The 115,343-nt window shown below is 67.9% G+C and carries 104 protein-coding genes, 2 tRNA genes and 1 riboswitch (2 of these 107 running past the window's edge); of the genes, 67 read left to right on the top strand and 39 right to left on the bottom strand.

Annotation, left to right across the window (positions count from 1 at the left end; all coding sequences use genetic code 11):
* From OG804_RS14560 to ilvC, 3 genes are all read left to right on the top strand, one after another.
* Positions 1 to 392 carry the 3' end of an acetolactate synthase large subunit gene (locus OG804_RS14560; protein WP_328397778.1) on the top strand. The gene continues 1,534 nt to the left of window position 1, outside the view, so only the last 392 of its 1,926 coding nucleotides appear in the window; its start codon lies off the left edge, out of view; its stop codon occupies positions 390 to 392.
* Between the two features lie 70 nt (positions 393 to 462).
* Positions 463 to 966, top strand: a complete 504-nt coding sequence (ilvN, locus tag OG804_RS14555) for an acetolactate synthase small subunit (RefSeq protein WP_328397776.1) — start codon at positions 463 to 465, stop codon at positions 964 to 966.
* A 37-nt stretch (positions 967 to 1,003) separates the two neighbouring features.
* On the top strand, positions 1,004 to 2,080 hold the full coding sequence (ilvC, locus tag OG804_RS14550; RefSeq protein ID WP_328397774.1) for a ketol-acid reductoisomerase: 1,077 nt from the start codon (positions 1,004 to 1,006) through the stop codon (positions 2,078 to 2,080).
* A gap of 315 nt (positions 2,081 to 2,395) precedes the next feature.
* On the opposite strand, the gene OG804_RS14545 is transcribed toward ilvC, so the two are convergent.
* Entirely contained in the window at positions 2,396 to 3,118 is a 723-nt protein-coding gene (locus OG804_RS14545) for a MerR family transcriptional regulator (protein ID WP_328397772.1), read from the bottom strand.
* A gap of 520 nt (positions 3,119 to 3,638) precedes the next feature.
* On the opposite strand from OG804_RS14545, the gene OG804_RS14540 reads away from it, so the two are divergent.
* On the top strand, positions 3,639 to 4,781 hold the full coding sequence (locus OG804_RS14540; RefSeq protein WP_328397770.1) for a class I SAM-dependent methyltransferase: 1,143 nt from the start codon (positions 3,639 to 3,641) through the stop codon (positions 4,779 to 4,781).
* Between the two features lies 1 nt (position 4,782).
* On the opposite strand, the gene OG804_RS14535 is transcribed toward OG804_RS14540, so the two are convergent.
* Positions 4,783 to 5,970, bottom strand: a complete 1,188-nt coding sequence (locus OG804_RS14535) for a phosphotransferase (protein WP_328397769.1) — start codon at positions 5,968 to 5,970, stop codon at positions 4,783 to 4,785.
* A 260-nt stretch (positions 5,971 to 6,230) separates the two neighbouring features.
* A complete protein-coding gene (locus tag OG804_RS14530; protein ID WP_328397768.1) occupies positions 6,231 to 7,229 on the bottom strand; it encodes an AraC family transcriptional regulator ligand-binding domain-containing protein in 999 nt (332 codons plus the stop codon).
* A 265-nt stretch (positions 7,230 to 7,494) separates the two neighbouring features.
* On the opposite strand from OG804_RS14530, the gene OG804_RS14525 reads away from it, so the two are divergent.
* Positions 7,495 to 8,748 (top strand): cytochrome P450, encoded by a 1,254-nt coding sequence (locus OG804_RS14525; RefSeq protein WP_328397767.1) that lies wholly within the window; start codon positions 7,495 to 7,497, stop codon positions 8,746 to 8,748.
* A gap of 25 nt (positions 8,749 to 8,773) precedes the next feature.
* On the opposite strand, the gene OG804_RS14520 is transcribed toward OG804_RS14525, so the two are convergent.
* Positions 8,774 to 9,169 (bottom strand): VOC family protein, encoded by a 396-nt coding sequence (locus OG804_RS14520; protein WP_328397765.1) that lies wholly within the window; start codon positions 9,167 to 9,169, stop codon positions 8,774 to 8,776.
* A gap of 154 nt (positions 9,170 to 9,323) precedes the next feature.
* Here OG804_RS14520 and OG804_RS14515 point away from each other — a divergent pair, with 154 nt between their 5' ends.
* Both OG804_RS14515 and OG804_RS14510 read left to right on the top strand, forming a co-directional pair.
* Positions 9,324 to 10,124, top strand: a complete 801-nt coding sequence (locus OG804_RS14515; RefSeq protein WP_328397763.1) for a helix-turn-helix transcriptional regulator — start codon at positions 9,324 to 9,326, stop codon at positions 10,122 to 10,124.
* Positions 10,125 to 10,524: 400 nt separating this feature from the next.
* Complete coding sequence (locus OG804_RS14510; RefSeq protein ID WP_328397761.1) at positions 10,525 to 10,995, top strand: RDD family protein; 471 nt, start codon at positions 10,525 to 10,527, stop codon at positions 10,993 to 10,995.
* A gap of 153 nt (positions 10,996 to 11,148) precedes the next feature.
* Here OG804_RS14510 and OG804_RS14505 read toward each other — a convergent pair whose 3' ends face one another.
* From OG804_RS14505 to OG804_RS14495, 3 genes are all read right to left on the bottom strand, one after another.
* The gene (locus tag OG804_RS14505; RefSeq protein WP_328397759.1) at positions 11,149 to 11,340 is read right to left on the bottom strand and encodes a DUF397 domain-containing protein; all 192 of its coding nucleotides are present in this window, start codon (positions 11,338 to 11,340) and stop codon (positions 11,149 to 11,151) included.
* The gene (locus OG804_RS14500; protein WP_328397757.1) at positions 11,337 to 12,230 is read right to left on the bottom strand and encodes a helix-turn-helix domain-containing protein; all 894 of its coding nucleotides are present in this window, start codon (positions 12,228 to 12,230) and stop codon (positions 11,337 to 11,339) included. Before OG804_RS14500 ends, OG804_RS14505 begins: the two co-directional genes overlap by 4 nt.
* A gap of 237 nt (positions 12,231 to 12,467) precedes the next feature.
* A complete protein-coding gene (locus tag OG804_RS14495) occupies positions 12,468 to 12,713 on the bottom strand; it encodes a hypothetical protein (protein WP_328397755.1) in 246 nt (81 codons plus the stop codon).
* Here OG804_RS14495 and OG804_RS14490 point away from each other — a divergent pair, their 5' ends adjacent.
* Positions 12,714 to 13,178 (top strand): hypothetical protein, encoded by a 465-nt coding sequence (locus OG804_RS14490; protein WP_328397753.1) that lies wholly within the window; start codon positions 12,714 to 12,716, stop codon positions 13,176 to 13,178.
* A gap of 255 nt (positions 13,179 to 13,433) precedes the next feature.
* On the opposite strand, the gene OG804_RS14485 is transcribed toward OG804_RS14490, so the two are convergent.
* From OG804_RS14485 to urtA, 15 genes are all read right to left on the bottom strand, one after another.
* Complete coding sequence (locus OG804_RS14485) at positions 13,434 to 14,318, bottom strand: HNH endonuclease (protein ID WP_328397751.1); 885 nt, start codon at positions 14,316 to 14,318, stop codon at positions 13,434 to 13,436.
* A 152-nt stretch (positions 14,319 to 14,470) separates the two neighbouring features.
* On the bottom strand, positions 14,471 to 15,394 hold the full coding sequence (locus OG804_RS14480; protein WP_328397749.1) for an aminoglycoside phosphotransferase family protein: 924 nt from the start codon (positions 15,392 to 15,394) through the stop codon (positions 14,471 to 14,473).
* A complete protein-coding gene (locus tag OG804_RS14475; protein ID WP_328397747.1) occupies positions 15,391 to 16,431 on the bottom strand; it encodes an aminotransferase class V-fold PLP-dependent enzyme in 1,041 nt (346 codons plus the stop codon). The genes OG804_RS14480 and OG804_RS14475 overlap by 4 nt, the downstream gene beginning before the upstream one ends.
* A gap of 368 nt (positions 16,432 to 16,799) precedes the next feature.
* The gene (locus OG804_RS14470; RefSeq protein WP_328397745.1) at positions 16,800 to 18,017 is read right to left on the bottom strand and encodes an McrC family protein; all 1,218 of its coding nucleotides are present in this window, start codon (positions 18,015 to 18,017) and stop codon (positions 16,800 to 16,802) included.
* Entirely contained in the window at positions 18,014 to 19,177 is a 1,164-nt protein-coding gene (locus tag OG804_RS14465) for an McrB family protein (protein WP_328397743.1), read from the bottom strand. Before OG804_RS14465 ends, OG804_RS14470 begins: the two co-directional genes overlap by 4 nt.
* 359 nt (positions 19,178 to 19,536) lie before the next feature.
* Positions 19,537 to 20,766 (bottom strand): cytochrome P450 family protein, encoded by a 1,230-nt coding sequence (locus OG804_RS14460; RefSeq protein ID WP_328397741.1) that lies wholly within the window; start codon positions 20,764 to 20,766, stop codon positions 19,537 to 19,539.
* Positions 20,763 to 22,034, bottom strand: coding sequence for a cytochrome P450 (locus OG804_RS14455; protein ID WP_328397739.1), 1,272 nt, complete (start codon positions 22,032 to 22,034; stop codon positions 20,763 to 20,765). The genes OG804_RS14460 and OG804_RS14455 overlap by 4 nt, the downstream gene beginning before the upstream one ends.
* Before the next feature lie 823 nt (positions 22,035 to 22,857).
* A complete protein-coding gene (gene atzF / locus OG804_RS14450) occupies positions 22,858 to 24,594 on the bottom strand; it encodes an allophanate hydrolase (RefSeq protein ID WP_328398408.1) in 1,737 nt (578 codons plus the stop codon).
* 2 nt (positions 24,595 to 24,596) lie between these two features.
* Positions 24,597 to 28,259: an urea carboxylase gene (uca, locus tag OG804_RS14445; protein WP_328397737.1), complete on the bottom strand. Its 3,663-nt coding sequence runs from the start codon at positions 28,257 to 28,259 to the stop codon at positions 24,597 to 24,599.
* A 49-nt stretch (positions 28,260 to 28,308) separates the two neighbouring features.
* On the bottom strand, positions 28,309 to 29,010 hold the full coding sequence (locus OG804_RS14440; RefSeq protein WP_328397735.1) for a GntR family transcriptional regulator: 702 nt from the start codon (positions 29,008 to 29,010) through the stop codon (positions 28,309 to 28,311).
* Between the two features lie 10 nt (positions 29,011 to 29,020).
* The gene (urtE, locus tag OG804_RS14435) at positions 29,021 to 29,713 is read right to left on the bottom strand and encodes an urea ABC transporter ATP-binding subunit UrtE (protein ID WP_328397733.1); all 693 of its coding nucleotides are present in this window, start codon (positions 29,711 to 29,713) and stop codon (positions 29,021 to 29,023) included.
* A 4-nt stretch (positions 29,714 to 29,717) separates the two neighbouring features.
* Complete coding sequence (gene urtD, locus OG804_RS14430) at positions 29,718 to 30,590, bottom strand: urea ABC transporter ATP-binding protein UrtD (protein ID WP_328397731.1); 873 nt, start codon at positions 30,588 to 30,590, stop codon at positions 29,718 to 29,720.
* Positions 30,587 to 31,705: an urea ABC transporter permease subunit UrtC gene (gene urtC, locus OG804_RS14425; protein ID WP_328397729.1), complete on the bottom strand. Its 1,119-nt coding sequence runs from the start codon at positions 31,703 to 31,705 to the stop codon at positions 30,587 to 30,589. Before urtC ends, urtD begins: the two co-directional genes overlap by 4 nt.
* Positions 31,702 to 32,589: an urea ABC transporter permease subunit UrtB gene (gene urtB / locus OG804_RS14420; RefSeq protein ID WP_328397727.1), complete on the bottom strand. Its 888-nt coding sequence runs from the start codon at positions 32,587 to 32,589 to the stop codon at positions 31,702 to 31,704. Before urtB ends, urtC begins: the two co-directional genes overlap by 4 nt.
* A gap of 6 nt (positions 32,590 to 32,595) precedes the next feature.
* Positions 32,596 to 33,873, bottom strand: a complete 1,278-nt coding sequence (urtA, locus tag OG804_RS14415; RefSeq protein ID WP_328398406.1) for an urea ABC transporter substrate-binding protein — start codon at positions 33,871 to 33,873, stop codon at positions 32,596 to 32,598.
* Between the two features lie 267 nt (positions 33,874 to 34,140).
* On the opposite strand from urtA, the gene OG804_RS14410 reads away from it, so the two are divergent.
* Complete coding sequence (locus tag OG804_RS14410) at positions 34,141 to 34,749, top strand: ClpP family protease (RefSeq protein WP_328397725.1); 609 nt, start codon at positions 34,141 to 34,143, stop codon at positions 34,747 to 34,749.
* Between the two features lie 53 nt (positions 34,750 to 34,802).
* On the top strand, positions 34,803 to 35,393 hold the full coding sequence (locus OG804_RS14405; RefSeq protein ID WP_328398404.1) for a ClpP family protease: 591 nt from the start codon (positions 34,803 to 34,805) through the stop codon (positions 35,391 to 35,393).
* A gap of 108 nt (positions 35,394 to 35,501) precedes the next feature.
* Here the strand turns inward: OG804_RS14405 and OG804_RS14400 are convergent, their stop codons facing one another.
* Positions 35,502 to 35,873 carry a helix-turn-helix domain-containing protein gene (locus OG804_RS14400; RefSeq protein WP_328397723.1) on the bottom strand — a complete coding sequence of 124 codons (372 nt, stop codon included), beginning with the start codon at positions 35,871 to 35,873 and terminating at the stop codon, positions 35,502 to 35,504.
* Between the two features lie 187 nt (positions 35,874 to 36,060).
* Entirely contained in the window at positions 36,061 to 36,384 is a 324-nt protein-coding gene (locus tag OG804_RS14395) for a hypothetical protein (RefSeq protein WP_328397721.1), read from the bottom strand.
* A gap of 365 nt (positions 36,385 to 36,749) precedes the next feature.
* On the opposite strand from OG804_RS14395, the gene OG804_RS14390 reads away from it, so the two are divergent.
* From OG804_RS14390 to OG804_RS14375, 4 genes are all read left to right on the top strand, one after another.
* The gene (locus OG804_RS14390; protein ID WP_062995652.1) at positions 36,750 to 36,953 is read left to right on the top strand and encodes a cold-shock protein; all 204 of its coding nucleotides are present in this window, start codon (positions 36,750 to 36,752) and stop codon (positions 36,951 to 36,953) included.
* 850 nt (positions 36,954 to 37,803) lie between these two features.
* Positions 37,804 to 39,402 carry a phosphoglycerate dehydrogenase gene (gene serA / locus OG804_RS14385; protein WP_328397718.1) on the top strand — a complete coding sequence of 533 codons (1,599 nt, stop codon included), beginning with the start codon at positions 37,804 to 37,806 and terminating at the stop codon, positions 39,400 to 39,402.
* Between the two features lie 187 nt (positions 39,403 to 39,589).
* A complete protein-coding gene (locus OG804_RS14380; protein WP_328397716.1) occupies positions 39,590 to 40,597 on the top strand; it encodes a 3-isopropylmalate dehydrogenase in 1,008 nt (335 codons plus the stop codon).
* 106 nt (positions 40,598 to 40,703) lie between these two features.
* Positions 40,704 to 40,967: a hypothetical protein gene (locus tag OG804_RS14375; protein WP_328397714.1), complete on the top strand. Its 264-nt coding sequence runs from the start codon at positions 40,704 to 40,706 to the stop codon at positions 40,965 to 40,967.
* A 62-nt stretch (positions 40,968 to 41,029) separates the two neighbouring features.
* Here OG804_RS14375 and OG804_RS14370 read toward each other — a convergent pair whose 3' ends face one another.
* A complete protein-coding gene (locus OG804_RS14370; RefSeq protein ID WP_328397712.1) occupies positions 41,030 to 42,241 on the bottom strand; it encodes an MFS transporter in 1,212 nt (403 codons plus the stop codon).
* A 184-nt stretch (positions 42,242 to 42,425) separates the two neighbouring features.
* Between OG804_RS14370 and OG804_RS14365 the strand changes: the two genes are divergently transcribed.
* The 4 genes from OG804_RS14365 (at position 42,426) to OG804_RS14350 (ending at position 45,188) form a co-directional block, all read left to right on the top strand.
* Positions 42,426 to 43,187 (top strand): fumarylacetoacetate hydrolase family protein, encoded by a 762-nt coding sequence (locus OG804_RS14365; protein WP_328397710.1) that lies wholly within the window; start codon positions 42,426 to 42,428, stop codon positions 43,185 to 43,187.
* Positions 43,188 to 43,200: 13 nt separating this feature from the next.
* Positions 43,201 to 44,676, top strand: coding sequence for a glutamate--tRNA ligase (gene gltX / locus OG804_RS14360; protein ID WP_328397708.1), 1,476 nt, complete (start codon positions 43,201 to 43,203; stop codon positions 44,674 to 44,676).
* A 219-nt stretch (positions 44,677 to 44,895) separates the two neighbouring features.
* A tRNA-Gln gene (locus OG804_RS14355) sits at positions 44,896 to 44,967 on the top strand.
* A gap of 148 nt (positions 44,968 to 45,115) precedes the next feature.
* Positions 45,116 to 45,188, top strand: a tRNA-Glu gene (locus tag OG804_RS14350).
* 973 nt (positions 45,189 to 46,161) lie between these two features.
* On the opposite strand, the gene OG804_RS14345 is transcribed toward OG804_RS14350, so the two are convergent.
* Together OG804_RS14345 and OG804_RS14340 are read right to left on the bottom strand one after the other, a co-directional pair.
* A complete protein-coding gene (locus OG804_RS14345; protein WP_328397706.1) occupies positions 46,162 to 46,689 on the bottom strand; it encodes a pyridoxamine 5'-phosphate oxidase family protein in 528 nt (175 codons plus the stop codon).
* A gap of 34 nt (positions 46,690 to 46,723) precedes the next feature.
* Entirely contained in the window at positions 46,724 to 47,425 is a 702-nt protein-coding gene (locus OG804_RS14340; RefSeq protein WP_328397703.1) for an IclR family transcriptional regulator, read from the bottom strand.
* A gap of 145 nt (positions 47,426 to 47,570) precedes the next feature.
* On the opposite strand from OG804_RS14340, the gene leuC reads away from it, so the two are divergent.
* The 3 genes from leuC (at position 47,571) to OG804_RS14325 (ending at position 50,445) form a co-directional block, all read left to right on the top strand.
* Positions 47,571 to 48,986 (top strand): 3-isopropylmalate dehydratase large subunit, encoded by a 1,416-nt coding sequence (gene leuC / locus OG804_RS14335; RefSeq protein ID WP_328397701.1) that lies wholly within the window; start codon positions 47,571 to 47,573, stop codon positions 48,984 to 48,986.
* A 49-nt stretch (positions 48,987 to 49,035) separates the two neighbouring features.
* Entirely contained in the window at positions 49,036 to 49,644 is a 609-nt protein-coding gene (gene leuD / locus OG804_RS14330) for a 3-isopropylmalate dehydratase small subunit (protein ID WP_328397699.1), read from the top strand.
* A 156-nt stretch (positions 49,645 to 49,800) separates the two neighbouring features.
* Positions 49,801 to 50,445: an HU family DNA-binding protein gene (locus OG804_RS14325; protein WP_328397697.1), complete on the top strand. Its 645-nt coding sequence runs from the start codon at positions 49,801 to 49,803 to the stop codon at positions 50,443 to 50,445.
* A gap of 295 nt (positions 50,446 to 50,740) precedes the next feature.
* Here OG804_RS14325 and OG804_RS14320 read toward each other — a convergent pair whose 3' ends face one another.
* The 3 genes from OG804_RS14320 to cofC form a co-directional block, all read right to left on the bottom strand.
* On the bottom strand, positions 50,741 to 51,706 hold the full coding sequence (locus OG804_RS14320) for an NUDIX hydrolase (protein WP_328397695.1): 966 nt from the start codon (positions 51,704 to 51,706) through the stop codon (positions 50,741 to 50,743).
* Positions 51,703 to 53,895, bottom strand: coding sequence for an RNA degradosome polyphosphate kinase (locus tag OG804_RS14315; RefSeq protein WP_328397693.1), 2,193 nt, complete (start codon positions 53,893 to 53,895; stop codon positions 51,703 to 51,705). The genes OG804_RS14320 and OG804_RS14315 overlap by 4 nt, the downstream gene beginning before the upstream one ends.
* A gap of 136 nt (positions 53,896 to 54,031) precedes the next feature.
* Entirely contained in the window at positions 54,032 to 54,718 is a 687-nt protein-coding gene (cofC, locus tag OG804_RS14310; RefSeq protein ID WP_328397690.1) for a 2-phospho-L-lactate guanylyltransferase, read from the bottom strand.
* A gap of 30 nt (positions 54,719 to 54,748) precedes the next feature.
* Between cofC and OG804_RS14305 the strand changes: the two genes are divergently transcribed.
* Positions 54,749 to 55,744: an NAD(P)H-dependent glycerol-3-phosphate dehydrogenase gene (locus OG804_RS14305; RefSeq protein ID WP_328397688.1), complete on the top strand. Its 996-nt coding sequence runs from the start codon at positions 54,749 to 54,751 to the stop codon at positions 55,742 to 55,744.
* Positions 55,745 to 55,799: 55 nt separating this feature from the next.
* A complete protein-coding gene (locus tag OG804_RS14300; protein ID WP_328397686.1) occupies positions 55,800 to 56,915 on the top strand; it encodes a D-alanine--D-alanine ligase family protein in 1,116 nt (371 codons plus the stop codon).
* A 7-nt stretch (positions 56,916 to 56,922) separates the two neighbouring features.
* On the opposite strand, the gene OG804_RS14295 is transcribed toward OG804_RS14300, so the two are convergent.
* Positions 56,923 to 57,516, bottom strand: a complete 594-nt coding sequence (locus OG804_RS14295; protein ID WP_328397684.1) for a DUF3515 domain-containing protein — start codon at positions 57,514 to 57,516, stop codon at positions 56,923 to 56,925.
* A 213-nt stretch (positions 57,517 to 57,729) separates the two neighbouring features.
* On the opposite strand from OG804_RS14295, the gene OG804_RS14290 reads away from it, so the two are divergent.
* From OG804_RS14290 to OG804_RS14275, 4 genes are read left to right on the top strand one after another with little or no spacing between them, the layout of a single operon-like run.
* Positions 57,730 to 58,785, top strand: coding sequence for a thiamine-phosphate kinase (locus OG804_RS14290; protein WP_328397682.1), 1,056 nt, complete (start codon positions 57,730 to 57,732; stop codon positions 58,783 to 58,785).
* Positions 58,786 to 58,796: 11 nt separating this feature from the next.
* The gene (locus OG804_RS14285; protein ID WP_328397680.1) at positions 58,797 to 59,480 is read left to right on the top strand and encodes a uracil-DNA glycosylase; all 684 of its coding nucleotides are present in this window, start codon (positions 58,797 to 58,799) and stop codon (positions 59,478 to 59,480) included.
* Positions 59,481 to 59,516: 36 nt separating this feature from the next.
* Positions 59,517 to 59,756: a hypothetical protein gene (locus OG804_RS14280; protein ID WP_328397678.1), complete on the top strand. Its 240-nt coding sequence runs from the start codon at positions 59,517 to 59,519 to the stop codon at positions 59,754 to 59,756.
* A 50-nt stretch (positions 59,757 to 59,806) separates the two neighbouring features.
* Positions 59,807 to 60,670: an alpha/beta fold hydrolase gene (locus OG804_RS14275; RefSeq protein WP_328397676.1), complete on the top strand. Its 864-nt coding sequence runs from the start codon at positions 59,807 to 59,809 to the stop codon at positions 60,668 to 60,670.
* A gap of 119 nt (positions 60,671 to 60,789) precedes the next feature.
* On the opposite strand, the gene OG804_RS14270 is transcribed toward OG804_RS14275, so the two are convergent.
* The 3 genes from OG804_RS14270 to rpmB all read right to left on the bottom strand — a co-directional run bounded on the left by OG804_RS14270 (position 60,790) and on the right by rpmB (position 62,428).
* Positions 60,790 to 61,575 carry an enoyl-CoA hydratase/isomerase family protein gene (locus OG804_RS14270; RefSeq protein WP_328397674.1) on the bottom strand — a complete coding sequence of 262 codons (786 nt, stop codon included), beginning with the start codon at positions 61,573 to 61,575 and terminating at the stop codon, positions 60,790 to 60,792.
* A gap of 10 nt (positions 61,576 to 61,585) precedes the next feature.
* Positions 61,586 to 62,047, bottom strand: coding sequence for a GNAT family N-acetyltransferase (locus OG804_RS14265; protein WP_328397672.1), 462 nt, complete (start codon positions 62,045 to 62,047; stop codon positions 61,586 to 61,588).
* Positions 62,048 to 62,236: 189 nt separating this feature from the next.
* Positions 62,237 to 62,428: a 50S ribosomal protein L28 gene (gene rpmB / locus OG804_RS14260; protein WP_011210730.1), complete on the bottom strand. Its 192-nt coding sequence runs from the start codon at positions 62,426 to 62,428 to the stop codon at positions 62,237 to 62,239.
* Positions 62,429 to 62,902: 474 nt separating this feature from the next.
* Between rpmB and OG804_RS14255 the strand changes: the two genes are divergently transcribed.
* Both OG804_RS14255 and recG read left to right on the top strand, forming a co-directional pair.
* Positions 62,903 to 64,621, top strand: a complete 1,719-nt coding sequence (locus OG804_RS14255; RefSeq protein ID WP_328398402.1) for a DAK2 domain-containing protein — start codon at positions 62,903 to 62,905, stop codon at positions 64,619 to 64,621.
* A gap of 52 nt (positions 64,622 to 64,673) precedes the next feature.
* Positions 64,674 to 66,950, top strand: coding sequence for an ATP-dependent DNA helicase RecG (recG, locus tag OG804_RS14250; RefSeq protein WP_328397670.1), 2,277 nt, complete (start codon positions 64,674 to 64,676; stop codon positions 66,948 to 66,950).
* 312 nt (positions 66,951 to 67,262) lie between these two features.
* Here recG and metE read toward each other — a convergent pair whose 3' ends face one another.
* Positions 67,263 to 69,530 carry a 5-methyltetrahydropteroyltriglutamate--homocysteine S-methyltransferase gene (gene metE, locus OG804_RS14245; protein ID WP_328397668.1) on the bottom strand — a complete coding sequence of 756 codons (2,268 nt, stop codon included), beginning with the start codon at positions 69,528 to 69,530 and terminating at the stop codon, positions 67,263 to 67,265.
* A 155-nt stretch (positions 69,531 to 69,685) separates the two neighbouring features.
* A riboswitch (cobalamin riboswitch) is annotated at positions 69,686 to 69,887 on the bottom strand.
* Positions 69,888 to 70,174: 287 nt separating this feature from the next.
* Between metE and OG804_RS14240 the strand changes: the two genes are divergently transcribed.
* The 3 genes from OG804_RS14240 to coaD are packed head-to-tail and all read left to right on the top strand — an operon-like array spanning position 70,175 to position 74,652.
* Positions 70,175 to 73,573, top strand: a complete 3,399-nt coding sequence (locus OG804_RS14240; RefSeq protein ID WP_328397666.1) for a pyruvate carboxylase — start codon at positions 70,175 to 70,177, stop codon at positions 73,571 to 73,573.
* A complete protein-coding gene (rsmD, locus tag OG804_RS14235) occupies positions 73,570 to 74,163 on the top strand; it encodes a 16S rRNA (guanine(966)-N(2))-methyltransferase RsmD (RefSeq protein ID WP_328397664.1) in 594 nt (197 codons plus the stop codon). The genes OG804_RS14240 and rsmD overlap by 4 nt, the downstream gene beginning before the upstream one ends.
* 3 nt (positions 74,164 to 74,166) lie before the next feature.
* The gene (gene coaD, locus OG804_RS14230; protein ID WP_328397662.1) at positions 74,167 to 74,652 is read left to right on the top strand and encodes a pantetheine-phosphate adenylyltransferase; all 486 of its coding nucleotides are present in this window, start codon (positions 74,167 to 74,169) and stop codon (positions 74,650 to 74,652) included.
* On the opposite strand, the gene OG804_RS14225 is transcribed toward coaD, so the two are convergent.
* Positions 74,620 to 75,192, bottom strand: coding sequence for a GtrA family protein (locus OG804_RS14225; RefSeq protein WP_328397660.1), 573 nt, complete (start codon positions 75,190 to 75,192; stop codon positions 74,620 to 74,622). The two genes, coaD and OG804_RS14225, sit on opposite strands and share 33 nt — an antisense overlap.
* A gap of 225 nt (positions 75,193 to 75,417) precedes the next feature.
* Between OG804_RS14225 and OG804_RS14220 the strand changes: the two genes are divergently transcribed.
* The 14 genes from OG804_RS14220 (at position 75,418) to smc (ending at position 89,224) form a co-directional block, all read left to right on the top strand.
* Positions 75,418 to 76,164, top strand: a complete 747-nt coding sequence (locus OG804_RS14220) for a DivIVA domain-containing protein (RefSeq protein ID WP_328398400.1) — start codon at positions 75,418 to 75,420, stop codon at positions 76,162 to 76,164.
* A gap of 546 nt (positions 76,165 to 76,710) precedes the next feature.
* On the top strand, positions 76,711 to 77,373 hold the full coding sequence (locus tag OG804_RS14215; protein ID WP_328397658.1) for a YceD family protein: 663 nt from the start codon (positions 76,711 to 76,713) through the stop codon (positions 77,371 to 77,373).
* Positions 77,374 to 77,375: 2 nt separating this feature from the next.
* Entirely contained in the window at positions 77,376 to 77,558 is a 183-nt protein-coding gene (gene rpmF / locus OG804_RS14210; RefSeq protein ID WP_084532960.1) for a 50S ribosomal protein L32, read from the top strand.
* Between the two features lie 14 nt (positions 77,559 to 77,572).
* On the top strand, positions 77,573 to 78,295 hold the full coding sequence (rnc, locus tag OG804_RS14205; RefSeq protein ID WP_328397654.1) for a ribonuclease III: 723 nt from the start codon (positions 77,573 to 77,575) through the stop codon (positions 78,293 to 78,295).
* A gap of 1 nt (position 78,296) precedes the next feature.
* Positions 78,297 to 79,184 carry a bifunctional DNA-formamidopyrimidine glycosylase/DNA-(apurinic or apyrimidinic site) lyase gene (gene mutM, locus OG804_RS14200; RefSeq protein ID WP_328397652.1) on the top strand — a complete coding sequence of 296 codons (888 nt, stop codon included), beginning with the start codon at positions 78,297 to 78,299 and terminating at the stop codon, positions 79,182 to 79,184.
* 84 nt (positions 79,185 to 79,268) lie between these two features.
* Positions 79,269 to 79,850, top strand: a complete 582-nt coding sequence (locus OG804_RS14195; RefSeq protein WP_328397650.1) for a dihydrofolate reductase family protein — start codon at positions 79,269 to 79,271, stop codon at positions 79,848 to 79,850.
* A 3-nt stretch (positions 79,851 to 79,853) separates the two neighbouring features.
* A complete protein-coding gene (locus OG804_RS14190) occupies positions 79,854 to 80,921 on the top strand; it encodes a PHP domain-containing protein (protein ID WP_442941831.1) in 1,068 nt (355 codons plus the stop codon).
* A 45-nt stretch (positions 80,922 to 80,966) separates the two neighbouring features.
* Positions 80,967 to 82,052: a winged helix DNA-binding domain-containing protein gene (locus tag OG804_RS14185; protein ID WP_328397648.1), complete on the top strand. Its 1,086-nt coding sequence runs from the start codon at positions 80,967 to 80,969 to the stop codon at positions 82,050 to 82,052.
* A gap of 133 nt (positions 82,053 to 82,185) precedes the next feature.
* The gene (locus OG804_RS14180) at positions 82,186 to 83,706 is read left to right on the top strand and encodes a PstS family phosphate ABC transporter substrate-binding protein (protein WP_328397646.1); all 1,521 of its coding nucleotides are present in this window, start codon (positions 82,186 to 82,188) and stop codon (positions 83,704 to 83,706) included.
* 212 nt (positions 83,707 to 83,918) lie between these two features.
* On the top strand, positions 83,919 to 84,062 hold the full coding sequence (locus OG804_RS14175; protein ID WP_328397644.1) for a hypothetical protein: 144 nt from the start codon (positions 83,919 to 83,921) through the stop codon (positions 84,060 to 84,062).
* 53 nt (positions 84,063 to 84,115) lie between these two features.
* Positions 84,116 to 84,589 (top strand): OsmC family protein, encoded by a 474-nt coding sequence (locus tag OG804_RS14170; RefSeq protein ID WP_328397642.1) that lies wholly within the window; start codon positions 84,116 to 84,118, stop codon positions 84,587 to 84,589.
* A 2-nt stretch (positions 84,590 to 84,591) separates the two neighbouring features.
* Entirely contained in the window at positions 84,592 to 84,879 is a 288-nt protein-coding gene (locus OG804_RS14165; RefSeq protein ID WP_328397640.1) for an acylphosphatase, read from the top strand.
* Between the two features lie 115 nt (positions 84,880 to 84,994).
* Positions 84,995 to 85,414: a DUF1707 SHOCT-like domain-containing protein gene (locus OG804_RS14160; RefSeq protein WP_328397638.1), complete on the top strand. Its 420-nt coding sequence runs from the start codon at positions 84,995 to 84,997 to the stop codon at positions 85,412 to 85,414.
* Positions 85,415 to 85,594: 180 nt separating this feature from the next.
* The gene (smc, locus tag OG804_RS14155) at positions 85,595 to 89,224 is read left to right on the top strand and encodes a chromosome segregation protein SMC (RefSeq protein ID WP_328397636.1); all 3,630 of its coding nucleotides are present in this window, start codon (positions 85,595 to 85,597) and stop codon (positions 89,222 to 89,224) included.
* Between the two features lie 44 nt (positions 89,225 to 89,268).
* On the opposite strand, the gene OG804_RS14150 is transcribed toward smc, so the two are convergent.
* The gene (locus OG804_RS14150; RefSeq protein ID WP_030521801.1) at positions 89,269 to 89,658 is read right to left on the bottom strand and encodes a DUF2237 family protein; all 390 of its coding nucleotides are present in this window, start codon (positions 89,656 to 89,658) and stop codon (positions 89,269 to 89,271) included.
* Between the two features lie 167 nt (positions 89,659 to 89,825).
* Here OG804_RS14150 and ftsY point away from each other — a divergent pair, with 167 nt between their 5' ends.
* From ftsY to ffh, 6 genes are all read left to right on the top strand, one after another.
* The gene (gene ftsY, locus OG804_RS14145) at positions 89,826 to 91,373 is read left to right on the top strand and encodes a signal recognition particle-docking protein FtsY (protein WP_442941830.1); all 1,548 of its coding nucleotides are present in this window, start codon (positions 89,826 to 89,828) and stop codon (positions 91,371 to 91,373) included.
* Positions 91,374 to 91,567: 194 nt separating this feature from the next.
* Entirely contained in the window at positions 91,568 to 92,872 is a 1,305-nt protein-coding gene (locus OG804_RS14140; RefSeq protein WP_328398396.1) for an ammonium transporter, read from the top strand.
* 5 nt (positions 92,873 to 92,877) lie between these two features.
* Positions 92,878 to 93,216 carry a P-II family nitrogen regulator gene (locus OG804_RS14135; RefSeq protein WP_328398394.1) on the top strand — a complete coding sequence of 113 codons (339 nt, stop codon included), beginning with the start codon at positions 92,878 to 92,880 and terminating at the stop codon, positions 93,214 to 93,216.
* 100 nt (positions 93,217 to 93,316) lie between these two features.
* Entirely contained in the window at positions 93,317 to 95,788 is a 2,472-nt protein-coding gene (locus OG804_RS14130) for a [protein-PII] uridylyltransferase (RefSeq protein WP_442941829.1), read from the top strand.
* A 126-nt stretch (positions 95,789 to 95,914) separates the two neighbouring features.
* Positions 95,915 to 96,241: a hypothetical protein gene (locus OG804_RS14125; RefSeq protein WP_328397632.1), complete on the top strand. Its 327-nt coding sequence runs from the start codon at positions 95,915 to 95,917 to the stop codon at positions 96,239 to 96,241.
* 593 nt (positions 96,242 to 96,834) lie between these two features.
* Complete coding sequence (gene ffh, locus OG804_RS14120) at positions 96,835 to 98,400, top strand: signal recognition particle protein (protein WP_328397631.1); 1,566 nt, start codon at positions 96,835 to 96,837, stop codon at positions 98,398 to 98,400.
* Positions 98,401 to 98,564: 164 nt separating this feature from the next.
* Here the strand turns inward: ffh and OG804_RS14115 are convergent, their stop codons facing one another.
* Complete coding sequence (locus OG804_RS14115) at positions 98,565 to 100,445, bottom strand: vWA domain-containing protein (protein WP_442941828.1); 1,881 nt, start codon at positions 100,443 to 100,445, stop codon at positions 98,565 to 98,567.
* A gap of 342 nt (positions 100,446 to 100,787) precedes the next feature.
* Here OG804_RS14115 and rpsP point away from each other — a divergent pair, with 342 nt between their 5' ends.
* From rpsP to trmD, 4 genes are read left to right on the top strand one after another with little or no spacing between them, the layout of a single operon-like run.
* The gene (gene rpsP / locus OG804_RS14110) at positions 100,788 to 101,228 is read left to right on the top strand and encodes a 30S ribosomal protein S16 (RefSeq protein ID WP_328397629.1); all 441 of its coding nucleotides are present in this window, start codon (positions 100,788 to 100,790) and stop codon (positions 101,226 to 101,228) included.
* The gene (locus OG804_RS14105) at positions 101,228 to 101,470 is read left to right on the top strand and encodes an RNA-binding protein (protein WP_030521790.1); all 243 of its coding nucleotides are present in this window, start codon (positions 101,228 to 101,230) and stop codon (positions 101,468 to 101,470) included. The genes rpsP and OG804_RS14105 overlap by 1 nt, the downstream gene beginning before the upstream one ends.
* Positions 101,471 to 101,995 carry a ribosome maturation factor RimM gene (rimM, locus tag OG804_RS14100; RefSeq protein WP_328397625.1) on the top strand — a complete coding sequence of 175 codons (525 nt, stop codon included), beginning with the start codon at positions 101,471 to 101,473 and terminating at the stop codon, positions 101,993 to 101,995.
* A gap of 13 nt (positions 101,996 to 102,008) precedes the next feature.
* Positions 102,009 to 102,695 carry a tRNA (guanosine(37)-N1)-methyltransferase TrmD gene (gene trmD, locus OG804_RS14095; protein ID WP_328397623.1) on the top strand — a complete coding sequence of 229 codons (687 nt, stop codon included), beginning with the start codon at positions 102,009 to 102,011 and terminating at the stop codon, positions 102,693 to 102,695.
* 101 nt (positions 102,696 to 102,796) lie between these two features.
* Here trmD and OG804_RS14090 read toward each other — a convergent pair whose 3' ends face one another.
* On the bottom strand, positions 102,797 to 103,651 hold the full coding sequence (locus OG804_RS14090; RefSeq protein WP_328397621.1) for a helix-turn-helix transcriptional regulator: 855 nt from the start codon (positions 103,649 to 103,651) through the stop codon (positions 102,797 to 102,799).
* 89 nt (positions 103,652 to 103,740) lie between these two features.
* Between OG804_RS14090 and OG804_RS14085 the strand changes: the two genes are divergently transcribed.
* The 11 genes from OG804_RS14085 to OG804_RS14035 all read left to right on the top strand — a co-directional run.
* Positions 103,741 to 105,360 carry an AMP-binding protein gene (locus OG804_RS14085; protein WP_328397619.1) on the top strand — a complete coding sequence of 540 codons (1,620 nt, stop codon included), beginning with the start codon at positions 103,741 to 103,743 and terminating at the stop codon, positions 105,358 to 105,360.
* 116 nt (positions 105,361 to 105,476) lie between these two features.
* Positions 105,477 to 107,939, top strand: a complete 2,463-nt coding sequence (locus OG804_RS14080; protein ID WP_328398390.1) for a Tex family protein — start codon at positions 105,477 to 105,479, stop codon at positions 107,937 to 107,939.
* Between the two features lie 24 nt (positions 107,940 to 107,963).
* Positions 107,964 to 108,896 carry a hypothetical protein gene (locus tag OG804_RS14075; protein ID WP_328397618.1) on the top strand — a complete coding sequence of 311 codons (933 nt, stop codon included), beginning with the start codon at positions 107,964 to 107,966 and terminating at the stop codon, positions 108,894 to 108,896.
* A 122-nt stretch (positions 108,897 to 109,018) separates the two neighbouring features.
* Positions 109,019 to 109,360 (top strand): 50S ribosomal protein L19, encoded by a 342-nt coding sequence (gene rplS, locus OG804_RS14070; protein WP_030521783.1) that lies wholly within the window; start codon positions 109,019 to 109,021, stop codon positions 109,358 to 109,360.
* 113 nt (positions 109,361 to 109,473) lie between these two features.
* On the top strand, positions 109,474 to 110,256 hold the full coding sequence (lepB, locus tag OG804_RS14065; protein WP_442941826.1) for a signal peptidase I: 783 nt from the start codon (positions 109,474 to 109,476) through the stop codon (positions 110,254 to 110,256).
* 151 nt (positions 110,257 to 110,407) lie between these two features.
* Positions 110,408 to 111,157 carry a ribonuclease HII gene (locus tag OG804_RS14060; RefSeq protein ID WP_328397614.1) on the top strand — a complete coding sequence of 250 codons (750 nt, stop codon included), beginning with the start codon at positions 110,408 to 110,410 and terminating at the stop codon, positions 111,155 to 111,157.
* 137 nt (positions 111,158 to 111,294) lie between these two features.
* Positions 111,295 to 111,600, top strand: a complete 306-nt coding sequence (locus tag OG804_RS14055) for a DUF2469 domain-containing protein (RefSeq protein WP_011210678.1) — start codon at positions 111,295 to 111,297, stop codon at positions 111,598 to 111,600.
* Between the two features lie 139 nt (positions 111,601 to 111,739).
* Complete coding sequence (locus OG804_RS14050) at positions 111,740 to 112,096, top strand: YraN family protein (protein WP_328397612.1); 357 nt, start codon at positions 111,740 to 111,742, stop codon at positions 112,094 to 112,096.
* A complete protein-coding gene (locus OG804_RS14045; RefSeq protein WP_328397610.1) occupies positions 112,096 to 113,607 on the top strand; it encodes a YifB family Mg chelatase-like AAA ATPase in 1,512 nt (503 codons plus the stop codon). Before OG804_RS14050 ends, OG804_RS14045 begins: the two co-directional genes overlap by 1 nt.
* The gene (dprA, locus tag OG804_RS14040) at positions 113,604 to 114,794 is read left to right on the top strand and encodes a DNA-processing protein DprA (RefSeq protein WP_328397608.1); all 1,191 of its coding nucleotides are present in this window, start codon (positions 113,604 to 113,606) and stop codon (positions 114,792 to 114,794) included. The genes OG804_RS14045 and dprA overlap by 4 nt, the downstream gene beginning before the upstream one ends.
* 190 nt (positions 114,795 to 114,984) lie before the next feature.
* On the top strand, positions 114,985 to 115,343 hold the 5' end (the start) of the coding sequence (locus OG804_RS14035) for a tyrosine recombinase XerC (protein WP_328397606.1). The gene runs 565 nt beyond the window's last position; 359 of the gene's 924 nt are visible here — the first part of the coding sequence; it begins with the start codon at positions 114,985 to 114,987; the stop codon falls past the right edge of the window.

Raw genomic sequence — 115,343 nt, 5'->3', positions numbered from 1 at the left:
ATCTGGGCATGGTCCGCCAGTGGCAGACCCTGTTCTACGACAAGCGCTACTCCAACACCGACCTCAAGACCCACGGTCTGCGCATCCCCGATTTCGTGAAGCTGGCCGAGGCACTGGGCTGCCACGGTATCCGCGTCGAGAAGGAAGAGGATGTGGAGGCCGCGATCCGCGAGGCCCAGTCGATCAACGACCGGCCCGTGGTGATCGATTTCATCGTCGGCAAGGACGCCCAGGTGTGGCCGATGGTCGCGGCGGGCACCAGCAACGACGAGATCATGGCCGCGCGCGGCATCCGCCCGCTGTTCGACGAGGACGAGGCGGCCGCCGAACCGGCGGTCATCCACGAGGCCATGGCCCGTGAGCAGAACGAGACCGAGGGGAACCAGGCATGACCGGTCAGCGCCGGAGGAGGCAGCGGAGCGTAACCACGCAGGCGCCCGGACATGCCCGAAAGGACACAGCATGAGCACCACCCACACCCTCAGCGTTCTGGTCGAGGACAAGCCTGGTGTGCTGGCCCGGGTGGCCAGCCTGTTCTCGCGCCGCGGATTCAATATCGAATCCCTGGCGGTGGGCGCCACCGAGGTCAAGGAGATCTCCCGGATGACCATCGTGGTCACCGTCGACGATCTGCCGCTCGAACAGGTCACCAAACAGCTCAACAAGCTGGTGAACGTGATCAAGATCGTCGAACAGGACCCGGACAGCTCCGTGGCCCGCGAACTGATCCTGGTGAAGGTCCGCGCCGACGCCAGTGTGCGCACCCAGGTGATCGAATCGGTCAACCTGTTCCGCGCCAAGGTCATCGACGTCTCGCCCGACGCGCTCACCGTCGAGGCGACCGGCACCCGGTCCAAGCTGGACGCGCTGCTGCGCATGCTCGAGCCGTACGGCATCCGGGAGATAGTGCAATCCGGGGTGGTGGCCGTGGGCCGCGGACCGAAGTCCATCACCGCCACCCGTTGAACCCGCGGACGGGCGCACCCGCGCCCGTCCGCCGCACGTGCCTCGTTTACGCGTTTCCCGCGTTTCGCGGGTTCGAAATAGTCAGAAGGGATACCACCAAGTGGCAGTCGAGATGTTCTACGACGACGACGCCGATCTGTCGATCATCCAGGGCCGCAAGGTCGCGGTGATCGGCTACGGCAGCCAGGGGCACGCGCATTCGCTGAGCCTGCGCGATTCCGGCGTCGAGGTCCGTATCGGCCTCAAGGAAGGCTCCAAGTCGCGGGCAAAGGCCGAGGAGGCCGGCCTGACCGTCGGCACCCCCGCAGAGGTTTCGGAGTGGGCCGACGTCATCATGCTGCTCGCCCCCGACACCGCGCAGGCCTCGATCTTCACCAATGAGATCGAGCCCAACCTGAACGACGGCGACGCCCTGTTCTTCGGGCACGGCCTCAACATCCACTTCGGCCTGATCAAGGCCCCGGCCGGCGTCACCGTCGGCATGGTCGCTCCGAAGGGCCCCGGCCACCTCGTGCGCCGTCAGTTCGTCGACGGCAAGGGCGTGCCCGCCCTGATCGCCATCGATCAGGACCCGACCGGCGAAGGCCAGGCGCTGGCCCTGTCCTACGCGAAGGGCATCGGCGGCACCCGCGCCGGCGTCATCAAGACCACCTTCAAGGAAGAGACCGAGACCGACCTGTTCGGTGAGCAGGCCGTCCTCTGCGGTGGCACCGAAGAGCTGGTCAAGACCGGCTTCGAGGTGATGGTCGAGGCCGGTTACGCGCCGGAGATGGCCTACTTCGAGGTGCTGCACGAGCTGAAGCTGATCGTGGACCTGATGTACGAGGGCGGTATCGCCCGCATGAACTACTCGGTTTCCGATACCGCCGAATTCGGCGGCTATCTGTCGGGCCCGCGGGTCATCGATGCCGACACCAAGAAGCGGATGCAGGACATCCTCAAGGACATCCAGGACGGCACCTTCGTCAAGCGCCTGGTCGCCAATGTCGACGGCGGTAACAAGGAGCTCGAGGGCCTGCGCAAGCAGAACGCCGAGCACCCGATCGAGGTCACCGGCAAGAAGCTGCGCGATCTCATGAGCTGGGTGGACCGGCCGATCACCGAAACCGCCTGAGCGGTGCGCTGATCCAGCGCCGAAAGGGGTCCTTCCGTGTTCGCGCGGAGGGGCCCCTTTGCTGTGTCGTGCGCATGTCCTCCGCTGCCGGACCGATGAGTCCGGCCGGGCCGCCGACCCACCAGCCATGTCCGCGCTCTGGGAACGGGAAACGGGCGCGGGCATCTGGATCCCGTGGATGCGGATGACGTTCGCCGCTCTCGGCGCGCGATAGCGGATTCGGGCCGGTTCCACACCCGACTTCCGGGCCGGGACGGCACCCGCCCGGCGGTATCGGCGACCGGGCCGACGATCGGTGACCGGTATCTCGGCCGGTCAGGAGCCGTCGGCTTCGAGCATGGGCGCCATGCGTCGCAGCACATCGATCTGGGCCGGGTTGTAGAGGTCGACGAGCGCCATTCCGATGGTCTCGGACACGAACCGGGGGCCGCCCGGCGCGTCGTCCACATCGTGGAGCCCGGGGTGCGCGGCGGCGAGGTCGCGGGCGTGCGGGGCGAAGCGTTCGGCCAGGTCCTGGCGGGTCCGCTCATCGGCGTCGGCGGGCAGGTCGTCGAACTCGTCGGCGACGGGGTCCGCATGGTAGGCCAGCAGCATCTCGCGCCAGGCGTCGAGTCCCTTGGGCCCCAGGACACGGGTCATGACGACGATGAACGCCCGGTCGGCTTCGGAGAACCGGGCGCTCGCGGACGCGAGTTCGGGCGGTAGATCGGTCGGTGCGCCCTGGCGCAGGATGACCGCGAGTTCGACCCGCACCCGCTGGAGCCGTTCGATGGTGCCGGCCAGTTCGGCGTCCAGCGCGCGCAACGCCTCCTCCGGGTGTTCGTCGGCGTCGCCCAGTTCGGCGATCTGCGACAGCGAGAATCCGAGATCGGTCAGGCGTTTGATCCGCAGCAGCCGAACCAGGTGGGCCACGCCGTAACGCTTGTACCCGTTCGACGCCCGTTCGGGTTCGTCGAGCAGCCCCACTTCGTGGTAGTGCCGGACCGCCCGCAGACTCGTGCCGGCGAGCTCGGCGAGCTGACGGGTACTCCAGGCCATGACGGTCACTCCTCGGACACCGGGTCGGTCGGCGCGGGCACGCCGACCCGACTCCAGTCTGAACTGTGCCGCGGCGGACTGTGCCGCCACGTCCGACTTCACCCGCTGTAGTTCGACGAGCCGATCCGCGGCGCGACGGCCGGGTGTCGCTGTGGAGGGCACGGTTTCGTCGAACCGGAGAAGGTGATCGAGACACGCCACACGAGCGACCGTTTCCTCGCCCGGACGCCCAGAGCGTGACCGAACTCGGATCCGCCCCCGAACCCGCCAGGACCGATACGCGGGCGAACGTCGCCGTCCGGAGTCGCTGTCCGACCGGGTGCGACCCCGTGCGAGGATGAGTGGATACGACGGAGGGATCGGTCGTGATCACGGGCCGGGTAGTAGGAGTACACCGCTCCCGCGTTTCGATGCGGAAGTGACCTGTCCTGCCCCGCTGATCAGCGCGTAGATCTGTCGTACTCCCGAATCGGAGCATCGCCGACCTCGGATGCCTTCGCCCCCCGCAGAGGAGTACGTGATGTGCACGATCAGCTGGACCGAGAACGATGAATCCTGCTCCGCCCATTGGCATTCCGAGAATTCGGCAGCGCCGCCCGATCGTGTGGTGGTCGTCGACGATCGCACCTCCGCCCAGTCCGCGCACCGCATGATTCGCGCCGGAACGGGTCTGCTGTGGCGTGGCGACTTCCACAATGCCCGCCAGCTCATGAGCGCACTGGACCGGCGGCTGAAGCGCAGCGCCGGGCGCGGCCCCACCGGAGGGGACACGGCGGCGCTGTTCCACCGCCACCGCAGTGCGCGCGCCGAGCGCGCCGAACTGCTCGGGCGGCTGCTGATCCTGCTGGAGCCGGACCGGTCGCTGTCGTTGCGCCGGGCGCCCGAAGTGCGGGCGGCCTGCGACCACGCGTACGGGACCGCGGCCGTCGGCGATACCGGGCGGACCTGCGTTTCGCTGCCCGAACTCCTCGGCGTGCTCAGCGCCTACCAATGGCATCAGAAGGGCGTGGACATTCCCGCGCTGGAGGCCCGGATCCACCCCGCCTACGGTGTCTTCTCGCCGGTCCGCGGCGAATACGTCGATCTCGTCGCCCGGGCGCCGTTCCCGCCGGGCGACGCACCGCCCGTCGTGTTCGATCTCGGCACCGGGACCGGAGTGCTCGCCGCGGTCCTCGCCCGGCGCGGGGCGCGGCAGGTGGTGGCCACCGATATCAACCCGCGTGCGGTGGCGTGCGCCCGCGCGAATATGGGCCGCCTCGGCCTGGCCGACCGCGTCCGGGTCGAGGCGGCCGACCTGTGGCCGTCCGGGCAGGCCGACCTGGTCGTGTGCAATCCGCCCTGGTTGCCCGCGCACCCGACCTCGGCTCTGGAACTCGGCATCTACGACCCCGGCTCGGATATGCTGCACCGCTTCCTGGACGGACTCACCGACCACCTCACCCCGGCAGGTGAGGGCTGGCTGATCCTGTCCGATCTCGCCGAGCATCTCCGATTGCGGACCCGCGACGAACTTCTCGGCGCCATCGCCGGCGCCGGTCTGCGCGTCGCCGACCGCTACGACACGTCCCCGCGGCACCCGCGTGCCACCGACACTTCCGACGCACTCCACGAGGCCCGCGGCCGCGAAGTCACCTCGCTGTGGCGGCTGGTGCGGGCCGGGTAACTCAGCTGCCGACCGCCTGCAGCGCATCCAGGTCCATGATCGCGGTGGCGGTGCGGTGCACGATCGCGCGGCAGACGTCGTCGGGCTGGAATTTCGGCATGAGCGCACTGCGGCCGATGGTGATCATCCAGGCGAAGTAGGGGTAGAGGCACTGCTGCCGGTAGGCGAGCCAGGTGCCGTCGAAGGACAGGGCGGGCCCGCCCGCCGCGTGCAGGCGGTCGATATAGAAGGTGAGCAGTTCGCGCTCCCAGTTCCGGCGGTCCTCGACCTCCAGCCCGGAGGTGATCGTGTAGGCGACGTCGAACGCCCAGCTGCCGCGCATCACCAGCTGCCAGTCGGTGAAGCCCATCCGGCCGTCCCCGCACACATAGGCGTTGCCGATGTGGGGGTCGCCGTGCAGCAGCGTCTGCGGACCCTGCTGGGCGATCAGCAGTGCACGGCCGCACGCGTCGTAGAGCTGATCCTGTACCGGCGGCAGGGTGTCGGGCACCAGTTCGGGTGCACGGCGCAGGCCGACCGTCGCCCGTTTCTTCATCCCCAGCAGCCGGTCGAAATTGCGGAAGTGCGCGTCCGGCGTCTTCAACCAGTCGCGCGTGCCCAGTTCCGGCGATTTCCAGTAGTGGCCGTGCCAGCGGGCCATATTCGCCAGCAGATCCCGCATCTGTTCCAGCGTCACACGATCGAGCGGAGTGCAGAACCGGGCATCCCGGGTCACGCCGACATCCTCGAGCAAGGTGAGCGACCGCCCGGTCCGCGTGTCGGCCGCGCCGAAATAGCCGCGGGGGGCCTCGATATCGAGTTCCGGGCGCAAGTACTGGAAGAACCCGGGCTCCCCGGGCAGGGCGTGCGCCAGATACTGAGTCAACCGCTGAGTGAAAGTCAGTGTCGTCTTGGCGAACAGCTGCTCGGGCAGGTTCGCCGCCCGGCCCGCCTCGTTGTAGCGGATCGTGGCCTTCCACCGGCTGGTGGTCCCGGTGTCGACATCGGTGAGGTCGAACGATTCGACTTCCGCGCCGGGACTCCCGGTCGCCAGCACCTCGGTGAGCCATGCCGCGCTCACCTCGTCCTTCCGCATCGGAATCGCGATGTCGCCGGGCCGGAGGATCTTCTCCTTCAGGACATGTCCGCCCAGTTTCAGTACCCCGGGCAGTATTCCGCCGGCCGGGCCGCTGGTCGCCGTCTCGCTCATCCGGTCGCCTTCCTCCGCTGGTCGCGACTCGGGGCCGCCTGACGGATCGGAAGTATGCGGCAGCGGCGTCGTCGGCGGGGCGAGTGAAAACCGGACTCGGACTTGGGAGATCGCGCTGATCGGCGTCGTCAGCTGCGGGTATGCCCGGATCGAGGAGGTCGGTGCCCGCGCAAGCTGGCGCGATCCGCTCGGTGGTTGGCACTATTGCGCTCGTCTGCCCGTGGCGCCCACGCGCTCTCGGGTGCGGACCGAGGTCCGCGTCATGCCCGCGCGGACCATCGCTGACGGGCCCGGCGCAGCGCTCCCGCATCGGAATAGCCGATCCGTCTGGCCAGCGCCGCCTGCGTCTCGCCCGGGCCGAGGTGCAGGCGCTGCTCCACCACCGCGGCCCGGGCACGGTCGAGTTCACGCGTCCAGGTTGTGCCTTCGTCGGCGAGCCGGCGTTGCAGGCTCCGCCGGCTCATCGCCATATAGTGCGCGGCCCGATCGATGGTCACCCGGCCGTCGCGCAGCAGGACGGTGAGCGCCTGGTGCACCTGACCGGACCAGCTGACCTCGAGCCGCAGCGGCGGCGGCAGCGCGGGCACGGCTCGGCGCAGGATCGCGGCGAGCGCCGGGTCTGCGGTGCGCAGCGGTAACGCCAGATCCGCTGCGCGGAACGTGATCTGGTCGGTGGGCGCCCAGAAATCCACCCGGCGCGTGCCGAACATCTCGACGAAGCCGTCGTGGCGCCGCGGTGCGGGCTGCCGGAACCGGAGCCGGATCGGACGGACATCACGCCCGGTGGCGTTGCGCGCCCGGGTCACCACCGCCGCCAGCGCGAACTGGGTGGCCAGTTGCCGCCCGCGTCCCAGCCCGTTCAGCAGCCGGATATCCGCGTTCGCCTCGTCCTCGGAGTCGCCGAGCACCGCGAATCCCACATTGGTGGTGATCAGGTCCGCGAATTCTTCGGAGCGGGCCAGCCCGTCGGCGAGGGTGGGGGCCGTGCTGAACAGGTAGTCGTGCACGCCGAAATGCCCCAATGTGTTCGTCGCGCCGATACGCAGCGCCACATCCGGGTCGTCGAGTTCGTGCTCGAGCTGTTCCCACAGACGTAGCTGATGATCGCTGGGCACCATGGTGTCCGGGCTGTCCAGCACCCATTCCGGCAGGTCGGTCGCGCGAGCGAGCAGTCGCCGCGCCGCCCCGTTCAGCCCGGAATGGGCCAGCATGAAATTCGGGAACGAAACGCTTTCCACCGTATCCACTGGCAACCGCACCTAATCGGAACATGAGGCCGCCCGATAGGCCCCGGCGGCCGATTGTTGATGACGATAGCCCGCTCCGCGGTCCCGTATCGGGTCTCGAATACCGCGTACCGCCGCTGAACTCGGCGTCGGCGGATCACGCGTGAGACTTTGGCACGGTTCGCCCGCACCCCGGCACTATTTGCACTGGTCGCCCCGCCCGGATGGTGACACCATCGCCGAGTCGGTCACCGGTGAGCCGATATGTGTGGCAAGACAAGCGGTTAGGACAGAAATATTGGCGCAGCGGAATCCCGCGCAATTCCCGCCACCTGGCGCGAGCGCCCGCCGCGGGTGGATCGATTCCGATGATGGGCGGGTAGCCCTGCACTCGCCGGAATTCGCCGCCGACCCGCACCGCGCCTACCGCGAAATGCGCAGTAAATGGGGTTCGCTGGCCCCCGTGGAGCTGGCCCCGGGCATACCCGCGACGCTGGTCGTCGGGTACAGCACCGCGCTGCGCGTCCTCAACGACCCGGATCGTTTCCCCGCCGACCCCCGCGCCTGGCAGAAAGACATCCCCGCCGAATGCCCCGTTCTGCCGATCATGGAGTGGCGCCCCACCGCCAGCCGTAATACCGGCGCCGATTTCCAGCGTTACCGGGAGGCCATCACCGCCAGTATCGGCGCCGTGGATCTGCACGCGCTGCACGCGACGGTGGAGAAGGCGGCGATCCCGCTGATCAACAGCTTCTGCGAAACCGGCGCCGCCGACCTCATCGGCCAGTACGCCTTTCCGCTGACCTTCGGCCTCGTCAATGCCCTGCTCGGCTGCCCGGCCGAGATCGGGCAGCGCGTCGCCACCGGTATGGCCGCACTCGTCGAGGGTATCGACGCCGAGCAGGGCAACCAGATGATCAGCGCGGCGATGCTGGAACTGGTGGCCCTCAAGCGGACCGAACCCGGTAACGACATCACCTCGGAGCTGCTGCGGCATCCCGCCGCACTCGACGAAGCCGAGATGGTCCATCAGGTGGCCGGCCATTACGGCGCGGGTATCGAATTCCAGCAGAACCTGATCGCCAACACCCTGCTCCTCATCCTGACCGACGACCGTTTCGGCGGCAGCGTGCTCGGCGGCAGCCTGTCCACCCTGGACGCGCTGGACGAGGTCCTGTTCAACGACCCGCCCCTGGCGAACTTCCTCATCACCTACCCCCGCCACCCCGTGCTCGTCGACGACGTCTGGTTGCCCGCCCACCAACCCGTCCTGGTCAGCATGGCCGCGTGCAACAACGATCCCGCGATCCGCGCCGAGAACCGGACCGGCAACCGTTCCCACCTCGCCTGGGGCATCGGCGGGCACGCCTGCCCCGCCCGATCGCTGTCCTATGTGATCGCGCAGAACGCCATCGACCAGCTCCTCGACGCGCTCCCGGAAATGGAGCCCGCGCTGCCGGGAGGGGTGCCGGCCTGGCGGCCGGGCCCGTTCCACCGTGCCCTGGCCGAGCTACCGGTCACCTTCAGCCCGATGGCCAGGCTGAACCTGTAACCCGATCGCTTCCGCCCGGAACCGGTCACGATGGCAGGGGCGCGAAGAGATCGACGGTATTGCCGTCCGGATCGTGGACCACGGCATACCGCTGTCCCCAGACGGCGTCCCACGGCTCCTTGTGCCCATGGAACCCCGCCGCGACGACCGCCTTGTACAACGTGTCGACATCGGCCGGGCTCGCGGTCGCGAACGCCAGAGCCACCGGATGTCCGCCGGCTGCCGGGGTGAATTCGGGATCGAAACTCCGGATGGTGTCGAGCGTGTCCCAGGCGAGCCGTAAACCGTTCGGAAGTACGGCCTCGACATGGGGTTCGGTGCCGCCGACCGCCGGCGTCTCGACGCCGAGAAGACGGTAGAAGGCGAGCGAGCGGGTGAGGTCGGTGGTGACGATCCCGATGAGATCGAGAGAGACGGTCATGAGTGCGCCTTTCGTTCGTAGTGCGATGTCGTGGTGACGGGGAAGAGGTACGCCGCGTCGGCGGGGTGCAGCAGGGTGGTCATCGAGGACCTGGGCACTCGCTACAGCCCGGCGTACTGTGCGAATCAACGACGGCGAACGAGGACGGTGCGATATGCAGGCGCGCGGCGTCGCGGCCCACTCCATCGCGAAACATGAGGCAATCCACGGTTCGGACGATATCGACCGGACCGCCGAGGGTCTTGTACGAAACGGACACGACGGCAGCCAGTACCGGGAGGTCCGCTTCGTCGGCGCCGGATCCGGTTTCGTCTGCGTATGGGCACATCACAGCGGCGGGGGAGTCGCGCGGATCATTCCCGACAATCACGCCGACTTCATCGTCAGCAGCACCGGCGACCAGTGGCTGGTCGGCCCCGCCACCACCGTCGACCTGCCGGAACTCCCGCCCGGCACCGTCCTGCGCGGCGCGCGAATCCACACTGCCGCGTTGCGTGCCGTGACCGGAGCCGAAGGGTCCGATCTACGAGACGCCAAGGTCGCGCTGGACGATCTGCTGCCCAGCCGTATCGCCCGGACATTGACCGACAGCCTCGCCGAAGGCCGCTTCGGCGAATCCCTCGCCCGCACGCTGTGGCCTCGCCTGCGCATCGACCCCCGGGTCTCCGCCGCCGTAGCCGCGCTGGCCGGCAGTCCCGTCGGCATCGAGACCCTGGCCGATCATCTCGCCCTCACACCCCGCCACCTGCGTCGCCTCGTGGAAACCGAAGCCGGCCTCCGCCCCAAGACCGTGCAACTGGTCGGCCGCCTCCAGCGGGCGATCGAACTGATGCGCGCCGAGCCGGAGCTGCCGCTGTCGCTGGTCGCCGCCTCGACCGGCTACACGGATCAGGCGCATTTCGGGCGGGACGCCCGTCGCCTCGCCGACCTGACCCCCGCGACCCTGAGCCGTTGACCCGACCGGTCGTGCGCCCGGAGAAGCTCCTCGCAATCGGACAGCAAACAGATCCCGCCAGCACGACTCCTTTCTTTCCTTCCGCGGCCGGTAGACCAGTCGATTCCCGGATCTGCCAGGTTGAACCCATAACTCGGGTTGGACACGAATCAGTGTCGAACGCACCGCCGACACCTGCACATATGTCATCCTTGGTGGTCGACATGCCGTGACCAGCACCTGACAGGCAACCGAGCCGCACAGCGTTCGCCAGGAGGCGTGATGCGATACCTGCGCCTTCGCTGCGGCCTCCGCGGACCACATGTATCTACTTCGAGAGGTAGGCCGTCATGATGCGATACCTTCGCCTTCGCCACGGCCTCCGCGGACCACATCTATCCCCTTAGAGAGGTAGGCCGTCATGACCACTGGTGGATTCGAACCGACTTACGGCCAGACGACCAGCATCAAACCGGGTGGCCTCGGAAAACGCGCCGTGGCCAGGTTCATCGACTGGATCATCGCGGGCATCATCGGCGCCCTCTTCTTCTGGCTCCTCGGCTCGGTCTGGGACACCCCCGACTGGGTCTCGGTACTCCCCGGCGCCGCCTTCGGCTGGCTCTACTTCGTGCTCTTCGAGGTGTCCTCGGGGTCCACACCGGGCAAGAAACTCCTCGGGCTGCACGTCAACGGGTCGGGTGGGGCGCCGAAACCGAGCCTCAAGGACTCGTCGATCCGCAACGCCTACATGCTGCTCAACCTGATCCCGTGGGTGGGCGGGTTGCTGTGGTTCGTGGCGGCGATCGCCATCGCGGTGACGGTGCAAGGGAGCCCGACGAAGCAGGGTTGGCACGACAACGCCGCGGGTGGAACCCAGGTCATCGACACCTGACCCGACTCCGAGAATCGCGGAACCAACCAACGGCGGCGCTGCCCGGACAAGGGCGGCGCCGCTTTTGCTCGGCCAACCTGTTCTCGGTTCGTCCGGAACTGGGTGGGTGAGGTCGAATGACCTGCGCGGCGGCCGGTTCGAGATGGCAGCGATTCAGCTATTGGACGAGATCTTCCGGAGGAATGCATCCCACTCAGCCGGCGCGAAAACGAGCGCGGGACCAGTGGGGTTCTTCGAATCCCGAACACCGACTGCATGGGTCGTGTGCGCGACCTCCACGCAATCCCCGCTCGGCTGGCTGTAGCTGCTCTTGAACCAGCTCGCGCCGGTTAGATCCCTGGTCACGCGGCAAACTCCTCTGCGATCTCCTGCATCAGGCGCCCACTGTCGTCGGCACTCAACGCTACCTCGTGAAGATCTGCCAATGCCTGCCTGTGGCGTTCGATCGCGCTGTCGTCCTCCAAGAACAACGCGCCCGTGAAGCCTTCCACGAACACTACCGGCGGTTCCGGGGCGCGGGCTGCACGCAGGGCGGGGAACTCGAACATAGTAAACGACTGAACTATCAGTCCAGAGTGCCCGCCGATCCCGAACGGAATGACCCGGATGGAAACATTCGGCAGCCTTCCCAGATCGACCAGATGCCGAGCTTGACCAGCCATCACATGACGTCCGCCTACCTGATGCCGCAACGCTGCTTCAGATAGCAGCACATCGACTGTAAACCCCTGGTCCGCATCAAGTCTCCGTTGGCGCCTCTCCATCAGCTCCAGTCGCCTGTCGACATCCACCGCCGACATCTCGGGGTCGGCCGTCCGGACCAGCCACCGGCGATACTCGGCGGTCTGCACCAGCCCGGGCAATAGCGTCAGCTGGAATGCGGTCATCTGGGAGCATGCCTGCTCGAGACTCATGAAGTGGTCGAAGTGTGGATTCACCACATCGGCGTAGGTGCGCCACCACCCGCGCGACGGATCTCCCTTCGCCACCTTCACCTCTTGGATGAGGCCCAACACTTCATCCCGTACTTCGTCATCGGCCCCATAGAACTCCAGGAGATCCCGGAACTGTGCGGTACTGATTCGAACCGGCTGCCCCTCTTCCAACCGCCCGATCCCTTGCTTGGACACCTCGATCGCCAAACCCGCGGCCAACTGACTTTTCTTCGATTGGAACCGCAGTTCGCGAAGCCGTCGACCCAAAGCGCGCCGCGGAAGCGTCGATCCAATAGCCATGCCCACCCTCGCTATCTCGTCGTGGTCCAGTACGGACCTATGTTTTCTGGACCTACTCATACTGGACGCCCGGCGATCTCAACGGATAGTCCTGAATGGCCTTCTCAGTGAACAGTTTTCGATGTCTACTATATCCACCCGATGACCGGAACCTCGGATCTCCCCGAGCGCAATTGTTTTCACCGCAAATGTTCAGAAACACTGCCGAGAATGCGTGGTCGCACCCGGCAGTAACAGTCATACCCCGGTCATCGGACCCATCAGCATCTCCGAAAAGGGTTCGAAAAAATGACGATACGTCCGGAAAGCGCAATATTGCGCCCACATAGCCCCCGTGCGATCGGTTACCTCCGAACCGATCTCTCCGGTGCTCATCAGCCCCGCCACGCTGACGCCATCCGCCGGCTGGCTCGGTACCAGGGTCACACCCTGATCTACATAGTGCGCCTGCACCGCGACTCGGTATCCGATCCGATCGGTCATGTGCTCGAGATCGTCCGCGCCACCGACACGGCCACCGTGATCGTCCCCGACCTGGCCCACATAGAAAACCAACCCGGCACTGTCTGCGAGACCTGCGATCTCATCACCGTCTGCCCTGAACAACTCTGGACGAAAACCTGCCCTGGTGCGCACCTCGCGCCAGAATCCACCTGGCTGCCGGAGACCTGGCACAGCGAACCCGGCAATCACCTCCGCATCTCGGACGCACATCGAATCATGCAGGAGCACAGGTCGTGTAACCCGCTGAACTGCCCCCGCAAAGCCACCGCATTCATGCGCCTCACTCAAGCTGGAAGGCTGGTCCCGGCGACCCGCAGCCCCCGCGAACGCGCCGCGGCCCGCGGAATCCCCTACCCCCTGGCCGAACCTGCCACCCCGCCCGAGGGCACCCCGATTGCACTACTCCGCCGCCTGCTCACCGGCCTCACCGAGGCACAACCATGACCGCTCACCCTGGCCGGCCTGCCGATCCCGACGTCCACCTCACCGTCTTCCTCCACGGCCTTCGCCTGGACTACCGAGCTCACCCCACCGCTGCCCACCTCTTCCTCCGAGAATGGACAACCCACCACGGCGACCACACCGCTGGACTACTCCCCGGCCACCCTCGGAACCTCCCGCGCCTCCCCTGCGAGCGCCTCTACCTCGAACCCTGACCAGAACAGCGCGCCCAGGCGCAGATCGCCGCATAGGGGATCGTCAACTGGCTTTTTTGAAATCCTCGTACCGTTCTGCCAGCCGTTCTTTTGCGGGCTTCTCGGAATTCTTGAGAGGTACGGATAGTTCCCGTCCGTGCATCTCCTGGAGACCGTGCTTGAGCATCGGTCCATCTTTCTCCTCGAGTAGATCCTCGTTGATCCTCACCTCATAGTCGGGAGAAATTCCCAGGAAATTCAGATCGTAAGCTGCATGGTGAATCTTGCAGAGGCTCAATCCGTTGTCGACGTTTGCCGTACCATGCGGTTTGGAATCGGAAATGATATGAGCCGCGTCGAGTAGTTCGCGGTGATTTAGATTGCATACTGCACACTGAATTCTGTAGGCAACCATTACCTTGCCTCGGAACTCTGGTTGATGGAGGCGCTGTTTGGTGATCCTTTCCGCGTATCGCTTCTCCACGGGGTTCAGGTGGAGTGGATCTGCGACGGATCGCAGACTGTCGTCGAGTGCAATCAAGAACCGGTGGTTTTCTTTGTCGTCAGCTATCGCGTAGACCGGGTAAACAGGTAGATAAATATTCGGCACTATCTTCCGGAGAAGTATGAATGGAAGCTTCAAATCGTATGCTTGGCGAAGTTTCCGATTGTCGTTCGCATCGCTACCCTCACGATAGTCATACGAAAATAGCGAGCCACCGATCTCCTCGTCTGCATACTTTCCATTCGGGTTTGACATGATCGACAAAGTGCCGTTCATATCTTTCGGATTCCGAATACCACGGCTGTGGTCGATGAGTCGGTAGATCTCACCCTCGACCTCGAACTTGGAGAGTTGGTTCCTGGTCATCATTCCGTTCTCATCGACCGCCTCATCGAGGTGGTCGAAGATCGCTTGGCGGAGAACGGTTTCGGCGGTGACATCCACCAGTAGAGTGTGCCAAATTCGGCTCGGAGGTGTCGACGGTTGCTCTCTTGTCGGGCCGTCAGCGCGGTGGGCCCGTATCGGGGTGCGACGTGGTCGCGGACCTTCCCTGGCCACCGGTGAGGATCCGGCGGACGTCGCGGTGTCTTCCGGGGTCAAGCCTCGGTCAGTAGTGGCGCGGCCTCGGTGGTGTCGATGAACTGTTCTATCCGCGCCGCCGACGCCGATAGGTACGAGCGGTATTCGGCGACAGCGAGGACGTAGGTCCACGCCAGCAGCCGACGCTGATCGAGGAGGGGGTGGTCGCCGAGTTCGGCGAGGCGGTCGGCGATGGTGGAGGGCCCGTCCTGGATCGCGACCCATAGTGCGGCTTCGGCGTTGATATCGCCCAGCGCGCCGAGTGGGTCGATGGTGTGCCAGTCGGTGGGGCCCTGCAGGATGTTCTTCGCCTGCAGGTCGGCGTGCAGTACGTGACGGGTGGGGGTGGTTCGCAGCAGGGTGGCGGCCAGTTCCTCTGCCCGCGCCAGCCGGGTTGGTGCCGAGAAACGCCGCATCGGTTCGGCATAGCGGGGATCGGCGAATCGGTCCCGGGCCCAGGCGATACGCATGTGCACGATCTCGGACAGATCCTTGAGGTTCGGAGGTTCCGGCACGGCCGGGGCGTTGAGGGTGGTGAGCAGGCGGCCGAATCGTTCGGTGTCGGTGCTGCTGTGCACCGGCCAAGCGATGGTGCCGGGCTCGATACGGGTCATCAGGAATACGCCGGATCCGTTGTCGCGGGCGAGGATCGCGGGGGCTGCGCCGGAGGTCGCCCAGCGTTGCAGGAGGCGCATTTCGGTGCTGCCGGATTCCTGATCGACCGGGATCTTCAGTACCGCCGCTGTGTTGTCGGGGGTCGTGCAGTAGACACAGCAGGACATCGCGCCGCTGTCGGCGATGCTGTCGAGGGTCAGGTTCCAGGTGTTCGCGTAGTGGGCGATCCGTTCGGGGAGAGCATTCAGCCAGGCCCGGCCCTCCTGTTCGCCGCGCAGGAAGATGATGGCTTTGTCGAGGCGGTCGGGGATGAGAGGCACGGTCATCGGGGGAGTACCTCCTGGATTCGTCCGGCGAGAGTTTCGAGATCAGCGAGGTCGTTGTAGATGTGCACAGCTACCCGGAGCAGGCATTCGCCGGCCGGGCCGGGGCCCACCCATGCTCGCACACCCGTTAGTCGCAGAGCGGATTTCACCTCGGGGACGGTGACATCGTCGAGGAGGAAGGCGCGCAGGCGCGGTGGGAGGTGGTCGCCGGCGGCTGTCGGCCGTGCGCCGGTCGTGGTGAGTAGATCGGTGGCTGTTTCGGCCAGGGTCGTGCAGGAGTCGAGTAGGCCGTCGGCGCGCCAGGCGGCCCACTGGTCTATCGCGGTGTGCAGGGCGAGGCGGGGAACGGGGTCGAAGGTGCCGGGCCAGGAGAACCGTTCGATCAGGTCGCCGGAGTCCCAGGTCAGTGAGACCTCGGCGGGGCGGACGTGGTCTACGAGGTCCGGTGCGAGTGAGAGAAAGCCGACCGAGCGTTGCGCGGGAAGCCATTTGTGCACGGTGCCGAATACCGCGGCGGCGCCCCAGATATCGGGGGTGAGCGGGATATGGCCGGGGCCGTGGGCGGCGTCGAGGATCAGGCGGCCGCCGCGGCGGTGCACCCATTCGGAGAGCTCGTGCACGGGTAGCCGGATCGCGGCCGACGAGGTGATGAGGCTGATCTGCAGGTAGCTCACCGGACCGGGCACGCGGTCGTCGAGGTCGGCCAGGAGTTGTTCGGTGCCTGTGAAGGGCAGGGGTACGGGGATCTGGATCAGCTGCGCGGAAGTTTTCGCGCAGGCGATCTCCCAGGCTCGGATGATGGAGGCGTATTCGGTGTCGAGCACGACCACGGTGTCGGCGGGGCCCAGCGGCAGGGACGCGATGAGTGCCGCCGCGCCGGATGTGGCGTTGGGACACAGGGTGGTCCGGTCGGGGGAGAGGGTGAACACGGTGGCCGCGTGCGTGGTCTGGGCGCGTAGCCGGTCGATCAGGCGGCGGCCGAGTCTGCGGTTGGGGTCGGCCTCGATTTCGGCGCGCAGGCGTGCGGCCTCGACCATCACCCGGCGCGAACAGCGACCGTAGGAGGCATGGTTCAGCTGGGTTACTGCCGGGGACGAACAAGAATTTCGTCACCTGACACCACGGATCCGCGTACGTCCGAAGTTGAAGCGAACGACCTATCGGCGATTTGCCGGTAGGTCTTCTTGTGAACCACGCCATGCCTGTACCGAACTGTACGTAGCGTGGGACTGGAGCGTCGAGTTCGACTTGTTGTCGAACTGCGGGTCTGGAAGCGGGGTAGGGCTATATCGCATCGCCTTTCGGCAACTTTCCGTTCTGGCGAAGTGATGGAAACCGGAATTCCGCTAAGTACGATCTGCGGCAAGATAGCCTGCGGATCTAAATTCTAGAAGCGCCTAATTGATCACTGTGAGGTCAAACGATCAGGCAGTGCAGTTTGGTCGCGAAGCGTGAATGCGGCTAGTTCACCAATTCTCTGCAGCAGTTTCGCCGGATGCAGGCTCAGATCTAGTGCGTGACAGTGTATCTCGATGTCAGCCCGTACAACCACGTGTGTTCGACTCGGCTCATTTCCCTTCGCGTATACGAGATGCCCCTCTGGGAGGCCGAGAGCTGTGCAGTATGCGAGCATCTGGTAGACGTCGTGTTCCGGAAACCCCTTGGGTTGTTCTGCCTTGTACTTCGCGTCCACGACGGCAAGTGGATCCCCTGTGGCGCTTCGCCATAGCATGTCCGGGCGCATCTGGATTCGCTTGTCTTCGTCCAACCATATGGTGGTCTGGAAATCTGCACGACCTCCGTGCGAGGCCATAGCGTTGCTGAGCGCAAATACGACGAAATCTTCGTAAATTCTCCACATGTCGAACATGAATCCCGAGACGGGTACCGGTCCCTTTCGCTGATCCACGGAGCACTCGTCAAGTATTGTTGTAGACAATGCAAGAGCATCGTGGTAGCGAGAATTAAGTCTAGTTCGATGCCATTCCGGTCGACCATGATTGTGTGCAGGAGACGTTACGCCATCGAACGCGACGCGTAGGCGCCGGAGTCTCTGTCGCATAGATTCGCTGCCGTCCGGTAGCGCAAGGAGGCGCAATATGGCTAACAGCATGATTTGATTGTCTGCAGTATCGATGCTGAAATCGTCGAACAGCATCGGTAGCGGAAGGGGTCTACCGCGATGACGCAGGATGTGTTCCTTCACATCCACTCGTCCTCTAAAAGTCATCATTATGTCAGCAACGTTACTGTAGCCCTGAAGTAGGCCTCCCTCAATGGCTTTGGAGACCACACGGATCAGTGATTCTCCCATTGCGCTGTAAAGCCCGTCCTCCTCTGCGAGCTGTACTGTTTCATCACGCCAGATGGATGGATTTATGCAGTAGCTCACAAAGAACATTATTCGACTCAGTTCAACCACTTTCGGCGTAACGGAAATCTGTACTTCCCCTACCCGAATCGAGCCAACTTTTTGTCCGGGTGCGATCGAATACTTATCACCGGAAATTGGTTTGACGCTGACCAGTCCTGTTGCTCGAAGTGATTCAAATTCATGTTCCGTCAGTGTCATGTCCTGTTTTGAGCCGTGTTCCCTTAGCTCTAAAGTTTGGCGAACCATCATTCGTCTGAGCTGTCGTCTCCGCCGCCGATCTTTCGGCGGATTGATTCGAGGCTGTACCGCTCGTGTACCTCGGTATTTCGGTCGCCGTAGTGATATTCTTCGAGAAGTGGAATTATCGAAGTCGTCCATGTGATGTCCATTCCTACTTGCGTTATAGCTCGTGGCCTCATGAAGTAGGAAGGTCCTATTTTGAACTCCTCATCGCCTATTTCCTCGTTCAGCTTATCAACTAGATCGGCAATAATATGCGGATGCCCGCCTGCGGCAAGCCACTTTCGTAGGACGCTCTTAACAGGGTCATCTGAGGGGTGTAGTGAAAGAAAGGCGAAACGACGTCTCATGGCTGAATCGATCAGTGCAATGGATCGATCGGCAGTGTTCATGGTACCCAAAATTATCACATTCTTCGGAATGCTGAATCTCTCAGTTCTGCCTGAATACATCAGGTCGATGCTCTCCTCGCGGTACTCAAGGAGATAATAGAGTTCCCCGAATATCTTGGCCAGGTTGCCCCGGTTTATCTCATCCACGATCAGCGTGAATGTCTGGTCTGGATTCCGGCGTGCTTCATCTGCGACCATCCTCAGTGGCCCCCAATGGAGATCATAAAAGATCTGGCCATCGCTAGATTTCGCCGGACGGTAGCCTTCGAAGAAGTCTTCGTACGAATAAGAAGGGTGAAACTGAACAATTCTCACATTACCGAAACCGCACAGATGCTCGGCAATTGCCTTTGCGATAAATGTCTTTCCAGTGCCGGGCGGTCCATAAAATATCAGCTGGGGCCGGTCGCGTAGTAGGTCGATGCAACGCTGAATCCAGTTTTTCGGAATGAACAGCCTGTCGGCCATTTCGTCGCTCGCATCCGGCAGGTCGGGATATGGTCCGGGTGGCATGGGCGAAAAGCCCCGTGTGGAGCTTGGAAAGTCGAATGTGTCCTGGAGGATCTGTATCAGCTCGGCAGCGTTCTGCTGATCCAGTTGGATTGACTGGCTACTCTTCGGCGGAGACTCTCTGCGGTCAGAACCGAAGGTTGATAGATGGAGTAGCGGATGGCCGTCCTCGTCGTAGACCACCTTGTAGTGACAGATCACCCCGTCTTCCGGCTTGTGGGCCTTGATGGACTGCTGCCCGGGTACGATCTCGCGAATTCGCGCCATAAACTCTCCTAACGATGAGACCGTCTGCGATTTGCACAGGTTTCGATTGTATGTTCGACCGAGACCTCGTTTGTACCTATATCGGTCATCGGGAACGCGGGTTCTTCGGTCTCGCAGGGGGTCCGTTCACTGAAATGTCTCATCACATGAACCGAGCTGACCGCAGCTCTGAGCACACAGAACCACCAGTGCCTCGACCTCAGCTGTGCGCGGAACACTCTTTCGGATAGATCTATCAGGAACTTGGACGATGGGACCAGCGCGATGGCCGCCGCAGGTGGATTCGCCACGCAAGGCCGGGGGCAGGCAGGGAAAGCGGGGCGCAGGTCGGACTTGACCCCTGCCTCGCTTGACCCGTCTCACAGGACAACTGGGAGTGTGCGATGGCCGTTGGTCACCAGGCTGGGAACGTTGTCCAGGTGGTCGGTGGTGGCCAGGCGCATTTCGGGGAACCGGGCGAACAGCGCCGGCAACGCGACCGTGGCTTCCAGCCGGGCCAGGGGTGCGCCGAGGCAGTGGTGGACGCCGTGCCCGAAAGCCAGGTGGTCCTTGGCTGGGCGGGTCGGGTCGAAATCGTCGGGGTTGCCGGGGTGGACTTTCGGGTCCCGGCCCGCGCCGGCCAGCCCGGCCAGGATGGCGTCGCCTTTTTCGATCCGGTACCCGCCGGGCAGGTCGATGTCTTCGAGGGCGAAACGCATCGGCATGTGCGCGATCGGCGGTTCCCAGCGCAGGGTTTCTTCGATGATGTCGGTCCAGGCCAGCTGTCCGGACAGTGCGGCCGCCCGCTGCTCCGGATGGGTGAGTAGGGCGTGGACGGCGTGGTCGAGCAGGTTCGCGGTGGTCTCGTGGCCGGCGACGATGATGAGCAGGAGGGTGTCGCCGAGTTCCTGTTCGCTCAGCTTCGAGCCGTCCTCGTCGTGGGTGGACATCAGGACGGTGGTCAGGTCGTCGCCGGGGTTGCGGCGTTTGTAGTCGAGGAGTTCGTGCAGGGTGGTGTAGAGGCCGGCGAAGTTGGCCTGGGACTGCTCGGGGGTGAGGGTGGTGTCGAGGGTGCCGTCGGCGTAGGTCCGCAGGGACGCGGACAGTTCGGCGGGGACGCCCATCAGCTCACCGATCACCCTGATCGGGAGTGCGGTGGCGAAACGCTCGCGCAGGTCGACCTGTTCGTCGGCCGGGGTTGCGGCGAGGGCGTTCAGCAGGTCCGCGGTGATGCCCTCGATGCGGGGGCGCAGCGATTCGGTGCGGCGGTGGGTGAAGGCGGGGGCGACGAGTTTGCGTAGTCGGCGGTGGTCGTCGCCGTAGGCGGTGAGCAGGTTGGATACGGCGACCCACGGCCACATCACCCAGTCCTGCGGGATCTCGCCGGTGTGCATGGCGGGCCAGTGGCGGCCGGCGTCCTTGGAGACCCGCGGGTCGGTGAACAGGGTCCGCAGTAGGTCCGCGTCGATCACCGACCACGCCGGGACGCCGCCGGGGAGTTCGATCACGGCGAGCGGGCCGCGGGCGCGGATCCGGTGGATCTCGGTGTGGAAATCGGCGCCGGCGGGGTCGAGCGGCAGGGGCTCGAGGGAGGATCGGTTCCGGTTCATTGGCTTGCTCCTGTCATCGGGGTCAGGGGAGCGGACGGGGGGAACTCGACCGGCAGCGCGCTGAGGGCGCGATGGAACAGGCCGGGACGCCAGGTCAGCTGATCGGCGGGGACGGCCAGCCGGATCTCGGGCAGCGCGTCCAGCAGCTGGTCGACCGCCTCCCCGGCGATGATCCGCGCCACGTTCTCCGCCATGCACGAGTGCACACCCTGGCCCCAGGCCAGGTGCGAGCGGTTCCCGATACGTTCGCCGCCGGCGATCCGCGGGTCGGTGTTGCAGGCCGCGATGCTGATCACCACCGGTTGGTCGGCGGGCAACCAGGTATTGCCGACGAGGATCGGCTGGCGAGGGTAGGAGGTGCAGAAGTTGGGCAGCGGTGGGTCGGTGAACAGCACCTCGTCGATGGCGTCGCGGGTCGCCAGCGAGCCGCCGAGCATATGACCGCCGAACCGGTCGTCGGTGAGCATGAGCCGCAGTGTGGTGGTGATGAGCGAGGTGGTCGGCTCGGTGCCGGCCGCGTAGACCAGGGCCGCCTGCTGCACCATTTCCATATCGTCGAGCCCGGATTCGTGCTGCATCATCCGGGAGGTCACGTCCCGGCCCGGGCAGGTGCGTTTCTGCCCGACCACCTCCATCAGCGCGCCGGCGAACCGCATATTGCCCTCGGCGGCGCTCTCGGCGGACGTGGCGTCCAGGATCGCGGCCATGCCCTCGAACGCGGTGCGGCCCGCTTCCGGGGAGAGTCCCATCAGCTCGGTCAGCGTCGCGAAGGTGAGCGGGAAGGCGTACTCGGTGCGCAGGTCCGCGCTACCGGACTCGCAGAACTCGTTGATCAGCGGGACCGCCAGACGTTCGATGGTGGCGCGCAGGGTGTGCAGGTCTACGGCCTCGAGACCGGCGACGATCGGCGGACGTAACCGGGCATGCTCCGCACCGGCCGATCGCAGCGCGTTGGGACGGTACTCCATCATCGGTAGCAGCGGGCAATCCGGCGGCACGGTCCGCTGCCAGCGGCGCGGGTCGGCGGGAAAATGGTCGGGGTCGTGCAGGATTCGTAAGGCGTGGCGGTAGCCCACCACCAGTGTCGCGGGTACGTCCGGCGCCAGCTCCACCGGAATCAGCGGCCCGAATTTGCGCCGCATCTCCCGATAGGCCCGGTCCGGGTCGGCGGCGAACTCCGGGGTGTACAGGGGCACCCGGTGGCCGCCGGAATCCAGGGGCGATCCCTGCATCGGGGGTGCGGCGTGGTCGGTGGACGAAAAAGGCATGGGCGCGTGCTCCAGTACGGAAAGGGCGGTGGTGGCGGATCACCCGGCAGGCACGGTGCGGCGGCGTGGATCCGGCAGTGGACGCCACTGGATGCCGCAACGCGCGAGGCGGCCGCTCGATTCGGGCCGCGAGCCGGGGCCGGGTAATCGTGGATGACCGCAGATCCCGATTGTGTTGCCGCGGAGTGCTACCCGAACTCCGAGTCGGCAGTGTGGGTGCCGCTTCTCCCGGGAACCGGTGATCGGAGCGGAACTGCCCGGGGCAGGCGAGCTGCTATCGCGCTGGGCGGGCACGAAGGCCGGGGTCGTGCGGCCGGGACCTTCGCCTGCGGGCGACGCGGTGAAATACGCACCGGTGCAGCATGTCCCGGATGCCCGGCGAACGGGCGTGGTGGTCGTCGGCACTGAAATGGTCTCCCGGCGCGCAAGGTACCGGCGGGGTGCGACACGCCGAGGTGGCCGGTGCTCGGCGCCCTGATCTGCCGGATGAAGTGGGGCGTCGTGATCGGGCACAGCGATTCTCCCCCCTCGGTCCGACCATAGTGAGGTGAATTGTAGTCCAGCACTTGGGAATACCGATGGCAGTCCTCGTATGGTGGGTGGTATTCGCGACAGTGGTCCGGTTGTTGCGAAAATCGCCGCGGCAGTGTTCCTTCGGCGCGAGCGGCGGGGAAGCCGGGTACGCGGCGGCCGGTGGGGTGTATCCGGACGATACGCCCCACCGGCCGTCTCTTCTCGTGTGACAGGCGGGCCGAAGCCGTCCGTTCACCGCGCCCCTCATCGGTACGGTGGCCGGACTTTCGCTGTCACGGTGAGTAGCCGATCACCGATCGGCGTTCAGGTAGTTCCTCCAACCGCCGTAGGTGGTGATATCGGTTGCGTCACGTGATGATTCGTAGTCGCAGGCGAACCCCGTCACCCACCGCCCGGAATCCAGTTCGACCTTGCCCAGCGTCATCGGTGCGGGCAGATTGCCGAGGAACGTGCCGAGGGCCGCGGGGGAGAGCCGATACAGTTCGCCGGGTAGCGAGCTGCCGGTCTCGGCTCCCACGCGCAGCATGCCCGGTTTGGGTGGGCTGGCCGGCAGTGCGACCATCCGGTAAGCGGCCGATGTCCGCACCTCGCCGAGGAACCGGGCCTTGGCCTGCTCCAACTGGTGGTGCAGCGGGAGTCCGCGCAGGTGTGCGCCGACGACGAGAAGATCGGTACCGGTCTCGGTGAGCAGTGGCACGGGTTCGCCGAGGAGCCGGGCGGCCAGGTCGATACCCACCTGATCGGCGAAGGCGGGCGTGACGAACATGACCCCGAACGGGTCCCCGTCCGCGGTTTCCTCGCCCGGAACCGCGACGGCGGCCAGGTCGAGCAGGTTGCAGAAGTTGGTGAAGGTGCCCATCCGGCTGTTGATCGAGATCGGGTCGGCCGTGACGGCGGCGATCGTCGGATGCTCGGTGGTGGTGGGCAGGAGCAGCGCGGGGTAGTCGGCGAACAGGCGGCGCGCGGTGGCTGCCGCGTGCGCGAGTGTGCCGAGGTCGGTGACGTAGGCGTGCGCGGCGGGACGCTCTCCGCCCCGGATGATCCCGGCGACCACCGGGTCGACGCCGGCGGGCTCGCCGCTCAGGAATTCGCCCACAGCGGCGTACCGCTGCGCGACTATGGCGCCGTCGTAGAGGAGTGTCGCGGCGTCGAGCAGTTCGGTGATATCGACTGTCGCGACCTCGCCGCCGCCGGCCCGCCAACGGTCGACGGTGGCGTCGAAAGCCGCTCGGTAGGCGGGTGTGAGGGCGGTCAGGTTGTGTTCGGCGGGTACGGCGAGCGTTGCCCGGGTGGGCGCGCCCAGGGGAGCGTCGGCGGGCCACGGCCGGGAGCGGGGGTCGGCGGGGTCGGGGCCGATCATGGCGTTCGCGACCGTGGTCGCCAGGCCGAGATCCCGGGCGAAGACGGTGACCGCGTCGTAGTCGGGACAGGCCGGGACGACACCTGCGGTGGGGACCAGACCCAGGGTCGGCTTGATACCGACGATGCCGTGCAGGGCGGCGGGCACCCGGCCCGAACCGGCGGTATCGGTGCCCAGTGCGGCATCGACCATGCCGAGCGCCACGGCGACCGCCGACCCCGAACTGCTGCCGCCGGAGACACGGTCGGGGAACAGGCCGTTGCGCACCGGACCGTACGGACTGCGGGTGCCGACGAGGCCGGTGGCGAACTGGTCGAGGTTGGTCTTCCCGAGGACCAGGGCGCCCTGCGCGACGAGCCGCGCGACGGCGGGCGCGGTGTGCTCCGGGACAGACGAGAAGCTCGGGCAGGCGCAGGTGGTGGGCAGGCCGGCGATATCGATATTGTCCTTGACCGCCAGCAGCAGCCCGGCCAGCGGGAGCGCTTCGCCCTGAGCGACGCGGGCGTCGACGGCGGCCGCCTCGGCCAGCACAGTCGCTTCGGCCCGCAGGGTGATCCAGACCTCGGGCCGATCGGCTTCGCGGATGGTCCGGTAGGCCCGCGCGACCTTGTCGGCCGCGTTCGCGAACTCCTCCGCCACCGGCGTGGCTAGCGGTAGTTGCTCCATGGTCATGCCGCTCCTTCGGTTTCGATGGCGACCAGAGGTGCGCCTGTGGTGACTTGATCGCCTGCCGCGACGATGATTGTGCGGACGGTACCGGAGACCTCCGCGAGCACCGGAAGCTCCATCTTCATGGCCTCGAGGACCAGGAGCGTGCCGCCCGCTTCGACGTATTCGCCCTCGCCGACCTCCACTCGCCAGACATTGGCCATCATGGGCGCCGCGGCGATATGGGCGTTCGCGGGCAGGTCGAGTTCGTCGGCGCTCGTCTCGGGTGCGGGCTCCGGCTCGGCGCGGTCGCTGAGTTCGCCGCTCTCCTCCCACCGGCGCCGTTCCGCGGCGAACGCGGCCTGGCGGTGTTCCTCGGTGACGGCGATCTCGCGCGCGTTCTCGCGGAGGAAATCGAGATGCTCGGCGAACGCGAATTCACCGGTGGTCGTGCGCATCTCGAAGCGGCCGGCGGACATATCGGCGCGGAGGTCGAGCAGTTCCTCGGCGGAGACCGGGTACCAGCTGATCCGGTCGAAGAACCGCAGCAGCCAGGGCTTACCGGATTCGAACGGGGGACGCTGCCGGTAACCGGACCAGATCGGGATCGTGCGCCCGACCAGCTGGTAGCCGCCGGGGGATTCCATACCGTAGACGCAGAGGTACTTGCCGCCGATGCCGACGGCGTCGGAGGGGGTCCAGGTGCGGGCGGGATTGTATTTGGTGGTGACCAGGCGGTGCCGGGGATCCAGTGGGACGGCCAGCGGCGCGCCCAGGTAGACGTCGCCGAGTCCGAGCACCATGTATCGGGCGTCGAAAACGATATCGCGCACCTCGTCGACGCTGTCCAGACCGTTGATGCGCCGGATGAACTCGATATTCGACGGCAGCCAGGGAGCATCGGGACGGACGCCGCGGCCGTAGCGCTCGATCGCCTGCCCGATGGTCGGGTCGTCGAAGGACAGGGGCAGCTCGAGATGACGGCTCGGGACCCGCAGGTCGGCGGTATCGGGGATATCGTCCTCGAGTTCGCCGAGGAGGCGGACCACCGTGCGCTGGTCGATGACGTCGGGGTCGAAGTGCAGGTGCAGGGAGCGCACACCGGGGGTGATATCGATCAGTCCGGGAATGGAGGCGTGTTCGAGGCGTTCGCTCAGTGCGTGGACGCGCATCCGCAGACCCAGATCGAGTTCCATCGGGCCGTATTCGATCAGCACATTGTCGTCGCCGCCGCGCAGGTATTTGACCTCCGGCGTGCCGGTGTCGGCGTCCCGACGGCCGAGGACGCCGTTGTCCTGCTCGCGGGCGCCGAGCAGTTCGGGAGCGGGGAGTCCGCGGCCGCGCAGCGCGGGTGAGGAGCGGAACTCGGCGGTGCGGTCGTCGGCGACCGGGACGAATCGGACCTGGTCGCCGGGCCGCATCTGGCCCAGTTTCCAGCGGTGGGCGGAGACCACGGTCAGCGGGCAGGCGAAACCGCCCAGGCTCGGGCCGTCGGGGCCGAGCAGGATCGGGGTGTCGCCGGACAAGTTGAGCGCGCCGACACTGTACGGGCAGTCGTGCAGGTTGGAGGGATGGAGGCCGGCGTCCCCGCCGTCGGTGCGCGACCAGGTCGGTTTCGGGCCGGCCAGGCGCAGTCCGGTGCGGTTGGCGTGGGCCTGCACCTGCCAGGTGGCGTCGTAGAACTGGGCGATATCGGCGGGGGTGAAGTAGTCGGGCGCGGGCTGGGGACCTTCGCCGACCCCGACGTACCAGGTATGGCCGAACTCCGGGCGTTCGCCGACCGGGATGGGCGCGGGTTCCAGCAGACCGCCCGCGTCGGGTTTGATGCCGAGGATATCGCCGGTGGCGACGGCGCGGCCGGTGATACCGCCGAACCCGCCGAGGGTGAAAGTGGCCGCGCTGCCGTGGTAGTCGGGGGCCAGGATGCCGCCGCGGATGGCGAGGTAGGTGCGCAGACCGGTGTCGTGGGGGGCTCCGATCTCGAGCACCGAACCGGCGGGGACCGTAACCGGCTCCCACATCGGGACCGGCTGGTCGTCCACCGTGACGGGAGCGTCGGCGCCGGTCACGCAGACGATCGTGGAGTCGGTGCAGCGGATCCGGGGGCCCAGCAGGGTGGCTTCGAGACCGTTCTCGCCCAGCGAATTCCCGACCGCGTGGTTGGCCAGTTGGAAGGACAGATCGTCGAACGCGCCCGACGGCGGGATGCCCACGTTCCAGAGCCCGAGCCGGCCGGGAAAGTCCTGGATGGTGGTGGAGACACCGGCCCGCAGTATCTCGAGGCGGGGCCGGATCGTGGCGAGGCTGCCGAGCGTCGCCGTGGTGTGGCGGGCGTCGAGCATCGGTGAACTCGTGGCGGCGGCGCGCAATTGGGGGAGGTTGGTGGTGATGCCGAACATCCGGGTCTCGTCCAGTGCCGCGCGGAGCCGGTGCAGGGCCTCGGGGCGGCTCGCGCCGGAGGTGATGATCTTGGCGATCAGCGGGTCGTAGTAGGGGCTGATCTCGGTACCGGTTTCGACCCAGGTCTCCACTCGCGCGCTCGCACCGGGAATCTCGACCCCGGTGAGAGTGCCGGCGCCGGGACGGTAGTCGTTGCCGGGGTCCTCGGCGTAGACCCGCGCTTCCACGGCGAAGCCGGTGATGGGCGGGCCGGCGTCGGGGATCGCGTCGAGGAACGCGCTGTCGCCGCCCGCGAGGCGCAGCATCCACTCGACCAGGTCCACACCGGTGACCGCCTCGGTGACCGGATGCTCCACCTGCAGGCGGGTGTTCACCTCGAGGAACGAGGCCTCGCCCCGGTCGACGTCGTAGATGAACTCGACCGTTCCGGCGGAGCGGTAACCGACTTCACCGAGCAGCCTCCGGCTCGATTCGAGCAGTCGTTCGCTGACGGTGTAGGGGAGACCGGGGGCGGGCGCCTCCTCGATGACCTTCTGGTTGCGGCGTTGCAGGCTGCAGTCGCGGGTGCCCAGGGATACGGCGCGGCCCCGCCCGTCGCCGAAGATCTGCACTTCCACATGGCGGGCGCGGGCGACGAAACGTTCCAGATACACCGCCGCGGAGCCGAAGTTCTTCTGTGCCAGCCGGATGACGCGCTGATAGGCGTCGGTGAGCTCGGCGGGTCCGGCGCAGGCGGCCATCCCGATACCGCCGCCGCCCCCGGCCGCCTTCAGCATGACCGGATATCCGATCCGGTCGGCCTCCGCCAGCGCTTCGTCCGGGCCGGTGAGCAGACCGCTGCCGGCGACGAGCGGGACACCGGCGTGCGCCGCGGCCTCGCGGGCGCTGTGCTTGTCACCGAAGAGCCGCAGATGTTCGGCGGCGGGACCGACGAACGCGAGACCGGCGGCCTCCACCTCCGCGGCGAAATCGGCGTTCTCGGAGAGGAATCCGTAACCGGGATGGACCGCGGTCGCGCCGGTGGACAGCGCCGCCTCGATCACGGCGTCGGCCCGCAGATAGGACTCGGCGGCCGGTGCGGGCCCGAGCCGGACCGCGTGATCCGCCATCCGGACGTGCCGGGCGCCCTCGTCGGCGTCGGAGAACACCGCGACCGTCGCTATCCCGAGCCGCCGGGCGGTGCGCAGGATGCGGCAGGCGATCTCGCCGCGATTGGCGATCAGCAGGCAGGCGGGCAGCGGCGTATGCAGTTGCGTATACAACTGCGGGGCGGTCTCGGTCACGGTCGATCCTCTCGGCGTGGACAGTGCGGCTACCGGAGTAGCCGGGATTTCAGGTCTTGGTCGCGCGGGCCAAGCGGGTCAGTTGCAGTACTTGACCGGCACGGTCGGCCACCACGCGGCGGGACTGGTCGATATGGGCGAGCAGTTGCGCACGCGCGCCGGTCAGGTCGCGCGCAAGGACGGCCTCACCGATGGCGATGTGCTCGTCGATGGTCGCGAGCATGCGGTCCGGGGTCAGATAGTCGAACATTCGGACCGGGCGGATCCGGGCGTTCACCGTTTTCAGGGCGTCGGTCAGGGCATGGTTGCCCGAGGAGTCCAGCAGGACGGTGTGGAACTGTTCGTCGGCGTCGACGAAACCGGCGTCCGGCTCCGGGGGCGCGGTGCGGAACGCGCGCCAGCGGTCGATCTCCGGTCCCAGGATCGCGCGGTCGTGACCCAGGTCCGGATCGTCGACGACGCGGCCGATGCCCTGCACCTCCAAGGTGATCCGCAGCTCGTAGAAATCGCCCAGGGTGTCCAGGCGCGGGCGATACGGGAACAGACCCGCGTCGCGGCGTTCGACGAGTCCGTCGGCCTGCAACCGGGCCAGCGCCTCCCGTACCGGGGTCCGCGAGACGCCGTAGCGCTCGCCCAGCCGCTCCTCGCCGAGCCGCTCATCGGACGCCAGCGCGCCCGCCATGAGTTCGTCGCGCAGCGCCTTGTACACAGTGTCGCTGCGTGATTCGCGTTTGCTTCGTGGTTCGGTCACGACGCGCAGCCTAGAGAGTCATGGCGGCGCGGACGGTGTCGACAGCCCCGGCCCCGCCTGCCCCGGTAGAAGTGACCCGGCCGCTCTCGAGCACGTAATACCGGCTCGCGGCCCGCAACGCGAACCCGATGTGCTGTTCCACCAGCAGCACCCCGAGACCACCGCGGCTCACCAGTTCGGTGATGGTGTTCTCGATCTCGGCGACCACCGAGGGCTGGATGCCCTCGGTGGGTTCGTCGAGGATCAGCATGCGCGGTTCGGTGATCAGCGCCCGGGCGATGGCGAGTTGCTGACGTTGCCCGCCCGACAGCAGTCCGGCGCGGCGGTCGAGCAGATCCTTCAGAGCGGGAAAGAGATCCAGCATCTCGTCGATCAGCGCCGCACCGCGTTTGCGACCGTCGGCCACCACCCGCAGGTTCTCGGCGGTGGTGAGGTGGCCGAAGCACTGCTGGCCCTGCGGCACATAGGCGAGACCGCGGCGGACGCGTGCGCTCGGTCGCAGCGAGGTGATGTCGGCGCCGTCGAAGCGGATACGACCCCGGTCGGCGCGTACCAGCCCGACCGCCGCCCGCAACAGTGTCGTCTTCCCGGCGCCGTTGTGGCCCATGATCGCGGCGACACCGTCGGCCGGGACCTCGATCCCGACTCCGTGCACCACCTCGGTGCGGCCGTAGCCCGCGTGAACGTCGATCAGTTCCAGCATCGGGTCACACTCCCTGTCCATCGGTAGTGGGCGGGGGCCCTGAGTGGTGGGGCTCCGCTACCGCCTCGCGCGTACCGTCTCGCTCGGCGACGGCGGAGGTGCCCAGATACGCCTCCTGGACCAGCGGGTCGGCCTGCACCTCGGCCACCGTCCCTTCGGCGAGTACCGCGCCGCGCGCCAGCACGGTCACCGAGGTGGCGAAACTGCGCATGAAATCCATATCGTGCTCGACGACCACGACCGTGCGTTCACCGCCGATGCGGCGCAGCAGGTTCCCGGTCTCCTCGCGCTCTTCCTGACTCATACCGGCGACCGGTTCGTCCAGCAGCAGTACCGAGGCGTCCTGGACCAGCAGCATGCCGATCTCGAGCCACTGCTTCTGGCCGTGGGCCAGCGTCCCGGCGGGTTTGTCCCGCAACTGGGTGAGCCCGATGGTCTCCAACGCCTGTTCGATCGACTCGGAGACCCGGGCCGGCCGTCGGCGCAGCATCGTCCACACCGACCGCCCGGCTCCCGCGGCGATATCGAGGTTCTGCAGGACCGAGAGCTCTTCGAAAACGCTCGCGGTCTGGAAGGTGCGCCCCACACCGAGGCGGGCGATCTGATGCACCTTCTTGCCCAGTAGTTCGACCCCGGACTTCTGCACCGACCCGGTGGCCGGCACCAGACCGGTGATCGCGTCGATCATGGTGGTCTTCCCGGCCCCGTTGGGGCCGATGAGGAACCGCAGATCACCCTGGAACAGCGTCAGATCCACGTTCGAGACCGCGGTGAACCCGTCGAATTCGACCGTCAGCCCCCGGACCTCCAGGTAATCGCTGTGCATTCCGGCGTTACCGCCGATGACCGGGGTCTCGCTCGACACCTGCTGGGTCATGACGACACTCCTACCGGGGTAGCGGGCGCGGTTTCCGGCGCCGGCCCGGGCGGCGCCGATTCCTTGTCCGGGTCCCGTTTCCGCCGTCGCAGCAGCGTCACCAGGCCCGCGAGTCCGGCCGGGAAGAAGCCGACCACGACGATGAACAGGACGCCCTGCGCGTAGACCCAGCCGGAGGGGAAATTCTCCGACAGACTGGTCTGCGCCCAGGCCACCGCGATCGCGCCCAGCACCGGACCGAGCAGCGTGGTGCGGCCGCCGATCGCGACACCGGTGAGGAAGGCGATGGACGGGACGATCCCGATATCGGCGGGGGAGATGATCCCGACGATCGGCACGAACAGCGCCCCGGCGATACCGGCGAACAGTGCCGCCACCGCATACGCGACCACCTTGACGTTGGCCGGGTCGTACCCGAGGAAGCGCACCCGCTCTTCTTGGTCGCGAACCGCCACCAGCAGTTCGCCGTAGCGGCTGTACATCAACTGCCGGGTCAGCGCGACGATCACCAGCAGGGTGGCGGCCGCGACGAAGAACAGCAGTCGCCGGTTCACCGGGTCGTTGAGCGCCAGTCCGAAGAAACTGCGGAAACGGTTGAGCCCGTTGCTGCCGCCGGTGGACTGCTGGCCCACCAGCAGGATCGCGAAGGCCGCGGCCAGCGCCTGGGACAGGATCGCGAAATACGCGCCCTTCACCTTGCGCTTGAACACCCCGAGTCCGAGCACGACCGCCACCAGCGGCGGCACGATCAGGATGCCGAGCACGGTGACCACCGGCGAGGCGAACGGGACCCAGTATCCGGGCAGGTCGCGCATACCGGCGATCTGCATGAAATCGGGGACCTCGTCGCCGCGCAGCTGCGCGTCGGAGATCTTCAGGTGCATGGCCATGATGTAGGCGCCGAGCCCGAAGAACACGCCCTGCCCCAGGGTGAGCATGCCACCCCGGCCCCAGGCCAGCCCGATGCCGACGGCGACGATGCCGAAGCACAGGAACTTGCCGAGCAGGTTGAGCCGGAAGTCCGAGAGCACCGCGGGCGCCACCGCGAACAGCAGTACGGCGGCGATCGCGAAACCTGAATAGGCCTTCCAGCGGGTAGTCAAGAATCCCCTCATACCAGACTCCTCGACCGGATCATGAACAGTCCCTGCGGGCGGACCTGCAGGAAGATCACGATGATGACGAATACGATCACCTTCGCCACCGAGGCGGTGGTGCTGTACTCGATGAACGAATTCAGCAGACCCAGTGCCACCGCGGCGATCACCGCGCCCCGGATCTGCCCGAGACCGCCGATGACCACCACCAGGAACGCGTCCACCAGGTAGGCGGCGCCGGTGTTGGAGCTGGTGGAGCCGATCAGGGTGAGCGCCACTCCGGCCACTCCGGCGAGCCCGGAACCGAGGAAGAACGTCGTGATATCGGTGCCGCGGCTGGAGATCCCGCTGGTTTCCGCGAGATCACGATGCTGGACCACAGCGCGGATCCGGCGGCCCATCGCGGTGTATTTCATGGTCACCGCGATGGCGGTCACGCAGAGTACCGCGAGCAGCATGATGAAGATCCGAGTCTTGGGGACCACGGCCCCCAGGATCTCCACCCCGCCGCCGAGCCACTCCGGCGTCACCACACGTACGGCCGGCGCGCCGAAGATGTCGCGCGCCGCCTGCTGCAGGATCAGGCCCACGCCGAAGGTCACCAGCAGGGTGTCCAGCGGCCGGTCGTACATGCGTTTGATCAGCATCACCTCGAGGGCGACGCCCATCAGACCACCGACCAGGAACCCGACGAGCAGCGAGACGATGAGGGAGACCTCGGCATTGGAGACGAGGTATTCCTGCACCGTGTAGGCCGTATAGGAACCCGCCATGATGAACGCGCCGTGGGCCATGTTGATGACCCCCATCTGACCGAAGGTCAGCGATAGTCCCAGGGCCGCGAGCAACAGGATGGAACCCAGGCTCAGGCCGGTGAACAGCTGGCCGATGAGTGCTTCCACTACGCGTCAGCCCCCGAGTCCTTCGGCCCACGAGTAGCCGGTGAGGTACGGGTCCGGTGCGACGGGCTGTCCCGAATCCCAGACGCTGTAGATCAGGCCGTCGGGGCGGATCTCACCGATGCGGGCGGTTTTGGTGATGTGGTTGTTCTCGCCGTCGATGGTCACCGGGCCCTCGGGCGCGGCGAAGGTGACGCCGCCGGCGGCTTTCTGCACCTCCGGCACCGCGAACGACTGCGCCTTCTCCACGGTGTTCTTCCACAGGTACACCGACACGTAGGCGGCTTCCATCGGATCCGAGGTCGGCTTGTTCGCGCCGTATTTCGCTTTGTAGGCCTTGACGAAGGCGTTGTTCTCGGGGTTGTTCACAGTCTGGTAGTAGTTCCAGGCCGTCAGCTGACCGGCGATGTTCTGCACACCGATACCGCCGACCTCCTCCTCGGCGATGGACACCGAGACGACCGGCATATCCTTCGGGTTCAGGCCGACGTTCTTGTACTCCCGGAAGAACGCCACGTTGGAATCGCCGTTGAGGGTGTTGAACACCGCGTCGGCGTCCGCGCCGCGCACCTTGTTGACGATCGTCGAGAAATCGGTGGAACCCAGCGGGGTGTAGTCCTCGCCCTTGATCTCGATTCCGTTCGCCTCGGCGTAGGCCTTGATGATGCGGTTCGCCGTCTGCGGGAAGACATAGTCGCTACCGACGAGATACAGCGATTTGACGCCGCGACCCTTGAGATAGTCCAGTGCGGGCACGATCTGCTGGTTGGTGGTGGCGCCGGTGTAGAAGATGTTCTTCGAGGATTCGAGGCCCTCGTACTGGACCGGGTAGTACAGCAGCGCATTGCGATCCTCGAACACCGGCAGCATCGCCTTGCGACTGGAGGAGGTCCAGCCGCCGAACACGGCGGCGACGCAATCGCTGCTGATCAGCTTCTCCGCCTTCTCGGCGAAGACCGTCGGCTCCGAGGCGCCGTCCTCACCGACCAGTTGGATCTGCTTGCCCAGGACACCACCGGCGGCATTGATCTCGTCGACCGCCAGCCGGATGGAATCCCGCACGGTGACCTCGGAGATGGCCATCGTGCCCGACAGCGAGTTCAGCGATCCGACCTTGATCGCCGGGCCCGCGGTATCGACACAGGATTGTGTGCTCGCGCCGACCTGGTCCGATGCCGAGCTACCGCAGGCGGTCACGGCCAGCGCGGTTGCGCACAGGGCGGCCGGCAGGGCGAGCAACCGGCGGGCCCGCCTCTTTCGTGGGTGGCGCTTCGCCACGCCTGTCATGGGTTTTCCGAGTTTCTCGGTTCTGGCTGCATTCATGACCGTTCGGCCTCCACTCAGGACAGGTCAGCCCGCTGACTTGCTCATCCGGCTCGCTGTATACAGCGGCGTATACGAGGAATTACGCTAGGGACGCTGTGTTTCGGTCACGTATCGCAGCGTGAAGCTCGGGTATCGATCGGCGGACGGATCCGGCCGCGCTGCTGAGAGCAGATCCGCTCACAGCAGCGTGCGGTGCCGGTCCCCGCCCTGGTCGGGCACGGTGAGAACATGGCTCACGACGACGAAAAATCCCCGCTCTTCAGCTGGCGCGCCCGCGAACAACTGCTCGCCCGGCGCATCCTCGTACTCGACGGTCCGCTCGACGACGACAACGGAACCCTGCTCGCCACCCAGTTCCTCACCCTCGCCGCCGAGGACAGCGAGGCCGGCATCTCGCTGTGGATCCACTCACCCGGCGGTTCGGTCCCTGCCATGCTCGCCATTCGCGACGTCATCCGGCTGGTGCCCTGCCCGGTCTCCACCCTCGCCCTGGGCCTCGCGTGCAGCGCCGGACAATTCCTGCTGTCCTCGGGCACCCGGGGCAGACGCTTCGCGCTTCCGCACGCCCGGATCCTGATGCACCAGGGGTCGGCGGGAATCGGCGGCACGGCCGTCGATGTCGAGGTCCAGGCCGACGATCTGCGCTACACCGTGGAAACCGTCCTCGGCCTGATCTCCGAGGACACCGGGCAGCCCTACGACCGGGTCTACGACGACTCGCTGCACGACCGCTGGTTCAACGCCGAACAAGCCAAGGAGTACGGGTTCATCGACCATATCGTCGGCGAGTTCGGGCAGGTCGTCCCGCAGCGGCAGCGGGTGGGGATCTCCGCATGACCGGATTCGCGGGCGACGCGATCAGCAGCGCATTCGAGCCGAGAGGGCACGCCATGAGCACGTACACCATTCCCAACGTGATCGCCCAGCACCCGCGCGGTGAGCGGATCACCGACATCTATTCGCATCTGCTCGCCGAACGGATCGTCTACCTCGGCACCCCCATCGATTCGGGTGTGGCCAACGCGCTCATCGCGCAACTGCTGCACCTGGAATCGGAGAGCCCGGGACAGGAGATCCACTTCTACGTGAACTGCGAAGGCGGTGATCTCTCGTCCATGCTCGCGGTGTACGACACCATTCAGCACATCGGCGCGCCGGTGCACACCACCTGCGTCGGACAGGCCATCGCGGTCGGCGCGGTGCTACTGGCCGGCGGCGCCCCCGGGCACCGATCGATGCTCCCGCACGCCCGGGTGGTGCTGCACCAGCCGGCGGCGCAGGGCCGGGGCGCGATCCCCGATCTGATCCTGCAGGCCGACGAACTGGTGCGGATGCGGGCCGAGATCGAATCCATCCTGTCCCGCCACACCGGGCAGACGGCCGAACGGCTCCGGCACGACACCGACCGCGACCGGGTGTTCACCGCGCAGAGCGCTGTCGAATACGGATTGGTGGACCGGATTCTCGAGCCGCGGGGTTGAGGTGGCGCGTCGCGATCCGGGCGGGTGGCCGCGGCCTGCCGGGCGCGTTCGGATAAGGGGGCTCACCGAACCGGCCGGGCGAGCGTGATTCCCGGGTGACCGATCGGGTCAGGCGGCCCGGAGCAACACATTCGGTCCGGCGCCGGACCCGGGTGCGACCGCGGACCGCCGGTGGGACCGGAGCCGCTCGGAGACCACGCCGGTGAGCTCGCCGAGGGAGGTGCCCAGGGCGCCGGCCAGCGCCGCGATCATCTCGCTCGACGGCTCCTTCCGGCCGCGTTCGACCTCGGACAGATACTGCGGGGAAACGCCCGCGCGCTCGGCGGTTTCGGCAAGCGTTTCGCAGTGTTCGCGGCGCAGGGTGCGCAAATGTTCGCCGAGCACCTCGCGCCACAGCGGTTCGGGCTGGTCCGCCGGTCGGCGAGGCGGCCGCTCGGCGCGTCCACCGGGGATCGAGTGGAGTCTGCGGGGCTCGGTCATGGATCGAGCCTAGAACCGGATCGGCAGGCCCGGACGAATTACGCTACGGGCGTACAACCGGGTCGCCTCCGGTGAGTGCGGGACCGGAAACCGTTGTGTGGACAACCGAACGTCGTAATCGGTCCACGGGCGCGGGGTGGTCCAGTGGGCGACGCGGGCCCGGCGTGTTCGTCGGGCCCGCGCGCGGTCAGCTGCTGCCGAACAGGCCGCGCAGCAGGTGGCGGGCCCAGTTCGCCGGATCATCCCAGCCGCGATCCCCGTGCCGGTTCCAGTGGTCGTCGCGGTCTCGATGGTCGCCGCGGTTCCAGTGGTCATCGCGATCACGGTGGTGATCGCGGTCGTGATCGCCGTGCCGATCCCGGTCGACTTCGGTGTACCCGGGCGCCGACGCCGCCGGATCGGCCACCGCGCCGGCGGCCAGGGCAGCCGGCGGGAGCAGGGCTATCACACCAGCGACGGCGATCCGGGCGGTGGCCCGGCGGGTCGCGGATGCACTTGTCTTGCGCAACACTTCGAATCCTCTCGTAATGCGCCTTCCGGCGCCGCGGAGAGGCCGCGCGAGAAGGCGATAGGCATTCACCTTCGCGTAGTCGTCACGAATGTCACAGGCCTTCGGAAGATTCCGGGAAAGAATCATCCCTGAGTACTACGGGATTTCCCCGGCAGCATTCGGCGACCGGCACGAGTGGTCGATCCGCGGCTTCCGATCGGAGTCGGCGCAGTGTCATATCCGGACCCCGCCTGTCGCGTTCTCCCTCACAGTGGGGAGTTTTCGAGGTGCCGGAACTTTCCGGGACGTGGCATCGTTGTCAGAGAGATCAGGATGGATCGACCGTGATCCGTCTGGCTCGCAACAGAAAGTATGAAGTAAGTATCATGGCTCAAGGCAGTGTGAAGTGGTTCAACAGCGAGAAGGGCTTCGGCTTCATCGCGCAAGACGGGGGCGGACCTGACGTCTTCGTGCATTACTCCGCGGTTTCCGGAAGTGGCTTCCGGTCCCTCGAAGAGGGCCAGCGGGTGGAGTTCGAGATCGGGCAGGGCCAGAAGGGTCCGCAGGCTCAGGATGTTCGCTCCATCTGAGTGATGTGACGATGTAGCGGGGCCCCGCACCGAAAGGTGCGGGGCCCCGCGTCGTATCCGGGACCGGTGCCGCCGCGCATGCGGGGGACGCGGGAGGTTCGATCGGTGGGTCACCAGGTCGAGCGGGCGGGTCCCTGTTTCGCCGATCGTGTCCCGGGGCCGGTCGCGTCCCTCTATATATATCTTTTGCGGGAGTATTTCACCGGGTGTCCATCCGGGACGTCATCCAGTGTGGTGAATCGGGTCATTTCGGACCGCTCAGCGCATAGGCCCAGCGAAATGGTGGCTTGCGCCGGAATCGTTCTCCGCTGATCACCGTTACATTCCGAATGTGTGCCGCATTCGGCTCGGTTCGGCAAAACTGCAGGTAGAGGTCGAAAATATTGCGCTCAGCCGCCTATCTCGATCAGATATCGTGACACATGTCACTGGACCCGAGAATTTTGTAATGACCGGGTATCCCTGAGTCGATGTACCCCGTGACAGTCGATTTCGGCTGGGCACTTATTCGAAAGGACATTCCATGATCCCCGTAATCATCGATACCGGTTCGGCTGCCCTGAGCGGTGTGTTCAACACGCTGTGGACGCTCCTGTTCGGCTGAGCCGCCTACGAAAAGCCCCCGGTCTCCTACCGCGCTGGAGACCGGGGCTTTTCGCTGTCCGGGTCGTTCCCGCGAGCTGGGTGCAGGTCCCGTGCGCGTGATTCCGCCCACCCGCCCGGGCGGGTACGCGCTGGTCGGTACGGGCGCTGTGGAGGCCTGGGAGCAGGGGCCGGAGCACAGCCGGATCGGGCCGAACTAAGCTTGGGCGCGTCAACTGGCCGTCCCCACATCCAGGAGTACCCCACTGTGAGCCAAGCAGGCCGTCCTGTAGTTCTGATCGCCGACAAGCTCGCCCAGTCGACCGTCGATGCGCTCGGTGACGGTGTCGAGGTCCGCTGGGTCGACGGCCCGGATCGGCCCGCGCTGCTGGCTGCGGTGCCGGAAGCCGATGCGCTGCTCGTCCGCTCCGCGACCACCGTCGACGCCGAAGTCCTCGAAGCGGGCAAGAACCTGCAGATCGTCGCCCGGGCCGGCGTCGGCCTGGACAACGTCGATGTGCCGGCGGCCACCGAACGCGGTGTCATGGTCGTCAACGCCCCGACCTCCAATATCCACACCGCCGCCGAACACGCGGTCACCCTGCTGCTGAGCGCGGCCCGCCAGATCCCGGCCGCCGACGCCACCCTGCGTGAGCACACCTGGAAGCGCAGCAGCTTCAACGGGGTCGAGATCTTCGGCAAAACCGTCGGTGTGATCGGTCTCGGCCGGATCGGGCAGCTGTTCGCGGCCCGGCTCGCGGCCTTCGAAACCAAGATCGTCGCCTATGACCCCTACGTCTCCCCGGCTCGCGCCGCCCAGCTCGGTATCGAACTGCTGACCCTCGACGAGGTGCTGGAGCGGGCCGACCTCATCTCCATCCACCTGCCGAAGACCCCGGAGACCAAGGGCCTGCTGGGCAAGGATGCGCTCGCCAAGACCAAGAAGGGCGTCATCATCGTCAACGCGGCGCGCGGCGGCCTGGTGGACGAGGTCGCGCTCGCCGAGGCGATCACCTCGGGTCATGTGCGGGCCGCCGGTATCGACGTCTACGAGACCGAACCCTGCACCGACAGCCCGCTGTTCGGTCTGCCGCAGGTCGTGGTCACCCCGCATCTGGGCGCCTCCACCAGCGAAGCGCAGGACCGGGCGGGCACCGATGTAGCGAAATCCGTGCTGCTGGCCCTGGCCGGCGAATTCGTCCCCGGCGCGGTCAATGTGACCGGCGGCGTGGTCGGCGACGAGGTCGCCCCCTGGCTGGATCTGGTCCGCAAACAGGGTGCGCTGCTCGGCGCCCTCGCCGACGAACTGCCGGTGAGCCTCGAGGTACAGGTACGCGGCGAACTGGCCGCCTCCCAGGTCGAGGTGCTGCAGCTGGCCGCGCTGCGCGGGGTGTTCTCGGCGCACGTCGACGACCAGGTGACCTTCGTGAACGCGCCCGCCCTGGCCCAGGCCCGCGGGATCACCGCCGAGGTGACCACCGCGACGGAGAGTCCGAGCCACCGCAGTCTGGTGGATCTGCGCGCCGTGTTCGGCGACGGCCGCACCCTCAATGTGGCCGGTGCGCTGACCGAACCGCAGCAGGTCGAGAAGATCGTCAACATCAACGGCCGCAACTACGATATGCGCGCCGAGGGCATCAACCTGGCCGTGCTCAACTACGAGGACAGGCCGGGCGCGCTGGGCCGGGTCGGCACCGCGCTCGGCGCCGCCGAGGTCGATATCCTCGCCGCTCAGCTCACCCAGGACGCCAACAAGGAAGGTGCCACCGTGGTGCTGCGGGTGAACAAGGAGGTGCCCGAGGCGGTGCGCTCCGAGATCGCCGCCGCGGTGGGCGCCGCCAAGGTCGCGCTGGTCGACCTGTTCTGATGTAACCCCTGCGCGCTGCCGCCCGGGCCGGTGGGTAGCGCGCGCCGACGGGTACGAACCCGCCCCGGGCTCTCGCTGCCCGGGGCGGACCGGTACCCGGACACCGTCCCAGCGACAGGCATACCCGGCCCGGCAGCCGCGTCCCGCTCTGTTCGCGGCCTCGTCGTTCGTAGAAAGCGTGGTTGTCATGAAACTCGCCGTGATCCCCGGTGACGGAATCGGACCGGAAGTCGTCACCGAGGCGCTGAAGGTGCTCGATGTGGTGCTGCCCGGGGTCGAACGGACCGAATACGACCTGGGCGCCAAGCGCTACCACGCCACCGGCGAAGTGCTGCCGGAGTCGGTGCTGCCGGAGTTGAAACAGCACGACGCGATCCTGCTCGGCGCCATCGGCGACCCCTCGGTGCCCAGCGGCGTCCTCGAACGCGGACTACTGCTGCGCACCCGGTTCGCCTTGGACCACCACGTGAATCTGCGGCCCTCCAAGCTGTATCCGGGAGTCGGCAGTCCGCTGGCGGGTACGCCGGACATCGACTTCGTGGTCGTGCGTGAGGGCACCGAGGGCCCCTACACCGGGACCGGCGGCGCGATCCGGGTCGGCACCCCGCACGAGGTCGCCACCGAGGTCAGCACCAACACCCGGTTCGGGATCGAGCGGGTGGTCCGTTACGCCTTCGCCAAAGCGCAGGCTCGGCGCAAGCACCTCACACTGGTGCACAAGACCAACGTGCTCGCCTTCGCCGGTTCGCTGTGGCAGCGCACGGTCGACGCGGTCGCCGCCGAGTACGGCGATGTCGAGGTGGCCTACCAGCACATCGACGCCGCCACCATCCATATGGTCACCGATCCGGGCCGCTTCGACGTGATCGTCACCGACAACCTGTTCGGCGACATCATCACCGACCTCGCCGCGGCCGTCAGCGGCGGTATCGGCTTGGCCGCCAGCGGCAATATCGACGCCACCGGCGCCAACCCGAGCATGTTCGAACCGGTGCACGGCAGCGCCCCGGATATCGCCGGCCAGTCCAAGGCCGACCCGACCGCCGCAATCCTCTCGGTATCACTGCTGCTCGAGCACAAGGGCGAGACCGAGGCCGCCACGCGAATCCAGGAGGCGGTGGCCAAGGATCTGTCCACCCGCAGCGGGACTTCCTCGACCACCGAGGTCGGCGACCGGATCGCCGCCGCGGTCTGACCTCGGCGATCCCGGATTTGCGCGAGCGAATCCGGGTCGTGACTCCGATACCATCGGGGATACCCGGCGTATTCCCGATGGATGGCCCGAGCGCTCGGAGGGCAGCATGACCGCGTGGCACGCCACCTGTGATGCCGGCTTCGGCCCGTACACGATGCTGGATCTCTACGACCGGCCGGAAGGCGGCAAGGGTTTCGAACTCGAAGACGGGTGGTTGGTCGAGGTGGCAGCGGGGGCGCGGGGAGTTCTGGACGGCGGAAGCTATCGGTGGGAGCCGACGGCTGCCGAGGGGGATGAGTTCACCGCCGAGATCGAGGCCGACATAACGATTCGCGTGGCATTCGATCCCGCGGTGCTCATCGAGATCTGACCGGATTCCCGGTGGCCCAGCCGATCACGGCCGGGCCACCGGGCTGGTGGTCCCGAGTCCCTTCAGGGGTTTTCCGAGGCGACCGGGACCAAGGGAATCGCCACCGCGGCCAGGGCTGCTGCCGCCAGGTAGACGGCGGGGAAACCGGTCGCGGTGATCAATACGCCGAATACCGGCGGCACCGCGGCGACCATGAGGTTCTGACCGGTGTTCTGGATGCCCAACCCACGGCCGCTCCAGAAAGGTCCGGCCCGTTCGGCGATGGCGGTGAACGCCAGTCCGTTGTCGGAGACCGTGACCACCGACGCGATGACCAGCAGCGGCACGGCCGCCCACCACCATTGCGTCCAGGCCGTCAGTGCCAGCAGGGACATCGTGGCGACCGCGGCGATCGCGACCTGGCGCAGCGGGCCCATCCGGCTGCCGACGTGATCGGACCAGGCGCCCGCTCCGATCCGGCCCAGTGCGCCGAGCACCTGGGTGGCGGTGACCAGCGCTCCGGCCACGGCCAGCGACCAGCCCAGGTCGCGATGCAGCCAGAGCAGGGCGAAGGTCCAGACGGTGGCCTGCGGGACGACCAGCAGGATCGAGACGCCGTGGATGCGCCACAGGGTGCTGCTGCCCCGATAGGGGTTGGCGCCGGCGGCTTGTGCCCGCGCCGGGCGGGGCGGGTCGATGATGCCCAGCAGGCAGCTCACCGCGGCCAGTCCGGCCAGTACGGCGGGCACGGCGAGCGCGGGCGCCACACCGAACTTGTCCGCGACCAGCGGTATGGACATCGCGGCGATCCCGACTCCGATGGGCTGGCCGGTCTGCCGGATACCCATGGCCAGTCCGCGCCGGTCGGGCGGGAACCAGCCGACGATCACCCGGCCGCTGGCGCCGTTGGTGCTGGCGGCGCCGACCCCGCCCAGGAACAGCAGGACCCCGAGTACGGGGTAGCTCGTGGTGAAGGCGGCGGCCGTCCCGGCCGCGCACATGATCAGCGGACCGGTGACCAGGGCTATACGTTCACCGACCCGGTCGACCAGGTAGCCCCAGGCGATGAGCGTGCAGCACAGGCCGACCGTCGGCATGGCCACGAGCAGGCCGGCGGTGGGCAGCGGCATACCGCCGGCGGTGAGCGCGGGCAGCAGGAAGGGCACCCCGTGGACGAAGATCGCGCTGGTGGTCTGGGCGAAAACGCCGAACACGAGCATGAGCCAGCGGTGGGCGGGGGATATCTGCCTGCTGTGTGCGGCGATCGGAGCGGCCGCCGGTGAACTGGGTGCCATAGTTCCCCATCTCGGAACGAGCTATCTCAATATATGAGATACTAATCTCAAAGTTTGAACTTCAGTCCGTACGGTACACCTCAGGGCAGGAGATGCCGCAACTGGTATCGCGGTTGTCACCACCGGTCGGACCGACCGGTCGGGCGCATTCGGGCTGGTGGATCCGGCTGGATAGACTCCGACCATGCGTCTAGGTCGAGTTGCCAGTCCCGACGGGGTCGCGTTCGTCGCCATCGAGGGCGAGAACGCCAAGGAAATAGCCGAGCACCCCTTCGGCACCCCGACGTTCACCGGCCGCAGCTGGCCGGTGGCCGATGTCCGTCTGCTCGCCCCCATCCTGGCCAGCAAGGTGATCTGTATCGGTAAGAACTACGCGGCGCACGCCGCCGAGTTCGGCGGTGAGGCGCCGGCCGAACCGGTGATCTTCATAAAACCGAACACCTCCATCATCGGTCCCTCGATTCCGATCGTCCTGCCGCCCAGCTCCTCCCGCGTCGATTTCGAGGGCGAGTTGGCGGTGGTCATCGGCCGACCCTGCAAAGACGTCCCCGCCGCTCGCGCCAAGGACGTCATCCTGGGCTACACCGTCGCCAACGACGTGACGGCCCGCGACCAGCAGGCCCAGGACGGGCAGTGGACCCGGGCCAAGGGATACGACACATTCTGCCCGCTGGGCCCCTGGATCGAAACCGAGCTCGATCCGGCGGACCTCGAGATCACCACGGAACTCGACGGTGAGGTGCGCCAGCGCAGCACCACATCGCTACTGCTGCACGACATCCCGGATATCATCGAATGGGTGACCCGGGTCATGACCCTGCTCCCCGGTGACGTGATCCTCACCGGAACCCCCGAAGGCGTCGGTCCGATGAAGGACGGGCAGACCGTCTCGGTCACCGTCTCCGGTATCGGCACGCTGACCAATCCTGTTGCCGCGAAACGCTGAACGAAAGAGGGATATGACAAACGTACGGGTCCGTTTCTGCCCGTCACCCACCGGGACACCGCATGTCGGGCTCATCCGCACCGCACTGTTCAACTGGGTGTACGCCCGTCAGCACGGCGGTGCGTTCGTCTTCCGGATCGAAGACACCGACGCTGCAAGGGATTCCGAAGAGTCCTACCAGGCGCTGCTGGACGCACTACGCTGGCTCGGGCTCGATTGGGACGAGGGCCCGGAAATCGGCGGACCCTATGCGCCGTACCGGCAGTCGCAGCGCCGCGAAATCCACCGGGACATCGTCGGCAGACTTCTCGAAGCCGGTGAGGCGTACGAATCCTTTTCCACGCCAGAGGAAGTCGAAGCGCGCCACCGGGCCGCCGGACGTGATCCGAAACTCGGGTACGACAATTACGATCGCGATCTGACGGCCGAGCAGATCGCGGAATACAAGGCCGCCGGCCGCGGCGCCGTGGTCCGGTTGCGAATGCCCGACACCGACATCACCTGGCACGACCTGGTGCGTGGCGAAACCACGTTCAAGGCCGGCGTCGTCCCGGATTACGCGCTCACCCGCGGCACCGGCGACCCGCTTTATACGCTGGTTAATCCGGTAGACGACGCCACTATGCGGATAACCCACGTTCTCCGCGGCGAAGATCTGCTCTCGTCGACACCGCGTCAAATCGCTCTGCATGCCGCGCTGCAGCGTATCGGGGTCAGCGATTTCACCCCCGAATTCGGCCATCTGCCGTTCGTCATGGGCCCAGGGAACAAGAAGCTCTCCAAGCGCGATCCGGAGGCCGACCTCTTCGTTCACCGCGACCGCGGATTCATCCCCGAAGGGCTCCTGAATTACCTCGCACTGCTCGGCTGGAGCATCGCCGACGACCACGACGTGTTCTCCATGGACGAGATGGTCGCAGCCTTCGACATATCGAAAGTGAATTCGAATCCGGCCCGCTTCGATCAGAAGAAGGCCGATGCGATCAACGCCGAGCACATCCGTTTGCTGGAACCGGCTGATTTTGCCGGACGGTTGCGCGAATTTTTTGTACGGCGCGGATATGTGGACGGTGGAATAGACGAGAAGGTTTTCGCCGCCGCCGCGGATCTGGTGCAGACGCGCATTGTCGTCCTGGACGACGCATGGGGACTTTTGCGATTCCTCTTGGCACCGGTGGAAGAGTTCACCGTGGACCCCGCCGCGGGTAAGAAGAATTTGGGTCCGGACGCCGTCCCGGTATTGGATGCGGCAATTACCGCGCTCGAACCGATCACCTCCTGGACCGCCGCCGAGATCGAGAACGCATTGAAATCGGCGCTCATCGATGGATTGGAATTGAAACCACGGAAGGCATTCGCGCCGGTGCGAGTGTCGGTCACCGGTTCGCATATCAGTCCGCCGCTCTACGAATCGATGGAACTGCTTGGCCGTGAGCTCACCATGCAGCGGCTGCGCGCGGGGCGGGAGTGGGTGGCCCCGGCCGAGTGAACGCGGGTGGCACGGGGCCGCCGCCGAGGACGGCGGTGCGGCCCCGGCCCCTCCGGCGTCGAAGACGGGCCGTCGGCGGCCCCGCGGCAACCGTTACCTATCTGATGGGGCCGTGTGACCAGGCGATTTGTAGTTTCCCCGGAGCAGTTTGGTACTCTCTTTCTCGGCCGGAACGACGGTGCCACCGCAGCCAGCGATGCAACCGAAAGCCCAGGTCATTGGGGTATGGTGTAATTGGCAACACAGCTGATTCTGGTTCAGCCATTCTAGGTTCGAGTCCTGGTACCCCAGCGGAGATCGCTCTCAGCTTCATCGTCCAGATGCGGTACGGAACGAATATCCAGGCGATTTGGTCGCCGCCGCCCGGTCGGTTACGCTGATCGAGCTTCGGATCGAGAGATCCACGATCCACTCCAGCCAGGGGTTGATCACAAGTCCTGGCCCCGTCGTCTAGCGGCCTAGGACGCCGCCCTCTCAAGGCGGTAGCGCGGGTTCAAATCCCGTCGGGGCTACTCAGCTGACAGGCTCATGCTCATGGAGAGCATGAGCCTTTGCTGATTCGCAATGTCTTGCGGGGGTGCAACCCCCCCACCCCGCCCAGGCGGGCTCGGCGCCCCCTGGACCCCCCTTGGTGGACTGGAGACAGTCCGGGGTGATGCCGGGGCTGCGCCCCTGGACCCCTTTGCGTAATGCTCACCATTCGGGGTGATGCCGGGGCTGCGCCCCTGGACCCCTCGTTGTGGGCGGGATTCGGGTAGGTGGGGCGGTCTGCTGTGTGATCTGCGTCTTGATCACCTGATCACCGGGCAGGTTTCGAATCGGGTGACGGACCGGGCCGGGTTCCTGCCGTTGGCTGGTGAGCCGCTTTGTGGTCAGTGCTGTGCCGGCGCAACGATGGCGGTCGGCGACGGGGCGGTAGGAACGGTCCTCGAGCTGTGCTTTCGGCATTGCGGCGAAGGATGTGCCCGGTGGTTGTTCTTGTTCATGCCTGGACAAGCCCGCCGTCTGGGGCGTGGGGGCTGTCGATGGTCGACAGCGCGGCGGAATCGTGGGTTCAGCGGTACATCTCCGAGTCTCCGAGGGGCTGAGTCTCCGAGGGGCTGAAGAGGTGTCGGGTCCATCGCCTGGGCGAGCGATTGGCAGGCGGCTGTGGGCGTGGCGCGCGGTCCTGCTCTCGGCGATCCCGGATCGCCTATGACAGAACCGGGCGATCTCTGGATCGGCTGCGCCGTCACCGATCCGGTGGTGCCCGTGGGTCGAAGGCAGGTGCCCATCGATGACCGGCGCGGATCCGCTCATCGTCGGTGATCGGTCCGGCCGCAGTATTCGCGGCACGGCGGGCGGCGGGTCGTTACCAGCTACCCGGGCCGCTCGGAGTTCGGGCGCTGCGTGTTGTGAGGCGCTTCGGGACCGGCTGATCCGGGCATCGCTGCATGTCCGTTACGCGGGCCCGGGTGCCGCCGGCGGGACGGCACCCGAGAGCGATCAGTCGTCCAAGGCGTTGGCGGTGGAGCCGCCCAGGGGCATGGCGGGCAGACCCAGTTTGCGGTGATCCCAGCTACGAATGCGTTCGGGGACGATGCGGACGGCTACGCGTTTGTGCAGCATGCCCTCGACATACTGGCGCATATCGTCGGTGTAGGGCCCGGTGTAGCGCTCCCACACGCTGACGCCGACGGCGAACAGTTTCTCGGCGTCATCGATGACCTCGGCGCGGCCTTCGATCGACACTCCGCGGAGGGTGTCGTAGGTTTTCCCGGCCTCCACCATGGTGGTGACCGTGGCGTCGCGGCGCAGGTTGACCGCTTTCTGGGATTTGCCCTTGGTCTCGAACCACAGCTCGGGAATCGCGTCGGGCCGCTCCGGATCGGTGATCAGCGCATACCACATGGCGGTCAGGTGTGGTTTGCCGTCCGCTCCGAGGGTTGCCAGTGTGGCGACACGGCTGCGGGTGAGGAAATCGGTGATCTCGGTATCGGTCATCACGATCTGCGACCGTTGGTTCACTCCCATGGGCCAACCATAAGTGACGGCATCTGCCCGCTGCTCAGAGTCGACGGTGCAGCGCATCGGCCGCCGCGACCAGATCCGCCGCCCAGCGGGCGCCCGGACGGCGGCCCATTCGATCGATCGGACCCGATACGGAGACGGCCGCGACCACCGCGCCCTGCTGATCGCGGACGGGCGCCGAGACGCTCGCGACACCGGCCGCGCGTTCGCCGGCACTCTGTGCCCAGCCGCGTTTGCGGACTTCGGCGAGTGTGCGGTCGGTGAACATCGCGTCGTCGAGCACGATGCGCTGCAGGTCGGGATCGGCCCAGGCGAGCAGGACCTTGGCTGCTGAGCCCGCCGTCAACGGCAGGCGGGAGCCGATCGGCACGGTATCCCGCAATCCGGCGGGGGGTTCCAGAGCGGCGACGCAGACCCGTTCGTTGCCGTCGCGGCAGTACAGCTGCACACTTTCGCCGGTGATCTCGCGGAGGCGGGGCAGGATGGAGCCGGCGGCCTCGAGCAATGGATCGGCGGCGCCGACGGCGAGTTCGGCGAGCGCGGGGCCGGGGCGCCAGGCGCCGCCGGAGTCCCGGGCCAGCAAGCGATGTGTCTCCAAACCCACCGCGAGCCGGTGGGCGGTCGCCCGGGGCAGGCCGGTCCGTTCGCACAACTCGTTGAGACCGCAGGGCCGCTCGGCGACCGCATACAACACTGCCACCGCTTTGTCCAGGACGCCGATACCGCTATGCTGTCTCATAGAACGATATTAGCGTCCTGCATTCTGAGATGCCATCACGAACAGCCCAGGTGGGGTCCAGGATGAGGGGTGAACGATTCCAGCTAGCGTGTATCCGATGCCGGGCGAGTCCCGCGGATGCCGAGCCCGAAAGGTGACCGAGACAATGCCACGTACGCTGGCCGAGAAGGTATGGGAACAGCACGTCGTCGCCCGCGGCGAAGGCGAGGGTGAGGCGCGCGAACCCGATCTGATCTACATCGATCTGCATCTCGTGCACGAGGTGACCAGCCCCCAGGCCTTCGACGGTCTGCGTGCGGCCGGTCGTCCGGTGCGCCGCCCCGATCTGACCATCGCGACCGAGGACCACAATGTCCCGACCGTCGATATCGACAAACCGATCGCGGACCCCGTGTCGCGGACCCAGGTGGAAACGCTGCGGCGCAATTGCGCCGAATTCGGAGTCCGGCTGCATCCGATGGGCGATGTCGAACAGGGCATCGTCCATGTGGTCGGTCCCCAGCTGGGGTTGACCCAACCCGGCACCACCGTGGTGTGTGGGGACAGTCACACCTCCACACACGGCGCTTTCGGGGCACTGGCCATGGGAATCGGCACCAGTGAGGTCGAACACGTGCTGGCGACGCAGACTCTTTCGCTGCAACCTTTCAAGACCATGGCGATCACCGTGGACGGTGTGTTGCCTCCGGGAGTCACCAGCAAAGACCTCATTCTGGCGGTAATCGCCGAAATCGGCACCGGCGGCGGCCAAGGATATGTGCTCGAGTATCGCGGTGAGGCCATTCGGAATATGTCGATGGAAGCGCGGATGACCGTCTGCAATATGTCGATCGAAGCCGGGGCCCGGGCCGGAATGATCGCACCGGACGAAACCACCTACGAGTTCCTGAAAGGCCGCACGCACGCCCCGCAGGGCGCGGAGTGGGACGCCGCGGTCGGCGCCTGGGAGGCGCTGAAGACCGACGACGACGCTGTTTTCGACCGTGAAGTGCGGATCGACGCGAGCGCGCTGACCCCGTTCGTCACTTGGGGAACCAATCCGGGCCAAGGGCTGCCGCTGGGCGCGAACGTCCCGGATCCGGCGCAGATCGCCGACGAGACCGCGCGTGAATCCGCGGAGAAAGCGCTGCGCTATATGGATTTGACCCCGGGGATGCCGTTGCGTGAGGTCACGGTGGACACCGTATTCGTCGGCTCCTGCACCAACGGCCGGATCGAGGATCTGCGGGCGGTGGCGGGGGTCCTGAAGGGCCGCAAGGTCGCCGATAGCGTGCGGATGCTGGTGGTGCCGGGCTCGATGCGGGTGCGGGCGCAGGCCGACGCCGAGGGGCTCGGCGAGATCTTCACCGCGGCCGGGGCCGAGTGGCGGCAGGCCGGATGCTCTATGTGCCTGGGGATGAACCCCGATCAGCTCGAACCGGGGCAGCGCTGTGCTTCCACCTCCAACCGGAACTTCGAGGGCCGGCAGGGCAAGGGCGGCCGCACCCATCTGGTATCGCCGCTGGTCGCCGCGGCGACCGCGGTCCGCGGCACACTGTCGGCGCCGACCGACCTGAACTGAGCCCTTCGCCCATTACGAACGCCCTTATCGCCGAATCAGGAGAAATACGATGGAAGCCTTCACCGTGCACAAGGGGATCGGTGTTCCGCTGCGCAGGTCCAATGTCGACACCGATCAGATCATCCCGGCCGTCTATCTGAAGCGCGTCACTCGAACGGGATTCGAAGACGGCCTGTTCGCCGCCTGGCGCGGTGACGAGGACTTCATTCTGAACACTGAGCCGTACAAGCACGGCACCGTCCTCGTGGCGGGGCCCGATTTCGGCACCGGATCTTCCCGTGAGCACGCAGTCTGGGCGCTCATGGACTATGGCTTTCGGGTAGTTATCTCTTCACGTTTCGCGGACATCTTCCGCGGTAATGCGGGCAAGGGTGGTCTACTCGCCGCGCGAATGTCACAGAATGATGTCGAAATGCTCTGGAAGTTGCTCGACGAACAGCCCGGACTGGAATTGGTTGTGGACCTCCGGGCGCGCACGGTGACCGCAGGAACCATCGTGTTGCCGTTCGATATTGACGACTACACCAGGTGGCGCCTGTTGGAAGGTTTGGACGACATCGGTCTGACGCTGCGACGTAGCGATGTGATCGCCGAGTTCGAAAAGGCAAGGCCGGGTTGGAAACCAAAGACCCTGCCGGAACCTATTTCGCAGGCGTAATCTTCTCGGCCCGTTAGCCGCGGCTCAGATGTCGTGGTAGCTGTGCGTGTGCTAGACCACATGAATTTTGGCGTGGCACATAGACTCTTGCCCAATGTGGGTTTACCGTGGTACCTAGTCGGTCCGACGACGGGCCATTAGTCTGCGGAGGATTCAATGAACAAGGCGGAACTGATCGACGTTCTGACCGAAAAGTTGGGTACTGACAGGCGCACGGCCACCGCGGCAGTCGAGCATGTGGTCGACACGATCGTGCGCGCGGTACACAAAGGGCAGAGCGTCACCATCACCGGATTCGGTGTGTTCGAACAGCGTAAGAGGGCAGCCCGGGTCGCGCGGAATCCGCGTACCGGGGAAACCGTCAAGGTGAAGCCCACTTCGGTGCCGGCGTTCCGGCCCGGCGCCCAGTTCAAGGCGGTTATCGCGGGTAAACAGAAGCTCGCGGCAACAGGCCCCGCGGTGAAACGCGGTGTCAATGCTCCTGTGGCGGCCAAGAAAGCCGCCAAGAAGACAACGGCAAAGAAAGCCGCCAAGAAGACCGCCACGAAGGCGCCCGCCAAAACAACGGCTCGCAAGACCGCCACGAAGGCACCTGCCAAGAGCACCGCCGCGAAGAAGACAGCGGCCAAGACAGCGGCTCGCAAGACGGTGGCCAAGAAGACCACCGCCAAGGCCACGGCAACCAAGGCCACGGCCAAGAAGACTGCTGCCAAGAAGACCACGGCCGCAAAGGCCACGGCGAAGAAGACCACCGCCGCGAAGCGGACTCCGGCCAAGAAAACCGCCAAAAGGGCTCGCTGACCCGCGAGCCCGGCGGCCGGTGGCGCACAGAATTCAGGAGGGATCCCACCGGATCCCGTGTGCCCGGCCCGCCCTGCGGCACGCCGCACTGCACGACCCCGCCGGATTCCGGGTGCGGGCCCCGCACCCAGGGACGGCTCGAGACCCCGATCGGTCCTCGTCGACGAACGAGGCGGGTCGAGGCTCGGCCCGGCGACTCGCGACTTTCCGACAACCCGAACGCCGGACGGACAAGCCCCCGGGCGACCCCCGGGGGCGTAACCGTTTCACCCTGCCCGAGGTCCGGTTCCGCGTCCTATCCGGTGACCGCCGGTGCGGTATCGACCGATAGCGATCGGTCGAGATGATCGGCGGCGACCAGTCGGTCGCCCGCGAACGACAGCACCCAGACCGACCCTTTGCGGGTCCGCGCGGGTGACAATCGCATTCCGTCCCGGTCCGCCCACCAGCGGACGAGGTCGGGAATGGTATCGCCCTGGCTGCACAGCACCCGGACCGCTCGTGCCGAGGCGAGCGACCGGATCCGGTCCCGCGCCTTCTCCGGATCGGCGGCGTAACCGATATCGCCCAGCAGTGGTTCGATCTCGACCTCGCCGCCGAGTTCCTCGGCCAGTGGCGCCACCGTCTGTACACAACGCACCGGTTCGGCCGAATAGACCTCTTGTGCCCCGAACGCCAGCAGATTCGGCACCAGCGCGAGCGCCTGCCGGTGGCCGGCCGATTCGAGCGGGCGCTGCTCGTCGGGTCCTTTGAAGCGGTCCCGGCGCCCCGCCTTGGCATGGCGTACCACGAGCAGCGTGTGGGTATCGGCGGGCAGTTTGGTGAACGCGCGCACGATCTGCCGGTCCATCGGGTACGACAGCTCCGACATCACCGTGCTCAGCGGGCACCAGACGAGTTCGTCGACTTCGCTGTTGGCGCTGAATTCCCCGTCGACGACCTGGGCGGCCCAGTAGTCGACCCGTTTCATCTTGCGGTGCCCGGTGATCGGGTAGGTGACTTTGCCGAGGTAGCGGCCCAGCCGGGGTCGCAGCCCGGTCTCCTCCTGGGTTTCCCGGGCCGCGGCGAGCACCGGTGTCTCACCGGGGTCGAGTTTGCCCTTGGCCAGCGACCAATCCTGGTATTTGGGGCGGCGGATCACCGCGATCTCCACACTGCCCACCGAACCGGGCGCGTGCCGCCACAACACGGTGCCTGCCGCGTGGATATTGGCTGATGTCCGGGGATCCGGATAGTTCGGCGGGGTATGCGTCCCGTTCACTGCTGATCCGGGCGGCGAAGGCGCATGAGTGCCACCTGGTGATCACGGACTTCGATACCGTCGCCGTCGGGTCCGGTTCCGGCCCGGTCGGGGCTGGATTTCCAATTGCCGTCGGGGTCCAGGATCCAGCAGCGCGTCATCGGGTGCAGGGCGGATTCGAAGATCTCGTCGAGCCGTTCGGTCAATCTCGGATCCTTCACCTGGGCCATGACCTCCACCCGGCGGTCCAGATTGCGATGCATCATATCGGCGCTGCCGATCCAGAACTCGTCCTGGGCCCGGAAGTTCAGGACGCGGGAATGCTCCAGGACCCGGCCCAGAATCGACCGCACCTCGATGTTCTCGCTCATCCCGGGGATGCCCGCCCGTAATCCGCAGATGCTTCGCACCACGATGCGGACCGGCACCCCGGCCTGGGACGCGCGATAGAGCGCGTCGATGATCTGTTCGTCGACCAGCGCGTTGGCCTTCAACCGGATCCCGGCTTCGGCGCCCGAGCGGGCCGATTCGATCTCCCGTTCGATCCGGGCGATGATCCCGGCCCGGATACCCTGCGGGGCGACCAGCAGATTGCGGTAATCGGATTTGCGGGAGTAGCCGGTGAGCGAATTGAACAGGTCGGTGAGATCGGCGCCGATTTCGGGCGCCGCGGTGAGCAATCCCACGTCCTCGTACAGGCGTGCGGTTTTCGGGTTGTAATTGCCGGTGCCGATATGGCAATAGCGGCGGATGGTGGAGCCCTCCCGGCGCACCACCAGGCAGGTTTTGCAATGGGTTTTCAGCCCGACCAGGCCGTAGACCACATGGACGCCCGCTTGTTCCAGCGTGCGGGCCCATTTGATGTTGGCCTGCTCGTCGAAGCGGGCCTTGATCTCGACCAGGGCCACCACCTGTTTGCCCGCCTCGGCGGCATCGATGAGCGCGTTCACGATGGGCGAATCGCCGGAGGTGCGGTACAGGGTCTGCTTGATGGCCAGCACTTGCGGATCGGCCGCGGCCTGTTCGATGAATCGCTGCACGCTGGTGGAGAAGGAATCGTAGGGGTGATGCACCAGTACGTCGCCTTCGCGCAGTGCCTGGAACACATTGCGCGGTGTCTCCCGTTCGCCGAAGGCGGGTGGGGTGGCCGGCACATACGGGGCGTCCTTGAGTTTCGGGCGGTCCACCCCGTACACCTGCCACAGGCAGGACAGATCCAGCAGGCCCGGCACCTGGATGACGTCGGCGGGATCGACCTCGAGCTCGCGCAGGAGCAGATCGAGCATGTGCTCGGTCATATCGTCGGAGACCTCGAGCCGGACCGGCGAACCGAACCGGCGGCGGGCGAGTTCACGTTCGAGGGCCTGCAGCAGATCCTCGTCCCGATCCTCGTCGACCTCGAAATCGGCATTGCGGGTGATCCGGAACGAATGGTGCTCCACCACGGTCATCCCGGGAAACAACTGCTCGAGATGCGCCGCGATCAAAGCCTCCATCGGCAGGAACGCGGCGATCGCGCCGCCGTTACCGGGCCCTTGCCGGCGTACCCGGACGAAGCGGTCGACATTGTCGGGTACCTTCACCCGTGCGAAATGCTCGCCGCCGGTGGTCTCGTCCTGGACGGTGACAGCGAGATTCAAGCTGAGCCCGCTGATGTAGGGGAACGGGTGGGCCGGGTCCACCGCGAGCGGTGTCAGCACGGGGAAGACCTGGTCCTGGAAGTGCGCCGACAGTCGTTCCCGGTCGGCCTCGTCGAGATCGTCCCAATCGATGATCTCGATGTCGTCGGCGGTGAGCGCGGGCAGTACTTCGGTGAGGAACACCTCGGCGTGGCGGACCGCGAGATCCTGGCTGCGGGCCGCGATGAGCGCCAGTTGTTCGTTCGGCGACCGTCCGTCGGCGGAACGGACCGAAAGCCCCGTCTCGGCCCGGCGTTTGAGCCCGGCGACGCGGACCATGTAGAACTCGTCCAGGTTCGAGGCGAAGATGGCCAGGAATTTGGCGCGTTCCAGCAACGGCAGCGAACTGTCCTCGGCGAGGGCCAGGACTCTGGCGTTGAAGTCGAGCCAGCTCAACTCCCGGTTGAGGTAGCGATCGGCTGGCAAACGGGGTGTGTCCCCGCCGGCGGGGATCTGAGTGGCGGCCGGAGGCGGGGTGGGGAGCACCTGCTGCTGCTTGACGGTTTCCGTATCGCTCACGCCTACGATCATTCCTTACGAACCGGCCACCGTGCATATGCCGTAGGCGACTGTTATCTCGAGTTCACGCGGTGGCGACCGCCTATTGGTCCAGCCGGCGAAGGCCGTCCACCGACCGGGCCCGGCCGGAGCGAACGCGGGGGTGCGGTCAGCACACCTGGGTGACGGCGGCCCGAACCTGATGTGGCCAGCCCAGTTCGTCCAGCAGGGCGGCGGTGTCCTCGCCCGCCCCCAGCTCCTGGATCGCCGCCAGATCGCCCGGAGTGTCGACGTCGTGGCGCAGGCCCGGCCAGTCGCCGTGCAGAGGCAACGCCCCGTCCTCGTAGTGGTGGCGGGCCGAGTCCGGGCCGAATCGCGGCCGCAATCCGACACCCGCCGGCGCCAGCAGCGCCGCCGTGCCGGTACCCACGTGATCGGCTACGAGGGCGGGGGTGTCCATGGGTGCGGCCGCCAGCACCGCGGACAACTCGGCTGTGCGCAACGCCGGCAGATCCGCCTGCAGAGCCAGCAAACCGACCGCGCCGTGCCGGGCCCGCAGCGCCGCCGCGGCCGCGGACAGGGCGGCATTGAGGCCGTCCGGGTCGGCGGTGGCGTTGCGCGGCTCCGGATGCACCACGGCTCCGAGCGCGCGGGTCGCGCGGGCCACCACGGGATCGGGTGTGACGACCGTGATCGAGGCGATCGCCGGAACCGCGCGGGCCGCCCGCACGGTGTCGGTCAGCATGGCCAATACCAGCCGCGACCGCTGTGGCGGGGCCAGCACCCCGGCCAGCCGGCTCTTGGCGCTCTCCAGGGTCTTCACCGCGATAACGGCGTGCACGGTGTGCGGGCACATGACCCCATCCTGTCATGGCATATTGGGCTGATGACGAGGGCGGCGGTACTGGGTGCGGGATCGTGGGGAACGGCATTCGGGAAGGTGTTGGCGGACGCCGGGACCGAGGTGACGATCTGGGCCCGCCGGCCCGAGGTCGCCGAGGCACTGGCCACCGACCATCGCAATCCGTATTACCTGCCGGGGGTACAGCTGCCTCCGGTGGCGGCCACCGACGATTACGCGCGCGCCCTGGACGGCGCCGATATCGTTGTCCTGGCAGTGCCCTCGCAATCGTTGCGCGCGAATCTGAAGATCTGGGCGCCGGCCATCGGCGCCGACGCCACGCTGCTGAGTCTGGCCAAGGGTATCGAGAACGGCACGCTGCTGCGGATGAGTGAGGTGATCGCCGAGGTGGGCGGCGTCGAACCGGAGCGCATCGCGGTGCTGTCGGGTCCCAATCTCGCCAAGGAGATCGCCGCCGGGCAGCCCGCGGCCACGGTGATCGGCTGCGTCGACGCCGATCGGGCCGTCGCGGTGCAACAGGCTTGCGTGACCGGATACTTCCGGCCCTACACCAACACCGATGTGATCGGCTGTGAACTCGGCGGGGCCTGCAAGAACGTCATCGCCCTGGCCTGCGGGATCGCCTCCGGCATGGGATTCGGCGACAATTCGCTGGCCGGCCTGATGACCCGGGGGCTCGCCGAGATCATCCGGCTCGGCGTCGCGCTGGGCGCCGAACCGGTGACCCTGGCCGGGCTGGCCGGAGTCGGCGACCTGATCGCCACCTGTACCTCGCCGCTGTCGCGGAACCGGTCCTTCGGCCAGGTCCTGGGAAGCGGCGGGTCCATGCAGGCCGCGCAGGAGGCGACGCACGGGCAGGTCGCCGAGGGCGTGAAGTCCTGTGCGTCGGTCCGGGCGCTGGCCACGGCGAACAATGTGGAGATGCCGCTCACCGAGGCCGTACACCAGGTGTGCCACGAGGGGCTGGCGGTGCAGTCGGCGGTGGAGAAACTTCTCGGCCGCCGGATCAAATCCGAATAGCCGCACGGGCGGTCCGCCACGGTTACCGAGCGCTCCGGCAGGGTACGGTTCGGACATGAACCGGATCAGGGTGGCCGTGGTCTTCGGCGGACGTAGCAACGAGCACACCGTGTCCTGTGTATCGGCCGGTGCGGTGCTGCGGAACCTCGATTCGGCGCGTTTCGAGGCGGTGCCGATCGGGATCAGCCCGGAGGGCACCTGGATGCTGGCCGGTGGCGACGCGGCCGAGCTCGCCCGGCACGACCGCACCCTGCCGTCGGTCACCGGCGGCGGCACCGAACTGATCCTGGCCGCTGATCCGAGCCGGGCCGGAACATTGGTCGCCCTCGACGATCCGCGCACCACGCTCGAAGCCGTCGACGTGGTGTTCCCGGTGCTGCACGGAGCGTTCGGCGAGGACGGCACCGTGCAGGGAATGCTGGAACTGGCCGGAATCCCGTACGTGGGCCCCGGAGTGCTGGCGAGCGCCGCCGGAATGGACAAGGAATTCACCAAGAAACTCCTCGCCGCCGACGGGCTGCCGGTCGGCGTGCAGGTGGTGCTGCGTCCGGGGACCGCCACCGTGGCGCCCGGGGACCGGGACCGGCTGGGGCTGCCGGTGTTCGTGAAACCGGCCCGTGGCGGTTCGTCGATCGGCATCACCAAGGTCGCCGACTGGGCGGATCTCGACGCCGCCGTCGCCGCCGCGCGCGCGCACGATCCGAAGGTGATCGTCGAGGCGGGCATCGTGGGCCGCGAGGTCGAATGCGGGGTGCTGGAATTCCCGGACGGCCGGGTGGAGGCCAGCGTGCTCGCCGAGATCAAGATGCCCGAGGACCTGGCCGACGCCGACGCCGGTGAGACGCCCGGACCCGCGTTCTACGATTTCGATACCAAATACCTCGACGACGTCTGCGAATTCGATGTGCCGGCCAAGCTCGACGACGAGATCTCCGACGAGGTCCGGGCGATGGCGGTGCGCGCCTTCCGCGCCCTGGACTGCCAGGGGCTGGCCCGGGTCGACTTCTTCGTCACCGACGACGGTCCGGTGATCAACGAGATCAACACCATGCCCGGGTTCACCCCGATCTCGATGTACCCGCGGATGTGGCACGAGACCGGGATCGAGTACGGGGAACTGCTGACCACCCTCGTGGATACGGCGCTGGCGCGCGGTATCGGGTTGCGCTGACCGGCGTTCAGTTCGGCAGTTCGCCCGGATCGATCGGCTGTGCGGGCAGTTGCGCCGTGATGGTGTCCGATACCGCCTGCAGCGATGTGGGACCGGAACCGTCGGGAACGGTGAGAGCGATATAGGTTTCGCGGTCGACCGCGAACCAGGTGGCGGTCGCGGCGGCGTCGTCGCGGACCTCGAACCACTGCACACCGTTGACGATCTGCAACGTGGAGGCGCGGTCGAATTCCAGGGGACGGTCCAGGCCGCAACGCAACACGATCGGTTCGCCGCCCTCGGGCAGCTGCCAGGCCACCGTGGCCGGCGGCACCGGATCGACCAGCGTCGACCGGGTGCGGTCACCCAGGTCGGCGGGCAGCGCGGGTATCAAGGTGGCGCAGGCGGTGCCGGTCGCCGCCGGAGCGGGGATCGGCCCGAGCGCCAGCGGTTCGCGATCGACCGGGCTGCGCAGCGCGACCACCGCCGCGACCACCACACCGATCAACAGCGCGATGGGCAGTGCCACCGCGGTCGCGATCAGTGCGGGCGGATACGGCGTGCGCTCCGATTCGGTGCTGTCCGGGGTATCGGTGTCCTGATCCGGCGATGTCCCCGGCATCCTCGGCGGTCCTTTCGTCAGCGCGTGCGCACGGCGGATGCGGTGCGGTCGAGCGCCCGGCCGCCGTGCCTGGTCACCGGCCACAGGGTACCGTCAGGGCCGGGAGCGCCGGCGTACCGGCCGGACGCTCGCGGACCGCGGGTCCGGAGTCGTCCGAAGCGGCACGGAGTCGTCGGCGCATCACGCCGCCCGGGAGCGGCGTCCCGCCCGCCGGTGGACAACCGGCCGGTACGAGAATCGAGTGAGGAAGGTCTCACGATCAGCACCGGACCGACAGTGCGCGACCTGGGCGAATTCGCCCTCATCGAACAGATCAACGCAGGCCGGGACCAGGGTCCCGCGGTAGTGCTCGGACCCGGTGACGACGCGGCGGTACTGACGGCCGCGCGGGGGCGCTATGTGGTGAGCACCGATATGTTGATCGAGGACCGGCATTTCCGGCTCGACTGGTCGGGTCCCGGCGATATCGGCCGCAAGGCGATCGCCCAGAACGCGGCGGATATCTACGCGATGGGCGCCGAACCGGCCGGCTATGTGGTGGGCCTCGGGCTTCCCGACCGGACCCCGGTGGATTTCGTGACCGAACTCGCGGACGGGTTCTGGGCGGAAGCGGCGCGGTCGGGCGGATCGGTCGCCGGCGGGGATATCGTGCGCAGCCCGCAGTTGGTGATCTCGGTGACCGCCTTCGGCGACCCCCTGGGCGAGCGGCCGGTGACCAGGTCGGGCGCGCGACCGGGCGGAACCGTCGCCGTCGCCGGGCAGCCCGGCTGGTCGGCGGCCGGGTACGCGATGCTCTCGGGCGCACACCCGGTGGGCGCCGGACCGAGCGCGGAAGCATCCGCCGCGGCGGTGGCCGCGCATCGTGCGCCGCGGCCGCGCTACGACCTGGTACGCGAGGCCATGGCCGGCGATTGCGTACCGGACGCGCTCACGGATATCTCCGACGGGCTGCTCGCCGATCTCGGGCATCTGGCCGAGGCGTCCGGAGTGGCGATCGACCTGCGGTATGCCGCATTGCGCGATCCCGCGCTGGACCGGTGCGCCGCTCGGCTGGAAGTCGATGCGCGGCAATGGATTCTGACCGGCGGTGAGGACCACGTATTCGCGGGCGTCTGGCCCGCCGGAGCGACGCCGCCCCCCGGGTGGACTCCGATCGGGAGTATCGGGGCTGGTCAGGGCGTAACTATCGACGGTGCGGGGTTTCCGGGTCCGCAGGGCTGGGAAGCCTTCTCCGGGACGGACTCGGCGAAACCGCACCACTCACGATAGGTTGTGCGGTCATGGGCACGAAACCACTCGTGGAAATCATCGATCCGGGCTGGGCGAAAGCACTGGATCCGGTCGCCGACCGCATTGCGGAGATGGGCGAATTCCTGCGTTCCGAGAACGCCGCGGGCCGCGGGTATCTGCCCGCCGGGGAGAACGTGCTGCGTGCTTTCCAGGAGCCGTTCGAGGCTGTCCGGGTGCTGATCGTCGGTCAGGATCCCTACCCCACCCCCGGGCATCCGATGGGTTTGAGCTTCTCGGTGGCGCCCGATGTTTCGCCGGTGCCCCGCAGCCTGGCCAATATCTTTTCCGAGTACACCAAGGATCTCGGACATCCCACACCGAGTTGCGGCGATCTGAGTCCCTGGTCGCGCCAGGGTGTGCTGATGCTGAACCGGGTGTTGACGGTCATGCCCGGAAAACCGGCTTCCCATCGCGGCAAGGGTTGGGAACAGGTCACCGAGCAGGCCATCAGCGCACTGGTGGCGCGTGACGAGCCGCTGGTCGCGGTGCTGTGGGGCCGGGACGCGGCGTCGCTGAAACCGGTGCTGGCCGCGGCTGAGGTGCCCAGTATCGAGTCCGTGCATCCGTCACCATTGTCGGCGTCGCGAGGATTTTTCGGGTCGCGTCCGTTCTCCCGGGTCAATGAACTACTGGACGAACTCGGCGCGGAGCCCGTGGACTGGCGCCTGCCCTGAGCAGTCGTCTGATGAAAAACAAGTGAGGAGCACACCATGAAACTGCGCGGCATCACCGCCACGCTCGCACTGGGCGCCGCCCTGTCGGGCGGGGTCGGGGCGACGGCCGGAGCGGCCCCGCTGACTCTGGAACCGGCGCGTCCGGTGACCGAGCCCGCCGCACCGATCGGCGAGGACTTCACGTCGACCGGGTCGTCGACGATCTCCGCCTCGGTGAACGCCAAAGGCGCCTGCCTGTTCCAGCGGACCCTGAGCGCCATGGACCTGGACTGCTGATTTGTCCGTTCATACGGCGTAACGCCCGCTTATTTGCGATGCTGAAAATCGTGAGTAATGCGAACAATCTGCTCGATCCCGTCCAGCTGCGGTTACGCGGCGCGGGCGGGATCGAGCTCGTTGCGGACCAGTACGGCCCGCCCGACGGCCCCGCCGTACTGTTCCTGCACGGTGGCGGCCAGACCCGGCACTCCTGGAAACAGACCGGTGCACAGCTCGGCGCCGCCGGAATCCGCGCGGTCACGCTGGACGCGCGCGGGCACGGCGACAGCCAGTGGGCCTTCGATCGCGACTACCGCTACGAGGCCATGGTCGGCGATGTCCTCGCGGTACTGGACCAGCTGGGCGGTGGACCCGTGGTCGTGGTCGGCGCCAGTATGGGCGGGATCACCGGGATGCTGGCCACCGCCGCACCGGGGGGCGACGCGATCTCCGCACTGGTCCTGGTGGATATCGTCACCCGACCCGAGCCCGAAGGCGTCAACCGAGTGCTCACGTTCCTGAGCAAGAATCCGGACGGATTCGCCAGCCTCGACGAAGCCGCGGACGCGGTCGCGGACTATCTCCCGCACCGGCCACGGCCGAAATCCAACTCAGGACTGCTACGCAACCTGCGCAAACGGGAAGGTCGCTGGTACTGGCACTGGGATCCGGGCATTCTCGGCGATAAATCCGCCGATCCCGATGATATGGCGCGCACCCTCGACGGCGCGGCCCGCGCACTCGACATTCCCGTACTGCTGGTGCGCGGGCTGCAATCGGATGTGGTGAGCGCCGAGGGCGCCGCCGAATTCATGGAGCTGGTTCCGCACGCCGAACTGGTGGAGATCGGCAATGCGGCCCATACCGCCGCCGGCGACGACAACGATGCCTTCACCGAGGCGGTCGCGAAGTTCGTCACTCGCGCTCACTGAGCCGTCCGGGATTGCTCATCGCTCGCGGATCAGGACCTGCATCCGGATGCGCGGGTCTTCGTTCCCCGGCCGACTCTCGCCGGCGCCGGTCGATACCGCACCGACCGGCTGCGCGGTCGTCAGCGCAGTCCGGAATAGTCCGGGGCGCGTTTGGCGAGGAAGGCGTCCACACCTTCACGGCCGGTCGGGCTTCCGGCGGCCGTGCCCATCGCATCGCGTTCGGCGTCGAGCTGTTGGCTCAGTGTCGCGGTGGCGGAGCGGCTCAACAGCGTCCGGATGGAGGTGTAGCTGGCCCGCGGCCCCCGCGCCAAGGTGCGCGCCAGGTCGCGGGCGCTGTCGCGGACCGATTCGTCGCTGTCGGTCAGCCGGGCCAGGATGCCGAGGCGCTGGGCCTCCGCCGCGTCGAGTACCGCGTCGGTGAGCAGAATTTCCCGGGCCTTCGCCGCGCCCACGAGCCGCGGCAGGGTCCACGACATACCCCCGTCGGGGCTCAGCCCGACTCCCGGATAGGCCGGGCGCATCCGGGTCCCCGGACCGCCGATCGCGATATCGGCCGCGCAGACCAGGCTCATTCCGGCGCCGGCGGCCCAGCCGTGCACCGCGGCGACGACCGGGACGGGTGCGCTGTCCAGGGCGCGGACGAAAACGTGCAGGGTATCGGCCAGTTCGTACAGGTGCGCGGAACGATCCTGCGCCGCCGCGAAATCGCGGACGTCACCCCCGGCGCAGAAATTCGGGCCCGCGCCGGTGAGCAGGACCGCGCCCACCTCGGCGGAGAGCTCGGCCAGGGCGGCGGTTCCCGCGGCGACCCCGGCGAAATCCAGGGAGGTCCCCTTGGCCGCGGTGGACAGCGTGATCTCCAGGACCCCGTCGTCGATGTGGACGTAGTCGGCTTCGGTGCTCATGATCGAGACCTTACTGCCGCCGGATCATCCGGATCTCGGTTGCCGTGGCGAACCGTTCGGCACGACTGGCGCCGTCGGGGACGAATCCGTACTTGGCGTAGAAAGCGCGGGCCCGGGGGTTGCGCTCGAAAACCCAGAGCGAACACGAGCGGTCCGGTTCGAGGACGGCCCGGATCAGCGCGTGCGCGAGCCCGGTGCCGTAGCAGCCGGCTCGGACGTACATCGCGCTCAGTTCCCGCTGCGCGACGGCCGGCTCGTCGCGGGGCGGGCCGTACTGGGTGAAACCGACTATCTCCGCGCCCGATTCCGCGACCAGGATCCGGCCGCGGTGGTCGCGGGCGATGCGTTCCCATTTCGCGGCGCGGCGGTCGAGGTCGAACGCGTCCAGGACATGGTCGGGGACCAAGCCGCGATAGGCCTCACGCCAGCACGCGATATGGCAGGTTGCGAGGGCGCGAGCGTGTGCGGGCACGAGCGGGACGATCGACCACGATTCGTCCGGGGCGTTCGCGAGGTCTGCGTTCGTGCTCGTGCTGGTACTCCTTCGCAGTCGTCGCAGTCGGATACGAATACGACCTCGCCCCGGTTCCTGCGTGGAACCGGGGCGAGGTCGTCTATCGAAGCGCTGTGCGCCCGTGGGATGAAGCCGGAGTACCCGGTATCAGCCGCGGACCACCTTGCCCGCCTTCAGGCAGGAGGTGCACACGTTCATCCGGCGGGTGTTACCCGGGGCGACCTGCGCCCGCACGGTCTGGATATTCGGGTTCCAGCGACGGTTGGTGCGCCGGTGCGAATGCGAGACCGATTTACCGAAGCCGGGGCCTTTGGCGCAGACGTCGCAGACGGCAGCCATAGTCGCGAACTCCTTCATGTCATCATGGGGGATCTGCCACCGGTACGGCGGTCGATCCTGATCAATGTCGTCATGCCTGCCGACGATCTTCGGCGAATGCGATGACCAACGGCGAGCGCCGACCGGGAACGGCCGCGCCAGGCAACCCTGCAAGACTAGCCCGCCCCCTGGTGATCCACCAAACCGGGGTGAGCCGCCCCACGTGCGAGTCGGGGCCCGCCCCGGTTCCGGGGCGACAGAGCGATGGATCGCGGCGACTGAGCGGCGGAGTGGAGAACCGGGGTGGACAGGGCCCCGACCTGACCCGCCCCGCCGAAGCCGGGGCCGATAGACACGGTCCGGCACTGCTCGAGGTGTCGGAAGCGGCCGCTAACCTGGCGGTCGAGAAATCCGACGACCAGGAACGAGGTGGCGGTGCCCGAAACCCGGCAGGGCGGCGACGGTTCGCCCGCCCTCGGTTCCGCGCGCGGCGGGCTGGGCGGGGCCGACCTTCTGGCCTGGGGACATACCTGTGTGGCGGCCCTGGCGCAGCGGCGCGCGGAGATCGACGCGCTCAACGTGTTCCCGGTGCCGGATTCCGACACCGGGACCAATCTGCTGGCGACCATGCGCGCGGCCGTGGCGGAAGCGGACGGCCTCCCGGAGTCCGGCGGTAATGCCGACGCAGGCCCCGGGGAACCGGAGTCGGCCCATCGCGTCGCCGCGGCGCTGGCGCGGGGCGCCACGGCCGGGGCGCGCGGAAACTCCGGGATCATCCTGTCGCAGGTACTGCGCGGTTTCGCGGACGCGACGGTGGACGCCGAACTGGACGGCCGGACCTATCCGATCGCACTCGTGCGGGCGGCGTCGCGGGTACGGGTCAGTCTGAGCGAGCCGGTGGAGGGCACCATCCTCACGGTGCTCGACCGGGCCGGTGCGGCCGCGCACCACTGTGCCGAGCCCGGACTGGCGGCGGTGGCCCGTGCCGGAGCAGACGGTGCGGCGCGGGCGCTGGCGGAGACCCGCGATCAGCTCCCGGTGCTGCGGGACGCCGGGGTCGTGGACGCGGGCGCGCGCGGGCTACTGGTGTTGCTGGACGCGATGGTCACGATGGTCACCGGAGAAACGCCGGTACGGGACGAGTACCGGGCCGCGGAGTTCGGCGTTCCCGCCGGTCGGCGGGAACCGGCCCGGCAACCCGGATACGAGGTGATGTACCGCGTCACCGGCGCCGACGAGGAGCGGATCGCCGCGCTGCGGGCGCGGTTGGACGGCCTGGGCGATTCGGTGGTGGTGGCCGCCGACGGCGCGGGCGGCTGGTCGGCGCATGTGCACTGCGCGGATGCCGGCGCGGCAGTGGAGGCGGGCCTCGCGGCGGGGAGCCTGCGCGCGATCCGGATCGAGCAGTTGGCCGAGGGTTCGCACGAGCCTGCCGCGGCCGGCTTCTCCGGCTGGGCAGGCTCCCGCGCCGGCGCTGTCGGGGAGCGCGCGGCCGTGGAGATGCGGCAGCTCCACGCCCGGGCCGCCCGGCCGTCCTCCGGGCGTATGGGCGGAGTCGCCGACCGCGGCGTCCTCGCGGTCGCCGCGGGTGCCGGAGCGGCGGCGCTGTTCGAGGCGGGCGGCGCGGTGGTGCTGAGCGCGGAGCCGGCTCTGGAATCGGCCGGGCTGCTCGCGGCCATCAGGCGGATGCCGCACCGCGAGGTGCTGGTGCTGCCCAACGGTGCCCTCCCGGCACACGATCTGGTGGCGGTCGGCGCGGCGGCCCGGGACGCGCGCCGGGATGTGCTGCTGCTGCCCAGTGCCAGCATGGTCCAGGGCCTGGCCGCGCTCGCGGTGCACGACCGGTCGCGGTTCGCCGTGGACGATGCCTTCGCCATGTCCGAAGCGGCGGCGACCACGCGCTGGGGCGCGCTGCGCCGCGCGGGCGGACGGGCGCTCACCATGGTCGGAACCTGCGCGCCCGGCGACGGACTCGGCCTGGTCGGGCACGATGTGGTGGTGATCGACCGGGATACCCACGCCGCGGGAGCTACTCTGCTGGACCGGATGCTCGGGCTGGGCGGCGAACTGGTGACCCTGCTGGTCGGCGCGGGCGCGCCGGACGGGCTCGCCGCCGGGCTCGCCGGGCATATCGGTGACGAATTCCCCGGTGTCGAGGTCACGGTGTATTCCGGAGGCCAGCAGGGTGATCTGATACAGATCGGAGTGGAATGAGTATCCGCCGGACCGCGATGCCCCGGCGGGCGGCGGTGACAGGAGTATCGCGATGGCGACACTGAGCGACCGCCTCGACCATCTGCTCGGCGCGAAAGCCGCCGCCTCGCTGGCGGACGCGTTCGATATGCAGACCGTCGAGGATCTGCTGCGGCACTATCCGCTGCGCTATGCCACCCAGGGTCAGCCGCTCACCGAGGAGGCGCCGGAGGACGGCGCGCACATCACCGTGATCGGCCGGGTCACCAAGGCCGATCTGCGGCCGATGCGGCAGCGGCGCGGGTCACTGCTCAAGGTGGTCCTCGACACCGGGGGCGGCCGAGGTGTGGACGTCACCTTCTTCAACGGCGACAAGGTGAAATACGCGGTGCGCCCGGGTGCCCGGGCCATGATGTCGGGCACGGTGACCTACTGGCGGCCCGGCCAGTGGAACCTCAGCCATCCCGGCTATCTGATCCTGCCGGAGCCGGACGCGGACGAGCCGACGCTGACCACCGTGCGCGGCGGGGGCGATCTGCGCGGGATCGCGCAGAGCGCGAAAGGCGCCGGCGGGGTGGATATGTCGTTTTTCGAGCGCGAGTTCATCCCGGTCTACCCAGCAACCGCGAAAGTGCAGAGCTGGGAGATCCTGGCCTGTGTCCGCCAGGTGCTCGACCAGCTCGATCCGCTCGCGGACCCGCTGCCCGAAGAGGTCCGCGACGAGCGGGAACTGATGCCGGTGGGCGACGCCCTGCGCCTGATCCACCTGCCCGAGCACACCTCCGATATCGAGCGGGCGCGGGAGCGGCTCCGGTTCGACGAGGCGCTGGCGCTGCAACTGGTGCTCGCCGAACGGCGGCACGAGGTGTCGGGCCGGACCGCCCGGGTGTGCCCGCTGCGCCCGGACGGGATCGTCGCCGCCTTCGACGAGCAGTTGCCGTTCGAGCTCACCGCGGGCCAGCGGCAGGTCATGACCGAGATATCGGCCGATCTGTCCCGGGAACAACCCATGCACCGGTTGTTGCAGGGCGAGGTGGGTTCGGGCAAGACCATTGTCGCGCTGCACGCCATGCTGCAGGTGATCGATGCCGACCAGCAGTGTGCCCTGCTCGCCCCCACCGAGGTGCTCGCCGCCCAGCACTACCGTTCGCTGACAGCGATGCTGGGCGAACTCGGCCGGGCCGGTGAACTGGGCGCCGCCGATACCGCGACCCGCGTGACGTTGGTGACCGGTTCGATGCCCGCCGCCACCAAGCGGGCGGCACTGCTCGCCGCGGTGACCGGGGACGCCGGCATCGTCATCGGCACGCACGCGCTGATCCAGGACGCGGTCGAATTCTTCGATCTCGGCCTGGTGGTGGTCGACGAACAGCACCGCTTCGGGGTGGAGCAGCGCGACGCCCTGCGCGCCAAGGCCAAATCGGGATTCTCGCCGCACCTGCTGGTGATGACCGCCACGCCGATCCCGCGCACCATCGCCATGACCACCCTCGGCGATCTGGAGACCTCCACACTCACCGAACTGCCCCGGGGGCGTTCGCCGATCGCGTCGAAGGTAGTGCCGCGCCGGGTGCACCCCAACTGGGTGGACCGGGCGTGGGAGCGCATCACCGAGGAGGTCGGCCAAGGGCGGCAGGCCTATGTGGTGTGTTCGCGGATCGGGGAGGACGAGGACGGTGGGGGCAGCGGTAAACGCGGTGCGAAGGCGCGGGACGCGGAGTTGGCGAAGGAAGCCCCCACCACCCAGGCGGTGGTCGATGTCTTCGAACGTCTGCGCACCGGGCCGCTGGCGCAACTGCGGATCGGGCTGCTGCACGGCCGGTTGCCGTCGGACGAAAAAGACCAGGTGATGCGTGATTTCAACGCGGGCGATATCGATGTGCTGGTCTGCACGACCGTGGTCGAGGTCGGGGTGGACGTGCCGAACGCGACCGTGATGGTGATCGTGGACGCCGACCGGTTCGGCGTGAGCCAGCTGCACCAATTGCGCGGTCGTATCGGTCGCGGCGCGCATCCGGGCCTGTGCCTGCTGATCACCGATGCCGCGCCGGGCGGTCCGGCGATGACCAGACTCGAGGCCGTCGCCGCCACCACCGACGGTTTCGAACTGTCGGTCCTCGATCTGCGCCAGCGGCGGGAGGGCGACGTGCTCGGCGCCGCACAGTCGGGCACCACCCGCTCGTTGCGCCTGCTCTCGCTGCTCGACGATCTCGAGGTCATCACCGCGGCGCAGGAACTGGCGCGCGGGCTGGTCGAGGCCGATCCCGGGCTGACCCGGAATCCGGGCCTGGCGGCGATGATGAACGCCGCAGTCGACTCCGAACGCCTGGAGTACCTGGCGAAATCCTGATCGGCGCCACCGCGGATCTTGTGCGGCACGGTGCGGGGAACCGGGTCGTGATGATCGGCGTCAAACCTGGCGACGGGTATCGCCGAGGCGAAAGGGGTTGGGCGTTATGGAAAGACAGCGAGGGTGCCGGGCGGTGCGGCGGCCGTTCACCGCTCCGGCACGGGTTCGGCCGGTACTGCGGGTGACGCAGCCGTGCCCGCACTGTGTGGCCGAGCGGACGAAACGCCGGGAGTCCGGCGCGGGGGAGCTGGAGGGCTGAACCGGCCCGGGCCGCGCTCCGATCGGTGCGGCCCGGGCCGGTTCAGCATCTGCTCAGCGCACGCTGCGGGCGGCGGCCACCATATTGCGCAGGGCGGCCTCCACCTCGGCCGGACCGCGGGTCTTCAGACCGCAGTCGGGGTTCACCCACAGCCGCTCGGCCGGAACGGCTTCCAGGGCGGCGCGCAACGACCCGGTGATCTCCTCGACCCCGGGCACCCGAGGCGAATGGATATCGTAGACACCGGGGCCCACGCCCGCGTCGAAGCCCGAGGCGTTGAGATCGTCCAGCACTTCCATATGCGAACGGGCCGCTTCGATGGAGGTCACGTCCGCGTCCAGTCCGGCGATCGCGTCGATCACCTCACCGAATTCCGAATAGCACAGGTGGGTGTGAACCTGGACGGAGTCGGCCACCCCGGAGGTCGCCAGCCGGAACGCGTGAACCGACCAGTCCAGGTACGCCTGCTGATCGGCGACGCGCAGCGGCAGCAGTTCACGCAACGCCGGTTCGTCGACCTGGACGATCCGGATCCCCGCGTTCTGCAGATCCACCGTCTCGTCCCGGATCGCCAGTGCCACCTGGCGCGCCGAATCCGCGAGCGACTGGTCGTCGCGGACGAAAGACCAGGCCAAGATGGTCACCGGGCCGGTGAGCATGCCCTTCACCGGTTTATCGGTGAGCGACTGCGCGTAGGTGATCCAGTCCACCGTCATCGCGGCCGGGCGGGAGACATCGCCGAACAGGATCGGCGGCCGCACGCAGCGGGTGCCGTAGGACTGCACCCAGCCCAGCTCGGTGGCCGCGAACCCGTCGAGCTGTTCGGCGAAGTACTGGACCATATCGTTGCGTTCCGGTTCGCCGTGCACCAGCACATCGAGTTCCAGTTTCTCCTGCAGCGCGATGACCTCACCGATCTCGTTCCGCATCCGCCGCACGTATTCGGCCCGGTCGATCTCACCTTTCCGCAACGCCGCCCGGGCCAGCCGGATCGCCGAGGTCTGCGGGTAGGAGCCGATCGTGGTGGTCGGCAGCGGCGGCAACTGCAGCCGGCCCTGCTGCAGCGTCCGGCGCTGTTCGGCGGGCGCGCGCCGGACGGCGTCCGGTCCGAGCGCGGCCAGCCGGGCCCGCACCTGCGCGTTGCCGATCCGCGGATCGGCCTTGCGGCTCGCCGCCGCGGCGCGCGCCGCGGCCAGTTCGGCCGCGACGGATTCGGTACCGGAGTTCAGTCCGGCGGCCAGTACCCGGACCTCGGCGATCTTCTCGGCCCCGAAGGCCAGCCAGGAACGCAGCGCGTCGTCCAGCTGTGTTTCGACCGCCAGGGTGTAGGGGACGTGCAGCAGCGAGCACGAGGTGGAGACCGCGACCGAATTCGCGCTACCCAATAGGGTCGCCAACGTGGACAGGGCGTGGTCCAGGTCGGTGCGCCACACATTGCGGCCGTCGACCACCCCCGCGACCAGCAATTTGTTCACCAGAGCCGGTACGGCCGCGACGTCGGCGACGTCGGCGCCCGCGACCAGATCGATCGCGACGCCCTCGACCTCGGTCCCGGCGAGGGCCTCGAGTGCCGGGCCCGGATGCCCGAAATAGGTGGCGACCAGAATCGCGGGCCGGTTCGCCGACGCGGTCAGTTCGGTGTAGACCCCGCGTAGCACCGCCAATTCGTCGGCGGTGAGATCGGTGACCAGCGCGGGCTCATCGATCTGCACCCACGCCGCACCGGCCGCGGCGAGCCGCCGCAACAACTCCTGGTAGAGCGGTACCAGCTCGCCGACCCGATCCAGCGCCGCGGCGCCGGTGGTCTTGGCCAGTTTCAGGAAGGTGATCGGCCCGATCACCACGGGCCGGGCCGGCACCGCGAGCTCGATCGCCTCGGCGAGCTGTGCGAGCAACTCGTCGGGATGCAGCGTGAAAGTCGTCTCCGGGCCGATCTCGGGGACCAGGTAGTGATAGTTCGTATCGAACCATTTGGTCATTTCCAGGGGTTCCACCGATTCGGTTCCGCGGGCGGCGGCGAAATATCGATCCAGTGGATCCTCGATACCGGCTACCCGGTCCGGCAGGGCGCCGAGCAGGGCGGCCGTATCGAGCATCTGATCGTAATAGGAGAAGGTGCCGACCGGAACGGAATCCACTCCGGCGGAGATCAATTCGGTGTACTGATCGCGGCGCAGCGCACGCGCTGTCTCGTGCAGCCGGGCGGCATCGATCTTCCCGGCCCAATAGGATTCGGTCGCGCGTTTCAGTTCCCGGCGCGGCCCCACGCGGGGCAGTCCGAGGACCGTCGCGCTGAACGGGCTGTGCGAAATAGCAGTCACGGTGTTCTCCAGTGCTGAAGTTCGACGGCCATCACCGTCCACAGGCGCACGGGCACCGATGAGACCCCGGACGATCCAGCGGTGCGGCCGGATCGACAATGTCAGCACAGGTGGACCGCAACGCCCGATCCACGAGGCGGTGGCCACCGGATACGGCGTACCCGGTACAACCGGCAGGTCTTCGGACTCGCGGGCACCGGCCTGTCGGCCGACCTACTGGCCGTCGCTTCCCAGGCTGTGTGCCCAGTGCTGATGACGGCGGTCGTTCCTGCTCACCGCTGCGGGACAGTTCCGGATTCTCACCGGATTCCCTCTCACCCGCGTGGTGCGGGCTTCGGCGCCGGGACGGACGTTCGGGGCTCCTTGTCGTCCGGCCGGCGAACCAGCTGCACCGACCACCATAACGCGGCCGCGCCGGGTGGCTCCGGGCGGTCGGGCGGCATCGCCTTCGCACCTCTTCGCAACATCGGCCGGGTAGCCGGGAAATGGCCACCCTCGGCGATACGCACAGGCCGGAGTCGCGGTCGGTGAGATATGACGCCGTGGTGAACAATATTTCGCAGCGTTGCCATACGCACTTGTGAAGTTCCTGCGAAGTGGACTTCCCTGTCGATCCTGGATGTGGCGCCGGGTACGTTGGGTCAATGTTCTCGAAAGTCTTGGTTGCCAACCGCGGCGAAATCGCCATCCGAGCCTTCCGCGCGGCGTACGAGCTCGGTGTCGGGACGGTTGCCGTCTTCCCGCACGAGGACCGCAATTCGGTCCACCGCCTGAAGGCCGACGAGGCATACGAGATCGGGGAGGAGGGCCATCCGGTCCGGGCCTACCTCTCGGTGGACGCGATCATCGAGGCCGCCAAGACCGCGGGCGCGGACGCGATCTACCCCGGGTACGGGTTCCTGTCGGAGAATCCGGATCTGGCCGCCGCCTGCGCACGGGAGGGGATCACCTTCATCGGTCCCTCGGCCGAGGTCCTGGAGCTGGCGGGGAACAAGGCCCGCGCGATCGCCGCGGCGAAGGCGGCCGGGCTGCCAGTATTGAATTCCAGCGCCCCGTCGGCCGATCTGGCGGAACTGCTGGCGGCCGCCGAGTCGATGGAATTCCCGATATTCGTCAAGGCTGTGGCCGGCGGCGGCGGCCGGGGTATGCGCCGGGTGGCCGAGCGGGCGGGCTTGCGGGAAGCGATCGAAGCGGCCTCGCGCGAAGCCGAATCCGCGTTCGGTGATCCGACGGTGTTCCTGGAACAGGCCGTGGTCAACCCGCGGCATATCGAGGTGCAGATCCTCGCCGACGCCCAGGGTGAGGTGATGCATCTGTTCGAGCGGGACTGTTCGCTGCAGCGGCGGCACCAGAAGGTGATCGAGCTGGCGCCCGCGCCGAATCTGGACCCGGGCCTGCGCGATCGGATCTGCGCGGACGCGGTGGCGTTCGCCCGTCAGATCGGCTACAGCTGCGCGGGCACGGTGGAGTTCCTGCTCGACGAGCGCGGCAACCATGTGTTCATCGAGATGAACCCGCGGATCCAGGTGGAGCACACGGTGACCGAGGAGATCACCGATGTAGATCTCGTGCAGTCGCAGTTGCGGATCGCGGCGGGTGAGAGCCTGGCCGATCTGGGGCTGAGCCAGGACAAGGTGACCATTCGGGGCGCGGCGTTGCAATGCCGGATCACCACCGAGGACCCCGCCAACGGATTCCGGCCCGACACCGGCCGGATCACCGCGTACCGGACCCCCGGAGGCGCCGGTATCCGGCTCGACGGCGGCGCGAACCTGGGCGCCGAGATCGGGGCCTATTTCGATTCGATGCTGGTCAAACTGACCTGTCGGGGCCGTGATTTCCCGACGGCGGTGGCGCGGGCGCGGCGCGCGCTGATGGAGTTCCGGATCCGCGGGGTCACCACGAACATCCCGTTCCTGCTGGCGGTACTGGACGACGAGGATTTCACCGCCGGCCGGATCACCACTTCGTTCATCGACGAACGCCCGGAACTCCTGGCAACCCGCGAACCCGCCGATCGCGGCACCAAGATCCTGAACTATCTGGCCGATGTGACAGTGAACAAACCGCACGGCGCCCGGCCGACCTCGGTGTATCCGCACGACAAGCTGCCCTCGATCGATCTGTCGGTGCCGCCGCCGGACGGGTCACGGCAGAAACTGCTCACGTTGGGGCCCGACGGTTTCGCGGCCGCGTTGCGGGAGCAGAAAGCGGTCGGGGTCACCGACACCACGTTCCGGGACGCGCATCAATCACTGCTGGCCACGCGGGTGCGGACCAACGGGTTGCTGGATGTGGCCGGGCATGTGGCGCGGTTGACGCCGGAATTACTGTCGATCGAGGCGTGGGGCGGGGCGACCTATGACGTCGCGTTGCGGTTCCTCTACGAAGATCCCTGGGAGCGGTTGGCCGCGCTGCGCGAGGCGATCCCGAACATCTGCCTGCAGATGCTGCTGCGGGGCCGCAACACCGTCGGTTACACGCCCTATCCCGAGCGAGTGACCCGCGCGTTCGTCGCCGAGGCCACCGATACCGGAATCGATATCTTCCGGATCTTCGACGCCCTCAACAATGTCGACCAGATGCGGCCCGCGATCGACGCCGTCCGCGAAACCGGCACCGCGATCGCCGAGGTCGCGCTGTCCTACACCGGGGATCTCGCCGATCCGGGCGAGAAGCTCTACACCCTGGACTACTACCTGAAACTCGCCGAGCAGATCGTGGACGCCGGCGCGCACGTGCTCGCGATCAAAGATATGGCCGGACTGCTGCGCGCCCCCGCCGCGGTGAAACTGGTCACCGCACTGCGCAGTAATTTCGATCTGCCCGTCCACGTGCACACCCATGACACCCCCGGCGGTCAGCTGGCCACCTACCTCGCCGCGTGGCAGGCGGGCGCGGACGCAGTGGACGGGGCGTCCGCGGCGATGGCCGGCACGACCAGCCAGCCCGCGCTCTCGGCGATCGTCGCCGCGGCCGCGCACAGCGAGCACGACACCGGATTGAACCTGCGCAATGTGTGCGATCTGGAACCGTACTGGGAAGCGCTGCGGAAGGTCTACGCCCCGTTCGAGTCCGGGCTGCCCGCCCCGACCGGCCGCGTCTACACCCACGAGATCCCCGGCGGCCAGCTGTCGAATCTGCGCCAGCAGGCCATCGCCCTCGGACTGGGTGACCGGTTCGAAGAGGTCGAGGCGAAATACGCGGCCGCCGATCGGCTGCTGGGCCGGTTGATCAAGGTCACCCCGTCGTCGAAGGTGGTCGGTGATCTCGCGTTGTCGCTGGTCGGATCGGGGATCGATATCGAGGCCTTCGCCGCCGATCCCGGTCGCTACGACATTCCCGATTCGGTGATCGGGTTCCTGCGCGGCGATCTCGGCACGCCGGCCGGCGGCTGGCCCGAACCGTTCCGGGAGAAGGCGCTCGCCGGACGCGGCACCCCCAAACCCGAAACCCCGCTCACCGCGGAAGACGAGGCCGGGCTGGCGGGCACCTCCGACGAGCGGCGCGGGACCCTCAACCGGTTGCTGTTCCCCGGTCCGACCACCGAATTCCTGGCGCACCGGGACAAATACGGTGACACCACCGGCCTGTCGGCGAATCAGTTCTTCTACGGCCTGCGCCACGGCGAGGAACACCGGGTACAGCTGGAGAAGGGCGTCATCCTGCTCATCGGGCTGGAAGCGATCGCCGAACCCGACGAACGCGGTATGCGCACGGTGATGTGCATTCTCAACGGGCAACTCCGCCCGGTTTCGGTGCGGGATCGCTCCATCGCCAGCGAGATCCCCGCCGCCGAGAAAGCCGACAAGAACAACCCCCACCACATCGCCGCGCCGTTCGCCGGCGTGGTCACCCTGACCGTCGCGGAAGGCGAAACCGTCGCCTCCGGTGACACCATCGGCACCATCGAGGCCATGAAGATGGAAGCCGCCATCACCGCCCCGCGTGGGGGAGTGGTGGGCCGGGTGGCCATCGCGCAGGTACAGCAGGTCGAAGGCGGTGACCTGCTCGTCGAACTGGGCGAGCGCGAATCCGAATGACGCGGATCGTCGCCGGAACCGCCGGTGGGCGGCGCCTGCGGGTGCCGCCCGCGGGCACCCGGCCCACCTCGGATCGGGTGCGGGAGGCACTGTTCTCGTCGATCGAGGCGCGGATGGACCTCGACGGCGCGCGGGTGCTCGATCTCTACGCCGGGTCGGGGGCACTCGGGCTCGAGGCCCTGTCCCGAGGGGCCGTCGCGGCGCTACTGGTCGAATCGGACCGGCGGGCGGCGGCGGTACTCCGCGGCAATATCGCGGAACTGGGGATGCCCGGGGCCCAGGTGCGGATCGGGGCGGTGGCCCACGTGCTGGCGCAGGGCGGCGCAGGGGATTTCGATCTCGTTTTCGCCGATCCGCCCTACGATCTGCCCACCGACGCCGTGCACGCCGACCTCGTGGCCCTCGCGGCCCACGGCTGGCTCGCCGGCGACGCGCTGCTGCTGATCGAACGTTCCGCGCGCTCGGCCGAAATCGTCTGGCCCGCAGGGTTCGACGGCCGGCCCGCGCGCCGCTACGGGGAGACCCGGATCGAGTCGGCGGTGTACCTCGGCGTGACCCGTGCCGGATCGCACGAACCTGCTAGCGTCTGATCCATGGCAGGAGCTTTGTGCCCGGGGTCCTTCGATCCGGTGACCAACGGCCATCTCGACGTGTTCCGCCGGGTGGCGGAGCAGTTCGACGAGGTCGTCATCACCGTGATGATCAACAAGAAGAAGCAGGGCATGTTCGGCATCGACGAGCGGATCGAGATGCTGCGCGATGCCACCGCGGACCTGCCGAACGTGCGGGTCGCGTCCTGGGACGGGCTACTGGTCGATTTCGCCCGGGAACAGGGCATCAGCGCGATCGTCAAGGGACTGCGCGATGCCGGGGACTTCGGCTACGAACTGCAGATGGCGCAGATGAACAAGAAACTCTCCGGCGTCGACACGTTCTTCATCGCCACCAACCCCACCTTCAGTTATCTGTCCAGCTCCCTGGTCAAAGAAGTGGCGGCATTCGGCGGCGATGTCAGCGATATGCTGCCGTCGCTGGTGCACAAACGGCTACTCGACCGGCTGGCCGAGCGGGCGGGCTGATCCACCCCGCTGGGCGGTCACTTCCCGGGCCCGCCGCAGCGGCCCGAACACCAGCCCGCGCAGCGCCAGGAAACGCAGACCACCCACCGCGGCGCTGATCGCCAGCACCGCGGCCGCCTGTGCCGGTTCGTTCAGCGTCGGCGCGAGAACTCCCAGCGTGGCCAGTGCCGCGGTGCTGATGCCCAGCCCCAGCAGGGCCAGTCCGCCGCCCTCCCACTGTGCCGTGAACCAGCCGATCCGTTCCGCGGCGTGGAAGGTGAGCCGGCGATGCAGTTCGTTGGCGAGCACGGTGCTCACCACCGACCCGGCGACATTGGCCAGCAGCGTCCCGGCGCCGGTGAGGCTCAGGAAGAGCAGCACATAGGAAATATTGCTCAATCCGCCGACCAGGGCGAAACGAATCAACTGAGGAAAGGGGCGGTCGCCGCGCAGATACCGCTGCAACCGCTGCCGGACACCCGGCGTGAACGGTTCCGGCCAATCGATATCCAGATCCCCGGTGTTCAGTGCCGTGGACGTAGGCAGCTGCAGGATGGTCATGGGCGGTTCCGATCGGGCAAGGGACAGTCGGCCCACCCGCGTGACGGAGGGGCTACCTAAGAATCTAACACCAAGCGGAGGGTAGGTCTCCAGTTGATCGGCAGAGTCCGCCGATATCGGGCGGAAAGGGCGACACACCGAAAGTAGGTTCGGCGCATCCACCGCCCCGGGGCACACTGGGAACGGCGTGATATCTCGCCGATCGTCAGCAGGAGGACAGTGAGCATGTACCGGGTATTCGAGGCGCTCGACGAACTGGTCGCCATCGCCGAAGAGGCACGGGGTATCCCCGCGACTCGCAACTGCATCGTCCCGCGTCCGGACGTGCTCGATCTCCTCGACGATGTCCGCGAAGCACTGCCCACCGAGATCGACGACGCCCAGGATGTGCTCGATCACCGGGACAAGATCGTCGACGATGCCCGGGGCGAGGCCGACCAAACCGTGCGCGCCGCCGACGAGCAGGCCGCGAACACCCTCGGCGACGCCCGCGCCGAAGCCGACCGCATCCTGGCCGACGCGAAAGCGCACGCCGACCGCATGGTCGCCGAAGCCACCGCACACGCCGACCGCACAGTCGATACGGCCGCCGCCGAGGCAGCCCGCCTCGTCGCCGACGCGAAAGCCGAATACGAGACGGTCACCGGGCGGGCCCGCGCCGAAGCCGAGCGCACGGTAGAGGCCGGACAGGCGTCCTACGATCGGTCGGTGTCCGACGGCCAAGCCGAGCAACGGCGGCTGGTCGAGGAGACCGAGGTGGTGCGGGCCGCCCACGCCGAATCGGCCCGGATCATCGATACCGCGCACGCCGACGCCGACCGGATGCGCGCCGACTGCGATCACTACGTCGACACCAAACTCGCCGAATTCGAAGAAACCCTGAGCGGCGCCCTGCGCACAGTCGGCCGCGGCCGGCAGCAGTTGCGCAACGGGTCGGAAGTACCCGACTACGCCTCGGAATTCCGGCGCTGAATCTATTGCCCCGCCTGCGGCGGGTCGGGTCGGGGCCCTTGTCAACCCCGGTTCTTCACTCCCGCCGGTCGGTCGCTGCGCTCCCTCCCTCTGGTCGCTCCAGAACCGGGGCGGGCCCCGACTTTGAAGGTGGGCCATCTGGAGTGCAAGTGAGGTGTGGGCGGATGTGCGTCTTGGTCGGCGTGGGTAGGTTCGCGACTCTGTAGGTGCTCGATGGGCGTCGATCTATGGATGGTGGTGCGGACGCGCTCGGCTGCTGCGCTCCTTCGCTCTGGTACTCCGGAACCGAGGTGGGTCCCGGAGCTGTTGGATTGTGTCGCCTTCGGCGGGGCGGGTCGGGGCCCTGTTAACCCCGGTTCTTCACTCGGGCGCTCGGTCGCTGCGCTCTTTCGCTCTGTCGTTCCGGAACCGGGGTGGTGGCCCGACCGGTGTCCGGTTGAGCTCGGTCTATCGGGTTTTGCAAGGTCGATCGGGTCGCGTACGGTGGTGTGGTTGCTCGCCGATTCCGGCGCATGACCAGCCCCCGACCCACCCAGTGGAGTTTCGATGCCTGCCGATACCACCGCGCGCAAACACTCCGGTGCGCCCCGTCGTGCCCACGGCGAGGGTTTCGTGCTGGATGTCCGCAGCCTCGGTCGCGCCCCGGGCTCGATGCGCGAACTGCGGCGGACGGTCACCACGACCGAACGTCTGGGGCTCGACCTGGCCGGTGTCTCCGCCGACACCGAGGTCGAGCTGGATCTGCGGCTGCAGTCGGTCTCCGAGGGAGTGCTCGTCACCGGCTCGCTGGACGCGCCGGTATCCGGCGAATGCTCACGATGCCTCGAACAGTTCACCCATACGGTCCACCTTTCGCTGACCGAACTGTTCGCCTACCCGGACAGCACCACCGATCAGACCGCCGCCGACGACGAGATCTATCGGATGACCGATGACCTCATCGACCTGGAACCCCTGGTAGTCGACCAGCTCGGGCTGGAACTGCCGCTGCAGCCGCTGTGCTCGCCGGACTGCCCGGGCCTGTGCCCGGAGTGCGGGGTTCGGATGGCGATTGCGGGATCCGATCACCGGCATGAGATACTTGATCCCCGCTGGGCCGGGCTGGCGAAGTTCGCCCCCGGATCGCCCGGCAGCGGCAGCCCCGACGAGGGTGCGGCCACCGGAGACCATTCCACCGATACAGCACGTAACAGCACAGAGGAGAACTAGTCGTGGCCGTTCCCAAGCGCCGGATGTCCCGTTCCAACACCCGGTCGCGGCGCAGCCAGTGGAAGGCCGCCGCGCCTACCCTGATCACCTGCCCGAACCGGGCCTGTGGTCAGAAGACCCCGCCGCATATCGCGTGCCCCTCCTGCGGTACTTACAAGGGCCGCCAGGTCGTTTCCCCCGTCTGACCCCCGGTCGACCCTTGACCGCGGGAAAAGACGAACCCGGTGAGCCGGGTGATCACGCGAGCCTGATCGCGGCGCTGGGTGTCGAGTTGGCACCCGACCTGCTGCGACTGGCGTTGACACATCGCTCGTACGCGTACGAGAACGGTGGCCTCCCGACCAATGAGCGGCTCGAGTTCCTCGGGGACTCGGTACTCGGTCTGAGCATCACCGAGCGGCTCTACCACGAGCACCCGGAGAAATCCGAGGGCGAGCTGGCCAAGCTGCGGGCGAGTGTGGTGAACATGCACGCGCTCGCCGAGGTGGCACGCAATCTGGGTGCAGGTGGTCTGGGCGTGCATCTGCTGCTCGGCAAAGGTGAGGAACTCACCGGCGGCCGGGACAAGCCCAGCATCCTCGCCGACGGCATGGAATCGCTGCTGGGTGCCGTGCACCTGGAACACGGGATCGATGTGGCCCGGGAAGTAGTACTGCGGCTCTTCGCCGACCTGCTCGAACGCGGTCCGCGGATGGGCGCGGGCCTGGACTTCAAGACCAGTCTGCAGGAGCTGACCGCCGAACGCGGTCTCGGCGTGCCCAGCTACGAGATCTCCTCGACCGGCCCCGACCACGACAAGGAATTCACCGCGACCACTGTGATCGCCGGGAATGCCTACGGTCAGGGGGTCGGCAGGTCGAAGAAGGAAGCCGAACAGAAGGCGGCGGGCGCGGCGTACCGGGCGCTGACCGGCGAATCCTGAGGTGCCCGAACTCCCCGAAGTGGAGGTCGTTCGCCGCGGCCTGGCCGAACATCTGTGCGGGCGGACCGTCGAGTCGGTGACCGTCACCCATCCGCGATCGGTGCGCCGCCATGTGGCGGGCGCCGCCGATATGGCGGCACGGCTCACCGGACTGTCCGTCGTCGCCGCCGAACGTCGTGGAAAGTACCTGTGGCTCACCTTCGACGAGTCCGATGGTGAATCCGCCGATACGGCGCTGGTCGTGCATCTCGGTATGAGCGGGCAGATGCTGGTGCAACCCGCGGGTGCGCCCGTGGAGAAGCACGCGCATATCCGGGCGACCCTCGACGACGGGCAGGAGTTGCGTTTCGTCGATCAACGCACCTTCGGCGGCTGGGTGCTGGCGCCGCTGGTGGAGGTGGACGGCGATCTGCTGCCCGATCTGCTGGCGCATATCGCGCGGGACCCGCTGGACCCCCGTTTCGACGACGACCGGGTGGTCGCGACGCTGCGTACCAAGAACACCGAGATCAAAAGGGTGCTGCTGGATCAGGCCGTCGTCTCGGGTATCGGCAATATCTACGCCGACGAAGCATTGTGGCGGGCCCGTGTGCACGGCGGCCGGATAGCCGCCACACTCACCCGCCCGGCCCTGCGCACGCTGCTCACCGAGGCGCGTGCGGTGATGGGCGACGCACTGGCCGCCGGGGGGACCTCCTTCGATTCCCTGTACGTGAATGTGAACGGCGAATCCGGCTACTTCGAGCGCGCGCTGGCGGTGTACGGGCGCGGCGACCGGCCCTGCACACGCTGCGGGGCGGTGATCGTGCGGGAAAAGTTCATGAATCGCTCGTCCTACTCCTGCCCGCGCTGCCAGCCGCCGCCGCGCGTGCGGCGCGGATCGTCCTAGCGGGGGCCTCGCCGCGGAAGCCGACGCCGGGTTACGGTTGCCGTGGGGCAAGATCGCCGACCCTGTCCACCCGGGAGGGACGCCATGCGCAAGCTCACCTACTACGTCGCCGCCACCATCGACGGATTCATCGCCACCGAGGAGGGCTCGGTCGATTTCTTCCCGGTCGGCGGTGATCACGGACCCGCGATCACCGCTCAGTATCCGGAGACATTGCCGTCGCAGGTGCGCGCCACACTGGGCATCGATAAACGCAACGAGAACTTCGACACCGTGATCATGGGCCGCCGGACCCACGATTTCGGGGTGCGCACCGGTACCGCGAGCCCGTACGCGCATCTGCGGCAGTTCGTGGTGTCCACCACGCTGAAGGCCCGTCCGGACCCGGCGGTGGAGTTGATCTCGGGGGATCCGGTCGCCGCGGTCGGCGAACTCAAGAGCGAGAAGGGTCTCGGGATCTGGCTGTGCGGCGGCGGTGAACTGGCCCGGACACTCCTACCGGAGATCGACCAGATCTTCCTGAAGCTGTATCCGATCGTGCTCGGCCACGGGCGCCCGCTGTTCGGCACCGGCCCCCGGTTGCCCGAGCCGGCGGATTTCCGGGTGATCACCAGCCAGGTGTTCGAGGACGGCGTCGCCTTCGTGAAGTACGGCAGGACCGGTTAGCCCGTGACCGCAGGCCGGTCGCGCGCCGCCGGGCCCGCCGAGCCACCGGCCCCGGGGCCGGTCGCGGCCCTGCGGGAGATCGGGTTCTGGCTCGAGCGCGACCGGGCGCAGACCCACCGGGTCAAGGCGTACCGCCGCGCCGCCGATATCCTCGCCGGGCTCGATACGACCGAACTGGACCAACATCGGGCGACACGGAGTTGGCAGGAACTGACCGGGATCGGTCCCAAGACCGCCGCGGTGATCGAGGAGGCGTACTCCGGCGCGGTGCCGCGGTATCTCGCCGAACTGCGCGCGACCGCGCGGCCGATCGGCGCGGCGGGCGCACCGCTGCGGGAGCGGTTGCGCGGCGATCTGCACACCCACTCGGATTGGTCCGACGGTGGCAGCCCGATCGCGGAGATGATGCGCTGTGCCGCCGCTCTGGGACACGAGTACTGCGCCCTGACCGACCATTCGCCGCGACTCACCGTGGCCAACGGGCTGTCCGCGCAGCGCCTGCGCCGCCAGCTGGAGGTGGTCGCCGAACTCGACGCGGAACTCGCGCCGATGCGGATACTCACCGGAATCGAGGTCGACATCCTCGGCGACGGGTCGCTCGACCAGGACGCCGATCTGCTCGCCGAACTCGATATCGTCGTCGCCAGTGTGCACTCGCGGCTGCGCGACGATCGCGACACCATGACGCGCCGGATGGTGTACGCCGTGGCGAACCCGAATGTCGACGTGCTCGGGCACTGCACGGGTCGGCTGGTCGAGGGTGGGCGCGGAACCCGGCCCGAATCGGACTTCGACGCCCGGATCGTGTTCGAGGCCTGCCGCCGTTACGGGACGGCGGTCGAGATCAACAGTCGACCCGAACGGCGCGATCCGCCGTCCCGGTTGATCCAGCTGGCGCTCGACACGGGCTGCGAGTTCTCGGTCGACACCGACGCGCACGCGCCGGGACAGCTGGACTGGCAGGGCTACGGTTGCGCTCGCGCCGTGGCCGCCGGGGTCGCGCCGGACCGGATCATCAATACGCGGCCGGTGGACGACTTGCTGGAGTGGACGCGCACCCACGGGACGTGAGCGGCAACGGAACAGGTGTCGGTGCGCATATTCATAATGCCCGGTATGCGGGAATTGTCACTGCGCACGTTGAATCGGACTCTGCTGGTGCGCCAGCACCTGGCGGCGCGGACGGAGCAGACGCCCTATGACGTGATCCGGCATCTGGTGGCGGTACAGGGGCAGGAACCGAACTGGCCCTACGTCGGACTGTGGGCGCGGCTGGCCCGGTTCGAGCACGCCGACCTGGCGGCGCTGCTGCACGATCGGAAACTGGTTCGCTCCACCACTCTCCGGCGCACGGTGCACGTGAGCACGGCCGAGGATTTCCGCTGGCTGCGTCCGACCGTGCAACCGTACGTGGAAGGCGTGCTCAAACTCGCCTACTACCGGGAGGAGATCGCCGGCACGGATCTGGCCGCGCTGGCCGCCGCGGGCCGCGAACTGCTGGCCGGGCGGTGGATGTCCCGGCGCGAACTCGGCGGTCTGCTGGCCGAACGGTTCCCCCAGCGGCTGCCGCGCCGGCTCGCGGAATCGGTGGAGGTCCTGGTGCCGATGGCGCACGGCGCCGAATCGGGTGAATGGGGCCGGTGGCGCAACCGGTACGTGACGGTCGGGCCGGCCGACGAATGGATCGGCGCACCGCTGGAGGCGGCGGATCCGGCCACCCTGATCCTGCGTTATCTCGCCGCGTTCGGCCCGGCGACGGTCGCCGATATCCAGGCATGGTCGGGACTGACCCGGCTGGCCGAGGTGATCGCACCGCTGCGGCCGCGATTGCGGGTGCTGCGCAGTAGCGAGGGCGCCGAACTGTTCGATGTGCCCGGCGCCCCGCTGGCCGACCCCGATCTCGTGGTGCCCGTGCGTTTCCTACCGGCCTTCGACAACGCGGTGCTCGGGTACCGGGATCGCCGTCGCGTCATTGCCGAGCAGGACCGGAAGCGCACGAGTAAGGAAGCCTCAGCCGGTGTTCCGGTGTACCTGGTGGACGGTTTCGCGCACGGTAGGTGGTCACTGGAAGGGTCGGATATCCGTATCGTGCCGTGGTATCCGCTGCGACCGGACGAGCGCGCGGAGGTCGTGGCCGAGGCGCAACGACTCCTGGAGTTCGTGTCGCCGGACTCGGGCGGCGATATCGTCTTCGCCGGGTGAGGTGATCGCCGCGCCGGGCGCCGGATGGCCGCACGGTGAACGGTTGCCGAATACTTCTGGTGCCCGGCCGGTTCCGTTCGCTAGTGGCCAAAGATGAGGGGAAACATTCTGATTCGGGGGACGGTAACCGCTGGTGGGTGAACTGCTGCTCAATATCCTGCTCCCGCTGGCCGGTATCGCGATTCCGGTGGCGGCCTTCGCCTGGGAGTTCGTGTTCGTCGGCCGCAAGCGGCTCGGCTGGCGAGTGCAGATGGACACCCCGGTCACCGGTGAGGCGGAATCCGGGCACGCGGGCGCGTTGCGCCAACTGCGGCAGACCTCCGACGGGTCCGAACGCAATCTGCAGGATCTGTCGGTCGTTCTCGTGCGGATCGAGAACAACGGCGCCACCACCATCGATGCCGCCGACTACGTGACCGCGCAGCACAGTCAGGCCGGTCTGCATCTGCAGTTCCCGGACCGCAAGGTCATCGGGATGGCGGTCACCGAACTGAGCAATCCGGGACTGGCCGTCTGCTTCGAGCCGGATTCCGGGTTCGCACATCGGCAACTCGATCAGGGCATCGGTGTCATCGATCTCCCGAAGGTTCCGCTCAACCGCGCCGACCACTACAAGATCCTGGCCACCCTGGAACGGATCTCGGGCACCGGACCCTACCCCGAGCCCTCGATGAAGGGAGTCGTGACCGGTGGCGGGATAGCCAGAACCAAAGGCCGGACCGGGGTCTCGTTGCTCATGCTGGCGCTCACCGGGTTCCTGGTGACCGTCATCGCGGTGATGAGCGCGATCCGCATACTCGAGCCCGAACCCGCTCCGCTGGGTTGCGCGACCGGTGAGCTGACCGTTGTCGGGTCCACCGCGTTCGAACCGGTGATCCGGGAGGCGGCGCGAATCTACGAGCAGACGTGTCCGGGGTCCGGTTTCGCGTTCGGGTTCGAGGGCAGCGAACGCGGCATGGACCGGGTGGAGGACGCGGCCGCCGGAGACGGGGCGTTGCTGGCGATCGGTGACGCGCCCAAGGGCGACGACTATCCGGCGCTGGTGCAGCGGCCGGTGGCGCTGTCGCTGTTCACGATCGTCGCGCATCCGAGCGCGGGCGTGCGGGACCTGACTCGCGGGCAGATCCGTGATCTGTTCCTGGGCCGGATCTCGAACTGGCGGGAGGTGGGCGGCGCCGATCAGCCGGTGCGCGTCGTCAACCGGTACGCCGGATCGGGGACCCGCTGGACCTTCGAGTCACGGCTGCTCGACGCCGACCAGCCTCCGGAGCTCGGCGTGACCTGCCGGGATCTGCAGCGGAGGGCCGAGCCGGGCCGATGCCAGACGCTCTACACCGACGATATGCTCGCCGTGGTCGCCGATACCGCGGGCGCGATCGGCTACAGCGAATCGACGGATGCCGCGGATACCGTGGGGGTGGTCGGCCTGACGATCGACGGCCGGTTTTCGACCCGGGCGGAGTTCACCGATCGCGGCTATCCGTTCTGGGGTGTGGAGTACGCGTTCGCCCACGGCGATTTCCCGCCGGGCTCCCTGGGCGCCGGTTTCCTGCGATTCCTGCTCGGTGAGGCCGGTCAGGACGTGATTCGCTGGTACGGAAATCTGCCCTGCGCGGAGTTGGCCGATCCTTCGTTGTGTCTTCCCCATGTTTGACCGATCCGGTGGGGGAAATGTGCCCGCGAGAGCGCGACGATCTGAGGGTGACCCGGGCGACTCGGGCGTAAAAATTGCGTGAGCAGCCGGTTTCGGCTCGATTCGGAAGGGTAGTTTCGGTGTGCACCGCCGTTCGGGCGACCGGGACTTCCGGCGCCGGGGGTGGCGTCCGGGCCGGTGACGGCTCGGTGACAGTGAGGGGAAGGACGAGCATGTCCCTGGTGGCGTGTGCGTTGATCGCGGGATTCGCGTTCTGTCTGCTGCTGCTGCGGGTGGCCGCGTCGACTCTGGACGACCGGGAGGCCCGGCGCGTCCGGGTGCCCGTCCGGGCCCGCCGGTACCCGCACCGGGGCTGAGCGCCCGTGGACGGGTGCGGACCGCCTGGTCGCCGGATGGCAGGATCTCGACCATGGTTGATGACTCCACTCCGGCTGCCGCTCCGAGCCCGGGCGATACGCAGCCCGGGCCGACCACGCTGTGGGTCGAGCGGACGGGAACGCGCCGCTACACCGGTCACAGTTCGCGTGGCGCCGAGGTCCTGGTCGGTTCCGAGGGAGTGCCGGGTGTGTTCACTCCCGGTGAGCTCCTGAAGATAGCGCTGGCCGCCTGCTCGGGGATGAGTTCGGATTTCCCGTTGTCGCGCCGGCTCGGCGACGACTACGACGCCACGATTCGGGTCTCGGGCGTCGCGGACCGGGAGAACGAGGTGTATCCGCAGCTCGACGAGGTGTTCGAGCTCGACCTCAGCGAACTCGACGAGGCGGGCCGGGAGCGGCTGCTGGTGACGGTGCAGCGCGCCATCGACAAGGTGTGCACGGTGGGCCGGACGCTGAAGGCCGGCAGCAAGGTGACGTTGTCGTTCGATATCGATACCGCCGACTGACCGTGGCGGCCGACGACGACCCGGTGCGGCTGAGCGCCTGGGTGCACGGGTATGTGCAGGGTGTGGGTTTCCGGTGGTGGACGCGGGCGCGGGCGCTGGAACTCGGGTTGACCGGTCATGCCACGAATGCCGCCGACGGCCGGGTGCATGTGGTGGCCGAGGGGTCGCGGGCGGCGACGGGGAAATTGCTGGCGCTGCTGCGGTCGGGTACCACGCCCGGCCGGGTGGATCTCGTAGTGGAGGCATGGGAGCCGGCGCGTGGCGGGTTGATGGGGTTCGTCGAGCGGTAGGGCGTGCACGAGGCCCGGGACGTGCGGGCGCGTACCGCGAGACCTTGACATGCCACAATGGAAGGTGAACACTGGCGGTATTCCATAGTGGAGTGTGCTTGTGAGGGGAGCGGTAATGGAGATCTCGACGGGAACCCGGGCATCCGACGCCGAACGGGACCGGATCGTGCGCGACCTGAGCCGGCATATGGAGGACGGCCGGATCGATCTGGCCGAGTACGACCAACGGGTCGCGCAGGTCTACCAGACCGCCACCCGTGAGGAGCTGACCGCCGTCCTCGCGGATCTGCCCGCGCTGTCTTCGGCGTCGACGATGAAATCGCGCTCACGATTCCCGATCTGGCAGCGGATCGAGGCGAGCGCCTGGCTGGCTGTCGGTCTGCTGGTCCTGGTGATCTGGGCGGCGATCTCGCTGAGTGTCGGTGCGTTCACCTACTTCTGGCCCATCTGGGTCATCGGCCCCTGGGGTGCGGTGCTGGCAGTCCGGGCGGCAACCGGTATCGAAGCCGGACACCGCCATCGCCGCAAGGCATAACACCCGGTAGCCTCGGTGGCATCCGGCCGGTGCAACGCCCGGCCGCGATGTCCGGGTTCTCCGGCAATCGCTCGGCCACGGCCGGTGCGCCGGGTGGGGACATGGCGGCGCGGGCCTATAGCATGACTGATCGGCCTGGGTGAGGCGGACAGTTCATGGAGGCGGAAAGGGTCGTCGGCGTTGCACCTGAAGAGCTTGACGTTGAAGGGGTTCAAATCCTTCGCGTCCGCGACGACTCTGCGATTCGAGCCCGGGATCACCTGCGTGGTCGGCCCGAACGGGTCCGGGAAATCCAATGTCGTCGACGCGCTCACCTGGGTGATGGGTGAACAGGGCGCCAAAGCGTTGCGCGGCGGGAAGATGGAGGACGTCATCTTCGCCGGCACCTCCGGCCGGGCGCCGCTGGGACGTGCCGAGGTCACCCTGACCATCGACAACTCCGACGGCGCGCTGCCCATCGACTACGCCGAGGTCTCCATCACCCGCCGGATGTTCCGCGACGGCGCCGGAGAGTACGAGATCAACGGCAACTCCTGTCGGCTGATGGACGTGCAGGAACTGCTCAGCGATTCCGGTATCGGCCGGGAGATGCACGTCATCGTCGGCCAAGGGCAGCTCTCGGCGATCCTCGAATCACGCCCCGAGGATCGGCGCGCCTTCATCGAAGAGGCCGCCGGGGTACTCAAACACCGCAAACGCAAGGAAAAGGCCGTTCGCAAACTGGATGCGATGCAGGCCAACCTGGCTCGGCTCACCGACCTCACCAGCGAACTACGCCGCCAGCTCAAACCACTCGGACGTCAGGCCGAGGTCGCCCGGCGGGCGCAGACCGTGCAGGCGGATCTGCGCGACGCCCGGTTGCGGCTGGCGGCCGACGATCTGGTCACCCGGCGCAACGAGCTGGAGAGCCAGCAGAGCAAAGAGGCCTACGCGCGGGAACAGCAGATCACCGTGCAGAGCGAACTGGACGCCGCTGATGCCGCCCTGGCCCAGCAGGAATTCCAGCTCTCGCGCCTGACACCCAGCGCCGAGGCCGCGGGACAGCTGTGGTTCCAATTGTCAGCGCTGTCCGAACGCGTCAACGCGACCATCCGTATCGCCGGCGATCGTGCCCGGCACCTGGATACCACCACCGCGGCGAACACCGGCCGCGACCCCGATCAGCTGGAGGCCGAGGCCGACCGGGTGGAGGCCGAAGAGGCCGAATTGCGCGAAACCGTGGAGATGGCCACCGAAACACTGGAGGCCGCCCGCGACGGGCTCGCCGAACGCGACCATGCGGCCAGGGCGGCCGAACAAGCCCATCTGGCCGCTGTGCGGGCCATCGCCGACCGGCGCGAAGGCCTGGTCCGGTTATCCGGTCAGGTCGAGAATCTGCGCACCCGGACGCAATCCATCGACGCCGAGGTCGTGCGGTTGTCCACCGCGATCACCGAGGCCCGGGCCCGGGGCAGTGCGGCGCAGACCGAATTCGACACGGTCCAGGACGAACTGGCCGAGCTGGACGCCGGTGAAGCCGGGTTGGACGCCCAGCACGAACATGCGGTGGAGGCGCTGGAACTGGCCGATCGCCGGGTCACCGAGCTGCGCGCCGAGGATCGGGAGGCCGGTCGCCGGGTCGCCTCGCTGACGGCCCGGATCGAGGCACTCGGTATGAACCTGGCCAGCCGGGACGGCGCGGCGTGGCTCACCGAGAACCAACCCGCGGGCCTGCTGGGTTCGCTGTCCGAACAGCTGCGGGTGCATGCCGGATACGAGACCGCGGTCGCCGCGGTGCTCGGTCCGGTGGCCGAGGCCGTGGTGGCCGATACCAGCGACACGGCGCTGAGTGCCCTGCGCGCGCTCGGCAAGGCCGACGGCGGCCGGGCCGCGCTGGTGTACGGGGGACCCGACGGCGACGAGATCGCGGATGCCGGTGCTCCGCTGCCCGAGTCCGCTCGATGGCTGCTGGACGTGGTGGACTGCCCGGGCACGGTGCGCGCCGCCGTGGTCGCGCTGATCCGCCGGGTCGCGGTCGTCGAGGACCTCGACGCCGCGTCCGCCCTGCTCGCCACCCGCCCGGAACTGCGCGTGGTCACCCGCGACGGTGACCTGGCCGGCACCGGGTGGCTGGTCGGCGGCTCGGATCGGTCGCCGAGCCGGTTGGAGATCCAGGCGGGCATCGATGCCGCCGAAGCCGACCTGATCGCGGCCCAGCGCCACGCCGAGGAGCTGGAAGCGAGTCTGGCGGGTGCGCTGGAGGAGCAGACCGATCGCAAGGAAGCCGTCGACCACGCCCTGCTGACGCTGCACGAATCCGATCAGGCCCTCAACGCCGTCTACGAGCGGCTGGGCCGGCTCGGCGCGGCCGCGCGGGCCGCGCACGCCGAATCCGAGCGGCTCACCGATCAGCGTGCCGCCGCCGAGGCCACCCACGAGGAGGCGATGACCACACTCGTCGACCTCGAGGAACGGCTGCGGCACGCGGAACGGGAACAGGCCGACACCGACAGCGACGCGGCCGGAGCCGCGGGTACCGAAGCCGCCGCACTGGCCCGGGAAGAGGCCGCCGCCGCGCTCGCCGAGGCCCGAGCCATGGAGGTCGAGGCCCGCTTGGCGGTCCGCACGGCCGAGGAACGCGCCGAATCGGTCCGCGGCAAAGCGGATTCGCTGCGGCGTTCCGCCCGGGCCGAACGCGACGCACGAGCCCGCGCCGAACGGGCGCAGGCCGCCCGCCGGCAGGCCGCCCGGGTCGCCGCCGCGGTCGCCGAATCCGGCGCCGATCTGGTCGCCGAACTGGAGAAGGTGGTCGCCGCGGCCGTGGCCCGCCGTGACGAACTGGTCCGCCGGCGCACCGAATGCGCCACCCAGGTCGATCAGATCAAGGAGCGGGTGCGAGCGCTGGGTATCCAACTCGGGCAGCTCACCGACACGGTGCACCGCGACGAAGTCGCCAAGGCGCAGGCCGCGCTGCGGATCGAACAGCTCGAGGCCAATATCGCCGAACAGTTCGGGATCGCACTCGAGGATCTGATCGCCGAATACGGTCCCGATATGGTCCTGCCGCCCAGTGACCTGGAGATGCGGGAATACGAGCAGGCCAAGGAACGCGGTGAACAGGTCACCGCGCCCGCCCCGATGCCCTTCGACCGTGCCTCGCAGGAGCGTCGCGCCAAACGCGCCGAGAAGGATCTGACCACTCTCGGCAAGGTGAACCCGCTGGCGCTCGAGGAGTTCGCGGCGCTCGAGGAGCGCTACAACTTCCTGGCCACCCAGCTCGAAGACGTCAAGAAGGCACGGCAGGACCTGCTGGACGTGGTGTCGGAGGTGGACGAGCGGATCCTGCAGGTCTTCACCGACGCCTACGCCGATGTGGAACGCGAGTTCGTTCAGGTTTTCGCCGCGCTGTTCCCCGGCGGCGACGGCCGCCTGCTGCTCACCGACCCCACCGATATGCTCACCACCGGTATCGAAGTGGAAGCGCGACCGCCCGGCAAGAAGGTCAAGCGACTGTCGTTGCTCTCCGGCGGTGAGAAATCGCTCACCGCGGTGGCGCTGCTGGTGGCGATCTTCCGCGCCCGCCCCTCGCCGTTCTACGTGATGGACGAGGTGGAAGCCGCGCTCGACGACACCAACCTGCGGCGGCTGATCGGGCTGTTCGAGCAATTGCGGGAGAAGAGCCAGTTGATCGTCATCAGCCATCAGAAACCGACCATGGAGATCGCCGACGCGCTCTACGGCGTGAGCATGCGCGGCGACGGCATCACCCAGGTCATCTCGCAGCGACTGCGCGGGGAGAACCTCGCCACGAGCGGTACGGCGGCGGAGTAGCTACTCCGCCGCGTACCGGGCGGCTGCGGGGCGGACCGCGGCGGTCAGAGCAGGTCGCTGACATCGTCGGGTACATCGACCGCGTATTTGCGCAGGATCTCCATCGCTATCACTTCCAGGGCATTCTCATGGGTCGCCGCCAGCACCACGGGTGCGGCGACACCGTCCTCGTGCGCGTGTAACCAGCGCACCGCCACGACACACCATCTGTCCCCCGGCTGGAGACCGGGGAAGTTGTTCTCCGGACGAGGCGTACTGAGATCGTTGCCGATGGACGCCTGATGTTCGAGGAACTCGGCTGTGACGACCGTGCACACGGTGTGGCTGCCCAGGTCCTCCGGGCCGGTGCTGCAGCAGCCGTCGCGGTAGAACCCTGTCAGAGGATCGGTGCCGCACTCTTGTAGCGGACCCCCAAGCACGTTTCGATCGGTCACATCGCCGATCCTATTGGCCTGTCGCGAGAAGTTCCGCAGGACAAGAAATCTCACCGGCTCTGTTCCTGGTGCTGAGCTGGGCGGGTGCCGGACGCCGATTCGTGGCGCGGATCGTTCGCCGCGCGGGCCGGGACGGGTCGCCGCCCGCCGGGCCGGGCTCTGCAAGGATGGTCGGCGTGAGTGCGCAAGCCTGGATTCTGATCGCAGTGATCGCCGCCGTACTGCTGGTCGCGCTCGTGGCCGGTTTCGTCCGGTACAAGCGCGGCCGGGTCTCGCTGACGGCGCCGGCGGAGAACGACGAGCTGACCGACCGGTCGGGCGGATATCAGGCGGCAGGTGGATTCACCTTCAGCCAGAGCGGGCAGGGCGCGACCGCCGCCCCGCCGGCGCCCGGTCCGAGTCCCACTGAGCGGACCGATGTCGAGGGACAGCCGAATATCGGCGACGACGCCGCGATCCCGCGTGACGCGCCGCGCCGCGGAATCACCGATGTCCCGCTCCCGGAGGCCGCCGACGGTGGCGCGACGACCGCCGCGCCGGAGTCCGGGGTGGCGCCCGCGGATCCGACCGATTCGGCCGTGCCCGAGACGACGGACCCGGTCGCCACGGGGACCCCGGAAGCCGGACCGGCCGCGCCGTCGACGGCGGCGGACACCGATGCGGCGCCGGAGGCCGCCACCGCATCCGAGCAGGCGTCCGACGCGCCCGCCGTGGAAGGTGTGCGCCCCGATGCGCCGCTCACCGCACCCGATACCGCCGCGGACGCCCACCTGGTCCCGGAGATCGAGGAGATCGAGCCCACCTCCGGGCGCCTGACCCGATTACGCGGCCGCCTGTCGCGATCGCAGAACGCGGTGGGCAAGAGCCTGCTGGGGCTGCTCGGCGGCGGCGACCTGGACGAGGATTCCTGGGAAGAGATCGAGGACACGCTGGTCCTGGCCGATATCGGCACTGCGGTCACCACTGTCATCGTGGAACGGCTGCGTGCGGAAATGGCCGCGCGCAGTGTGCGCACCGCCGACGAGGCGCGCGCGGTGCTGCGGCAGGTCCTGATCGAATCGCTGCGACCGGACCTCGACCGCTCGGTGCGCGCGCTGCCGCACGCCGACCATCCGTCGATCCTGCTCGTGGTCGGTGTGAACGGCACCGGCAAGACGACCACGACCGGCAAGCTGGCCCGGGTGCTGGTGGCCGACGGCCGCCGCGTGCTGCTGGGCGCCGCGGACACCTTCCGCGCGGCCGCGGCCGACCAGCTGCAGACCTGGGGTGAGCGGGTCGGCGCAGAGACCGTCCGCGGGCGCGAGGGCGCCGATCCGGCGGCCGTCGCGTTCGACGCCGTGGCCACCGGTATCGACGCCGGGGTGGACGTGGTCCTCGTCGATACCGCGGGCCGCCTGCACACCAAGACCGGGCTGATGGACGAACTGGGCAAGGTCAAACGCGTGGTCGAGAAGAAGGCCTCGGTGGACGAGGTGCTGCTGGTACTCGACGCCACCGTCGGGCAGAACGGCCTGGCGCAGGCCCGGATCTTCGCCGAAGTGGTCGATATCAGCGGTGTCGTGCTGACGAAACTCGACGGAACCGCCAAGGGCGGTATCGTCTTCCAGATCCAGCACGAACTCGGCGTGCCGGTCAAACTGGTGGGACTGGGGGAGGGCGCCGACGATCTGGCGCCGTTCGAACCGTCGGCCTTCGTGGACGCGCTCCTCGGCTGATCCGGGCCGCTCCCGTGGATCGCACGGCGGCCGCGAAACGCGCGCACAGCGTGGGCAACACGCCTGAAACATTTCGGCGCAATCCATTCACCTAGGTGAAACACCTGGGCGTCACAGATGAAACACCGAATGAGGACCCTTCAGTAGCAGGCCCAATGTCGCGCGAGCGGCGGGCCAGACGATGAGGGAGGAAACTGGTGGAAACCGTGATCGGCGCGCCCAATGCCGGCGACACCGCGTGGATACTGACGAGCGCGGCGCTCGTCCTGCTGATGACACCCGGCCTGGCGTTCTTCTACGGCGGTATGGTCCGCGGCAAGAACGTGCTCAACATGATCATGATGAGCATCAGCGCCATGGGTGTGGTCACTGTGCTCTGGGTGCTATACGGCTTCTCGGTCGCATTCGGCACCGACAAAGGCGGCCTGCTCGGTGATCCGGGGCAGTTCTTCGGCCTGAAGACCCTGATCGCCGGATTCGGCGACGAATCGGCGGGCGTACCGCTGATCGGCACCCTGCCCGCGACGGTGTTCGTGGCGTTCCAGGCGATGTTCGCGATCATCACCGTCGCGCTGATCTCCGGCGCGGTGGCGGACCGGATGAAGTTCGGCGCCTGGCTGCTCTTCAGCGCCATCTGGGCCACTGTGGTGTACTTCCCGGTCGCCCACTGGGTCTGGGGCGGCGGCTGGATCATGGAGAAGGTCGAGGCCATCGACTTCGCCGGTGGTACCGCGGTCCATATCAACTCCGGCGCCGCCGCCCTCGCCCTGGCCATTGTGATCGGGAAACGCACCGGCTGGCCGAAAACCGCCTTCCGCCCGCACAACCTGCCCTTCGTCATGCTCGGCGCCGCGCTGCTGTGGTTCGGCTGGTTCGGCTTCAACGCCGGTTCCGCGGCGGCCGCGGACGGTGTCGCCGGTGCGACCTTCGTCACCACACTGGTCGCCACCGCCGCCGCGCTGCTGGCCTGGCTGCTGGTCGAGAAGATCCGCGACGGCAAACCCACCTCGCTGGGCGCGGCGTCCGGTATCGTCGCCGGTCTGGTCGCCATCACCCCGTCGTGTTCCTCGGTGAACGTGCTCGGCGCGCTGGCCATCGGCGCCATCGCGGGCGCGGTCTGTGCTCTTGCGGTGAGTCTGAAGTTCAAGTTCGGCTACGACGATTCGCTCGACGTCGTGGGTATCCACATGGTCGGCGGTATTCTCGGCACGGTGCTGATCGGCCTGTTCGCCGCCCCCGAGGCGCCCGCCGGCGCCGAAGGGTTGTTCTACGGTGGTGATCTCGAACTGCTGGGCCGTCAGGCTCTCGGTGCGTTCGCCGTACTCGCGTACTCCTTCGTGATCGCCTTGGTGATCGCGTACGCGATCAAGTTCACCATCGGCCTGCGCGCCGACGCCGAAGCGGAGTCCACCGGTATGGACGATTCCGAACACGCGGAGACGGCATACGATTTCGCTGCACTGGGTGGAACCGCACGTTCAGCCGGCAAGGAGGCATGAACCCCATGAAACTGATCACCGCAATCGTCAAACCGTTCACGCTCGAAGACGTCAAGACCGGCTTGGAGCAGGCGGGCGTATTCGGTATGACCGTGAGTGAGGTCCAGGGCTACGGCCGGCAGAAGGGCCACACCGAGGTCTACCGCGGCGCGGAGTACTCGGTGGATTTCGTACCGAAGGTGCGGGTCGAGGTCGTGGTCGACGACGGCTCGGTGGACCGGGTCGTGGACCTGATCGTCGAAGCGTCGCGCACCGGCAAGATCGGTGACGGCAAGGTCTGGGTGACCCCGGTCGAGACGATCGTCCGGGTCCGGACCGGGGAACGCGGCACCGACGCGCTATAGATCCCGCCGCGTTCGTCGCGACAAGCGGGTGTAAACGACAACAAGCGGCCCCGCTCCCACCGGTCACCGGTCGGGGCGGGGTCGCCCGCGTGAACGGGTGGTGGTTTCGTTGGGTGAGAACCGGCAGGAACGGGAGCCCGAACGGGCGGGCGGTGAGCGGCCCGGGAAAGCGGCCGCACTGTCCCACGGTGCCGCCGATCTGGTTCGTGCCCGAGATCAGCTGCTGGGCGGCGGTGCGCCCCGGAATCCACGACTGGATGCCGAATCGCTGCGCGCGGCCCTGGTCGATCTGTACGAACTGTGGCTCACGAGCAAGGGCGCCGAGGTCGGGATCACGCCGGACAGCGGCCTGGCGATCATGGCCGTGGGCGGCCTGGGACGTCGCGAGATGCTGCCGTACTCCGATCTGGACCTGGTGCTGCTGCACGAGGACATGGATCCGAAACGGGTCGCCGAGATAGCCGACCGGCTCTGGTATCCGCTGTGGGACGCACACATCAAACTCGACCACAGCGTGCGCACGGTGCCGCACGCGCTGAAGGTCGCCTCCGATGATCTGGTCGCCGCGCTCGGCATGCTCGACGCCCGTCACATCGTCGGCAACTCCGAACTCAGTGACCGGGTGATCGCCGGTATCCGCAAGGACTGGCGCAGCGGTATCCGGGGGCGCTTCGACGAACTGGTCACCGGTGTCCGCGCCCGATGGGAACGCAGCGGGCAGGTCGCGCACCGCAGTGAGCCCGACCTGAAGAACGGCCGCGGCGGATTACGCGATATCCAGCTGCTCGACGCGCTCGCCATCGCCCAGCTCACCGATGCCATGCCGGGTTTGGGACCGGACGCGCCGGGCGGCGGACTGGACCAGGCACACCGGCGGCTACTGGACGTGCGCACCGAACTGCACCGGGTGGCGGGCCGGGCCCGCGACCAGTTGCGCGCCCAGGACGCCGACGAGATCGGGGCCGCCCTGCGGATCGGCGACCGATTCGATCTGGCCCGCACGCTGAGCGACGCCGCGCGCACGGTCGGCTACTCGGTGGACGTCGGATTGCGCACCGCGGGTAACGCGCTGCCGCGCCGCGGTCTGGCCCGGCTCCGCCGGATGCCGGTGCGGCGCCCGCTGGACGAGGGTGTGGTCGAGCACGCCGGAGAAGTGGTGCTGGCCCGCGATTCCCGGCCACAGCGGGATCCGGGGCTGGTGCTGCGGGTCGCCGCGGCCTCCGCGCAGACCGGGCTGCCGATGTCGGCCACGACATTGAACAGGTTGTCCGAAGACGCCCCCGAACTCCGCGAACCCTGGCCCAAGGACGCATTGAACGATCTGCTGGTGCTGCTCGGTTCGGGGCGCGGAGTGATCGATGCGGTGGAGGCCCTGGACCGGACCGGTCTGTGGGGGCGGCTGCTCCCGGAATGGGGCGCGGTCCGCGATCTGCCCCCGCGCGACGCGGTGCACGTGTGGACAGTGGACCGGCACTCGGTGGAGACGGTCGCGTACGCGAGCGCGCTGAGCACCCAGGTGTCGCGCCCGGACCTGCTGGCGCTCGGCGCGCTGCTGCACGATATCGGCAAGGGCCGCGTCGAGGACCACTGTGCGGTGGGCGCCGAACTCGCCACCCAGATCGGCCGCCGAATGGGGTTGTGGCCGTCGGATGTCGAGGTTCTCAGCGCGCTCGTACGCCACCACCTCCTGCTGCCCGATATCGCCACCCACCGCGATATCGACGATCCGGCCACGGTGCAGCACGTGGTGGACGCGCTCGACCACGATCCGCGGCGGCTCGAACTGCTGCACGCGCTCGCCGAGGCGGATTCGCTGGCCACGGGGCCCGGTGTCTGGGGCGAGTGGAAGGCGACGCTGATCGGGGAACTGGTCCGCCGGTGCCGCACGGTGATGGCGGGCGAGGAACTTCCCGAACCCGAACCCATCCCCGAGGAATTGCTGGCCCGCGCCGCGCGCGGCGGCGTGCACGTCGAATTGACGCCGGGCGACGGAAAATACACCCATATCGTCACTGTCGTCGCCCCGGACACGCCGGGTCTGCTGTCGAACACCGCGGGAGTGCTGGCTCTGCATTCACTGCGGGTGCTGTCGGCATCGGTCGGCGCGACGGGGGAATCGGCGGTCAACACCTTCGTCGTGACACCGACTTTCGGCGGTCCACCGGACGCGGGTCTGCTGCGGCAGGAGATCAAACGAGCCGTCGCCGGTGATCTGGACGTGCGGGCGGTGCTGGCCGACCGGGAACGGGACGCACTGGGCGCCGCGCGATACGCGCAGGCCGAGCCCCGGTTGTTATGGGCCGAGACGGCGGATCCCGGGCAGCTGATCCTGCAGTTGCGGGCCGAGGACCGGATCGGCCTGCTCTGCCGGCTCGCCGCCGTGCTGGCCGGTACGGGTGCCGATGTGCGCTGGGCGAAGGTCGTGACAATGGGGTCGTTCGTGGTGGACGCCTTCTGCGTAGAGCTGGGCGAGCGGACCGGTCCGGACTGGCGCGCGGAGATCGAATCGGCGATCCTCGCAGTGGTTCCGCGACCGGCGCCGCGCAAACCGCCGGAGCCGGACCAGAACTAGCGTTCGAAGCGAAGGTCACCGTTGCGCGTCGATTGCTCACCGGTTGCTGACAGGTCGGTGGTGGTCGCGGATCGGACCCCTACGATTCGGGAGGTCAGCTGTCGCGCTCATGAGGGGAGCAGGTCGGTGGCAATCCAAGTGGTGACCTCGTCGATCATGACCAGCGATATGACACCGCACATCGCCCGATGTGTCGGTGACGCCTACTGGGTGGTGTCCTGGTTGCCGGGACGCACACTCACCGAACCCCAGGCGATGGCCGCGATGACCGTGGCCGCCGCTGTAGCGACCAACGGGCTACCGCCCGATGACGACTGGTCGCGCCTGGACACCCTGTCCCGCGAACTCGGCCTCACCGGGCGCGAGGCAGCCTATCTGGTTGCCGTGGAACAGCACGACTACAGCCGCGGATTCTCCGACGAGTTCATCGGCGACACCTCCGGGTCGTGTTGAATTGCCCCGCCTCCGGCGGGTTGGGTCTGTATCTATTGCCCCGCCTCCGGCGGGGCGGGTCGGGGCCCTCGTCAACCCCGGTTCTTCACTCCCGCCGGTCGGTCGCTGCGCTCCCTTCCTCTGGTCGCTCCAGAACCGGGGCGGGCCCCGACCTCGGGGGTGGACTGTCCGGAGTGGAAGAGGTGTGGGCGGATGTGCGCCTTGGCCGGCGTGGGTAGGTTGACGACTTCGTCAGTGCTCGATGGCCGCCGATTTATTGACGGCGGTGCGCACGCGCTCGGTCGCGGCACTCTTTCGCTCCAGAACCGGGGGCCCAACCGTGAGGGTGGACGATCTGGGGCAGGGGAGCCGGTGCAGCTGGATAGGCCCGCGACGCTGTAGTTGCTGACAGGTCGCCGATCTCTGGACCGATCGCATGTCGCGCGCTCCGGAACTGGGCGGGTCCTGATTGCGGGCCGTCCGTCCGGCGGTGATCTCCGGTGATCCGGGCGAGCAGTCCGGTGCGGGCCGCGGGCCCGCCGGGCCGCCCGCTACTCTGGGACGCCCATTACCCTGGGACTCAGTGACGTCACTCGAGATCAGGAGCGCGCCAGGTGTTCGAATCCCTATCCGACCGGTTGACCGGTGCCCTCAAGGATCTTCGCGGTAAGGGACGCCTGTCGCCGGCCGATATCGACGCCACCTGCCGGGAGATCCGCCTGGCACTGCTGGAAGCCGACGTCGCGCTGCCCGTGGTCCGCGGTTTCATCGCCAAGATCAAGGAACGGGCCAAGGGCGCGGAGGTCTCCGGGGCGCTCAATCCGGCGCAGCAGGTCGTCAAGATCGTCAACGAGGAACTCGTCGGGATCCTGGGCGGCGAGACCCGGCGGCTGACCCTCGCGAAGACGCCGCCCACCGTGATCATGCTGGCCGGCCTGCAGGGCGCCGGTAAGACCACGCTGGCCGGGAAGCTCGCCAAATGGCTGCGCGACCAGGGACATCAGCCGCTGCTGGTGGCCTGTGATCTGCAGCGCCCCGGCGCTGTCACCCAGTTGCAGGTGGTCGGTGAACGCGCCGGTGTCCCGGTCTTCGCACCGCATCCCGGCACCTCGATCGGTGGCGGTGCGAACGCACTCGGCATCACCGCGGCCGACCCGGTGGCCGTCGCCGAATCCGGTATCGCCGAAGCGCGGGCCAAACAATACGACGTGGTGATCGTCGATACGGCCGGTCGGCTCGGCATCGACGCCGAACTCATGGCGCAGGCCGCCGGGATCCGCGACGCGGTGAACCCCGACGAAACCCTGTTCGTTCTCGACGCCATGATCGGCCAGGACGCGGTCTCCACCGCCGAGGCTTTCCGCGACGGCGTGGGCTTCACCGGCGTGGTGTTGACCAAACTCGACGGCGACGCCCGCGGTGGCGCGGCGCTGAGCGTGCGCAACGTGACGGGCGCGCCGATCATGTTCGCCTCCACCGGCGAGAAGCTCGAGGATTTCGACGTTTTCCATCCCGACCGGATGGCCAGCCGCATCCTCGGTATGGGCGATGTGCTCACCCTCATCGAACAGGCCGAACAGGTCTACGACGCGCAGCAGGCCGAGGAGGCCGCACGCAAGATCGGCAGCGGTGAGCTGACCCTCGAGGACTTCCTCGACCAGATGCTGGCCATCCGCAAGATGGGCCCCATCGGGAACCTGCTCGGAATGCTCCCCGGCGCCGGTCAGATGAAGGATGCGCTCGCGCAGGTCGACGATAAGCAGCTCGACCGGGTCCAGGCGATCATCCGCGGTATGACTCCGGCCGAACGGGACAACCCGAAGATCATCAACGCGTCCCGGCGGCTGCGCATCGCCAACGGTTCGGGTGTGCAGGTATCCGACGTCAACCAGCTGGTCGACCGGTTCTTCGAGGCCCGGAAGATGATGACCATGATGGGCCGGCAGATGGGTATGCCCGGCGCCAACCGCCGCAACAAGAAGCAGAAGGGCAAGAAGGGCAAGAAGGGCGGGCGCGGGCCCACCCAGCCCAAGATGCGCGGTGGTTTCCCCGGGATGCCCGGCCTGCCCGGCGGCGGAGGCGGTATGCCGGATCTGTCGGGTATGCCGCCCGGGCTCGATCAGCTGCCGCCCGGCTTGGAGAACTTCGATCTCTCCAAGTTCAAGTTCCCCGACAAGTAACCCGCCGGCGTGCGGGAGCGGCGGCCTCGGACGGCCGATCCGGCCCACGCGCGGCTCGTGTCCGGACCGACCTGCTCATGCTGATCCGGCCGCCTCACCACAGATAGCCACCCAGGTCCGGGCACCGGCTCCCGCCTACAGCAGGAGTCGGTGCCCGGATGCTGTCAGCGTGTGCGGCGGCGCATCAGCAACACGACCAGCGCCACGGCGACGATGAGGACGACGGCGACGACCCCCACCGCGATTCCGACGACCGTCGAGATCCCCTCGGCGGTGCCGTCGGGCTGATCACTCGAATCGCCCGAGGCGAGGGGCTTGGAATCTCCGCCGAAGGTGTCGTCACTCGCGGTGTTGCCCGCATAGGTCGGCCCGGGCTCCGGTTCGCCGGCGATATCGACTTCCAACTCGATGGGCACCGGGGCGACCTTCTCCGTCGGGCTCAGTTTGACCGCGATGTAGTACCAGCCGGCCACGGCCTGATCGGCGTACCGGCTGTCGGAGGCCTCGCGATTGAGATACCGGATCGGCGCGGTCGATATCGCCGGGTCGAAGGTCGGCAACACCTGTTCGGTGCCGGTGTAGGCCATGGTGTCGGAGTCGATTTCCGCGCGGTAGGGGTTGTACAGCGAGGTGGCGATGTTGGAGGTGTACTCACTGCCCCGCTCCGGGGTCTGCGCGAACCGCACCCGGTAGGACAGTCCCTGACCCCAATCCAGTTTCACCCGGTAGAAGACGAACTCGCCACGCTGCACGGTATCGGAGTAACGGCCGCTCCCGGGCAGGTCCGCGGCGACATTGAACGACCCGCCGCCCACGACGGCCGCGGCCGGTGAAGTGGGTGCGGTGAACTCCACCCCGGCCTGCCCGGCCGCGGGACCCGGGTCGGTGACCGCGGGCTCCACCCCGACGGACAGCTCCACCGGCAGGCGCGCCGGTGCGTTAGCCGAGGCCAAGGCCCATTCCAGCGCGAAGTAGTAGCGTCCGCCACCCCGGCATTTATCCGTCTCCGAGCTGCCGGAGCCGGGTTCGGCAGCGCCCGTCCAGACACTGCCCACCGTCAGTGCGACCCCGTCGCCCGTCCGGGTGCCCAGCTCCTGCTCCTGGGTATGGCAATCCTGGCCGTCGGCGCCGTAGACCCTCAGTTCGAGTCTGTCGTTCGAGCTGAGGGAGTCGTCCTTGCGCGGGAACGAGATGGTCCCGGTGAAATACGCGGTCCCGCCGTCGGGTACATCGACGGCGTAGTACTGGGGTTTCTTCCGGTCGAGGACGTCCAAGTACTGGCCCGGGGTGGCGACCGGAGCGTCCCGGTAGCCCGAAGCACCCGTTATGGGCGTCCCGGTCGCGGCATAGGTCCGTAGGGCGACAGCGCTGACCCGGGGCAACACCTGTTCGAGGGTTTTGCCGTCGGCGGCGTCGGTATAGGTGCCGCCGGTGGTCTGCGCGATACAGGTCAGTTGTGCACGCGAGGGGTCGTCCACGCCGAAGCCGATGGCGTGCACGACGATCTCGGCGCCCTGCGCGCTCAGCTCCCGCGCGACATCGCACGGGTCCGGCGGTGCGCAGGTGTCGAGCCCGTCGGAGACCAGCACGATCGAGCGGGGTCCCGCTGGCGGCAGCGCCGCGGCCGCTGTCCGCAGCGAGGCGCCGATCGGGGTGTAGCCGCTGGGCACGATCTGGTCCGACGCCGCCGTCAAGGCCGGTTTATCGATGGTTTCGGCCGGGTGCAGCACCTTGACGTCCTGGCAGCCGGCGGCCTTCTCCGCGTCCGAGGACCCGGTCGACGTGCCGTATGCGGTGAGGCCGACCTTCGCCGCGCTCGGCGCGGCGGTGACGAAACTGCGGACCGCGTTCTTCGCCGCGTCCATCTTGGTGCCGCCGCTGGGGTCGGGCGCCAGCATCGAACCCGACGCATCCAGCACCAGCATCGTCGGCGCGTACTCCGTCCCCTGCTGCGGTGCCTGCTGTGCGAGAGCGGGAGCGGCGGCCGGTAGGAGACCGATCACCCCCGCCGCGGTGGTGGCCAGAACTCTGTTCAAGAATGACACGTGGTCGGTACTCCCATTCGACTCCGCCGCATTACGCACAACGCGACGGATCGGACGCTACGCAGCCCCCCGGCCGAGCGCCACCCGCATGAACTCCCCGCGGCCGGGACGAGCGCCGATCGCATGGGCCTGAGATTCCGGGTCCGGCGCTGCGCGGGAGGCGGGTGATTTCCGGAGCGGGCGGGCCGTCTGGCACAATGGGCGACCGTCCGTCTGGACAGTGTCAGCCCGTCTCCGGTTCCGTACCGCGCGGCGGTCACACACTTCATCGCAAAACCGGGCTCGCGATACCGCGTGAGTCGCTGAATTGCGCCGTGACCACTAGGAAAGGCAGATCAGCAGATGGCTGTTCGCATCAAACTCACCCGTTTGGGCAAGATCCGCAACCCGCAGTACCGCATTGTCGTCGCGGACGCCCGCACCCGCCGTGACGGCCGGGCCATCGAGTCCATCGGCCTGTACCACCCCAAGGAAGAGCCCTCGCTGATCGAGATCGATTCGGAGCGGGCGCAGTACTGGCTGGGTGTCGGCGCGCAGCCGACCGAACCCGTCCAGCGGCTGCTGGAGATCACCGGCGACTGGCAGAAGTTCAAGGGCCTGCCGGGCACCGAGGGCACCCTGAAGGTCGCCGCGCCCAAGCCGTCGAAGCTGGACCTGTTCAACGCCGCGCTGGCCGCCGCCGAGAACGAGCCGTCCGCCGAGGCCGTGACCCCGAAGAAGAAGGCCAAGAAGGACAAGGAAGGCGACGAGTCCGCCGCTGAGTCCACCGAAGCCGCCGAGTAATGAGCGTCGTCGTCGCCGATGCCGTGGAACATCTGGTTCGCGGTATCGTCGCCAATCCCGATGACGTCCGCGTCGAGTTGATCACCGGCCGGCGCGGCCGCACCGTCGAGGTGCACGTCCACCCCGACGACCTGGGCAAGGTCATCGGCCGTGGCGGGCGCACCGCGACCGCGCTGCGCACCCTGGTCGCCGGTATCGGCGGGCGGGGTATCCGGGTCGACGTGGTCGACACCGACCAGTAGATGGAACTCGTGGTGGGCCGGGTCGCCCGCTCGCACGGCGTGCGCGGCGAACTGGTCGTCGAGGTACGCACCGACGAACCGGAGGCGCGTTTCGCACCCGGCGTGAATCTGCGCGGGCGGGCGGCGCGCTCGGCCCAGGTCCGTGATTTCACCGTGGAGTCGGCCCGGGAACATTCCGGCCGGCTCCTGGTGCAACTGGCCGGCGTCACCGATCGGACCGCCGCCGACGCGCTGCGCGGCACGCTGTTCCTGGTGGACACCGCAGATCTCGGGCCTTCGCAGGATCCCGACGAGTACTACGACCACGAACTCGAGGGTCTGCGCGTCGAACTCACCGATGAAACCCTGGTGGGCACCGTGACCGAGGTCCTGCATTCGGCGGCCGGGGAACTGCTCTCGATCCGCGCCGCCGACGGCGGCCGGGAGATCCTCGTCCCTTTCGTCACCGCCATCGTGCCGACGGTTTCGATCGCCGACCGGCTGATCGTGATCGACCCGCCCGAAGGCCTGCTGGATCCGCAATGAGGTGGACGGCGTCATGAGGATCGACGTGGTCACCATCTTCCCGGAATACCTGGACCCGCTGCGCACCGCGCTGCTGGGCAAGGCCATCGACAAGGGCCTGATCTCGGTCGATATCCACGATCTGCGGCACTGGACCCATGACGTGCACAAATCCGTCGACGATTCCCCGTACGGCGGTGGTCCCGGCATGGTGATGAAACCGGCCGTCTGGGGCGCCGCACTCGATGAGGTGTGCCCGGACGACGCCCTGCTCGTGGTCCCGACGCCCGCCGGGGTGCCGTTCACCCAGGCGACCGCTCAGCGCTGGTCCGGGGAGCGGCATCTGGTGTTCGCCTGCGGCCGCTACGAGGGGATCGATCAGCGGGTGTTCGACGATGCGGCGCGCCGGGTCCGCGTCGAAGAGGTCAGTATCGGCGACTACGTGCTGATCGGCGGCGAGGCCGCGGTGCTGGTGGTGACCGAGGCGGTGGTCCGGTTGCTCCCGGGTGTCCTCGGCAATCAACAGTCCCACGAACAGGATTCGTTCTCCGACGGCTTGCTCGAAGGTCCCAGCTACACCCGGCCGGTGAGTTGGCGGGGGCTCGAGGTGCCGCCGATCCTGCTGTCCGGCGACCATGCCCGGGTCGAGGCCTGGCGTCGCGAACAATCCCTGATCCGCACCCGCGAACGGCGGCCGGATCTGTTGCCGGACAACGACTGAGCTCGGTGCGGCCGCGGTCGTGGGGCCAGTGACGGGGATCGTCGCGGAGTTGCCGGGGCACCGGTGCGGGCGTCCGGTGTGCGTGAAATCTCGTGCGGGCGTCAGGGGATCACGCCGAGGCGGCGGGCGGTGGCCACGGCCTCGTGCCGGGAATGGGCGTCGAGCTTGTGCATGGCGCTGCGCAGATAACTCTTGACCGTTTCGGCGCCGAGTGAGAGCCGTTGCGCGGCATCCTGATTGGAACAGCCGAGGGCCACCTGCAGCAGCACATCGATCTCCCGGGGCGACAGTGTGGGCGCGTCCGGCGCGCCCGCGCCGGACAGAGCCCGGGTCAGCCGGTCGCCGACCGCCTGCAATCTGTCGCGCATCCGCGCGTCGCCGGCGGCTTCCGCGATGGCGCGCAGATCGGCCTGGACGGCACACAATTCCGCGGCCAGCACACCGTCGGCCGCCCGGGGCGGGGCGGCGGCGTCCAGCAGACGCAACCGTCGATCCACCTCGTCGCGGACCCCGATCTCGGCGGCGAGCCGGCGGCTCGCCTGCACCAGCGCGTCGGCGGTGCGGTCGCCGATCGGACCCGTGCCGCGGGTCGCCGCGTAGAGCACCGCGCGTGACCGATCGGCCACCACCACCGGCACCGCGACAACCGATCGGATCCCCTCGCCGAGTACCGGGCCGTCGTAGTGATGGGTGATCGAGAGTGCGCTGCGGTAGTCGGAGACCGAGGCCGGACGTCGCGAGTCGACCACTCGGCCGCCCAGCCCCGACGCCCGCGTCACCGACAGCCCGCGCAACCCGTTGGTCCGCAACCCGGAGAATTCGGTCAGCCGCAGGGTATCGGCATTCACTTCGCCACCGAACACGACCGGCACACCGGTGACGGTCGACAGCCGGCGGATCTCGGCGCGCAGTGCGTCACCGTCGCGCGGGCGCAGCAGCGACGGGGGAGTGGTCATGGATGTTCACCCCTTTTCGGGGGTAGTGCCGAACCAGGTGTGACCTACATCCTATGGCAACACCGGCTGGACGAACGAGGAGATGCGAGATGGGTGCCGACCCGAACGAACGGGTGCGTGAGCTGCTGGACTCCTACGACCGCGTCGACGCGAGCGCGGCGGACCTGCTGTGTGACCGGCATCCGGCCGACGCGGTCGCGTTCACTGTGATCGAGAGCGATCTGTCGGCCGTCGACCTCACCTACGGAGAGCTGCGGGAGCGGTCGCAACGTTTCGCCGCCGCCCTGGCCGGACTCGGCGTGGAGCCGGGCGATCAGGTCGCGACGCTGATGTCGAAATCGGTCGATCTGGTGGTGGTGCTGCTGGGTATCTGGCGGCGCGGCGCGGTGCATGTACCCCTGTTCACGGCATTCGCCGCACCCGCCATCGCATTCCGGCTACAGGCCGCCGGGGCGGCGATCGTGATCGCCGACCCCGACCAGGCGGGCAAACTGGCGCCGGGGGGCGATATGCCCGACGACCCGCCGTGGCGGATCGTCGTCACCGGCGATACTGCCGTTCCGGGTGCGATACGGATGGACGAGCTACCGGTCGGCGATACCGAACCGCCGATGGCGGTCGGCGGCGACGGGCTGCTGGTCCAGTTGTTCACCAGCGGCACCACCGGCGCACCGAAAGGCGTGCCCATACCGGTGCGGGCGCTCGCCTCGTTCCACGCCTATCAGGAGTTCGCTCTCGATGTCCGCCCCGATGACGTCTTCTGGAACGCTGCCGATCCGGGCTGGGCGTACGGCCTCTACTACGCGATTCTCGGACCACTGGTATCCGGAACCCGCAGCCTGCTGCTGCACGCCGGATTCTCCCCGGCGCTGACCTGGCAGGTGCTGGAACGATTCGGGGTCACCAATCTCGCCGCCGCGCCGACCGTCTACCGGGCGCTGCGCGCGGCCGCGCCCGGGAACCCGGTCCGGCTGCGCCGAGCCTCCTCGGCGGGCGAGCCGCTGACACCGGAGGTGGTGGCCTGGTCGGCGGACCAGCTCGGTGTGGCGGTCCGCGACCACTACGGGCAGACCGAACACGGAATGGTCGTCTGCAATGCGTGGCACGAGGACCTGGACGCGGCCGCACCCGCCGGTTCCATGGGCCGGTCGTTGCCGGGCTGGGAATGCGCGGTGCTGGCCGACGACGCCGATACCGAGGCGCCGGCCGGGCAACTGGGCCGGATCGCCATCGACGCCGAACGCAGCGCACTGCTGTGGTTCCTCGGCTACCTGGACGCACCCGAACGAACAGCGCAGCGCTACACCTCCGACGGCCGCTGGTATCTGACCGGCGACGCCGGTTCGCGTGACAGCGACGGCTTCTTCCACTTCTCCGCCCGTGACGACGACGTCATCATCATGGCCGGCTACCGGATCGGCCCGTTCGAGGTCGAAAGCGTCCTGGTACTGCACGACGAGGTGGCCGAAGCCGCCGTCGTCGGCGTCCCGGACCCGTTGCGCGGCGAGGTGCTGGAAGCATTCGTGGTGCTGCGCGAGGACACCGCCGGAACCGAGGCACTGACAACGGAACTGCAGTCTCTGGTGAAGGAGAAGTTCGCCGCGCACGCCTATCCACGCCGGGTGCATTTCGTTTCCGCGCTGCCCAAGACCCCCAGCGGCAAGGTGCAGCGGTTCCTGCTCCGGCAGCAGGGCGGTGACGCCGGATAGGTGCGGCCCGGCTGTCACCCGGCGACTGTAGTGTGCGGGAGGTGACGACAGCGCCAGAGACCTCGAGTCCCGAAACCGTCCCCACCGACTCGACCCCCGCAACCGGACCCGGCCCGGTGGTGTCCGCTTCGGTCAGCCGTCGCATCGCCGACGAACTCGCGGTGCGGGAGAACCAGGTCCGGGCTGCCGTCGAGCTGTTGGACGCCGGGTCGACCGTGCCTTTCATCGCGCGTTACCGCAAAGAGGTCACCGACGGTCTCGACGACGCCCAGTTGCGTACGCTCGAGGAGCGCCTGCACTACCTGCGCGAACTCGACGAACGCCGCGCGACGATCGTCGAATCCATTCGCGGCCAGGGAAAACTCGACGACGCCCTGCACCGGCAGTTGCTGCTGGCCGAGACCAAGGCCCGGCTCGAGGACATCTACCTGCCCTTTAAACCCAAGCGCCGCACCAAGGCCCAGATCGCGCGTGAGGCCGGGCACGAACCCGTGGCGGACGCGCTGTTCGGCGATCCGGACACCGATCCGGCCGCGTATTCCGCCGAACAGCTCGAGGGCGCGCGCGCCATCCTGGTCGAACGTTTCGCCGAAGACGCCGATCTCGTGGGCGAACTCCGCGAACTCATGTGGAATCGGGGACGCGTCACCGCCACCGTCCGGGCGGGTAAGGAAGAGGCCGGGTCGAAGTTCGCCGACTACTTCGAATTCGGTGAGGAATTCGTGAGTCTGCCCTCGCACCGCATCCTGGCGCTGCTGCGCGGCGAGAAGGAAGAGGTGCTCAGCCTGCACCTCGACCCCGAACCCGCCGATTCCGAGCTCGCGCCCGGCGAACGCAGCGTCTACGAGGCCCGGATCGCGCAACGCTTCTCGATCGCGGCGGCGGGCCGCGCGGCCGATAGCTGGCTGCTGGACACTGTCCGCTGGGCCTGGCGAACGAAACTGCAGGTCAGTTTGGTCATCGACACCCGGATGCGGTTGCGGCAGGCCGCCGAACGCGACGCGGTCGATGTATTCGCCGCCAATCTGCGCGATCTGCTGCTGGCCGCGCCGGCCGGGACCCGCACCACCATGGGCTTGGACCCGGGCTACCGCACCGGTGTCAAGGTCGCCGTGGTGGACGGGACCGGCAAGGCCGTGGCGACCGAGGTCATCTACCCGCACAAACCACAGAACCAGACCGAGAAATCACTGGCGGTGCTCGGCGCCCTGGTCGAGCGGTTCGGGGTCGAGCTCATCGCCATCGGCAACGGCACCGCCTCCCGGGAGACCGACGCGCTGGCCGCGCAACTCGTCGAGCGGATCCCGGAGAACAAGCCGACCAAGATCGTGGTCTCCGAGGCGGGGGCGTCGGTGTACTCGGCCTCGGCCTACGCCACGCAGGAACTTCCCGAGATGGATGTCTCGCTGCGCGGCGCGGTCTCCATCGCCCGTCGGCTGCAGGACCCGCTGGCCGAACTGGTCAAGATCGAACCGAAATCGATCGGGGTCGGGCAGTACCAGCACGATGTCTCGGAAACACTGTTGGCCCGGTCGCTGGGCGCGGTGGTGGAGGACGCCGTGAACGCGGTCGGGGTCGATGTGAACACGGCGTCGGTTCCGCTGCTGTCCCGGGTCTCGGGCATCACCGGATCGGTGGCCGAGAGCATCGTGGCCCACCGCGATCAGAACGGCCCCTTCCACAGCCGCACCGCCCTGCTGGACGTGCCGCGCCTGGGTCCCAAGGCGTTCGAGCAGTGCGCGGGCTTCCTGCGTATCCGCGGTGGCGACGATCCGCTCGATACCTCGGCCGTGCACCCCGAGGCCTATCCGGTGGTGCGCCGGATCCTGGATTCGACCAGCAGCGGTATCGCCGAGGTCATCGGCAACGCCGCGGTCTTGCGCACCCTGCGCCCCACCGATTTCACGGATGAGAAGTTCGGTGTACCCACGGTGACCGACATCATCAGCGAGCTGGAGAAACCCGGCCGCGATCCGCGCCCGGAGTTCAAGACCGCGGAATTCGCGGCGGGCATCGAGAAGGTGGCCGATCTGGAACCGGGGATGGTGCTGGAAGGCGTCGTCACCAATGTCGCCGCCTTCGGCGCCTTCGTCGACGTGGGTGTCCACCAGGACGGCCTGGTGCACGTCTCGGCGATGTCGCGGAATTTCGTGCGCGATCCCCGCGAAGTGGTCAAATCCGGCGACGTGGTCAAGGTGAAAGTGCTGGAGGTCGATGTCGCCCGCCAGCGAATCGGGTTGTCGCTGCGATTGGACGACGAGCCGGGTGCGGGGAAACCGGAACGGCCCGCGCCCGGAGATCGCGGCCGCGGTCAGAACGGTCGCGACGGTGCGGCTCGGGCCGGTGGCGCCGAGCGCGGCGGTCAGAGCCGGAGCGGGAAGAACCGCGGCGGCCAGGGCAACGGTCAAGGCGCCGGCAATGGTCAGGGCGGCGGACGCGGTGGCGGTCAAGGCAACGGCGACGGCCGCGGGAGTGGTCAGGCGCGAAATCGCGGACAGGGCCGGGACGGTCGGCGCGATAATGCACCTGCGAACGGTGCCATGGCCGACGCGCTGCGGCGGGCGGGCTTCGGAAAGTAATCCACGAGCTGAAGCGGGGCCGGTATGCGGCAGTGGCTGTCCGAGGACGTGATCGCCGCGGGCCGGCTCCCGCTGCTCTGCTTTCTTTTCGGGTTCATCGTCGGATTCCTGGTGATCCGGGTCAGTGTCCGGTTGATCCGGGCCCAGGTGCGCTGGTGGCCCGGCAACCTGAAATCCGGCGGGGTGCACATCCACCACATGGTGTTCGGTGTGGTGCTGGTACTGATCTCCGGTATCGGGATGATCGCCGGGGGCGGCGACAGCGGTCCGGCGGTGGCGTCGGGGCTGGCGGCGGCTTTCGGCGTCGGGGCGGCGCTCGTGCTCGACGAGTTCGCGCTCCTGTACTACCTGCGCGACGTGTACTGGGAGAAGCAGGGCCGGACCTCGGTCGACGCGGTGTTCGTGGCCCTCGCGGTCACCGGCCTGCTGCTGCTCGGATTCCACCCGTTGTGGCTGCTCGAGATCAACGGGATGCGTCACCAGCCCGGATTCGAGACGCGTGTGCTCGTTGTCGGGTTCGCCGTGGTCAATCTGGCGCTGGCCGCCGTGGTCATCGCCAAGGGCAAGATCTGGACCGGGCTGTTCGGGATGTTCTTCCTGCCGCTGCTGGTGGTGGGGGCCTTACGACTGAGCCGGCCCGGCGCCCCCTGGGCGCGCTGGCGCTACGGGAGCCGCCGGCGTCTCATGTACCGATCGATCGTGCGGGAACGCCGCTACCGGCGCCCGGTGATCCGGGTCAAGATCTTCGTCCAGGATCTGATCGCCGGAAGCCCGGATGTCGATCACGCGCGGTCGGCGGCGGAGGCGGAACTGGCGCGGCGGGTGGTGCCGGCTCCGCCCGCCCCACCCCGGCACCACCCGCTGCTGCAGGATCTGCACCTGTGGCCGCATGATCGGCCCGACGAACCCGCGGAGCCCGCCGGCCGACCGGGGCCGGTTTCGGAAATTGATCGCTGATCTGGCACAATGCACAGGTTGCCCTGGGCGCTGCCCGGGCGCATCCCACATTCGGAGCACGAACCGGTCGAGCATCCGCGCCGCCAGGTTCCTCTGTTCGCGCGACCATCAGAAGGATGATCATGAACACCCTTGATTTCGTCGACGAGAGTTCGCTGCGCAGCGATGTCCCCGATTTCCGTCCGGGCGACACCCTCAATGTGCATGTGAAGGTCATCGAGGGCTCCAAAGAACGTATCCAGGTCTTCAAGGGCGTCGTCATCCGGCGCCAGGGCGGTGGTATCCGCGAGACCTTCACCGTGCGCAAGGTGTCGTTCGGTGTCGGCGTGGAGCGTACTTTCCCGGTGCACAGCCCCACCATCGACCACATCGATGTGGTGACCCGCGGTGATGTCCGCCGCGCCAAGCTGTACTACCTGCGGGAGCTGCGCGGTAAGGCCGCCAAGATCAAAGAAAAGCGCTGACCTGCCGCTGATCGCCCGCCCGCGTGCGCCCCGGTGCACGTCGGTGAACTCGGCGTACAGCCTATGTAGCCCGGTGCCACGGATCCGTTGTGGCACCGGGCTACGCTGTTCGCGTGGCAGATGAGAGTTGGTCGGTTTCGGGATCCGATTCCAGGGGCGAGCCGCCGAGAAGACGTCGTGCGCGCAAGCAGGTGAAGACGAAGCGGCAGCGGCCGTTCTGGCAGGAACTCCCCATCCTGCTGGTGATCGCCGCGATCATCGCGGCCCTCATGGTCACCTTCGTCGGTCGGCCCTATGTCATCCCCTCTCAGTCGATGGAACCCACCCTGCACGGCTGTGCCGGCTGCACCGGCGACCGGATCTACGTGCAGAAGGTGAGTTACTACTGGAGCGACCCGAAACCCGGCGATGTGGTCGTGTTCGTGGGCCCGCCGTCGTGGAACGACCACTACCAGTCCATCCGCTCCGACAACCCCGCCGTTCGGGGTATCCAGAACTTCTTCGCGTTCTTCGGCCTGGTACCGCCAGATGAGAACGACCTGGTGAAACGCGTGATCGCGGTCGGCGGTCAGACGGTGGAATGCTGTGACGAACAGGGCCGGGTCATGGTCGACGGGAAACCGCTGGACGAGCCCTACGTCGCGGACGACTACCCCTGGGTGCCGGGTCAGCAGAACGCGGCCTATCCGGTGGGCCGGGTGTTCGGGCCCGTACTCGTTCCCGAGGGGCATCTCTGGGTGATGGGAGACAACCGCAACGAATCCCGGGATTCGCGCGCCCACGTCGGTGACGATCTGCAGGGCACGGTACCCATCGAAAATGTCCGCGGTAAAGCGGTGTTCAAGATCTGGCCGCCGGGGCGGATCGGTCCGGTGTCCGCGCAGAATCCGCAATAGGTGTGAACAGTCACCGTTCGCCGAGTCCGCTCGGCGGGCTCGCGACGGCCGGCAGCAGCCACAGCGACCGTGACCGGGCCTACCTGGGCCGCACTCGATCCGGTGCGCGATAATCGGCGCGTGGTTCCGATCATCTGTCGCGAGGTGGCCAGTGACACGAAGTAATCGTGCCGGCGTCGGCGCGGCGCGAGTCAGCAGTTGGCCGCCGCGTGCGGTGATGCGTAAGGCCGCGGGCCTGCGAACGCTCGATTCCGCGTTGATACGTAGCGGTCTGGGGCCGGTCGCGGGTGTCGACGAGGCCGGTCGGGGGCCGAGCGCCGGGCCGCTGGTCGTCGCCGCGTGCGTGCTGGCGCCCAAGGCGTCCACCGCGCTCGCCGGGCTCGACGACTCCAAGAAACTGACCGAGGCGGCCCGGGAGTCGCTGTTCCCGGTGATCAAACGGCTGGCGCTGGCCTGGAAGGTGGTGGTGATTCCCGCCGCGGAGATCGACGCCATCGGCATCCATGTCGCCAATATCGAGGGCATGCGCCGTGCGGTCGCGGGTCTGGAGTGCGCACCGGGCTATGTGCTCACCGACGGCTTCCGGGTACCGGGACTTCCCGTGCCGTCACTGCCGGTGATCGGTGGTGACGCGACGGCGGCCTGTATAGCGGCGGCCAGCGTGCTGGCCAAGGTCACCCGGGACCGGATGATGGTCGAACTCGATCAGCGTCGGCCGGGCTACGGGTTCGCCGAACACAAGGGCTACAACACCACCCGGCATCTGGAAGCGCTGCGGCAGCTCGGACCGTGCCCGGAACATCGCCGATCGTGGCGCACGGTCCGGGAATGCGGCACTCCGGTGTCCGAGGTGGAAGAGTCGCTCGCGGAAGTACCGGTCGGCACCGGCGGCGCGGCCTGACCGGGCCCACGACGTGATCCGGACCGGTCACCGGCTCGCCGCGCCGGTGCGCGGTACAGCCCACGGTGACACACCCGGGCAGGATGAGCGATGATGTCAACAGACGCAAGGCGGCGAGAAGGAGGACGTTCCACCCGATGAGTGCCGAGGACCTCGAGAAATACGAAACCGAGATGGAGCTCTCGCTGTACCGGGAGTACAAGGACATCGTCGGTCAGTTCTCGTACGTGGTGGAAACCGAACGCCGCTTCTATCTGGCCAACTCGGTAGAGCTGCGACCGCAGAACGCCGACGGCGAGGTGTACTTCGAAGTACGGATGAGCGACGCGTGGGTGTGGGATATGTACCGGCCCGCGCGCTTCGTGAAACACGTCCGGGTGATCACCTTCAAGGACGTCAACATCGAAGAGCTGGAGAAGCCGGACCTGCGCCTGCCCGAATGAGCCGTCGCACCGGGTAGTGCGCGACCAGGCTGATCCCGGCGCGGGGGGAATCGTCCACAGGTCCCGAGTTGTCCACAGGGCGGTTGTTTCCGCAGTTCGGAACCATCGACCCCGCATACGCGGGCCCGATGCTGGACGGGTGGGACACAACACTGCGCTCGGCGCACAAGGGGAGGACCTGGCGGCGCGCTATCTGCAGGCCGCCGGGATGGAAATCGTCTGCCGGAACTGGCGCTGCCGGTACGGCGAACTGGATCTGGTGGTTCGCGACGCGGAAGTGACCGCGTTCGTCGAGGTGAAAACCAGATCGGGCCTCGGCTACGGGATACCGGCCGAAGCCGTCACCTACCAGAAGCGGCAGCGTATCCGCCGCCTGGCGCTGCTCTGGCTCACCGAACAGGACGGTCCCTGGCGGCGGATACGCTTCGACGTGGTATCCGTGCTCGTCTCGCGTACCGGCGAACCGGTGATCGACCATCTTCAGGCGGTGTTCTGATGCCGCTCGGACGTGCCTGTTCGATCGCGGTGCGCGGTATCGACGGTCAGGTCGTGGAAATCGAGGCCGATATCGGGCAGGGGCTCCCGTCGGTGCATCTGGTGGGTCTGCCGGACGCCTCGCTACAGGAATCCCGGGACCGGGTCCGGGCGGCCGTCGCCAATACCGGCGAGAAATGGCCGGACGGTCGCGTGATCCTCGCGCTGTCCCCGGCCACGCTGCCCAAGGTCGGATCCGTCTACGACCTCGCACTGGCCGTGGCGGTCCTGGATGCCGCCGATATCGTGCCCTCGGCGCGCCTGGCCGGCACGGTCCTGCTGGGTGAACTGGCCCTGGACGGTCGGTTGCGGCGAGTCCGGGGAATCCTGCCCGCGGTGCTCGCGGCACGACGAGCGGGCCGGAAAACGGTGGTGGTGCCCGAGGAAGCCCTGCCGGAAGCGGGTCTGGTGGCCGGTATCCGGGTATTGGGGGCGCCCACCCTGCGCGCCACACTCGACTGGCTGCGCGGTGAGGCGGAACTGGTCGAATTCGCAGGGTTCCCCCCGACGCGGCACATTTCGGTGAGCGGGGATCTGCGGGATGTCGCCGGGCAGCACGAGGCTCGATGGGCGCTGGAGGTCGCGGCCGCGGGTGGGCACCACCTGCTGCTGACCGGAGCGCCCGGAATAGGGAAAACCATGCTCGCGCAGCGGCTGCCCGGAGTGCTGCCCCCGCTCGCGGACAACGAGGCGCTGGAGGTCACCGCCATCCATTCGGTGGCCGGCACGCTCTCCGACGACCAGCCATTGATCACGACGCCGCCGTTCGTCGCACCGCACCATTCGACGTCGGTGAGCGCGATGGTCGGAGGCGGATCGGGGTCGGCGCGGCCCGGGGCGGTGAGTCGCGCGCATCGCGGAGTGCTGTTCCTCGACGAATGTGCCGAAATCGGCGCGAAAGTGCTCGAGGCGATGCGGACTCCGCTGGAGGAGGGCGAGGTTCGGATCGCGCGTCGCGACGGGGTCGCCCGGTATCCGGCCCGCTTCCAGCTCGTTCTCGCCGCGAATCCCTGCCCCTGCGCTCCGGCCCGCGATGTGGACTGCATCTGTGCCCCGCTGGCCAGGCGCCGATACCTGGGCAAACTGTCCGGCCCGCTGATGGATCGGATCGATATCTGGTTGCAGATGCACCCGATGTCGGGCGCCGGGCTGACGTCGGAGGTGGCGGAGGACAGCGCGACCGTCCGCGGCCGGGTGACGGCCGCGCGAGCCGCGGCCGCCGCCCGCTGGCGCGAGAACGGCTGGGTGACCAACGCCGAGGTGCCCGGGTATGCGCTCCGCAGGCGATTCCCGCTGCCGCGGGAGACCACGGCCCCGGTGGAAGCCGCGCTGCGGCTGGGCCGGATCTCGGCGCGGGGCGCCGATCGCGCGCTGCGGGTCGCCTGGACGGTCTGCGATCTGCGCGGCGGCGCGGAACCCAGCGCGCAGGATGTGATGCAGGCGCTCGATTTCCGGCAGCGGAGTCCTCGGTGAATCCCGGCGGTATCGGATCGCCGGTGGCGCAGGGGGCCGCCGGCGAGAGCGAGGAGCGGCAGCTCGCCTGGGCCTACCTGTCCCGAGTGGTGCTGGGGCCGTGTCCGGCGCTCACCGCCCTGATCGATTCCGTCGGCGTGCGGGAGGCGGCGCGGGCGGTGCGCGAACGGTCGCTGCCCCCGATTCTGCGCGCCGCGACCGAGCGTCGCCGCGAACTCGATCTGGCCGCGCGGGACCTGGAGACCATCCGTGCCCTCGGTGGCCGCCTCGTGACCCCGGACTGCGCCGAATGGCCGGCCTGGCGGATGCTGGGGCTCGCCCAGCTGACGCCGGGCCGCGACCCCGATGGCGCGGTGCCGCTGGTGTTCTGGGTCCGCGGCGACCGGAATCTGGCCGAACTCACCGAGCGGTCGCTCGCGGTGGTCGGCGCCCGGTGCAGCACCGGATACGGCGACCGGGTGGCCGGGGCGGTGGCCGGCGATCTGGCGGTCCACGGCTGGACCGTCGTCTCCGGTGCGGCATTCGGCATCGACGGGATGGCGCACCGGGCGGCGCTCGCGGTCGGCGGGGCCACCATCGCGGTCTTGGCCTGCGGCCCCGACCGGCCGTACCCGGCGCAGCACGATCGTCTCCTCGCCCGGATCGCCGAGACCGGTCTGGTGGTCAGCGAGTACCCGCCCGGGACGGACGCGCGCAAGCATCACTTCCTGGCCAGGAATCGGCTGATCGCGGCCCTCTCCGACGGGGTATTGGTGATCGAGGCCGGGATGCGCAGCGGTGCTCGCAACACAGTGAAGTGGGCGCGCCGGATCGGCCGACCGGCATTGGCGGTGCCGGGGTCGGTGGATTCGGCCGCCTCGGCCGGCTGCCACCGGATGATCCGTGACGGTGAAGCCGTTCTGGTCACCTGCGCGCAGGAGGTCATCGCCGAAACCACACCCCTGCACCTGCCGCTGATCGCGGGAGCCGACGTGCCGGGTGCGCGGGAACTTCGTGACGAAGAGACCCGGGTGCTGGCCGTCCTTCCCGATACCGGAGGGAGGTGGCCGCACGAGATCTGCGCCGCGACCGGCTTGTCGCCGGCGGAGGTGCGCGCGGCCCTTGTAGCGCTGGACCTGGCGGGGCGCGCCGCGAGCGGTGGCGGCGGCTGGCGTCGGCTGGAAACGAGCCGCGAACGTCACGGGTGAGGAGGCTGCCCGCCGCGGCGAAGATGCTGGAGGGCTACGCCGCCCTCGGGTCCGCGAACGCGGCCGGTACCCGCCCGGCCTCCTTCGGCTGGAATGCCGCTGCCTGCTGGTTCGCACGGGAAAGCGACGGACCGAATGATTATCGGCGCGTGGGCTTGCGGTGCCGGTGCCGGGGGACAACGGTGAAGCGGTGTACGAGTTACCCGAGGACTTGGAAGCGCTGCTGACCGAATACGGCAGATATCTGCGACTCGGTCGCAACCGGTCGGCGCATACGGTCCGCGCGTACCTCGGCGATACCCGCTCATTACTCGCGCACTGGGTCGGCCATGCCGCCGACGCCTCGATCCGAGAACTGGATCTGACCACCATGCGCTCGTGGCTCGCGTCGAACGCCGAGCGCGGCGCGGCCCGCACCAGCACGGCACGGCGGGCCTCGGCGGCGCGGGCGTTCACCGCGTGGCTCACCCGGACAGGCCGGTTGACCGTGGACCCCGGCCTGCGCTTGGCCGCTCCCAGAGCGCATCGCAGCCTGCCCGCCGTACTCGG

The organism is Nocardia sp. NBC_00416, from assembly GCF_036032445.1.
Taxonomy (GTDB): domain Bacteria; phylum Actinomycetota; class Actinomycetes; order Mycobacteriales; family Mycobacteriaceae; genus Nocardia.
This window is presented reverse-complemented; position numbering and strand designations above follow the sequence as displayed.

What these genes read in the sequence shown, in the direction of transcription:
- ilvN (WP_328397776.1), top strand. Translation starts at nt 463, where the DNA reads ATGAGCACCACCCACACCCTCAGCGTTCTGGTCGAGGACAAGCCTGGT.
- OG804_RS14545 (WP_328397772.1), bottom strand. Translation starts at nt 3,118, where the DNA reads ATGGCCTGGAGTACCCGTCAGCTCGCCGAGCTCGCCGGCACGAGTCTG.
- OG804_RS14540 (WP_328397770.1), top strand. Translation starts at nt 3,639, where the DNA reads ATGTGCACGATCAGCTGGACCGAGAACGATGAATCCTGCTCCGCCCAT.
- OG804_RS14535 (WP_328397769.1), bottom strand. Translation starts at nt 5,970, where the DNA reads ATGAGCGAGACGGCGACCAGCGGCCCGGCCGGCGGAATACTGCCCGGG.
- OG804_RS14520 (WP_328397765.1), bottom strand. Translation starts at nt 9,169, where the DNA reads ATGACCGTCTCTCTCGATCTCATCGGGATCGTCACCACCGACCTCACC.
- OG804_RS14515 (WP_328397763.1), top strand. Translation starts at nt 9,324, where the DNA reads ATGCAGGCGCGCGGCGTCGCGGCCCACTCCATCGCGAAACATGAGGCA.
- OG804_RS14510 (WP_328397761.1), top strand. Translation starts at nt 10,525, where the DNA reads ATGACCACTGGTGGATTCGAACCGACTTACGGCCAGACGACCAGCATC.
- OG804_RS14500 (WP_328397757.1), bottom strand. Translation starts at nt 12,230, where the DNA reads ATGGCTATTGGATCGACGCTTCCGCGGCGCGCTTTGGGTCGACGGCTT.
- OG804_RS14495 (WP_328397755.1), bottom strand. Translation starts at nt 12,713, where the DNA reads ATGACCGATCGGATCGGATACCGAGTCGCGGTGCAGGCGCACTATGTA.
- OG804_RS14480 (WP_328397749.1), bottom strand. Translation starts at nt 15,394, where the DNA reads ATGACCGTGCCTCTCATCCCCGACCGCCTCGACAAAGCCATCATCTTC.
- OG804_RS14475 (WP_328397747.1), bottom strand. Translation starts at nt 16,431, where the DNA reads ATGGTCGAGGCCGCACGCCTGCGCGCCGAAATCGAGGCCGACCCCAAC.
- OG804_RS14470 (WP_328397745.1), bottom strand. Translation starts at nt 18,017, where the DNA reads ATGATGGTTCGCCAAACTTTAGAGCTAAGGGAACACGGCTCAAAACAG.
- OG804_RS14465 (WP_328397743.1), bottom strand. Translation starts at nt 19,177, where the DNA reads ATGGCGCGAATTCGCGAGATCGTACCCGGGCAGCAGTCCATCAAGGCC.
- OG804_RS14460 (WP_328397741.1), bottom strand. Translation starts at nt 20,766, where the DNA reads ATGAACCGGAACCGATCCTCCCTCGAGCCCCTGCCGCTCGACCCCGCC.
- OG804_RS14455 (WP_328397739.1), bottom strand. Translation starts at nt 22,034, where the DNA reads ATGCCTTTTTCGTCCACCGACCACGCCGCACCCCCGATGCAGGGATCG.
- atzF (WP_328398408.1), bottom strand. Translation starts at nt 24,594, where the DNA reads ATGGAGCAACTACCGCTAGCCACGCCGGTGGCGGAGGAGTTCGCGAAC.
- urtE (WP_328397733.1), bottom strand. Translation starts at nt 29,713, where the DNA reads ATGCTGGAACTGATCGACGTTCACGCGGGCTACGGCCGCACCGAGGTG.
- urtD (WP_328397731.1), bottom strand. Translation starts at nt 30,590, where the DNA reads ATGACCCAGCAGGTGTCGAGCGAGACCCCGGTCATCGGCGGTAACGCC.
- urtC (WP_328397729.1), bottom strand. Translation starts at nt 31,705, where the DNA reads ATGAGGGGATTCTTGACTACCCGCTGGAAGGCCTATTCAGGTTTCGCG.
- urtA (WP_328398406.1), bottom strand. Translation starts at nt 33,873, where the DNA reads ATGACAGGCGTGGCGAAGCGCCACCCACGAAAGAGGCGGGCCCGCCGG.
- OG804_RS14410 (WP_328397725.1), top strand. Translation starts at nt 34,141, where the DNA reads ATGGCTCACGACGACGAAAAATCCCCGCTCTTCAGCTGGCGCGCCCGC.
- OG804_RS14405 (WP_328398404.1), top strand. Translation starts at nt 34,803, where the DNA reads ATGAGCACGTACACCATTCCCAACGTGATCGCCCAGCACCCGCGCGGT.
- OG804_RS14400 (WP_328397723.1), bottom strand. Translation starts at nt 35,873, where the DNA reads ATGACCGAGCCCCGCAGACTCCACTCGATCCCCGGTGGACGCGCCGAG.
- OG804_RS14390 (WP_062995652.1), top strand. Translation starts at nt 36,750, where the DNA reads ATGGCTCAAGGCAGTGTGAAGTGGTTCAACAGCGAGAAGGGCTTCGGC.
- OG804_RS14380 (WP_328397716.1), top strand. Translation starts at nt 39,590, where the DNA reads ATGAAACTCGCCGTGATCCCCGGTGACGGAATCGGACCGGAAGTCGTC.
- OG804_RS14375 (WP_328397714.1), top strand. Translation starts at nt 40,704, where the DNA reads ATGACCGCGTGGCACGCCACCTGTGATGCCGGCTTCGGCCCGTACACG.
- OG804_RS14370 (WP_328397712.1), bottom strand. Translation starts at nt 42,241, where the DNA reads ATGGCACCCAGTTCACCGGCGGCCGCTCCGATCGCCGCACACAGCAGG.
- OG804_RS14365 (WP_328397710.1), top strand. Translation starts at nt 42,426, where the DNA reads ATGCGTCTAGGTCGAGTTGCCAGTCCCGACGGGGTCGCGTTCGTCGCC.
- gltX (WP_328397708.1), top strand. Translation starts at nt 43,201, where the DNA reads ATGACAAACGTACGGGTCCGTTTCTGCCCGTCACCCACCGGGACACCG.
- OG804_RS14345 (WP_328397706.1), bottom strand. Translation starts at nt 46,689, where the DNA reads ATGGGAGTGAACCAACGGTCGCAGATCGTGATGACCGATACCGAGATC.
- OG804_RS14340 (WP_328397703.1), bottom strand. Translation starts at nt 47,425, where the DNA reads ATGAGACAGCATAGCGGTATCGGCGTCCTGGACAAAGCGGTGGCAGTG.
- leuC (WP_328397701.1), top strand. Translation starts at nt 47,571, where the DNA reads ATGCCACGTACGCTGGCCGAGAAGGTATGGGAACAGCACGTCGTCGCC.
- leuD (WP_328397699.1), top strand. Translation starts at nt 49,036, where the DNA reads ATGGAAGCCTTCACCGTGCACAAGGGGATCGGTGTTCCGCTGCGCAGG.
- OG804_RS14325 (WP_328397697.1), top strand. Translation starts at nt 49,801, where the DNA reads ATGAACAAGGCGGAACTGATCGACGTTCTGACCGAAAAGTTGGGTACT.
- OG804_RS14315 (WP_328397693.1), bottom strand. Translation starts at nt 53,895, where the DNA reads ATGATCGTAGGCGTGAGCGATACGGAAACCGTCAAGCAGCAGCAGGTG.
- cofC (WP_328397690.1), bottom strand. Translation starts at nt 54,718, where the DNA reads ATGTGCCCGCACACCGTGCACGCCGTTATCGCGGTGAAGACCCTGGAG.
- OG804_RS14305 (WP_328397688.1), top strand. Translation starts at nt 54,749, where the DNA reads ATGACGAGGGCGGCGGTACTGGGTGCGGGATCGTGGGGAACGGCATTC.
- OG804_RS14300 (WP_328397686.1), top strand. Translation starts at nt 55,800, where the DNA reads ATGAACCGGATCAGGGTGGCCGTGGTCTTCGGCGGACGTAGCAACGAG.
- OG804_RS14295 (WP_328397684.1), bottom strand. Translation starts at nt 57,516, where the DNA reads ATGCCGGGGACATCGCCGGATCAGGACACCGATACCCCGGACAGCACC.
- OG804_RS14285 (WP_328397680.1), top strand. Translation starts at nt 58,797, where the DNA reads ATGGGCACGAAACCACTCGTGGAAATCATCGATCCGGGCTGGGCGAAA.
- OG804_RS14280 (WP_328397678.1), top strand. Translation starts at nt 59,517, where the DNA reads ATGAAACTGCGCGGCATCACCGCCACGCTCGCACTGGGCGCCGCCCTG.
- OG804_RS14270 (WP_328397674.1), bottom strand. Translation starts at nt 61,575, where the DNA reads ATGAGCACCGAAGCCGACTACGTCCACATCGACGACGGGGTCCTGGAG.
- rpmB (WP_011210730.1), bottom strand. Translation starts at nt 62,428, where the DNA reads ATGGCTGCCGTCTGCGACGTCTGCGCCAAAGGCCCCGGCTTCGGTAAA.
- recG (WP_328397670.1), top strand. Translation starts at nt 64,674, where the DNA reads ATGGCGACACTGAGCGACCGCCTCGACCATCTGCTCGGCGCGAAAGCC.
- OG804_RS14240 (WP_328397666.1), top strand. Translation starts at nt 70,175, where the DNA reads ATGTTCTCGAAAGTCTTGGTTGCCAACCGCGGCGAAATCGCCATCCGA.
- rsmD (WP_328397664.1), top strand. Translation starts at nt 73,570, where the DNA reads ATGACGCGGATCGTCGCCGGAACCGCCGGTGGGCGGCGCCTGCGGGTG.
- coaD (WP_328397662.1), top strand. Translation starts at nt 74,167, where the DNA reads ATGGCAGGAGCTTTGTGCCCGGGGTCCTTCGATCCGGTGACCAACGGC.
- OG804_RS14225 (WP_328397660.1), bottom strand. Translation starts at nt 75,192, where the DNA reads ATGACCATCCTGCAGCTGCCTACGTCCACGGCACTGAACACCGGGGAT.
- OG804_RS14220 (WP_328398400.1), top strand. Translation starts at nt 75,418, where the DNA reads ATGTACCGGGTATTCGAGGCGCTCGACGAACTGGTCGCCATCGCCGAA.
- OG804_RS14215 (WP_328397658.1), top strand. Translation starts at nt 76,711, where the DNA reads ATGCCTGCCGATACCACCGCGCGCAAACACTCCGGTGCGCCCCGTCGT.
- OG804_RS14195 (WP_328397650.1), top strand. Translation starts at nt 79,269, where the DNA reads ATGCGCAAGCTCACCTACTACGTCGCCGCCACCATCGACGGATTCATC.
- OG804_RS14185 (WP_328397648.1), top strand. Translation starts at nt 80,967, where the DNA reads ATGCGGGAATTGTCACTGCGCACGTTGAATCGGACTCTGCTGGTGCGC.
- OG804_RS14175 (WP_328397644.1), top strand. Translation starts at nt 83,919, where the DNA reads ATGTCCCTGGTGGCGTGTGCGTTGATCGCGGGATTCGCGTTCTGTCTG.
- OG804_RS14170 (WP_328397642.1), top strand. Translation starts at nt 84,116, where the DNA reads ATGGTTGATGACTCCACTCCGGCTGCCGCTCCGAGCCCGGGCGATACG.
- OG804_RS14160 (WP_328397638.1), top strand. Translation starts at nt 84,995, where the DNA reads ATGGAGATCTCGACGGGAACCCGGGCATCCGACGCCGAACGGGACCGG.
- ftsY (WP_442941830.1), top strand. Translation starts at nt 89,826, where the DNA reads ATGGTCGGCGTGAGTGCGCAAGCCTGGATTCTGATCGCAGTGATCGCC.
- OG804_RS14135 (WP_328398394.1), top strand. Translation starts at nt 92,878, where the DNA reads ATGAAACTGATCACCGCAATCGTCAAACCGTTCACGCTCGAAGACGTC.
- rpsP (WP_328397629.1), top strand. Translation starts at nt 100,788, where the DNA reads ATGGCTGTTCGCATCAAACTCACCCGTTTGGGCAAGATCCGCAACCCG.
- OG804_RS14105 (WP_030521790.1), top strand. Translation starts at nt 101,228, where the DNA reads ATGAGCGTCGTCGTCGCCGATGCCGTGGAACATCTGGTTCGCGGTATC.
- rimM (WP_328397625.1), top strand. Translation starts at nt 101,471, where the DNA reads ATGGAACTCGTGGTGGGCCGGGTCGCCCGCTCGCACGGCGTGCGCGGC.
- trmD (WP_328397623.1), top strand. Translation starts at nt 102,009, where the DNA reads ATGAGGATCGACGTGGTCACCATCTTCCCGGAATACCTGGACCCGCTG.
- OG804_RS14090 (WP_328397621.1), bottom strand. Translation starts at nt 103,651, where the DNA reads ATGACCACTCCCCCGTCGCTGCTGCGCCCGCGCGACGGTGACGCACTG.
- OG804_RS14085 (WP_328397619.1), top strand. Translation starts at nt 103,741, where the DNA reads ATGGGTGCCGACCCGAACGAACGGGTGCGTGAGCTGCTGGACTCCTAC.
- OG804_RS14075 (WP_328397618.1), top strand. Translation starts at nt 107,964, where the DNA reads ATGCGGCAGTGGCTGTCCGAGGACGTGATCGCCGCGGGCCGGCTCCCG.
- rplS (WP_030521783.1), top strand. Translation starts at nt 109,019, where the DNA reads ATGAACACCCTTGATTTCGTCGACGAGAGTTCGCTGCGCAGCGATGTC.
- OG804_RS14055 (WP_011210678.1), top strand. Translation starts at nt 111,295, where the DNA reads ATGAGTGCCGAGGACCTCGAGAAATACGAAACCGAGATGGAGCTCTCG.
- OG804_RS14045 (WP_328397610.1), top strand. Translation starts at nt 112,096, where the DNA reads ATGCCGCTCGGACGTGCCTGTTCGATCGCGGTGCGCGGTATCGACGGT.